This is a genomic window from Acetobacter indonesiensis (assembly GCF_000963945.1).
Lineage (GTDB): Bacteria > Pseudomonadota > Alphaproteobacteria > Acetobacterales > Acetobacteraceae > Acetobacter > Acetobacter indonesiensis.
In genome coordinates this window covers 57672-173014 of record NZ_BAMW01000015.1, presented here as the reverse complement: position 1 = coordinate 173014, position 115343 = coordinate 57672, and the positions used below count along the sequence as shown (strand labels likewise).

Below are 115343 nucleotides of genomic sequence, written 5' to 3'. Positions count from 1 at the left end.
AAGCTGACAAAGGACTGAGCACATGATCTGGCTCTCCATTGCCCTGTTAAGCCTGCTGGCTCTTGCTCCAGCTGCCATTCCGCTCTGGCGGCGCACCCGGCAGATCCGGGATGAACGCAGTGCGGCTCTAGCACTTCATGAAGCCCAATTGTCTGAAATTGACCGTGATCTGGCTATTGGTCTGATTGCCCCGGCCGAGCACGATATTGCGCGTCTTGAAATACAACGGCGGATTCTGGTGGCAGATACCGCTCCGGCTGAAGCGGCTGATGCCATTTCCCCGCTGTTTGTCTGGGGCGCGCTAGGGCTTATTCCCGCTGCGGCCATTGGTCTGTATCTGACCAACGGGGTGCCCTCCATGCCAGCCATGCCTCTGGGCCCAAGGTTGGTCGCACAGCATGAGCAAAATACGAAAAATGATGCGGTGTTAAGCCGCCTCCGTCAGACATTGGCCCAATTACCAGCGACTGACCCCAATCTGCGGCAAGGATATTTGCTACTTGGTCAGGCAGAAGCATCCCGCGACCATTACGCAGAAGCTGCGGATGCCTGGAAACATGCTCTTGATCTTAGCTTTGACGCAGAAGTTGCGGCCCGCGCAGCAGAAGCCATTACCCGCGCTAACAGCCATGTGACGCCAGAAGCCCTGACCCTGTTCCGCAAAGCGCTGGATGCCGCCCCCAAAGACGCACCATGGCGCGGACCAGTGCAAGCCCGCATTGCCGAAGGTGAGCACGATCAGGATAATCCGTAATCTTCTGATGCCGACTTGATCAGGATACAGAAACCGGAAGCCCCTAGCGGTCTTCCGGTTTTTTATTGGTTACACAGAAAATAAGTTCGTCCCGACTTCCCGCAGATGGGGGGCGCGTGCCCAGATATCTTCACGCTGCCGGGCTTTGGGGGGGCGGCTTTGGCAGGAAATCAGATACAAGCCCACAACAAACACAATATTTGACAGTGCGTTAAACCACATGGCGGTCGAGAACGGGGCTGGTGTGGTGTAAGCCTGATACAGCACATAAAGTGTAAAGGGGATGGAAACCAGCCGAACCCCTTGCAACATATACCGAAACGGATTGGGCTGACCCGGCTTTACCAAAACCCGCATGCGGCTGAGGCCAATAAAAAAGGTCACGCAAAGACACCATACCAACACGTTAAACGCCATATTGGTAAAGTCTGTCATGCCACCAAGCACGAACACGGCAATGATTGAGGCCGCCGAAAAGACAAGCGACCCAAGCTGAAAGCTCATCCCGACCTCAAGGGCGGGCAGGCGTTCAGGCAGACGGTCGGCTACGGGCTGGCACACTTCATCCAGTAGCCAGCTATCAATCCGCATAATGCGATCACCAAGACTCATGTCTGCACCATAACGGATTATGTGGAAAAACGCACCTCGAATTGCTCTGCGACGCAACGCTGGGCTTCGGAACGTTAAAACCGACTCACCATGAACGAGGACTATGTCCGCCGCAGCCGTATGAAATCTGGCGCGGATATTGCCGCGCCAGATCAGAAAAATCAGGCTTCTTTTGTTGGTGTTGCGGCAGGCAGTTCACCAGCTGGCGTGGTTTTGTCCACTGCTTCTGGCAGGTAATGAGCCAGCGTGCTCAGAACCGTATCGGCTGGCAGACCTGTGCGGGCCACCAGATTATGCACAATGTCGCTGCCCAGAATGTCGCGAATTTCATCCGTCGTGGCAGGCACGTTGTCACCATGTCCGATCCATGACCGCACTTTGTCACCCAACCCGGCCTGATCAGCCTGCGCCAGAATGGCTTGCAGGTTTTCTGGCTGAAGCAACTTCTGAAGCTGCTGCTGCAACGCGCCCTGCAAATCCACACCCAGCGCGCTTTCTACTTTACCAACCAGGTTAGAAAGGAAGTCAGACATCTAAAAGCTTCTCCGCTCGTCTGTTATTGGCACCCGTTTTACTGTATTGCCCCGCGCAACCAGCAACTGATTTCATCATGGACCAAATAGCTGACATATGCGAGAGCTATAACAATCCTGATAAGACCCTATGGCAGACCGTAATGGGCCGAGTGGCTGATATGCATCTGACACTACAAGGAAAATTTCGGGAATCGCGCTACTTTGCCCCATAGACACGCGTCCCACAGCCGTAGCCAGTAAAGTACCCGCTTTGCCAAGCCTTCCGCTCTTCCTTCTCGACCGTATTGGCCCGTTGCGTCATTTTCGCCCCTTGCGGCGGCCTGGCGAACAGCAGAGCACGCGCCTGCAATGGCTATTTGCGCCGTCCCTCCCCGCTGTCGGGTTTGCTGTTCGCACCACCATTGCGGCTCTGATCGCACTGGTCATTGCGCTCTGGATGGAACTTGATGACCCGCAATGGGCGGCAATGACCGTCTGGATTGTGGCGCAGGGGTCTCGAGGGGAAAGTCTTTCAAAAGCCCGCTGGCGTCTGGTCGGGACCGTTGTGGGGGTGGTTATGTCCATCACCCTGATATCCGCCTTCATTCAACAGGCATGGCTGTTCTTCCCCGCGCTCGCCATCTGGGTTGGCCTCTGCTGCGGGCTGGCAACGGTGGTCCGTAATTTCCGGTCTTATGCGCTGGTGCTGGCGGGCTATACCTGCGCCATTATTGCCATTGGGGCCATTCCCAACCCGGAAAACGTGTTCATCACAGCCCTGTCACGTGCAACCTACATTGTACTCGGCATTGTCTGCGAAAGCGTTGTAGCCGGCATGTTCGCCCATAATCTGGCGGCAACAGCACGCAAGAACATGCGTGACAAACTGCGTACAGCACTGGGAAATGTTTCAAACTCGGTCGCCAGCCTGTTGTCAGGGGACGATGAAGCCCTTGTCCGGTCACGGGCAATGTTTGGCCCCATTCTGTCAATCAATGACCAGATTGAGTTTTCAGAAGTTGAAATGGGCCCCCACGGGCATGAAGGCGATCACGCCCGCGCTGCCTTGGCGGCGGTTTCTGTTTTGCTCTCACGCGGGCTGGGTATGGCCGTGCGGTTGCAATATGTTGATACCGACCAGCCCGCCTTCCGTGAAACGGCCATTCGGGTCAGCACCTTTCTGAATGGCCTCTCGCCCCAACTGGAAACAGACGAAACCGTACAGAACCTGCTGCGTGAGCTCCAGCTTCTGCGTGCTGAATGTCGCCAGCAGATTGTGGATGCGCTGACGTCAGAAATCAGTACTCCGTTTGCTGAAAGAGACTACGACAAGGTTCAGGCGCTGCTGGATGGCCGTATTCTGCACAATGCGCTTGATGAATTACTGGGCGAGCTTGAACAGGCCATTCGCGAATATGATGCCAGCCAGCATGTTATTCGTGGGGACCATTTTCACTTCCGCCTGCAATCTCACGTTGATAAACGCGAGGCCGCCTATAACGGCATCCGCGCCACTGTTGCCATTGCTGCCGCCGGTCTGGTGTGGGAAGTCACGGCGTGGTCTTCCGGTTTAGGGTTTATTACCTTTGTTGCCATTGTGTGCGGCCTGTTTGCGACCCGAGAAAATCCTGTTGTTGCTACAACGCAGTTCATGGTCGGTAGTCTTTGGGCTGCTCTGGTGTCTTTCTTTCTGGTATTTGTCGTGCTGCCAACGCAGGCCGACTATGAAATGCTGGTGGCATCCCTTGCACTCCCCATGATTGCAGGCGGCCTTGCTGCCCGTAATGCCGCGACCGCCCTTCATTCCGCCGCCTATACGCTGCTGCTACCCAATTTTGTGCATCCCCTGAACCAAGGGAGACAGAACGAAATTGGGTGGTTCAACTCCACCGCCGCCGTGCTGTTAGGCGTGGCATTTGCTGTCATTATGTTCCGCGCCATCCTGCCTTTCAGCAGTTCTGCCGAGCGCTGGCGCATGCGCCGTACGCTGCTGCGCGACCTGCGTACACTGGCATCGGCAGAACCAATGCCCCAGACACGCGACTGGATTGGCCGCAACATTGACCGGTTTGCACGGTTGATCCGCCATGCCGGGCCAACGCCTTCCCCCACTATCGAGGGCTGCTTGCAGGGCACATTGGCCGCCATGACTATTGGGCTGAACATTATTCGGCTGCGTGCGCTGCTTGAACGTGACCAGATACCGCCTTCTGCCCGCAGACCCATTGAAGTGGTAATGCAGCGAATGAGCCGCTTCACCGGTAAATATGGTCGCACAGCCCGTTCAGCCAGTCTGGCGACACAGACACTGCGCCGTATTGAAGCTGTTGAACCCAACATCACCATTCGCATCGAACTGACGCGAGCGATTGCCTATCTGATTGTTGTGTCTCACGAGCTTGAGGCCAACGCGGTGTTCCTGGATGCGACCAAGCCCTATCGCGCGGTATAACCCGTTATTAGCGTCGTGCGTGTTGCGGTGAGGCTGGCCGTGATTACCGCCTACCGCCACAGCTTATTTATACGGCAACACGGCATGGCAAGGGGTCAGACTAAAACTCTCTTTTCTGGCGAAATTGATATTCAGCCTGCGTCTTTTCAAACGATGCTGCTGAAGTCAAAACAATAACAGACTGCTTCAATCGGGTATTGTGTTCGTCTGAAGATCTATTTTCCTACTCAATTCTCGAAGTTTCAGACGGAACACTTCCTTATTTAGCATGCCAATTTTCAAATTCACAAAGTTAATACCCTGTATCGTTTCACCTAACTTTCTAAAATTTCCGGCCTGTACCAACTCGCATCCTTGCTTTCTTACAGCCCTGCTTTTTGCAACGTTCCGCCACTCTGCGAAAATAGATCGAAGCAGTTCTGCACAATCATTCTGAAAAACTATTTTAATATGCGTTCTACTCCCTCAATCGTGTTATAACATGATGAGGGAGAATGATCTGTCCGTGTTTGCTTTTTCACTTTCTGCTTATCTACCCGCCCGTGTGCGACAATGGGCCAGCCAAATAAGCGAACAACGAACAAGCCTGAACGAAACCACCCCATTTGCATGGCTATTTGCCCCCAGCCCAGCTAATCTGGGGTTTGCTCTACGAACCACATGCGCAGCCCTGCTGGCTTTGACCATTGCCTTGTGGATGGAAATGGATAGCCCTCAATGGGCCCCCATGACCGCCTGGATCGTCGCACAGAATTCGCGTGGGCAGAGTTTATCAAAAGCCAAATGGCGGTTAGCCGGTACCTTTATCGGGGCGGTTGCTGGCGTTGCCTATCTGGCTGCCTTTCCACAAAGCCCATGGCTATTATTCCCCGCTTTAGCCGTGGGGGCTGGTATCTGCTGCGGTTACGCCACTTTTTTAAGAAACTTCCGCTCATATGCATTAGTTTTAATTGCCTTTACCTGCACCATTATTGTGCTAAGCGCGGCCAATCAACCGGACAATGTGTTCATGATTGCCCTTTCACGAACCACCTATATTACGCTGGGTATTCTCTGTGAAAGCGGACTGGCCATGCTGTTTGCTCCACGGCTTGACCATGTTGCACAACAGGAAATACTGGGCCGCCTGCAAGATGCTCTGTGTGGTGCCTGCCGCGGTATGACGGACCTTCTACTGGGCCATCAGGATGGACTGTTCCGGTCACGGGCATTGTTAGGCAGCATTCCCTCACTCGCTGATCAAACTGAATTCAGTGATATCGAAATGGGCCCACACTCTCACGCAGGCGATCACGCACGTGCGTCTCTGGGGGCTATCTCAACATTTCTGGCACGCGGGTTAAGCCTGCATATTCATATGCGCGCCGCCGCTCCACTCCCTGAGGTTTTTCAAAATACGCTGCAAAAAATCTCCCTGCTGCTCAGTCAGGTTCCCAATCAACTGATGGGCGATCATCCGGTTGAAGCGGCAACATCCATCCGCCTGATGTTACAGCACCATCGTTCGGATTGCCTTCAACGTGCAGTTGATCATCTGGTGCGTTTTCAGAATCTCCGGCTAACCAATACGTCCCCAACACCAGAAATGCGGGATCTTCTGGAAAGCCGTATTCTGGAAGGTGCTCTGGCCAAACTCCTGCTGGAACTGGATGTCGCTCTGGCCCATTTCATTGCCACGCAGCATCCGCTTCCACATGATCACTTTCGGTTTGATCAACACCCCGAAAAAGATTTCACACTTGCGTTGAATAATGGTTTGCGGTCTGCCGTTGCAATCTGCATTGGCGGTTTATTGTGGGAAGTCACAGCATGGCCCGAGGGGGCGATTGTCGCCATGTTTGTTGCTGTTACCAGCACACGCTTTTCATCATTTGAAAATCCGGTGCAGGCATCAAACGGTTTTCTACGTGGGGCTGTCTGGGCAGCAATTGTATCCTTCTTTCTGGTTTTCTGGATTTTACCGCAACAGGCCAGTAACGAGACATTACTGGCGTCCCTGTTTTTTCCCATGCTGGTGGGCGGGTTGGCATTGCGTTCACCCGCGTTTGGAGGGACAGCAGCCCCCTACAACAATTTTCTCCCCTTCATGGTTGGCCCCGCAAACCATACGCGCATGGATGAAATTATGTGGTTGAACTCCACCCCGGCCGTGGTTCTGGGCATTGGTCTTGGTGTGTGGGTATTCAGATTAGTGTTGCCTTTTGATGCTGCTGCAGAGCGCTGGAGACTGCGCCGCAAACTGGTGCGTGACCTCCGCAATCTTGCATCCTCTCAAAAAGACTTTTCAACGTCAGACTGGATTGCGCTTTCCGGTGGCAGACTGGCACAGATTATCAGGCATGCAGGCACTTCGCCTGATCCGGTAACAGAAGCCTATCTGGCCGGCGCTATGGGGCTTATGACAATTGGTCTGGTGGTTTTGCGCCTTCAGCACGTTCTCACCTATGAAAACCTGCCGACAGAACAGGCCCAGAGTATTCAGCATGTTTTGAAAACTATTTCCCACATACATGGCTACTCTCTACAGCCAGCCCAGGCAGCGTCCCATGCGTTGGAAAAGGCGCTTCAAGCAGCTTTGAAAAAACATAACCTGTCCACACATCTTGAACTTGCACGTGCCGTTGGCAGTCTGGAAGTGCTGCGGCACGAGTTAGCCGAGAATGCGACGTTTCTTGATATGACACGCCGCTTTCATGTTCGGGCTCCGCAGAACAACCGTCCGTAGTCCCCCGTTAAACGGTAGGGTGGCCGTATCAAACAAGCACATGCTTTTTTTCTGCACCAACTTAACAAAAAAATATGACCCGGCGCAAAAAACTTAACTGAATGGCGCATAGAATTGGAAACCGTGCGCCGTAGGTCAATGTTCTTCAATATCGTGAAACCGCGTGTAATCGACCGCTATCCGTCCATCTGGGCGGGACGCAACAATATCCACAAAGCGATGATTATGCCGCACCTTGTCAAACCGATAGGCGGTCCGGGCAAAAACAGTCTGGCCCAATGCTTCATCCGTACCGGTTACGGTGACGACAATTTCGGCCTCTTCATGCTCCAGTTCAGCGACAGTCTTGCCATGCAATGGGCTATCCGGCCCAATCACATGCGCCATAACAAATGCAAATTTCAGAACCGGAACGTGGGACTGCACAACCAGAAGCTGGTCAAACTGACGCACAAGATGCCCGTTTTCAACCATAACCAGCCGCGACAGCGCGACCTCCACATCCACGGATAAAATCACGCTCATCCGTAAATTGGCTATGCGGATGCACAGTGCAGGCACACCGTTTTCGTTGCTGATTACGGCTGTATTACTGAACATGATCCGCGCACGTGGGCGCGCAAAACGGGCAAACACAACACCCGTGGCCAGCGCATTGATCATCATGCCAATCAGCACTTCAAACGTGACCACTATGTTTGAGTACAGCCCGACCGGCACCATGCCGCCATAGCCAACAGTGGACAGGGTCTGCACACTGAAGAAGAAAAGCGAGAGCAACGTGTGCTTGCTGTCACCCGTCACCTGATCCGGTGCCAGCCAGTACAGCAGGGCAAAAAACAGATTAACCAGAAAATAAGACAGCACAGCGGTGTAAGCGAAGGCAGGCCAGCTTGCTGTCAGCGCGTGGTGGTATAAATCTGTCCACACACTATCGCGCAGCCCCACACGCACGACGTCGCGGTGGCTTTTTTCTTCAACCAGCGCGTGCGCCCTAAAGCGCTTGACGGCATCCTTTGTGCTCAGCCGGGGTTTGCGCGGCTTACCGGGTTCCCCCTCTTGCGGGGGCAGTTCATCCAGCTTGGTGTATCGCGCTGCCTTCTGATCTTCACGCTTTTCCCTGACCCGCCGCCATAAGCTTTTCATGTCTGCCTCTTTTCTGCCGAAGCCGCCATGAAACCCACCATGGCTGTGCCGGGATGCGGTGATACACCCGCAGCTTTTGTTCCGCGCTGCTCAATTGCGCATGGAACCGTTGCGCAAACCCGCGTAACAAGGCCGAGAGTACCCCTTGCATCATCAGGAGCCACCATGTCTGCCACAGCCCGTCACGCCGCCCTGCGCGGATGCGTTGTCACGTTTCGTGCCAATCCATTTGTGACCGCCCCGCACGAGGCACTGTCTATTGAGGAAGACGGGCTGATCCTGATAACCGATGGGAAAATTACCCATTGTGGCCCTTACGACCAAACACGCGTATTTCTGCAAGATGGTGTTAACGTAAAGCACTATCCAAACAGACTGATCAGCGCTGGTTTTATTGACAGCCACGTTCATTACCCGCAGCTCCCCGTTATTGCGTCCTGGGGTGAGGAACTGCTGGCATGGCTGCAACAATACGTTTTCCCCGCCGAAGCGCGATTTGCTGATAAACAGGTAGCGCAAGCCATTGCTAAAACCTTCATGGCGGAATTGCTGCGCAACGGCACCACAACCGCCGCAGTCTATTGCACCGTGCACCCACACTCTGTTGATGCGTTTTTTGAAGAATCAGAGCGTATCGGCACCCGTATGATTGCCGGGAAAGTTTTGATGGACCGGCTCGCACCCGATAACCTGCGCGATACCGCACGTACCGGATATGAACAATCTAAGGCCCTGATTGAACGCTGGCATGGCAAGGGGCGGCAGCTTTACGCCGTCACCCCACGTTTTGCCATTACCAGCACCCCCGAACAGCTTGAACTGGCCGGAGACCTGTATCGCAGCCGGGATGGGCTGTTCATGCAGACGCATCTTTCTGAAAACCAGAAGGAAATTGAAGAAGTCGCGCGTCTGTTCCCCAACAGCACGTCTTATCTGGATGTGTATGAGCAAGCCGGGCTGGTTGGTCCGCGTGCCATTTTTGGTCATGGTATTCATCTGCATGAGCATGATTTCCAGCAATGCCATGATACCGGGTGCGCCCTTGCCCACTGCCCGACTTCCAACTTCTTTCTGGGCAGCGGGCTATTCCGTTTGTTTGATGCCAAAGCAGCCCATCGGCCTGTGCATGTTGGGCTAGGGACAGACGTAGGGGCTGGCACCAGCTTTTCGCTGCTGGCGACTATGGGTGAGGCCTATAAGGTTTCTCTTATGGCGGGCGCACAACGGTTGCACGCCATTCAGGCGTTCTGGCTTGCAACACGCGGCGGGGCAGAAGCTCTGCATCTGGAAGATAAAATTGGCACCATTGCGCCAGGGATGGAGGCCGATCTGTGCGTATTAAATCCGGAAGCAACACCCCTTCTGGCGGTCCGAGCACGCGAAAGCAAAGACGTGGCTGACCTACTGTTTGTTTTGATGACACTAGGTGACGACCGATGTGTCGAGGCCACATGGGTGAATGGCCAGTGCGTACACGAACGAACCGATGCCTCTCCGCGTTAATCTGCTGTCACACTATTTTAGCCAGTCGCTATAAGGAGTTTCCATGTCGGCTTTTTCGTCTCGTTATTGGGTATCTGCCAGACCTCTGGCGGCTGCGGCCTGTGTATTCGGTGTCATGACCGCGACACCGCCTGAAGCACACGCTGACGATATTCGGGCGCTAAGGCAATCGCCACCATGTGATACCAAATTTCTTACGGCCTTGCAGATCAGCGATCTGAAACAGCAACTCCGTCTGGCCTATAACCTGCCCGCTCCGTCTGAAGCGACTGGCAAGGATGATCTTGATCAGGCAACCATCGTGCTCTCCGTAGGAACACTTCGCCCCCAGCATCGGGATGTGGTTGCCTATATCCTTTCCAACTCTTTTTGCGGAACGGCAGGATGCGCAACCACCATTCTGGCCGATCGGGATGATAGAACGCTCGCTTACCCTGTGTTTCGTGTCATGACAGCGCGCACCGTTGTGCATCTGCCCATCACAAAGCTTCCTACGCAGCACAATGGCTGGCCAGATTTAACTGTGCAGATTGCAGGGGGCGGCATCCTGCAGGGCTATGCTGCGCCAGCATATTTCAATGGCACGACTTACACGGTTGACCAGTCAGTTCATCTCGGCGCAATCACAAACGGGCATTCCCCTAAACACGGCGTGCCTCTTCTGCGCGATGCGCCGCCGGCGGTTGGCCAGTGTTTGCTTCAGTAACAGACCGACAAGGCTGACTTTTACGCTGTCAGCTTTGCACGCTTCGCTGATGTTTGCTTACTTTTTGGCTGGGTCAGCAAAGGGGTGCAGTGACACGCCCCCAGCCAGTCTGGCCCACTGTGCTGCATCACTTTCAGCCGTGCGCGTGCCCCCTTTGAAGAACGCCCCATGCGCAACGGTGGTTGTGTCTGTGCTGGCGGCCTTATTGGCCTGCATGGCAGCACTCTGGGCAGCACGCGCCCACAATGCGGCAGCCTTCTGATGGTCGCCTGCCCTTTCGGTTGCCGTCGCAGCAAGCGCTAATGCCCGAGACATATCACGATAGGCTGCATCATCACGCCGCAGGTTTGCGGCTTTTTCAGCAAGCTCTGCAGCTTCAGCCGGGTTGTTCGCCATCAGGGTTCGTGCCGAAATTTCTGCTTTATCGGCCTCAACCGAACGGGAAAGTGGCGGCTTGATACCTTGCAAATAAGCATTCGCCTGCTGAAGGGCGGAGGCTTCTCCCGCCTCATCTGCCGCCAGCCCCAGAATCAGTGCAGCCCGCGCCGCCACCGCCGAATCATCGGCCGTCATAGCCTGCGACGCCAAGTGAACGGACTGGGGCAACTGCTTTAGTCGGTAATCGGCCGCGGCTTCCACCAGATCAAACGCCGCCTGCCCATTCTGCCCACGTAGCATTGCGGCCTGCCGGGCCGTTTGTATGGTGGCCACGGCATCAGCTGGTTGGTCAGCGGCCAGTTGCGCCACCGCCAGATTGTATCCAGCCTCGGCAGTGGCGGCACCATCGTCGCGCATTAACGCCAGTTCCGATGCTTTACGGAATTGGGTTATGGCAACGCTGTAACGGCCAAGATCAAAGGAATCCTGACCCGCTGTCATGGCCTGTTCCCACTGGGCATCATCCCGTGCAGACGGTGCTTCTGCCTTACCCCCACAGCCCGCAAGAAAAAGCGGGCCTAGCAGGAGGAGCGCATGAACGCGCCTCATGGCCGCACCTGCTTTGGTGCAAGTCGCGTTTTCTTATCGACCTTGGTGCCACCTAGCAGCCACATGCCGCGCAGCTGGTCCGTCAGTTTTTCAAGCCCATACAATGTGGTCTGCGCCTGCGCCAACAGGGCCGGAAGGTCCGCTGTGCTGGCTTCTACACTACCTGCAATAGCGGGTAGATGCGGGGTTGCACCTTTCAGATCATGAGATGCAGATTTCAGATTTCCCATTGTGGCATCAGTCTTGTTCATGATGCCGGAAACCTGCTGTTCAATCGGCTTCAGTCGTTCGATTACTGTATTGAGCGACACTGCGGCAGCCTGTGCCTGACGGATCAGATCATCATTGGTCATCAGTTGCCCGATAGACCCTTTGCCCGCATGCATATCGGTAATGGTGGCATCAAGCTGTGCCATCATATGCCGTGCGCTGGCCAAGGCGGGCATGATCTGGGCCTGAATGTCATTCAATGTGGCCGTTATCATATCCGCAGGGTTAGGCGCAGGCGTTGCATTGATGACGGCATACGCCCAATCCATAGCATCCCCATGACCCCGGTTCAGATCAAGATAGGCAGAGCCCGCCACAATAAACTGCTTGCGGATAACGGCCGTGCTGTCACGCCGAATGAACGGCTTGATCTGCGGGTCAAGGTCAACAACCGCATACATATCGCCTGACGGATTGAGTTTGATTGACCGAATAGTGCCCGCATGTGCGCCCAGAAGCTGCACATCCCCGCCCACGGTCAGGCCACCCACGCCCCCGGCGGGCAATGTGACGCGCAGCTTGGCTGGCGGCGTCAGCCAGTCGCGCAGAACACCGGCTTCTATTACCGCGCCGGCAAACAGCACCACGCTAAGAAGCACAAGGAAGCCGACCCATTCATCCGCATAGCGGAGAGAGACAAGCGGTTTAACTTTCTGTCGTAAGCGGATCTGGAACATTACCCCGTCCGTACTGCTACTAGCCCATCATCGGCAAGACGCCACATACTGGTTACACCCTGCCGGTACGCCTGCCATATGGCATTATTCCGTACCAGCCAGATAACCCCAGCCCCTTTATCCCGTGCATCGGTCATGGCCCCCAGAAACGGGTTTTCCAAATCGACGGGACTTGCCTCCAGCGGGTCTTCCAGAAGCAACAGGCGTGGGCGGCCCAGAAAAGCCCGTACACAGGCCGCCCGTAAAAGATCAGAATCCGAAAGCATGCTTGGCCGCAAGACGGGCAACCCCGGCAGACCAAACCATTCGCTTAACCGTGATGCCTCGGCAACCACCTCATCAAGCGGGCGGTTGGTGTGGTGCAACTGCTGAAGCGCAATGCCCAGATGCGTGCTTAAAAACTCAGGCCAGCTCGGCCTGCGGGTAATCCGGCCAATGCGCCCCCGCAGGGCGTTAATTTCCCGGTCTTTCAGGGTGGCCCAATCCAGCCCCATGAATTTTACCGACCCATCATCAAGCGGCACAAGCCCCGCACACATATCGGCAAACATAGTGGCGCGTGAGGCATCACGCGCTTCAACCACCACACACTCGCCGGGCATAATCCGCATGCTGAACGGCACAGGTGGCAGGCCGCTTTCTTCAAAAGACGGTACGGCCTTATTCAGTTCAAGCAGCGGGCCAACTGTTCGTGTGTCCATCTTACAGGTCCAGACTGAACAGAACGCTGACTGCCATGACAATCAGCAGCCCGCGCGAAAAACCACGAGGCAACAGCGTACGCAGATTATCTTCACTGGTGGCGGTCAACCCGGTCAGGCAGCCCCCCAACCCGACCACAAACCCCACGGTAATAAATTTTAGAGGAATGATCAGATAATCCATGTGCGACATGGCAACCACCACATCATAAAAAAACGTCCAGACCGGATTGGTAATAACACCCGATATCCGACTGATAACGTACCCTGTCAGCAGGGCCGCGAAAGAAAACAGAATACCCAGCGTAAACCCGCCAACCGTAAACGCCAGCGTGCGGGGCACAACCAGAAGCAGAAACGGATCAAGCCCCTGCGCCTGCATGGAGCGTATCTGCCCGCCCGTTGTCAGCAACCCAAGTTCCGTAACGGACAGCATCCCATTGCGGCCCAGCAGCATGATGCCAACCAGAATAGGCGCAATTTCACGCACCACAACATTGATCAGGATAGAGCCTGTCATTTTGGCCAAACCAGCAAAACCCAGCCAGTAAATGGTCTGCGACACCGCAGCCACACCAGTCAGGGTGCCAGTAAACAGCGTGGCAATCAGCCCCCCACCAATAACACTGTTCAGCGTAACGCCGAATTCATACCGGACCGTTCTGCGCCATGAGTGGGAGCGGAAACTTTCAAACACCACCCCCCAGCTTGCGCCAAGCATGATGAGCAGAAACCATGCCTGATGCCGTGTCAGCCTGCCCAACCATGCCAGCTTGACGCGTATCCATTCATGCAGAACAAAACGCTGGTGCACGTTTCGGCTGGCGGTATCGGCCTCCAGCACCGGGTCACGGTCTGCACCGGGTTCGCGCGGGGCGGCGCTCATCGTCGCGCTGCCAGAACGTAGGCACGCCCCAGCCCCAGATGTGGTGCAAAGAATGCCCCACGGCTGCGGAACAGATAACGGTCACGTAGCGCACTATAGACCCGCTCCGTCACCTGAATGGTGCCTGCGTCTGCTGCCCCCTGCGCCATCAGCTCGGCCAAAGAAACAGTCTGCCCCCACAGGTTGAACACTTTCGGGTCTTCCCCAACAGCGCCACCAAACGCAGCCCCGTAATCCAGCCCCATGGTAAACACGGGTTCAAGGTCGGCTGCGGCCAGCGCCGCCATGAAGGTTTCTCGCATCGTCAACGCGGCATCTGCCATGCGGATCACGGCTGTCGGGTCTTCATCTGGCGTGCAGCCTGCCATGCAGATCATCCTGTGACCGGCGACCTCAACCGCAAACAGTTTCCGCTCCTGCGCAACACGTTGCACTTCGGTGGCCAACTGATTGATCAAGGCCAGCAGACCCTCGGTCTCTTTCTCTCCATCCACAACGGGGTCAGAAAACGTAATGACCAGCACGGCAACAGCCGGGTAAATCCCCGATGAACTGACACCGCCCACTTCTGGCGCATGCATCAGCATATTATCAAAACGGGTTGCGGGCAGAGACGCTGCGTTTTGCAATGCAGCGTGGAATCCGCCGTCATCGCCTGATGCTTTTTCATCTTCCGGGGAAGAAACGCCCTGCAACGCCATTAGCCGCATACCGGCAATAGACGCCACAAGGTCAACAAAATAAACCAGATGCGGGGCCATGGTCGCATCCTCAAGCACCACAGCACCCAATACGCCGCCTGCACCATGAATGGGGTAAACCGCCAGAACATGCGTGCCAATTTCACGCATGACCAGCCGTTCAAACTGGGTTGTGCGGGCGTCTATCGCCGCATTGGGGAGCGTAAAGGCTTCACCATCCTCAACCGCTTTGAAAAACTCATCCAGTTCGGAACGCGACATTTCAAAACCGCCGGAATGGGCATCCTGCTTCTGATCATACGAATCTTCGCAGATCATGGCTGACCCATCGTGCAGAAACCGCCAGATGCTGGCGCGATGCGCATTGGTTATGTAGGCAAGTTGTTCAGTCAGCACCAAAGCGTCATTCGCCGGGTCAAACAATGCAGGCGTGGCCGCCACCTGCTGCACGGCAGAAGTTTCGTGGGCAATCTGTGTATCCTGCCGCTTGAGAAGCCGGGCACTCCGCTCTGACCGGCGAACCTGCCGGATAAGCAATGCGGCCAAGACCAGCGAAAAGGTAATGATAACGCCTGCAAACTGAAGGCTCTGCTGGCTGCTCTGTTTGGCAAAGCTGGCAAAATCACTTTCAGGGGCGGAAAGCAGCAATATCCACCCTTCAGTCGAATTGGGAAGCGGCGCAGCAATGGTAACATATTGCTTGCCATTAATGGTGAAGCTGCGCGGCCCCAGACCATGCACGCGGTAATGATCATACCCGCGCGCAAAAACCGGATGGGTTTTAGGGTCGAGCACCATCTTGTTCGGGTCCCACCCGGCAGATTCTGCAATCTGCATCAGATTACGGCCCGCCATCACCCGCCCCTGTTTATCAAGAACAATGGCGTTACCCGACTTCCCGACCTTGATATTGTCCAGAAAAGTACTGAGCGCGTTCAGAGAAATATTGGTTGCAAAAACCAGTGTATGACCATCCTGCCCTTTGAAGCGCAGCGAACTGGTCATGACAAACTGCTTATCCGTCGGAAACAGGAACGGCTGGGTCCATTTAATAGCGTCCGTGCCCTCGGTATTCTGATACCAGGCCCGTTTGCGCGGGTCATAGTCTTCGGGCGCAGGGTCATCTGCTTCGCCCACCTTTACGCCGTCGTCTGTGTAATAGTCGTGGTGAAAAACCTTACGACTATCATGCACTTGCAGCGTCGTGCGCTCCTGCTGTTTTCCGTCTTTTCCATGCCGGGTGATCAGAATGAAGTGACCCTGATCATCCGCCAGATAGAATGACTGCAACTGCGGGATGCTGCGTAGCATGGCTGCGCCATATGAATAGAACACACGTTCCTGCACACCGGCGGGCACATGCTCTATCATGCTGCTGGCAATAATGTTCCCGCCCAGAGCCGGCCTGATGTAGTCCGAGACTTCCTGCGCAATATAGTGCTGAACAGCCCCCAGCAGTTCATGCGTCAGTGTTTCCACACCGGCGCGGGTCGTGCGGTAGGAATGCACACCAATGAGGATAACCGCCACAATCCCCAACACCAGCGACAGCAGCGGCAAAACCAGATGCAACAGCACACGGCGCACGGAGACATCGTGCTGCAAGGTCGGGTCGATTATCTCATCAGAAGGCACGTGCTATTTTCCACTGACTACGGTCACGGATGCCCTTGTCCCGCAGGTCAAACACAACGTCATGCCTGAAACCAGACATCTGCCGGATTAGGTGTAGATTTTGTAATGGTGCCCAGAACAGACAGGCTTGTCCACCCCTAAGGGATGAACAAACCTTTGGTTTCCCTGCAAACCTGTTTCGCTAAAAAGAGGGGGCAACCAGCACTGAGTTAGGGCGTAACCAACTGTTCTGCTTCAACACGTGTCTGGACCTCAAGCGCCTGCCCCAAGCGGGTCAGCCCTCGGCCCACGCTTTCACCGCGCACGGCCACGCGAGAGGACCCGAGGCGCAGCACAAGTTCCCTGCCTTCCCATGTCAGGGCCGTGCCTTCAAGCAACACGTCCGTACCGCCTGAGACAGAATAAGCCAACCGAAGAGCCAGCCCCAGAACAACTGCCTGCTTCCACTGCTTTTCATCCAGCAGGGTTCTGGATGTTGACAGGAACTCGGCGTTCAGGTCAGCCGCGTAGCGAACCGCCAGTGCCAGAGACAGCCACGCACGGGCTTCATGGTCAAAGCCAACGCCCTGTAGGCGCAAAATACGCCAGTATGTCTGTTCAGCACGATATTCCGGGTGATCATGGCTACCCACATCTGACAGCCAGCAGGCAATGCGGCGCAAATGCGATTGATGCAGCGTTTCGTCCGCAAACAGCCCGTTTGTCCAGTTCATCAGAACATCGGGCAGCGTATTGCTGCGGCCCAGACGGCTGCACATATCGTGCGCGACAACCTGCATCGGGTCCTGCGGCAGAAAATCCGGTGCAACATTCAGCATGTACCAGCCTTCACGCAGGCCATCGACGCAGAAAATCACCCGTTCAGGCTGAACCTTGCGCAGTAAGCGGCGCAGCACCGTGGCGGCAAACGGAATATCATCCAGCCGTTTTTTAGGAGCCCCCGGCAGGCGTTCAAGGCTACGGCGCGGCGCATGGAGCAACCAGCCCGTCATTTCTCGTGCCTCTTCAAGGCCAAGAGTGTAATAATGGACAATGTTTAGCGGGTATTGCATGCGGGCAATATGCAAACGCGCAAGCGCACGGAAGGCCCCGCCCACCAGATATAATGTACCGCCTTTTACCTGCGGCAACCAGTCCACCCCGCCAATATCCGCATCTGCCAGATTTTTGGCGACATTCAGATCGCCCTTCGCGCGGTCGCTCAGTCTGATAACACCCAGCGGCAGGGTATTGGCGTCGTGTCGGCCATTACTTGTCAGTCTGATCAGTTCAAGCGACCCACCGCCAACGTCCGCTACCAGCCCAGATGCTTCCGGGATGCCGCACATCACGCCAATGGCAGAATGATCAGCTTCTTCCTCACCCGAGAGAATACGGATAGGCACCCCCGGCATATTCTCGCGCAATGCTTTGACAAAATCCGGGCCATTGGTGGCGTCACGCACGGCAGCAGTAGCCAGAATCTCAAAGGGCTCGGCGTTCATGGCGCGGGCAATGGCGTGGAAGCGACTGAGCACTTCCATAGCCATGCTGACACCTTCTTCGTTCAGGCGGCCAGTGGCCGTCAGGCCCCGCCCAAGACGCAGAACGGCCTTTTCATTGAAAATAGGAACAGGGTTCCGCGATACACCTTCAAAAACCACAAGGCGAACCGAATTGGAGCCCAGATCAACAACGGCCGAACGGCGTGGTGTATCAGTTTGCATGCAGGCGTTTTACTCTGGAAAACACAGCGGGAAAACCCTGCACGGCTTCTGTTTGCAAACTCTTTTATTCATCAAACAGCATGTCCTTTGATGACGGCAGAGAAGCCGGAGCGCGGATAGGCCCTTCATGCGCGGCAGACCCACGGCCAGAAAGCGACGGATGCGTCATGAACCAGTCATGTGCCGAGAACGGGCGCGCACCCGGGCTAAGCCTGTGCCACGCGCCATTCTGTTCCAGCATCCAGGATTGCAGATTATCCTTCAGGTTTGACACCATAATCTGCCCTAGCATCTGGGCATGCACGGTCTGGTTTGTCACCGGCACCATGCTTTCGACGCGCCAGTCCATGTTTCTGGTCATCCAGTCAGCGGAAGACAGATAGACCTTTGCATAGCGTGACGGCAGGCGATGCCCATTACCAAACGCAAAAATACGCGAATGTTCCAGAAAACGCCCGACAATGGATTTGATACGGATGTTTTCAGACAAACCCGGCACACCGGGCCGCAAGCAGCAGATACCCCGGATAACCCCGACAATTTTTACCCCGGCGCAAGATGCCCGATAGAGCTGGTCAATCAGCGCCGGGTCAACCAGCGAGTTCATTTTCAGCCAGATTGTGCCCGGACGGCCCGCTTTGACATGGGCCATTTCTTCTTCAATCAGCTCAATCAACGTGCGCCGGATGGTGATGGGAGAGAACGAAATCGCTTCCATTTCCGCAGGCATGGCGTAGCCGGTCACGTAATTGAACAACCGCGCAGAATCCCGCGCCAGTTCTGGCTTGCAGGTAAAGAACGATAAATCCGTGTAAATCTTGGCGGTGATGGGGTGATAGTTTCCCGTGCCAAAATGCGCGTAAGACCGCACCTGTGCGCCCTCGCGCCGCACAACAAGACTGAGCTTGGCGTGGGTTTTCAGGTCCGCAAAGCCAAACACCACCTGCACGCCAGCCGCTTCAAGCGCACGCGCCAGACGGATGTTGGCTTCTTCATCAAACCGGGCCCGAAGCTCTACCATAGCCGTGACGGATTTCCCGGCCTCGGCCGCTTCAATCAGGGCTTTGACAATAGGTGAGTCGCGCGATGTGCGATACAGGGTCTGCTTGATAGCAATGACATTCGGATCAAGGGCCGCCTGCCGCAGAAACTGCACCACGACGTCAAAGCTTTCAAACGGATGATGGACCAACAGGTCCTTGGCCCGAATGGCGGCAAAGCAGTCACCATTGAAGTCCAGTATCCGTTCAGGAAAACGCGGCGTGTATGGGCTGAACAGCAGATCAGGGCGGTCATCCACAATCATCTGCTTCAGATCAACTACGCCAATCATGCCTGAATGCACGGCGATTTCTTCAGACGGCAGATCAAGGCCAGAGGCTATAGCCTCGGCCAGTTCGTCAGGTATCCGTTCTTCCATATCAAGATGAATGACGACCCCACGGCGGCGGCGCTTCAGGGCTGTTTCGTAGGAGCGAACCAGATCTTCGGCTTCGTCCTCAAACTCCACGTCCGTATCACGGACCACGCGCAGCATGCCGCTTTCGCCCACCGTCAGGCCGGGGAACAGCTTATCCATGCAGAGCGTAATCAAATCTTCCAACCGAATGAAACGGATGGTGCGGCTACCGGCTGCATCACCCTGCTCCGTCGGCAGACGGATAAAGCGCTCAACCTGTGATGGCAGCAGAATAAGGGCGTTCATGGCAAACGCACCGTTTTCAGCCGATAGTAGCCTCAGGCCTAGCGCCAGCCCCATATTCGGGATGAACGGCAACGGATGCGCCGGGTCAACCGCCAATGGCGTGAGCACGGGGAATACCCGATCCATGAAGCAAGTTTCCAGCCATGCGCGGTCTGTATCAGACAGATCAGACGGATCGCACAGAACCACCCCTGACTGCGCAAGCGCACCCCGCAGCTCTGTCCATATCCGCTGCTGTTCCCGCAGCAGGGTCGCACAGCGTTCGCGCACGGCTTCAAGCTGTTCAACAGGTGTCAGTCCATCTGGGGAAAGGGCAACCAGCCCTTCACGCACCTGCCCCACCAGACCGGCCACACGCACGGAATAAAATTCATCCAGATTGCTGGCGCTGATGGACAGGAAGCGCAGCCGCTCAAGCAGCGGATTACGCGTATTATCGGCCTCTTCAACCACCCGCTGGTTAAAATCCAGCCAAGAGAGTTCACGGTTGATGAACCGTTGTGGAGAGTCAAAGGTGATTTTGGGGGCAGCAGGTTTTTTACGCGGCGTCCGGGGCGTGCTGCGCGTGGCTGTCCGCCTGCGGGCGGGCGTCCTCGTGGCACTGGCGGATCTTGTTCCCTTTTTCCCCTGTGCCGTCACTGCTGCCGTCTCCCCTGTTCATCTTCGTTTTGTCCACACCAAGCCATGCGTGGTGCATCGTTTATTTTGCCCAAGCAAAGCATACTGCAAAGCGATTGCACAGGAGAAGCGGAGGATATGTTACGGTTTTGTGTCACCACACCCGTCACAAAACAGAAAGGCTCGCAGAGTTTCCCCTGCGAGCCTACTTACTTATAGACAGCGATAGACTGTAAAGGCGCGCTTAGGCAGCCAGATTACAGATGACCTTTCACTAGTTCGTCTGCCAGAGCCTGATTTTTGTAAACGGACTTCAGGGATTCCAGAATGGCGGCACTATCCACCGCTACGGCGCGGTTGGTGCTTTCATCATAATAGAAATCCCCACCCAGCGAGTGGATGTTACCGTCAAAAATCAGCCCGACAGCATGACCTTTTGCGTCAATAACCGGGGAGCCTGAATTACCGCCGATAATGTCATTAGTAGAGGCAAAATCGAACGGGGTTTTCATGTTCAGGTGGGGCTTGGCGTCCAGCCACGGCTTGGTCAGTTTGAACGGATCAGACCCGGTTGCCCGGTCATACAGACCAGAGAAATAGGTGAAGGGTTCAATCTGTTTTCCGTTTTCGTCCCAGCCTTTAACCTGACCGAAAGACAGACGCTGGGTGAATGTTGCATCCGGATAAGAGGACACGCCATCACGCGCAAAGCGAGCTTTTGCCATCGCTTCCGTTGCCTGACGGGACGGCGCAGCAACTTCATCATCCATCCGCTTACGCAGCGCACGGGCCAGAGGCTCAACCTTGCGGGCCAGAACAATCATGGGGTCCTGAGACGCTTCAATCGCCTTGGCCCCACCTTTCCACAGTGCCAGACGCACTTTGGGGTCTGCCAGCTTGCTGCCAGTGACCAGCGATACAGCCAGATCATCCGGGGCAGCCTTGCCCAGAACCATTTTCACAATCTCATCATCCGCGCCCAGAACCTGACGCAGTTTGGTGAGAGAGAAAGCAAGTTCGGTCTTTTCGAGGTCAGGATAAACCGGCGCTGTAGAACCAAGTTCCGCTTCAAGCGCAGGCAGACGGGCATCATGATACGCTGTCAGACGCTCGGCATCGGGTTTCTGACGTTCGTTGGCAGCACGCACCAGCAACTTGGCGTAGGAGAACAGTTCTCCCTGCAAACCCATTGAGCCTTCAAGCATGGCATAGGGTTTGAAAATCTGCTGTTTAACAGCCAGCGCCTTGGCATTTTTTGCCCACGGGTCGCCATAGATTTTCTTGCGAGAGTCGTCTGCGTTAATCCAGTCACGCAGGCTGGCTTCGCTTTTTGCCTTGGCATCCAGCAGCTTGGGGTCAGCCAGAACCGGCACCCGACCGCGATAGACTTTCAGGCTGTTTTCAATACCGAAAATCCGTTCCTGCGCTTCCTGATGGTGCGCAACGCTTTCACGGCTGTACTGCCACAAAGCCCCATCCAGCGCTGAATAGAGATCTATGACAAATGGCACTGTCATGTTTCTGGAAAACTCAAGGTCTGCCAGCGGCACTTCACGCTCGGTCGAACCGGGGTTACCAGACGTAAAGACCAGTTCACCCGCTTTGGGGCCTTCCGCGTCGAATGGCAGATACGCTGATACCTTGGCGGGTTTGCCGTCTTCATAAACCCGCAGGAACGCCATATCGAGGTCATAGCGCGGGAAATTGAAGTTATCCGGGTCGCCCCCAAAGAAAGCGGCGTTCTGGTCTGGTGCCATGACCATACGCACATCCTGATAACGCCGGTAGCGGTACAGGGCCGTACGACCACCATGATACAGGCTGATCACATCGCAGCGCCATGTCTTGGCGTCTGTGCCAGCACATTCTTTTTCAATAGCGCTTTCTTCAGCCTGACGCGCCTTGGTATAGGCCTCGCCTTCCTTGCCTTTCAGGGCAGCCTGCATCCGGTCTGTTACATCGGTAATGGAATCAAGCTGGTTGAGTTCCATTGCCGGGCAACGCTGTTCTTCAGTCTGGTTTTTAACGCTGTAACCATCCTGAAAATAGTTATGCCCTTTGCCTGAAAGCTGCTGAAGGCATTCATTCGCACAGTGATGATTGGTCATCACCAATCCATCGGCTGATACAAAAGACGCAGAACACCCCAAAGCCAGACGGGCTGAAGCCTTGGTAACGCGTTCAATCCACTCCTTTGACGGTGTGAACTGATAGCGTTCCTGCATCTGTTTTACGGGCAGGTTGTCCATTGTCCACATGCCTTCATCAGCATGGGCATAGGGTACAATAGCTGGCGCACAGGCCAGAATTGCCAGCGGCACAAGGGCACGCCCCAGAATTTTCGCCATTTTTAATACGCTCTCTGCAATAATGTTACACCGTAACATTCGGTAGGCAGACTGTGTATCAGTTCTGACATAAGAGCAAGTCAGCCATGAGAATCATACCACGGCGGTCAAAAGCATTCAGTGAGCTGGTGCCTGTGTCGTCAGGGTGCTCGGTAATACCATATCATCTTCATAGCGTGTTACAGGCTCACTCCTGCTCGGCCTCCTGCGCCAACAAGGTTTCCAGCACGGTACCGGCCAGAGCGCGCGTCACTTTCCCCCCTGCAGCCAAGGCAGCCTGATCTAGCAACGCCGCCATATCCCGGATGGCGCGTGCATTGCGGGGCAAGCGCCGTAACAGCCAGTCGGTTACGGGTTGCGCTACTACAATCTGCCGCTCTGCCAGCAGGCGAAGAAACAGGCGTCGCAATAATTCTTCTTCTGCCTGACCAATGGGCACGGAAGCCGTTGCCCGAACCCGGCTTGCAAGGTCTGGCAGACCGATGGGCCAGCGCGACGGTGCAGAGCGCGCTGCCATGAGCAACGTCATACGCTGTTCCCGGACCAGATTGATCAGATGCAGCAGATCATGCTCATCCCGCACATGGTCCGCATTATCAAGCGCGAGGGCACGGAACCCACCTTCGCTGAATAAATCTGCCACATCGTGGGCATTCAGACGGCTGCCTTCAATAACAGGGGCTCCATGCCGTGCCGCCCAGACCGAGAGCAGATGCGTCTTGCCCGTTCCGCTGTCCCCCCACAACACCATACGACCTTCGGGCCAGCGCCACAGGGCTTCAGCGTCCAACACCCACGCGCGGGCAGCGGCGTTTGACGGTGCAACAACAAAATCAGACCGTCCGAATCGGGGTCGATAGGCAAAGGGCAGTGCAATCTGTTCCGCACGCCCCTGTTCCGCCACACCCTGTGCGCCCGTATCAGAAACCTCTGCTTCTGGCGCATCTCCGTCCTGTCGGGTGCCCAAATCCGCCCCGAGAGCTTCATCTGGCGGGGGGAGGCTGCCAGATTTGGCCTGTTTCCGGGCGTGTGACGCCGTTTTTGTTCCTACAATCCGTTTCATGCCGCTTTGCGTGTCGCGTCTCCTGCCGTAAAGACTACCCGCAGGGAAGCTACCCTACCCTGCCCGATGCATCGACCCCTTATCAGACCAAGAGCACCCGTATGACGTCTCATTCTTCCAGCACTCCATCTTCCGGCCTCACATATCGTGACTCTGGCGTGGATATTGAAGCCGGAGAAGCTTTGATTGACGCCATTCGTCCCGCCGCCAAAGCAACAGACCGTCCCGGCACTATGGGTGGACTTGGCGGCTTTGGTGCCCTGTTTGATCTGAAAGCCGCCGGCTTCAAGGACCCCGTTCTGGTTTCCTGCACCGATGGCGTAGGCACTAAACTGACGCTGGCCATTGATACCAACCTGCATGAAACGGTTGGGATTGATCTGGTCGCCATGTGCGTGAACGACCTGATTGTGCAGGGCGCTGAACCGCTGTTCTTCCTAGATTACTTCGCTACAGGCCGTCTGTCAGTTGACAGTGCGGCAAAGGTTGTTCGGGGCATTGCCCAAGGCTGTGAACAGTCAGGCTGTGCGCTGGTCGGTGGGGAAACCGCTGAAATGCCGGGCATGTATGCCGATGGTCATTATGATCTGGCAGGCTTTTCCGTCGGTGCTGCTGAACGTGGGGCTCTGCTGCCAGCCAATATCTCGGAAGGGGATGCCCTGATTGCCCTGCCGTCTTCCGGCATTCATTCCAACGGGTTTTCTCTGGTGCGGCGTATTGTCGCCGATGCACATTTGGCATGGACTGACCCGGCTGCGTTCGCTCCCGGCAAAACATTGGGGGAAGCATTGCTTGCCCCCACCCGCCTATATGTTCACCCGGTTCTGAACCTGCACCGCGCAGGCCTTCTGCATGCAGCCGCCCACATTACCGGCGGCGGCCTGCCGGGCAATCTGCCGCGTATTCTGCCTAACGGGCTGGATGCCGTGATTGATGCCGAATGGCCCGTTCTGCCAGTGTTCAACTGGCTGGCCCGCACAGGGAACGTCGCTAATGAAGAAATGCTGCGTGTGTTCAACTGTAGCGTTGGCATGGTGCTGGTAACACACAAGCCGGAAGAAACGCTCGCTGCGCTGAAAGACATGGGCGAAGAAGCCACCCTGATCGGCCATATTGCCAAAGCCGCAGACAGCAGTGCAAAACCCGGTTTACGGATGACGGCCTGCCCGGATTTTCACGCAGCATGATGGGCAAAAAAACACCGGTCGCCCTGCTTCTTAGCGGCCGGGGCAGCAATGCCACAGCGTTGATTGAAGCCTGCAACGCGCCTGATTTTCCAGCCCGCATCTGTCTGGTGTTAAGCAACAACCCGGATGCGCCGGGGCTGGACATGGCGCGCAAGGCAGGCCTGCCGACCAAGGCGATTGATCATCGTCCATTCAAAAAAGATCGGACAGCACACGAACAGGCTATTCATGCCAGTCTGCTTGAAGCAGGTGCCGAAGCCGTCTGCCTTGCCGGATATATGCGGTTGCTCACGCCTTTTCTGACCACGGAATGGGCAGGCAAAATGCTGAATATCCACCCCAGCCTGCTGCCGTCTTTCCCCGGCCTGCATACGCATGAGCGGGCTTTGGACGCTGGTGTACGTATTCATGGTTGCACCGTGCATCTTGTCACAGAAGGTATGGATGAAGGCCCCATTCTGGGTCAGGCCGCAGTGCCTGTTCTACCCGGTGACACGGCAGACCTTCTGGCAGCCCGCGTTCTGCGGGAAGAACACCGGCTTTACCCCCGCGCCCTGCGCCATTTTCTGGACAAAGCCGCGCCTTCCTGCCAAGCCGAGACCGCGTTGCTGGTGGCCTGACCATCTGCGCGCCTTTTTTGACGTTACGCCAGACCCGATAGTGAGTTGATGACAGCAGAACCCCGCCCCCGCAAACCCAGACAGCGCGGCGCGTCCCGCCCGGGAAACGCCCCCCAGCCTGCTGACCCGACGCGGGATGTGGCCTTTGATATTCTGTGCGGTGTGGTTGAACACCGCCGCATGCTTGAAAACAGCCTGTCTCGCTCCGCCACGGAACATGACGCCCCGGCACGAGACCGCGCCGCCGCACACCGGCTGGCCGCAGCAACCCTTCGGCATATGGGAACGCTCCGCACGGTGCTGGAACCCTTTTTGCGGAAGGAGCCACCAGAACCCGTACGCGTGGCACTGATGATGGGCTGCGCACAACTTCTGTTTCTGGAAACACCGCCCCACGCCGCTGTCGGCACCACCGTTTCGCTTCTACGCCGCCGCAAGCTGGCCCCTTTTGCCGGACTGGCCAATGCAGTGCTGCGGAAAGTTGCTGACAAAGGCCCCGCATTGCTGGAAGGGCTGGATGAAGCCCGACTGGATATCCCGGCATGGCTCTGGAGTTCATGGAGTACTCTGGGCAAAGGAGTGCCACGCGCCATTGCACGCGGAATCAGTCAGGAAGCACCGCTTGACCTTACGCTCCGCCCCGGTGCAACCGCACCTGAAGGCGGTGAGGCGCTTCCTAATGGCTCTATCCGTCTGCCTGCTGGCACCCGCGTTACAGAACTTCCGGGATATGAAGACGGTGCGTTCTGGGTGCAGGATGCTGCGGCCACTCTGCCTGCGCGTCTGTTAAATGCCCAGCCGGGTGAGTTTGTCGCTGATCTCTGTGCGGCCCCCGGCGGCAAAACCGCGCAGCTTGCCGCAACTGGCGCAAACGTGACAGCCGTTGAACAGAACGCAAATCGTCTGACCCGCCTGCGCGAAAACATGGACCGCCTGTCCTACCCAGTTGAGATTGTACAGGCCGATGCGGCCACATGGACTCCCAAAGCCCCGCTTGATGCCATTCTGCTTGACGCCCCGTGTTCGGCCACAGGCACGGCACGTCGTCACCCAGATGTGTTGTGGGTCAAACGACCACGCGATCTGACAGCCCTTACTGCCGGGCAAGACCGCCTACTGGCAGCCGCTAAAGCGATGCTGAAACCGGGCGGACGCCTGATTTACGCCGTGTGTTCCTTGCAAGAGGAAGAAGGCCCGGCACGCGCCCGTGCGGCCTTGGCCCTTGGGCTGGAGCCATCGCCTTTCACTGCGGAAGAGCTCCCTTTCCTGCCAGAAGCCATCACGCCTGAAGGCTGGTTGCGCACACACCCCGGTATGTGGGCAGACGTTGGAGGAATGGATGGCTTCTTTGTTGCGCGCTTCACGGTGCCAAAGGCATAACAGGCGCACAACGCAGAAAAGCTGTTAAATACCGGAAAACACACCTGAACAGAGTTGCGCGTTGTCGCGGGATTGCGGATAACCAAAAGCATGACCACCGCAACGCGCCCTCTTATCGCCCCAAGTATTCTTGCCGCTGATTTCGCCCGTTTGGGAGAAGAAGTGGATGCCATTGTGCAGGCCGGGGCCGACTGGATTCATCTTGACGTCATGGATGGGCATTTTGTGCCCAACATTTCGTTCGGGCCACAGATTGTCAAAGCGTTGCGCCCCCGCACAAAACTACCGTTCGATGTGCATCTGATGATCGAACCGGCAGACCCGTATCTTGAGGCTTTTGCCAAAGCCGGGGCTGACCATATTCTGATCCATATCGAAGCCAGGCCACATGCGCACCGATCCCTGCAACAGATTCGCGCATTAGGGGCAAAGCCGGGCATTGTGCTGTGTCCTGCCACCCCACCAGAAGCCATTAGTGAAATTATGGATATGGTGGATGTCATTCTGGTCATGACGGTTAACCCCGGCTTTGGTGGCCAAAAGTTCCTTGCCAGTCAGTTGCCGAAAATTAGTCGCCTGCGCGACATGATTACCAAAAGCGGCCGTGATATCCGCCTGGCGGTTGATGGAGGCATTGATCCAGCCACCGCCCCGCAAGCCATTGCGGCAGGGGCGGATGTGTTGATAGCGGGCAGCGCCATTTACGCGCAGCCTGACTACAAAGCTGCCATAGAAGCCCTTCGGCCCACAGGCTGAAACACATGATTTTACCGAAACCATTTTCCAGTCTGCCACGTTACCTGTGATCGGCTTATCTGGTTGTTTCTTGTTTTCCTCTAGCCCCGGAGCACCCACCATCTGATGCCCCTGCGCCGCTGGACCCGTAATACCCGCCTTGCGCTTGCCATGCGCAACCCATTGGGTGGTTTTGGCCGTGTGCCTGCTGCACCGGCGCTGACATTACGTGACCCCTGGCCCGGAGACCCCATTGTGGGGGAACGGCTGGTGCGCAATCAGACGCTTTTCGAAGGCGAATTACGAAACCTTCAGCACAGGCAATGGGATAACCCGGCATGGCCTGACTCTTACCGTCGCTGGCTACAAAGTTTTGGCTGGCTGCGCGACCTGCGGGAACTGGGGGCGGACTCTGCGCGTATCAAGGCACGCAGTCTGGTCGCAACATGGATTACCATGCCGGCCGCTGAACGCCCTGTATCTGACCCGTCCATAACGGGCGCACGGCTTGCAGCGTGGCTGTCTTACTACGAATTTTTTGCCGCTGCGGCTGACGATAGTTTTCGCCAGTCCCTTATGGCCGCCCTTATCATGGAAGCGCGCTCCATCATGGCCCTGATGCCGGATGAAGCCGAGGGCTGGCATGCCCTGACAGCGCTGAAAGGTCTGCTGGCTGTTGCCGTTGCGGTTCCTGACCATCCTGAATTTCTATCCCGCTACCTCAAACTGATTGACGATGAGATTGAGGAACAGATCTTGCCTGATGGGGGGCATAAAACTCGCTGCCCCGAAGACCAGTTTCAGACAGTGCGCGAACTGGCAGAAATGTTGAGCATTCTGCAGACTGGTCGTCTGCCGCTGCCTACCACATTGATGGAAGCAGCAGATCGTGCTGCCCCCGTACTGCGCGCCATGCGGCATGGCGATGGTGGGTTAATGCTGTTCAATGGCAGCATGGAACGCAATGCGCAGTTGATTGAGCATGTGCTAAATCGTGCATCCCGCAGCCGTATTCTGTCAGCCAGCCTGCCAGAAACCGGATACAGCCGTCTGGCCAGTGGTCGCGCCCTGCTGATAGCAGATACCGGCACCTCTGCCCCCACTGGTTACGATAAAACTGCCCATGCAGGTATGCTGTCGTTTGAATTCTCATCTGGCCGTCAGCGGTTGATTGTAAATTGCGGGGCCAGCACGCAGCGGGGCTGGGCGCAGGCCCTGCGACAGGCAGCAGCCCATTCCGTGCTGGAATTTGCCGAGATTTCGCCCATCAGCATTGACCCCACAGGGGCCGTTACAAAACGGCCGAAGGTGACGCAGGCGCATGCCACGCAGGATGGGGCCCACTGGCTGTATATGACGCATGACGGCTACAAAGCCCAAGGTGGCGGCCTGTATGCGCGGCAGCTTTATCTGGGAAAAGATGGCCAGACACTGCGCGGCGAGGAAACGCTACAGGGCGGCAACCGCGCCGACTATCAGGTGCGCTTTCATCTGCACCCTGACGTCACAGTCGAGCAGGCGGAAAACGGATTTCTCCTCCACACGCAGGAGGAAAGTTGGCTCTTTCAGTCAGACGCACGAGCAAGCGTGGAAGAAAGCATTTATCTGGGGGGGCCGCAGCGCGTTCCCTCCTTGCAAATTGTTCTGACACCGACTGCTCCCCCAGAACCAGTGCCCGTTGCCGCAGAGGACATCCCAGAGACTGGCGAGCATATGGAACAGAACGGTCACCCCATAGCGGAACCCGAAGCGCCCATCGTGCAATCCGGTTATGAAGACCATCCTGACAACTTTTATCAGGATGCCACAGCTATCCATACTGTCGACACTCATGGTCAGCAGGACGATTACACACATTCTGGTGACGCCACTCTGCCTGCCACGAGCGAAGATCACCCAGTAGAGGCTTCTGTTTCAGCGCCAATCGTAGAACAACAGCCCCACGCCCCGACAGCGGAGGAAGATGATTACGCCCCCATTATGCGTGACCCTCCCCCAGCAGACAGCATTCCGTCGCTGCTAGGCGGGGTAACGCATCTGCACCGGGCTCCCGCCAAACAGCAGCCCAGCATGGCGGAGGCTCTTTTTGCCGAACAGCGGCGGGCACAGGCGGCGGCTGCGCGAGAAGCGCGGAAAGCCGAAGCCGCGCATGCTGCCGCAGAAACAGGCGTGCTGCCGCCACCTTTTGCAAAACAGAATGACCAACAGCCGTCATTCTGCCCGCCTATTCGCTGGGCGCTTTCTCTGGTGAGTGAATAAGTTTCTGGTCCGTGAAAATTCTTGAAATCACCAACGTCGATTTTTCATTAACTCATTTTCTTCTGCCTTTAATGCGCACATTGCGGGACGAAGGGCATGACGTTGTTGGCGTCTGCGCGGACGGCCCCCTTCTTAAAGTGCCGCAAGAGGAAGGCTTTCGGATAGAAACGCTGCCTTTTGCGCGGTCTTTTTCTCCCATCGCACAGGCTCGCGCCTTTTGGGCATTGCTCAAGCTGATACGGCGGGAAAAGCCGGATATTGTGCATGCCCATATGCCCATCAGTGGTATTCTTGCCCGCGTGGCTGCAAAATTATGTGGTGTGCCGCGCATTGCCTATACGTGCCACGGGTTTCTGTTCAATCAACCTGGGTCCCATGCGCGCCGTGCCTTGGCGCTTGTGCTTGAAAAACTGTGTGGCCATTTGACCGACGTTTTCCTAACCGTTTCGCAGGAAGAAGCAGAAGACGCGCGACGGTTACACATCCATGCCAACCCGATCGCCATTGGCAACGGAAGAGACAGTCGCATCTTCAAACCTGATTCCGAAGCCCGCGGGCGGATCAGGACGGAACTCGACACGCCTGAAAGCACACCCGTTATTATCGTAGTCTCCCGGTTGGTGCGGCACAAAGGCTACCCCGAACTCCTGGAAGCCATGCAAGCTGTACCGCATGCCGAACTCTGGGTAGTGGGGGAACGCCTGCCCTCCGACCATGGCAATATGCTGGATGACTGCTTTGACCGCGCACACGCAGCCCTCGGCCCACGCCTTAAATGCCTTGGGTATCGCACTGATATTCCTGCCTTGCTGGCCGCAGCCGATATCTTCACATTGCCTAGCCATTTTGAAGGGCTGCCAATGTCGATTATTGAAGCCATGCTGACAGCCCTCCCGATCGTAAGCACGGATATCAGCGGCCCGCGGGAACAGATTGTGCAGAATGAAACCGGGTTACTTGTGCCCGCAGGCACAGTCGCCCCATTAGCGGCGGCCCTTCGCACCCTAAGCCAGAACCCTGCCTTACGCACCCAAATGGGGTCAGCAGGGCGGCAACGGGCCCTTATGTTTTATGAAGAGCATAAAATTACCGAGCACACAGCCCGATTACTGACGGGCACCATGCCAAAATCGGCTTAGGGCCAAACGTCTGTCGGCTTGCAGAAAGTTGTCCTGCAAAGCGGCCGCGCTTTATAAAGTTCCACAATAGATACAGCTTCTCTCTCGGGAAGCTTCAGCTCTTTTGGAAAAGACTATAAGAAGTTCTGATTACTCTGCCCTAGTGTGGCCCGGTTTGATGAGAGAAAGCTTAACGGTTATTGCCTCCCGAAGCGGGTCACCGAAGACCTTCATCGCCAGCTTTCTTTAGACTATAATACTGGGAGTAACTCCCAACGTAACAGTAGAACGCTGCTTTAGAGTTATCGTTCTCTTAGCTTCAAAAGGTCAGACTCAACGCTTACGAACGTCTCTGCTTTCTGCGTGAAGCAACTACCCTGATAGAATTTCCTCTGGCCGCGAAAGTTTTTGTCATAAAAAAATACGCGCCGAACTTATTCGGACGCGCATTAAAATACTTTTTACTAACTATTTCAAAGCAACAGTCGGCTTATCGAGTGTCTACTCACGCAAGCAGGCAGAAATTTTAGCGTAATCAGGACGCCTTGTTTGCTGCCGGAACGCCCGTTGTGTCAGCCGCTTTTGGCTTTAGCAGGCGCACGGTCAGGCGGGAGGGAGACGCTGCGAACCGCGCACCACTGCGTGTGTAGTCCAGCCGGATCCGCACGCCGTTGTCATTTTCCATCAACTGACCGCTTACACCACGGCCCACGGTTGCTTCACCCGACAGCGCCCAGAATGTGCCTTCAAAATCTTCAATACGCTGAAGGTTATAAACCTTGCCTATACTGTCACCCGAAGAATAGCCGACAGCAGCCGCAGACGCGCCTTTGACAGAAAACGGATAAGTGCGACCGCCATAGGTCAGCACACCGCTGCCCCACGTATAACCAACCCCAAGATCAGCAGAGCGTGTGTGAAAAGAGACCTCACCCGTCACAGGCCCAAGCGGTGACTGGGCACATGCGGTAAGGGACCACGAGCCACACAGGGCCAAGGCGGCAACAACGCGAACAGATGCAGAACGCATCAAGAGGCTCCTTACGTCAAACTGGTGAGCCGCTAAAATTCCCCACGGGGTCCAGAGGCAGCTTTTGTCCGTTGTGCCATGTTTTGACGAAAGAAGAAACATGGCAGATTTAACAAATGACCACAGGGATAAAAACTTTTCCTGGAACCGTTACGAATTCCAAACAGGTTCACCCATTTTTGAAACAAAAGCCGTATGCACCGCCAACTCATCAGCCGTTGGCACAACGCGAACTACGCGCCGCTGTGCTGGGCCTTCATAGAATACGGATGGTGCCTGCTGGCCGTCTGCCACCAACCCCAGACCATGCTGACGGCCCCCCATAAGCTCCAAGTAAACGTCTGCCAGCAATTTGCAGTCAAGCAGCGCATTATGGGTAGTTCGGGCCGACAGATCGATGCCAAAGCGACGGCATAAGGCGTCAAGGCTGTTCGGCATACCGGGAAAACGCTCCCGCGCCATATCCAGCGTATCAACCATGCGGGCCATATCCAGCGGTTTGTAACCGGCCCGTTTCAGTTCAGCATTCAGAAAGCCAAAGTCGAAGCGCGCATTATGCGCAATCAGCGGGTCATCGCCAATAAAAGCCAGAAAGTCGTCCACGACTTCGGCAAATTTGGGTTTACCTTCAAGGTCAGCCGCCGTGAAACCGTGCACCCGTGATGCTTCTTCTGGCACGTCGCGTTCCGGGTCAATCAGCACACGGAAGTTTTTGCCGGTCGGCAGGTCCCCTACCAGTTCAACGGCTGCAATTTCAATCACCCTGTCACCTGTTGCGGGGTCAAGGCCCGTGGTTTCAGTATCAAACAGGATGGAACGTTTCATTGTTTCAATGCCTTGAGTAAGCAGCGCACCTGCCGCCGGGTTTCCGGCAACGCCACGCCAGTCTCTATCACGGTGTCTGCCAGACGTCTCTTTTTCGCATCCGGCATCTGTCTGGCAATCAGCTTGCGGGCTTCAGCCATGGGAAGTCCCCGTCTCCGGGCGACACGCTGGGCCTGTATACGCGCCGGGGCCGATACCACCAGAACATGATCACACATTTTCTGGCCATCCGTTTCAAACAGAAGGGGTACATCCAACACAACCCAGCGCGTTCCCCTCAAGCGGTGTGCTGCCAGAAAACGGTTTCGGGCCTCCCAGACCATGGGGTGCATGACCCGTTCAAGCTGCTTTAACATCTCCGGCCGTTCACTTACGCCTCTTCGCAGAACGGCACGGTCAAGATGCCCATTCTGCACCGCATCAGGCATGATCTGTGCTATAGCGGGCAGCGCCGGGCCATTATCGGCCTGTAACTGCCTGACCGTTGCATCCGAATCAAAAACTGGCAGACCAGCCTTTTGCAGCATGGCGGCGACCGTGCTCTTGCCCATCCCCATGCCGCCCGTCAGCCCAAGAACATGCATGCCTGTATGACGGCGCATTTCCGCCTCCGCTTTTACCTGCCTACTCATTTTTTATACTCAGGCCATGTTACACTGGCTTGGCACAGTTCCTCCGGCATCAAAGCGGCGCCTAAAACGTGGCGCGCACATAGGCTTCCAAATCAGCATCTACTTCAGGGTCTTGCCCAAACCATTCGCGGAAGCCAAGGCGGGCCTGATGCAGCAGCATTCCTAGGCCACCAAGCGTTTTCAGTCCCTGTTGCTCAGCTTCAGCCAGAAGCGGCGTCAGACGTGGCACATAGACAATATCCGCCACAACCAGATGATGGGCTGCGCGCTTTAGATTAGGGCGGAACATTGGGTCCGGGCCACCTTCCATACCCAGAGACGTTGTGTTGACCAGCACATCATACATGCCAAGCTGGGCCTCCCACTCGGCCCATGACACCACGTCCAGCCCCGGCAACGCATCAGCCAGCTTTTCTGCCCGTTCAACCGTGCGGTTGGTCACCGCAACATCCAGCCCCTGATCCTGCAAGGCGGCTGCAACAGACCGCGCAGCCCCACCTGCCCCCAGCAACAGAGCGCGTTTGCGCTCTGTTGCATGAGTATGCGGAAACAGGCCCTCCGCCTTCATGCTATCAACAAACCCGTCCCCATCGGTTGAGATACCACGGATCCGGCCATCTGGCTGAAACACCAGCGTATTAACCGCCCCCGCCCGCTGGGCTGAATGGTCCAGATCGTCCGTTAGGGCGTAGGCGGCTTCCTTATGTGGAATGGTCACATTCGCACCGCGAAACCCGGCAGCCTGTAATCCCCTGACGGCCTGTTCAAAATTATCAGGGTGCACAGGCAACGGCACATAAGCGCCATCAATACCGTACCGCGACAGCCAGTAATTATGCAGAACTGGCGAGCGGGAATGTGAAACCGGCCACCCAAGCACCCCTGCCAGACGTGCTTTGCCGGTTAAAATTTGACGAGGTAGCATCGGGGCTTGCGCAGACTCAGTCATGCTGCCGCTCCTTCCTTGCCTCGGTCGGGAACCACTGTATCTGATCCATACAGATTACAAAATTCGTTCCAGGCAACGGGCAGTAAGCGGGCCAGACGGTCTGCCCATTCTTCCTGACCGGAAGGCTGCTCAATCAGGTCTTGTCTTATTTCAATTTCAACGTGCGGAAGCTGCCGTTTCTCACCATGTGTGGGGATGGTGTAATCAGATGTGTCGGTCAGCGCGTAGGGCTGGTTATCGCCGACACACAGCCCCTCCTGCCGCAGGAGTTCCATCAGGATCACAGCCAGCCGCGAATCATGATTATGCAGCAGGCCTACCTGCCACGGCCGTTTTACGCCGCCCATTTCAGGGGTGAAGCTATGCAACGCAACAACCATGGTTGGGCGACCGGCCTGCAAGCGGGCATCAAGCTCCTGCGTAATGCGGGCGTGATACGGATGTAGGATGGTGTTTTCCCGGTGCGCAATCTGCTCCGGCTGCAAATCCTGATTGGCGGGTACGGGCGTGCCATCGCTGATTTTTACAACAGATGTTCGGTGGCCCGGAGCACGGTTGCAGTCGATAACAAGGCGGGAATAAATCTGTTCAACCAACACGGCTTTAAGCTTTCTTGCCAACGCCCTGCCAACGCCATCTATCCCGATATCCCAGCCAATATGGCGTGCACGATCAGCTTCGCTTACCCCCAGATCACCCAGTTCAGGGGGAATGGCGCGACCGGCATGGTCACTGACCAACACAAAGGGGCCGCCGCCATCCGTTCCATAGACTGCAAAACAGGGGGCTTCCTTCACATCCGTGCCAGTCATTCTGCCCATTTACTCCGTCTGGGTTGAGTTGAAATTCAAAATAGCTGCCCGAACTGAAAGTGTCAGAACGAGCAGCTTGGTCGCATAAAAAATCAGGGCAACAGCGTTACCCTGATGCTTGCGTCAGATCAGCTTACGGCCTTGGGTGATGACACGAACACACCCACTTCATCCGCGCTTTCACGCACCAGCCCAGCGTCATCACGCGCAAGACCTTCAGCATCCAGACCGGAGTCGTCCAGCGCATAGACCAGATAAACCGGGTCTGTGCCATTCAGCGATTCTTCACCGCCCTGCGCATAATCACGCACGGCCACGTAGTCAGCGCCGCGCATGCTGGTTTCCAGCCGACGCACGGCATCAATGGCGGTGGGTGCGCGCACTACTTCGAGCAGAATATTGGTGCCTGGATCAATAACGCCAAAGGTTTCCAGCTTTTTTGTATCAGTCATTATCAAGATGCTCCTGAAATTACGGTGTCTGTGCCGCATAAGGATAAAGGCAGCATTGGCGCACAAAAACCGTTGCGCACAACAGGGCAGCCCCGCCCCCATGACAGGCGTGAATTGCATCATGCCCTGCGTCTAGCGTTTGCGCCACAGGGCACGCATCAGTAGGGTGCGTGCTTTCGTATCAGGTTGAAGGACACGGGTTGGGGCATGACATGTCTCTGAGCAGCGAAAGCAAGACAGAAAACGCATCGCAGAAAGATGCCAACATGCAATGGGGCGGACGCTTTGCCGGTGGCCCTTCAGAGATCATGCAGGCCATCAACGCCTCCATCAGCTTTGATAAAGCCCTGTGGAAGCAGGATATTGCAGGGTCTTTGGCGCATGCCGCCATGCTGGCCCATGTCGGCATTATCTCGCAGGAAGATGAAGCGGCCATTCGCAAGGGTCTGACCAGCATCGGGCAGGAAATCGAAGCCGGACGCTTTGAGTTCTCTGAAGCGCTGGAAGATATTCATATGAATATCGAAGCGCGCCTGTCCGACCGTATTGGTGAACCCGGCAAGCGGCTGCACACAGCCCGTTCACGCAATGATCAGGTGGCAACAGATTTCCGCCTGTGGGTGCGCGATGCGCTTGATGGGCTCGACCAGCAGGTTGCGTCCCTGATGCGGGCGCTTGCCACACGGGCAGAAGAACATGCGGCAGACCCCATGCCCGGCTTCACCCATCTTCAGACAGCCCAGCCCGTCACCTTTGGCCACCATCTGATGGCCTATGTTGAAATGCTGGCGCGTGACCGGGGCCGTCTGGCTGATACCCGTAAACGACTGAATGAATGCCCGCTGGGTTCTGCCGCGCTGGCAGGTACGTCGTTCCCCATCGACCGGAAGATGACGGCTGGCCTGCTGGGGTTTGACCGGCCGACCGCCAATTCGCTGGATTCCGTGTCTGACCGTGATTTCGCGCTGGAATATCTTTCTGCGCTGTCCATCATGGCGATGCATCTGTCCCGTCTAGCGGAAGAAATTGTCATCTGGTGTTCGTCACCTTTTTCTTTCATTCGCCTGTCTGACGCGTTCACGACCGGCTCATCCATCATGCCGCAGAAGCGCAACCCGGATGCGGCTGAACTGGTGCGCGCCAAAACCGGCCGCATTACCGGTAGCCTTGTCAGCCTGCTGACTGTTATGAAGGGCCTTCCTCTGGCCTATGCAAAAGACATGCAGGAAGACAAGGAACCTGTTTTTGCGGCAACGGACGCCGCAGCGCTGTCCCTTGCCGCCTGTGACGGCATGATCCGTGATATGACGGCCAATACCAAACAGATGCGGGCACTGGCAGGATCGGGCTTCTCCACCGCCACAGATATTGCTGACTGGCTGGTACGGGTGTTGAAGGTGCCATTCCGCACTGCGCACCATGTGACAGGTCGCCTTGTGGCAAAAGCCGAGGAAAAGGGCGTTGATCTGGCAGCGCTTTCGCTTGCAGACATGCAGGCTGAAGAACCCGGCATTACGGAGGATATTTACTCCGTTCTGACGGTTGAAGCGTCAATTGCCTCCCGCACCAGCGAAGGTGGTACAGCGTCAGCCAATGTTTTGAAAGAAGCGCAGAAATGGCTGAAAGCGCTTTCACCGGAAGGCAAATCCGCATGACCCGCTATCTGTTGGGTTTTCTGGCCCTTGTGCTGCTGGCTCTGCCCCTGAGTGCCTGTGGCAAAAAAGGCTCCCCTCACCCACCGGGGCCGTCCGAGAGAGTTATCTACCCGCGGACCTATCCGCCAAACGACTGACAGACCACAAACATCTGCACCTGTGTCCGCTTTCACCGTGGGCAAGGGCGGGTGTTTCTGGCATGATCAGGGCTAGATTTTTCTACGCTTTTGCCCCCAGCGGCAAAGGCTGGCGGCATTCCAGTGCCGTTTTGCTGTTTCGCTCTGTGCCTTCTGATAACGAAGGTACGCTGTCTTTTATGTTTCCAAGGCTTCAGAGACCCAATGGCCGACGCACTTCCTTATACTGATGCAGACCCCACTGTTGCCGAACTTCTGGCCACGCATCCTCACCTGAAAATGGATGTGCAAAGCGGGCTTATGCTGGAAGATGTTCCGCTGAATGCCATTGCCGATGCCGTTGGCACCCCCTGTTGGGTTATTGGCGCGGGCACCCTTCGTGCCCGCATGCACCGCCTGCGCACGGCCATGCAGCAGGCAGGGCTGAACGTCGCCATTCATTACGCCGTCAAGGCGAACGATCATCTGGCTGTCCTCTCGCTGCTGCGGGCCGAGGGCTACGGGGCCGATATTGTCAGCGGTGGCGAACTGGCCCGTGCCATAAAAGCAGGCATGCCAGCCGACCGCATCGTCTTTTCAGGTGTTGGCAAGGCCGATGCCGAATTGGAGCAGGCTATCGGGTTAGGCGTTGGCCAGATCAATGTTGAAAGCGCTGAGGAACTGGATGTTATTTCCACCATTGCGCAGAAACTCGGGAAAACAGCCACTGTAACGCTGCGCGTAAACCCGGATGTTGACGCCAAAACCCACGCTAAGATCACCACCGGGCTGGCTGCCAATAAATTCGGTATTCCCTTTGATGATGCAGCATCTCTCTACGCGCACGCTAAAAGCCTGCCCGGCATTAACGCGGTTGGTTTTTCAACGCATATTGGCAGCCAGATCCTGTCTATGGCCCCATACCGTGCGGCCTATGCCCGCATGGCGGAACTTGTGCAGACTGTGCGCGCTGCCGGCCTGACTGTTGACGTCATTGACTGCGGTGGCGGCCTTGGCATTTCGTACCGTAATGAACCAGAAGGTCAGCCTGAAGCCTTGGCCGGAGCAATAAAGGCTGAACTGGGCCACCTGAATGTACGACTGGCCATTGAACCCGGCCGCTGGCCCATTGGCCCCGCTGGTGTGCTTCTGGGCAGCGTCATTCTGCACAAGGCCCGTGGCAATGAAGCCCCTTTTCTGGTGCTTGATGCTGCCATGAATGATCTACTGCGCCCCAGCATGTATGATGCGTGGCATGGTATTCTGCCCCTCAGTGCGCACGAAGCCGCTCTCCCGGCCACACATGCCCATGTTGTTGGCCCCGTATGCGAAAGCGGAGATACCTTTGCCCGCGACCGGCTGCTGCCCCCTATGAAACGCGGTTCACGCGTAGCCATTCTGGACACGGGCGCTTATGGTGCGGTTATGAGCTCCACTTACAATAGCCGCCCCTTTGCCACCGAAGTGTTGGTTGAAAACGGCACATGGCAGGTTATTCGCAAGCGGCAGACCATTGACGAACTATGGCAGGATGAAACTGTGCCCACCCACCTCGCCGAGACCGTATGAAGACAGGTGATCTGAAAAACGATCTCGCGTCTTCCACGGCGCAGGGCGGCTCTTTAGCCGCACGGCTGGCAACAGCCCGAAAAAACGCAGCCTTTGTGCTGCGCACAGAACGCCTGTGGCCTGCCCTGCAACCCACCACAGGTCTGTTGGGGCTTTATGTTCTGGCTGGGCTGGCCCGCCTGCCCCAACATCTGCCAGACGGGCTGCGTCTTGTAACCGTCGCAGGCTGGCTCAGCCTGTGCGGGTGGCGGCTACACCGTGACCTGTCAAACCTGCGGCCACCGTCCCGCCATGCCATAGACCGCCGCATTGAACAGGCTTCTGGGCTTTCCAACCATCCGCTCGCCACGCTGACTGACAAACCCGCCGGACAACCTGACGCGATCACAGCCTCTCTTTGGCAGGCCCATCAGCATCGGGTTCTGGCATCCCTTGGTCACTTACGGGCTGGTTGGCCCACTCTTTGGCCTGCAACACCCTTCCGGCGCGTAGCGGCTGGGGGGCTTGTAGTGGCTTTGATTGCGGGATGCATTGCTGCAGGGTCATCAGCCCCCGGCCGTGTGCTGGCAGCGTTCATTCCCGGGCGGGACGACCCGGATGTTCCTCTGCCGCATGTTGAGGCCTGGATAACGCCCCCGGCCTATGCCCCGGATGCTCCTGTCTTTTTAAGCACCGGCACACCATCCCCATCCGTGCCCGAAGGGGCGCGCCTGACAGCCATTGTGACTGGGCTTGCCACACACCCGATTGTGCGCAGCGGCAACGGTATGGTGCTGACGGATGAAGCCCATCGGGCTCTTGATACAAAAAGCTGGAAGCTGGATGTCACACTTGGCCATACCGGCACAGTCCGCCTTGCCGCTCGCGGTCGCACATTGGCCCAATGGCCGGTCACCATACTGCCTGATGCAAAACCTACCGCCGCATGGGGGCCAAACCCGGGAGCAGGCAAAGGGGACTGGCGCACACGCCTGCCGTATGAAGCTGCCCACGCCTATGGTCTGGCATCCCTGACGGTTGAACTGCATCTGGTGCATCCCGGCAGAGGCCCTTCCCGCACGCTGACTGTTCCCCTGCCCCTGACCGGCCACCCAAAAACGGCAAAAGGGATCATCACGCCAGATCTGTCAGAAGACACATGGGCGGGTGAAGACGTTAAAGGCACGATTGTTGCCCGCTCTATTAGCGGCCACGAAGGCCGAAGCCAGACTGTCGCTTTCAGGCTCGGTGCACGGGTTTTTCACTCACCCGTAGCGCGGGCCGTGCTTGATCTCCGCAAACGCTACGCACTTGGGCGCGAAACGCGCAGTAGTGCGGCAACCGATCTGGCTGCCTTGGGCGAGACACCCGGTCCGATTAACGACCATACAGGCATGTTCCTGAACCTCACCAGTATTGTCGCCATGCTGGAAAACGAAGACTTGAGCGATGATGCCGCGCAGACGGGGGCCGTGGGCCTTCTCTGGGATCTGGCGCTGGACATTGAAGACCGACGCAATGGGGATGACGCCTCGGCTCAGGCGTCGATTGATGCACGGGCGGCGCAGGCGGCGGTTGCCCAACAACTGCGCCATATGCGTGAAGATGGTAAACAGGACCAGCAGTCCCGCGCCGAACTGGAAAACCGATTAAGCGCCCTGAAAGACGCCATTGCCCGTAAAATGCAGGCGCTTGCAGCACAGGCCATGCGCGAGCATACCGCCATTCCTGATCTTCCGGGCCTGTCCCGCGCTGGCGATAAGGCTTTTTCCAATCTGATGAAAAAATTGCAGAGTGACGCTGCCAACGGTCGCTCGGGCGATGCGCTTGAGCGTCTTCAGCAGATGGAAGACGCAACCGAACGGATGCGCAATGCCACACCACAAGATATGGCCGCCCTCGCCCGTCAGATGGTTGCGCAGCAGAAAGCGCAGGAACAGGCTGCCGCCCTGCGTGATCTGACTGGCAAACAGACATCGCTGCTTGATCATGCCCAATCACGTCTGGACGAGGTCTTGCGCGCACGCTCCCGCCAGCAGAACGCACTGGAAGACGATGGCGGCGATGGAGATCAGGACTACGGCGGTATGTCCACGTCTGAACTGCTACGCAGGCTTGGCCTGCCCCAGCAACCCTCGTCGGGTTCAGATCAGCAATTTGGGCCACCAGCCCCCGGAATGGACGCGTCGCCCCCAGCCGGTCAGGATGAACCATCCGCACAAACCATGATTGACCCGGCCAAAGCGGAACAACAGGCTGCCGCACGGCGGACAGACCGCGCTACCCAGCGTGCACTCGAACACGCGCTGGATGAACTGAAAGAGGAATTCAAGGAACTGACAGGCAAGACTCCTGCTGCGTTTACTGATGCGCAGAAAAGCATGAAAGACGCCCGCAAGGCCCTGAACGATGGAGAAGATGCCGCAGCCGCCACAGCGCAGGAAAAAGTGCTTGAAGCCCTGCGGAAAGGCCGCCAGCAAATGCAGGACGCCATGAAGGGCGACGGTAAAAGTTCGGCCCCCAGCTTTATCCCTGCTTTTGGCTCCAGTCAGGGCGATGGCAACGGACAGCAGGGTCAAGGCAATGCTGAAAACGGAGATGGCGGATCAAACCCGTCAGACGATTCTGACGAAAGTGACGAGCAGGATAAACAGCAGGGCAAGCGCGACCCGCTGGGACGTCGGCTGGGTGAAGGCGGTGATCAGGCACCCGATGATGGAACACATGTGCCCGATACGGTTGCCCGGCAGCGGGCCCGCGAAATTGAACAGGAACTGCGCCGTCGCGATTCAGATCGCACTCGTCCACAGCAGGAACTCGATTATCTTGATCGGCTGCTAAAGCCATTCTGAACCAGTGGTGCCTTGTCTCTGCGCCATAAAATACCTAAGGTTGAGCAGTTTTTATTCTAGCTGTGAGTACCATTATTTATGGCCCGTTTTCTTGTTACCGGTGGCGCCGGGTATGTTGGCAGCCACGTTGTTCTTGCCCTGCTGGATGATGGGCATGACGTTGTGGTGTTTGACAGCCTGCGCACCGGCCACCGGGCCGCAGTGCCTGAACAGGCAACATTTGTGCATGGGGACCTGGCCGATCTGGATTGCCTGAACAAGGTTCTGTCAGAAGGCCCGTGGGATGGTGTTCTGCATTTTGCTGCACTGTCTCTGGTGGGTGAAAGCATGCAGGACCCCATGCTTTATATGTCCGCCAATGCGGGCATCGGGTTTGGGTTGATTGATGCCTGCGTGCGTCATGGCATCAAACGTTTTGTGTTTTCCTCCACAGCGGCCCTGTTCGGCTCTGCCGGAGACGCACCGATTGATGAAGATACTCCCGTCGATCCGGGTTCTCCTTACGGGGAAAGCAAATATATGGTTGAGCGGGCCCTGTATTGGGCAGACCGCATTCACGGCCTGAAAAGCGCCTGCCTGCGCTACTTCAATGCCGCAGGGGCAGACCCCGCAGGCCGTGCGGGTGAAGACCACAGACCGGAAACCCATCTTATTCCGTTGGTTATTGACGCTGCCCTTGAACGCCGCCCGGCCTTGACCCTGTTCGGTCAGGATTACCCGACGGCAGATGGCACATGCGTTCGCGATTATGTGCATGTGACTGACCTTGCCCGTGCTCATCTGGCCGTTCTGCCGCTTCTTAACGAAAAGAGCGTAACTTTTAACGTTGGCACAGGGCGCGGCAATTCAAACCGGGAAATTATTGACAGCGTAGCGCGCGTGACCGGATTAGAAGTTCCTTGGAAAGCGGGTGACCGTCGCCCCGGTGACCCCCCGTGCCTTGTCGCCAGCCCCAAACGTCTGATGGAAGCAACCGGCTGGGCTCCTGAATTTACGGACATCGACCGGATTGTGGAGACCGCTTACGCTTGGCGTAAGGCGCACCCACAAGGTTATGGCGCGTAATTTTTTCTCCTTTTGGCCATCCTGCCATTTTCTTGGCAGGATGGTTTCTGGCGCTGCCGCCCTGCTTTTTACGTGCAGCGCCGTCCATGCGGAAGGGCCTGCCTATCGCACCCATCTGGCAGGCGTTGGGCAAAACGACCCCCGAACGCGTGTGGATGTTACCCAGATGCCGTGGTCAGCTATTGGCCGGGTGCAGACCGAGCTTGGCAGCCGCTGCACGGGATTTCTGATCAGCCCTGTTTTGGTTGAAACCGCTGGCCACTGCCTGTGGCTTTCCCAGACAAAACGCTTCATACGCCCATCAAGTGTTCACTTTTTGCTGGGCTACAGCGGGAACCATTTCGTGGCGCATGCCCGCGTCATTCGCACCATTCTACCGCCCGATTATGCGACGGATAAGGAAGCCGCAACAGCCGGGTTAGACCACGCAACATTGGTGCTTGATCACCCGATTGCGAAGCCCGAAAATGTTTTCCATGTTACAGCCTCAACTGCGGATATTGCACCCGGCACATCTGTGCTGCTTGGCGGGTACGAACAGAACCAGCCTGACATTATAACGGCTGATCTGAACTGCCATATTACTGGCCTGTCAGACGACCAGAACGGGCACCCATTATTCACGCACGATTGCGCTGGAACACATGGCAGCAGCGGTGCCCCTGTCCTCACCAAAACAGCGCAAGGCTGGCAGGTTCTTGGGGTGCAGGTTCAGGCCAATACTGCGGGGAATGGTGGTCGCGCCGTACCCTTGTTGAATACCGCGGTGCCATAATGCGCAAGATCAAGGACAGCACCCTCTGTTTGACAGAAACTGACCCAACTCTTTTTGTCTAGGGAAGGTCCGCATCCATGTTTGCAATGCGCCTGCACAAACCCGGCACTCCTCTACAATGGGAAGAACTCCCGGACCCCATACCTGGCCCCGGCGAAATTCGGGTAAAAGTGCTTGCCTGCGGTGTCTGCCGCACAGATCTGCATGTTGTGGATGGAGACCTGACGCACCCCCAGTTACCTGTTACACCCGGCCATGAAATTGTCGGGCGGATTGATGCGCTGGGCGTTGGCGTTTCCACTCTTGCCCTTGGGCAACGGGTCGGTATTCCCTGGTTGGGGCACACTTGCGGTCACTGCCCCTACTGCACCAGCCATCATGAAAATTTGTGTGACCATCCCGTTTTTACCGGATACACGCGTGACGGCGGGTATGCCACCATGGCCGTTGCTGACGCCCGGTTTGCCTTCCCTTTGGGTGAGGACGGATCAGATATCGATCTTGCCCCACTGCTATGTGCCGGGTTGATTGGCTGGCGGTCACTGGCCAAAACCGGGGATGCGCAAAAAGTCGGCCTCTATGGGTTTGGTGCGGCAGCGCATATCATAGCGCAGGTGCTGGTCTGGCAGAAAAAGGAAGTCTTCGCCTTCACCCGGCCCGGCGACACAAAAACACAAAATTTTGCCAAGACGTTGGGGGCAAAATGGACGGGTGGGTCTGACGAACAGCCGCCAGAGCCTCTGGATGCCGCCATTATTTTTGCGCCAACAGGCAGTCTGGTGCCTGCGGCTTTGAAAGTTCTGCGAAAAGGCGGAAAAGTTGTATGCGCGGGTATCCATATGAGCGAAATCCCGGCTTTTTCCTATGATACTCTGTGGGAAGAACGGGAAATCGTCTCGGTGGCGAACCTGACACGACAGGATGGGCTCGATTTTCTGTCTTTGGCACCAAAAATCGGTATTCGCACAACAACCACCCGTTATGCACTGAAAGATGCGAACCAGGCGCTGGATGATTTACGGCATGGGCGCTTTGATGGGGCCGCTGTTCTGGTGCCGTAATGCTCGTTTATCGTGGGACGTTTTCACACCCTTCAAGGGGCTCTTTTTCCACTGCCTTTAGAACAGCCTCCAGCAGCCCCGGAAAGCGGCTATTCAGTTCAGCATCACGCAGGCGGTTCATGTGCGTTGTTCCGATAATTTCCGTGTATACAACACCCGCTTTTCGTAACACCATAAAATGATGCGACGTTGAGGATTTGGGCCTTCCCCCTTGTAGCGGCGCGCACGGCTGGGGCTGGGCGATAGCCAGTTTGCGCACCACGGACAACCGATACGGATCAGCCAGTGCGTGCAGAACGGCTATCAGGTCAAAATCCTCAATCGGTGGGTGGTCATACTGCTTCATGATTTCTCTTTACCGCGAGGGGCTTGCAGAACTCAATAGTTCGACTATATTCGAACTATTGAGTTTTCAGAGTATCGCACAAAAAGAGAGTTATCATGTCAGGTCTTTTTCAGCCTTATACGCTTAAGGATATTACCCTGCGAAACCGCATCATGGTTGCGCCCATGTGCCAATACATGGCGCACGATGGTGTTCCCAATGACTGGCATGCCGTGCATTACGCATCCTTGGCCCGTGGTGGTTCGGGGCTTGTGGTGGCCGAAGCCACCGCCGTTTCCCCCGAAGGACGCATTACCCCAAACTGCCTTGGCCTGTGGAACGATGAACAAGCCGCAGCCTTCTCCCCTATTGTCGAAAGTATCCGCAAGGCCGGTGCGGTACCGGGTATTCAGATTGCCCATGCAGGCCGCAAGGCAAGCGCAAATATCCCGTGGGAGGGAGACGACCACATTCCCGCAACTGATGCGCGAAGCTGGCAGCCTATCGGCCCCTCCCCCATTGCATTTGGCGCCAACCTGCCCCGCACCCCGCAGGAAATGACCTTAGAGGACATTGCGCGCGTCCAAGCAGATTTTGTCAAAGCAGCGGAACGCGCCAGAGACGTTGGGTTTCAATGGCTGATGCTCCATTTTGCCCACGGCTATCTGGCACAGAGCTTCTTTTCCGAACATTCCAACCAGCGCACCGATCAATATGGCGGGTCAGCCGAAAATCGCGCCCGTTTTCTGATTGAAACGCTAGAAGCTGTTAAGAAAGTCTGGCCCGAAAACCTGCCCCTGACGGCGCGCTTCGGCGTGATAGAGTTTGATGGACGGGACGAAGAAACATTCAAGGATTCAATCAGCTTTTTGAAAAAACTTCGTGCATCCGGCCTCGATTTTCTGGATGTCAGCATCGGTTTTTCCACCCCGGAAGCCCAAATACCGTGGGGACCTGCATTCATGGGACCGTGGGCCAGCCAGGTCGGTAAGGAAACAGGGCTGCCCGTTTCAACGTCATGGTACATCAGCGAAGGCAGACAGGCAGACGCCTTAATCCGCACTGGCGGCCTTGATATGGTTTCAATCGGACGCCCCTTACTGGCCGATCCACATTGGCCCTACGTTGCGGCCCGTGCAGTCCATAATAAGGAAGCCGCCACTCTGCTGCCTAAACCCTACGGGTGGTGGCTGGCAAAATATCAGTAAAATACGCCTGATAATCGAAAAGCTGTTTAGCTGGCTTTCTTAACCAACACCCGGCAGCAACACGATCTTGCTGCCGGGTGTGCCTGCTTTCTTATGATTTTTTCGCTAAGCCGACACATTGGTCCGGCCCCGGAAACTCCCGGCTCCGCACGGCTGTTGCATAATCGGCAACGGCTTTATCTACCTCTGCTCCCAGATTGCCAAAACGCTTCACAAAACGCGGGGTAAAATCGGAGAAAAGACCCAGCATGTCTTCTCCCACCAACACCTGCCCCCCACAGGCCGGGGAAGCACCGATACCAATGGTAATCGCAGGCACGGCTTCAGTAATGGCCCGTGCCAAAGGCTCCATGGTACTTTCTATCACCATGGCAAACGCGCCAGCATCCGACACTGCTTTGGCGTCCTGCATAATCTGATCCGCTTCATCGCCACGCCCTACTGTTCTGAAGCCACCATGGGTATGCACGGCCTGTGGTTTCAACCCGATATGCCCAATGACCGGAATACCGCGCTGGGTCAGAAACCGGATGGTTTCAGCCATTTCGACCCCACCTTCCAGCTTGACGCATCCGGCCCCTGTGCGCGCCATAATATCGGCTGATGTTCTGAACGCCTGCTCCGGGCTTTCCTGATAACTGCCAAACGGCAGGTCGATAGCAACACAGGCCCGCTGACTGCCCCGTATAACAGCCTGACCATGGGCAATCATCATGTCAGTTGTCACGGCCAGCGTTGAGTCCATGCCATACACCACCATACCCAACGAATCCCCCACCAGCAGAAGATCACAATGGGGGTCCATCAGCTTTGCCATGGGGGCTGTGTACGCCGTCAAAGCAACAACCGGGGTCTCCAACGCGGCGAGAGAGCGCGGAGTATGCCGTTTGGTCGCACCATGTTTGCTCAAAAAAATATCTCCCGCTCAAGAATTCAGCACTGCCGCACCATCACCGAGAAGCCGACACTCTGTCCACCCGCTCAAGAGAATGTTTTTTCAAGAAACCGGAAAGAGAATGGAAACTGGGCATTGACAACAGCCACCCCGCCCGTTAGTTCACTGCTCAACAAGACGGAAGGGTGCCCGAGTGGCTAAAGGGGGCGGACTGTAAATCCGCTGGCGTACGCCTACGTTGGTTCGAATCCAACCCCTTCCACCATTTGTTACAATCCATAAAATTTATTATTGTCGTCGCGTTTATAGGCTTTTTCTGCCTGTATTTCGTGTGATCTGACACGTCTTTATTCTGCCTGATCAAATTACTTTACCGGCAGGTCTTTCCCTGATCCAATCAAGGTGCGTCAGATTTTCCTTATCGCAGGCTTATGTCTGGCCCAGATCCCCGCTGATAGGATACACGCCTTAGAAGGCCCCTTTTGGTCGTGACCTGATACAGTCTTTGCGGTGTGCGTGTGATTTCCAGCTTTCGTTTTCCGTCGCGTTCTTTTTTGCCGCTAGCAGTCGTTGCCCTGCTATCGGGCTGCGCTGCGCCAATTTCCATCAGCCAGCAATCGCTTAAGCACACATACATTGAGCGAAACCGTAGCGCGTTAAGTGGGTCTGCGCTTAGCAATACCACCCACACCATTCTTCAACGCCAAAATCTGCTCTCGCTCTGGCGGTCTCACCCTACGCAGGCGATTGCAGCCCTGCGCACAATGACCCAGAACCATTTTTATGCGCAAACACTCCCCGATCAGCTTTTTGCCCTTTCGGAACTGAGCTACCAGCGTGCGCGCAAACAGAATGACCGTGCATTGTTCATGGCCGCAGCCCTGTATGCGTATGCCTACCTGAACCCCACCGGCACGGAAGCTGACCGCCCCAGCCCTTATGATCGCCATTTCCGGCAAGCGTGCGATATTTACATGCTGGGTCTGACCGAAGCATTGGGGGCTCCCATTGTACTGACACCGCAGCAGTGGACGCTTCCTTTTGGTTCCCTGACGCTCTCTGAACCGTTCCCCCACTATCGCTGGTTTGGGCATGATCTGACTGATTTGCGTCCGCTGGCCCGGCTCAAGGTCTCGGGAATTCAGAATGTGTATAGCCATATGGGACTGGGCGAACCCGTGGCTGCCCTGCCTCATCTCACCGAACAGGAAGCAAAATCCTTTCAGGTTTCAGACAGGCTGCGTGTTCCGCTTAATCTCCTCCTGACATTTGACACACCCCGCCAGCAGGTTCTGAAAAACAGACTTCAGGCACAGTTAAAGCTTACTGCCATTGAAGAGACGAGTGCTGCACAAAACCAGACACCCCTCCAATATGACCAGACAGCCGCCCGTGCCCTTAGCCTGACGGAAGGCATGGATTGGTCCGCTGAGTATAAAGGCTTTTTAGATGGTCGGTTGTTTGACCAAAGCAGCAGACCGCAGCTCATTACCATTGAACCACACCGCAGCGGCCATCGCCCCGTTGTGCTGGTGCACGGAACAGCATCAAGCGCTGCGCGATGGGCGGATATGGTGAATGATCTGCTGGAAGACCCGAATATTCGCAACCATTACGAATTCTGGTTTTTTTCGTACGCAACGGGAAACCCTATTCCTTATTCTGCGCTCCAACTTCGTAAATCATTAGACGATGCCGTCAAACATTTTGGGGGTATGCAATCTGACCCTGCATTGGGCAAAATCACGTTGATTGGCCACAGTCAGGGTGGCTTACTGATAAAACTCCTCGCCGTTCATGCGCAGGACAAGCTGTGGAACGGCATGGTGTCTCGCCCGCTTGAAAGTTTGAATCTGTCCGCCCAAAACAAAACCCTATTGCAGGACGCGTTGTTTCCTGAACCCATGCCGTCCGTCAAAAGTGTCGTGTTCATTTCCACACCGCAACACGGCAGCTATATTGCCGGGTTTTCAATTGCGCATATGGTCGGACGAATGGTTACGTTTCCGCTGACCGTAACGGAAGTGACAAAAGCCGTTCTCACCAGTGACCCCACTATTCGCCGCCTGAACATGCGTCCATGGCGTGTCGGGAGTGTCTATGGCATGTCGCCTCGCAGTTCATTCATCAAATCGCTCGCCACAATCCCCGTAGCGCAAGATATTGACGCCCATTCCATTATCCCTGTGTTGGGCAACAATGCGTTGGCAAAAAGCGATGATGGCGTTGTGTCCTACAAAAGCGCACATATTGAGGACGTTAATTCGGAGCTTGTGGTACGGCACTCTTCCCACTCCACACAGTCCAACCCGATTACGATTTCTGAAGTCCGTCGTATTCTGCTGCAACAATTACACGATGACGACCACGCAACCCCTGATGATTTTGTTACTAAAAGGGACATTATGACTTTGGGGGGTGAATATATTCCTACCCAGCGCCCTTTCCATGACAAGCCAGAACCGCCAGCCTTGACCCCACTCAGTCCTGCCGGGGTCTCTGCTCCGGCACATGCCGGTGCCCAGACACCATGAAAACGGCGCATCGTAGCAGCCGCCTCCCTCACCGCTGGATGCGATGGGTTGCAGCGTTTGTTGTATTATGCGGCACAGCGTTTGCCACTGCGGCGTTTTATTACTCCACCCTTTTGCCAGACAGTTTGCGCTTAACGCTGACAGGGACTTTTCCGGTTCTGGTTCTCTGCGCAGTTTTTCTCATCAAAACACGCTTGAGAAAAAACCTGTCCCTTGCATTTTTATTTGGAGGTTTTCTGGTCTGGTATTGCACGGATGCCCCACGCAATGACCGAGACTGGGCTGGTGAATACGCCATCCCAGCAGATGCCATCCTTCAGGGCCGCATTGCCCACATTAAGCATGTAAGAAACTTTATTTACACAACGCCCGATACCTACACCCCGCAGTACTATGATGCTGATTATAATCTGGATGATCTGACATCACTTGATCTGATTACATCCTATTGGGCAGGTGACTCGATTGCGCATGTGTTCCTCAGCTTTGGCTTCCGGGACGGCAAACATCTGGCCATCTCCATTGAAACACGACGGCAGAAAAGATTTCCCTACTCCGCCATTGCCGGGTTTTTTCATCATTACGAACTCTTTTACGTTACGGCTGATGAAAGAGACCTGATTGGCGTCCGCACAGATATCCGTAAGGAACGCGTCTATCTGTACCAAGTCGCCCTTTCCGATGCGGCCAGAGAACGTCTTTTCCTTAGCTATCTGGCAGAAATTCACACTCTGGCCCGTCAGCCTGCATGGTACAATACCCTGACCGATAACTGCACCACGGGTATTCTGGCACGGGCACAGGCACGGTTTCGCTATCGGTTAGACTGGCGTGTGCTGTTAAGTGGCTACACGGCTTCTCTGGCATATGATCTGGGACTTTTGAAATCTGATGATATGGATTTCAAAACATTGAAACAGCATAGCCGTATTCAGCGACCACCTACCGCACTACCTGAAGAAAACTATTCGCAGGATATTCGGAAAGCGCTTTTGCCCTGAAAACCCTTGGTAGCCTGAAGCGTAGCAAAAATGCCGCGGTCAGCCAATACTCACATCCTTCTGAGAAAATGTGGACAGAAATTAATAATTAAGTCATGCATGTCAGCATATGGTGGGAATTCGCCCTGTGAGGCGGGCTCAATAATAAAACATCAAGAAATGAGTCATGACACAAAGCACCAGCAGCACCTGTTCCGGCCTTGCCTGTTCTGAAACCGTTACCACGGATGATACGCGGCATCTTTCTACCCCGCCCATGACCAAGCGTGAACGCATGAAAGCCGCAGCACAGGTTGCCAGTGGCAACATGCTGGAGATGTATGACTTCATGGTGTTTGGCTATTATGCCGCCGCCATTGGTCGCGCCTTCTTTCCGTCCACAGACCCCTATGCAGAACTCATGATGTCCTTCGCCACGTTCGGCGCAGGCTTTTTGATGCGCCCATTGGGTGCGCTTCTGCTTGGTGCCTATGTAGACCGTATTGGCCGCCGCAAAGGGCTGATCCTTACCCTCACCCTTATGTCTATCGGCACGCTGACATTGACGCTAACACCCGGTTATGCGGCCATTGGTATTCTAGCCCCCCTTATGGTGCTATCGGGGCGCTTGCTACAGGGGTTTTCGGCCGGGGTCGAACTGGGGTCAACGTCGGTCTATCTGGCTGAAATTGCCCAGCCGCATAACCGCGGTTTTATCGTCTCCTTTCAATCTGCATCGCAGCAGTTGGCGGTTATGGCAGCGGCAGCCATTGGCGTTGTGCTGGCATCTCTCATTTCCCCGCCAGATATGGTGGCATGGGGATGGCGTATTCCCCTGCTGATTGGCTGTCTGATTGTGCCTGTTCTATTTTTCCTGCGGCGTAACCTGCAGGAAACGGAATCCTTCGCCAACACGCACAAGCCCCCTCATTTTTCTGAAATCGTGCAGACCATTGTGCGCGAATGGCGCATTATTTCGACCGGCCTGCTTATGGTCCTGATGACCACAACCTCTTTCTACATCATTACGGCATACACGCCGTCCTTCGGCAGTTCTGTTCTGCATCTTTCAACAATAGACAGTCTGGTCGTGACATTATGTGTGGGCTTGGCAAACTTTTTGCTACTGCCTGTTTTTGGCGCACTCTCTGACCGTGTTGGCCGCAAAAAGCTGCTGATTACGTCAACTGTTCTGGCTATTCTTACGGCTTACCCGGCAATGAGCTGGCTGGTATCGGCCCCATCTTTCGGGCGGCTGCTGACCGTCGAACTGTGGCTGGCGATAATCTATAGCGCCTATAACGGAGCCGCTGTTGTGTATCTGACAGAAATTGTGCCCCCGCGTATCCGCACGACTGGCTTTTCCATGGCCTATAGTCTGGCAACCTGCGTGGGTGGTTTTACTCCTACCGTGTGCACCTGGCTTATTCACAGCACGGGCAATCGCGCCATTCCTGGCGCATGGCTTGCTCTGGCTGCCCTGTGCGGACTGGCTGCGACGTTAATGGCGCGCCCGTACGACAAAACCACCCCATGATCCCCACCCGCCGTGCGTTTTCACGCCTTGTAGCAGATACCTCCATGCGAAATCGCTTTACTCTTGGCATTGGTGTGCTTGGTCTTATGACACACACCACACACGCTTATGCTGCATCCTCTGACTCCGATGTGCAGCAACTGACACGCCTTGTAAAAATGCAGGCCCAGCAGATCCATGAACTGCAATCCCGTCTTTCAAATGTTGAAAAACGGACAGTGCATATTGCGGCAGCTACCAACGCCAATGCCGCCGCACAACAATCCACGCGCAAACCTTTTGTACGCAGTCCTGCGCTTTACCCCCGTGAGTCTGTCGCACGTGTCACGCCATCTTTGAAGTCTGGTCCGGTAGAAGACATCAAGTTTGCGGGCGACACGACACCAACACAAAACCCGCTGTTCATAGATACCGGGCACGCCAGCTACCCTCTGACTGCCGCTGCACCAGGGTCTTTCGGGGCTATTTCAAATATGCCATCTGGCTCCGCACCTGTTATGGGCGTGGCGTCACAAATCCCGACCTCTAACCGCACAACCACGGTCGGTGGGCTTGTGCTGAAATGGGGTAAGGGCCTGCCTGAAATCACAACCCCAGACAATGCTTACTCCTTCCGTATGCGCGGGCGTATTCTGGCTGATTATGGCTCAGGTTTTGGCTCCCGCTTTCCTGCACAGAATGTCTCTCGCACCACATTACGCGCCGCACGTCTGGGCGTTGAAGGCAACGCTCACCAACTTTCATGGGTGTTTGAAGGCGACTACTCTAACAATCAGCTCTCTGTTGTCAGCGCTTTCATGACATGGAGTGACAAGATGGCAGGTCATCTTGTTGAATATACGCTTGGGAACAAATTTAACGAAAGAAGCTTTGACGGCTCTACAGGGTCGGATCAGACAGTGTTTCTTGATCGTGACATTGTTGCCAACGCTCTTCTGCCAGTCAAAGGATGGTACGGTCTGGGCGGCGCATTCAAGATCTTTGGTGACAATTGGCATGTCGCCACACAAATTAGTGGAAATGACGTAAATAGCGCCAATGTCACCAACAATGTTCGCGATGACATGACTTACATGCTACGCGCGCATTATATCCCATGGCGCAACAAAAAAGCTCTTATCCATTTGGGTGCTTGGGGATTTTATGAGGACGTCAAACCTGCAACGACGTTCTCACAAAGTATTCGTCTGCTCGCCCGTACTGATGATGCCTTTAGTCTTCAGTTCGGCCCTATGGTACCTTTGGCTAACTCCATGGCTGGTGGCCTTGAACTGTTTGGTATTTACGGGTCAGCGTGGGCGCTGGCTGAATATGGCGCACGTCATATGCAACTGCGCGACACCGTTCCCGGCCTAACAGTCAGCAGACGCTATCTTGGTGCACAAGGCACGGAACAGGCTTTCAGTTTCCAGACCGGTGCATTCCTGACAGGGGAAACCCCCAACTACTTCGCCCATACCGGTCAGTGGGCCACACCGCGTATTTTGCACCCGTTGACAGAAGGTGGTTACGGTGGCTGGGAAGTTGCCGCACGATGGGACTGGATCGATGCGACATCCATCCCCACAGGTGGCCGTGCCTGGACAGCAACCATTGGTGTGAACTGGTATCTGCTAAGCTTCGCCCGCCTGATGTTTAACTACACCCACGCAGACGTCACCAACAAAACCGGCAATTACATTGGCCCCAACAGCGGCAATATTGTTGGTATGCGCTCCGCCGTTACATTCTGAAATACAAAAAAGGGAGGCCAGTTACCCCGGCCTCCCTTTTTCTCTTTTTGCCGCAAATTTTCACGCAGAACCGATACGGTTCACACAGACCTCATTTGTCAGATGGCTGTTGCGCGGCCAGATATTTCTTCTGTCCCTTCCGACCCTTTTTCAAAAGCACCGGCAAAACCAGCCGCCACACGCGAGGCATCATCAGCATAAGTTGCGCCAGAACCCCATCCGAACTTGGGCAGAACACTTCCGCCCGGGGGACGCGCAAAAGCTTTTGTACAATGGCAGCAATTTCATCAGCCGTGGCAGGCGCTGTTACAAAATTCAGAGGAGACCCACCCGCATCAATTTCCCGCCGCAGCATGGGCGTATCAACAGCACCCGGAAAAACGGACGATACATGGATGCCACGTTTCTGAACATCCTGCGCCAGAGACAGGGCAAAGCCACGTAAACCGAATTTGCTGGCGGTATAAATGCTGCTGCCTTCAAGCGGCACCAGAGCCGCCATGGAATTGATGAATACAATATGCGCACCCGCAGGGAGCAAGGGGAGTGCCAGCATGGTCAGTAAGATGGGTGCTTCAAGATTAACCATCAACTGTGCTGACACACAGGCTGTATTGGTCGTGCCCATGCGCTGCGGGGTTATCACCCCGGCGCAATGGACAATGGCCTGCAAGTTTATTTTCTTGGCGGCAAGATCTGCCACAGCAGCTTCAATCTGTGCAGGCTGTGTCAGATCACACGCTATGGAGGTGACAAAGGGTTGCTGGGCCGTATCTGCTTTCCGGCTGAACGCCAGCACATGGTAGCCCTGTGCAACCAGCCGGGTAACAAGCCTGCCCCCGATGCCACCAGCAGCCCCGGTCACAAGAGCTATCGGGCGCGAATTAGTCTCTGGAAAGCGTGAAGAAGACATAACAGTTACAGGCCACTCATTTCATTAGCCCCAACATTCACTGCTTTGCCTTCTCACGCAAGAGACGCTTTCTCATCAGCCGCCAAGAACGCGCCCAGCAACCACTTTCAGCTTGCTGATCAAGGCCGGGTCACGTGCTTCTGGTGCGGTAATGATGGCGTGTTCAAGCGCACGGTCACACCCTGCGAAGCACAAACCACGCGGTTTACCCAGCGCGGGAATAACCGCTTTGACAAGAGCCTTGGCCTTGGCTGAATTGCCCTGCATGATTTTCACAACACTATCGACCGTCACGTTGTCATGCTCGGTGTGCCAGCAATCGTAGTCCGTCACCATGGCGACTGTGGCGTAGCAGATTTCCGCTTCACGGGCCAAAGTGGCTTCCGGCATGTTGGTCATACCAATAACCGAGCATCCCCATGTGCGATACAATTCACTTTCCGCACGGGTTGAAAACTGGGGGCCTTCCATCACCAGATAAGTGCCGCCACGTGTGGCTTCAATTCCCAGCGCCTTGGTCTGGGCTTCAAGCACATCCCCTATACGGGCGCATAGTGGGTCAGCCATAGAAATATGGGCAACGCAGCCGGTATCGAAAAAGCTTTTTTCACGCCAGATCGTGCGGTCGATAAACTGATCGACAATGACAAAATGTCCGGGGGGCAGTTCTTCTTTCAAAGACCCGACAGCGGAGAGAGACACAATATCCGTAACGCCAGACATTTTCAGCGCCGCAATATTGGCCCGATAGTTCAGACGAGAGGGCGGTATAGGATGACCACGCCCATGACGGGGCAGAAACACGCAGCGCACACCGTCCAGACGCCCGAACAGAAGCTGGTCCGACGGACTGCCCCATGGCGTTTCAACCGTGCGCCATTCCTTGTCTTCCAGACCATCAATATCATACAGGCCAGAGCCACCAATAAGGCCGATTACAGGTTCCACAACATTATCTTCGGACATCAGACCAGATTCTCCGCTTCAGGATGACAAGTAGAATTGCGAGAAAACACAGATAAAGCGTCACGCCAACACCCAGCCTGCGCTTGCTGTCTGCATGCGGGTTTGAAACCCACGCCAGGAAGGTCGTAACATCACGGGCTTCCTGCTCAACTGTAGGGGGTGTGCCGTCGCTATAAGCCACAGCGGCAGGTCGCAAGGGTGGCGGCATCGCTGTCCGGTGCCCAATGGCATAGCGATTGGCAAAACCACCAGCGTCATGGTCTGCGGTCTTTTCTGCTTTTGCTTCAATCAGGTTTCCGCTGTTACCGGCCGCTCCTGGCACGGAAGTGTGCGCGGATACCGTATAGCCTGTCAGTAAAGCGAATACCCGATCAGCCCCACCTGGGTACACCTGCGTAATACGGGAAAGGTCTGGCGGTACGGCACCCCGATTAGCAGCCCGTGCAGCCTGCGCGTTAGGATACGGTGCAGGAAGCGCATCATCAGGGGAAGCCTTGCGATGTTTTAAGCGCCCGTCTGTATCTAGCCCATCCGCCACCTGCCATGCCGCAGCCAGAGCACTGACTTGTTCGGATGTTAAGCCTGTCTCCGTCAGATCTGAAAAATGCAATTCGGACAGACCGTGGCAAGAGGCACAAACGCCAGCAAAAACAGCGTAGCCACGTTGCACTGCGGCAAGGTCAAAATGGCCCAGTGGCCCTTTGAAAGACCAGTTCTGTTCCGGCGCATGCGCCGGGGCAAGCGACTGCGCGGCTGCGGAGCCAATGCCTGCCAGACTGACAGCGCCAAGACCGACACCAAGAACAAGAAAGGACGACAGCCTAGAAAGCATTTTCATGCGTCCTCTCCTCGCCTGCCGAGGCGCGCATAAAACGGTAGAAAGGCAAGGAAGTAAGCATAATATCCCAGCGTGGCGATGCGCCCGGCCAACAACCAAGGTCCTTGCACATGATGCCGTCCAGCCAACCCAGCTACGATAAAAGACACAACCAAAACACCCAAGGCCACACGGGCCAGCCAGCGGCGTCCTGCCCACGGCAACTGGCTGGCTGCCCCTTTATCAAGCCACGGCACACAAAACAGAATGACGACAGCCCCGGCGGAAACCACCAGCCCTCCGAATTTTGACGGCACAGCCTGCAACATGCCGTAGAAAGGCAGAAAGTACCATTCTGGCTCGATATCTGCGGGTGTGTGCAGGGGGTTAGCGGGCCGATAATTCGCGCTTTCCGTTATCAGTCCGGGCCAGAAACACATTACCAACGTAAACAGCAGGGCCATGAGAACAACGCCCAGCGTGTCCTTGATAGTAAAATAAGGATAAAAAGGCAGCTTACGGTCAGGCCGCTCGCCAATTCGACCCGATGGGCTACTGCTCCCCTTCGCATGCAGAACGGCCACATGCAGAATTACGGCCCCGACAATGCTGAACGCCAACGTAAAATGCAGCACGAACATACGATGCAACGTTGCCGTGCCGGGGGCATCCCCACCCAGAAAAACACGCTCAAGGAAGGGGCCTACAACCGGCACAGCCCCGACAGCTTTCCCGGCGACGTCAGCCCCCCAGTAAGACATCTGGCCCCATGGCAACACATATCCGGCAAAAGCCGTGACCATGACCATAACCAGCAAAGCCGTGCCAATCAGCCACAGCCCACGGCGGGGTGCACGGTAAGACCCATAACACAGCCCGCGGAAAACATGCAGATACAGGGCTGCCATAAAAAAGCTGGCACCCGTCATGTGCAGGCTGCGTAACAACCAGCCTGCTGGCAGACGACGCTCCAGCGCCTCAACCGAATGGAAGGCCAGTGTGGCGTCCGGCGTATATGACAGCGCAAGGCTCAGGCCGCTCATGACCATCAGGGCCAGAACGGCCAGCAACATGGCACCCACTGTCCACAGGATGTTCAGATCACGCGGCAACAGAAAGCCCATATACTCTTTTACAAAAGCAGACACACCCACGGATGATCCGGTGGGTGGGTGCTGCTTTTGATAAGACGGGGTGCCTGCCATCTGCTGTATCCTGCCCTGCTTTACCGAAGGGACAATAGCCCTTCAGCCATCATTCTGCCTGCTGTACCTGCCGCAACAGTCGCTTCACGCGCAGATGGCACAGGGACTGCATGTGCTTCTTCTGCCAGAGTTTCTGGCGCAGCTGTCTTTACAGCGCCCCTGTGTTTAGCGATGAAAAGGCTGATCTTGCAATGATCGCCAAGAAAGCGCACCCCTTACGAAACGAATGGCAGGGGGTGCTCCCTGCGCGTAAAGGACACACGACCCGGCATGATACCCACAAAAGCTGATTCCGTTCCGGCCCATACCGCACTGAAGGCTGACGCACGTGCCTGGTTTGAATCCCTGCGTGATAAAATCTGCGCTGCTTTTGAACAGATTGAAGATGAAGGTGCGCAGAACAATAGCCCCATTCTGGCAGGGCACGAGCAGGCAGGCCGGTTTGAGCGCAAAAGCTGGGACCGTCCGAATGATGATGGCTCACCCGGTGGCGGCGGTATCATGAGCGTGATGCGAGGCCGCGTTTTTGAAAAAGTCGGGGTCAACGTCTCTACCGTAGAAGGCACATTCAGCCCTGAATTTGCCGCCACCATCCCCGGTGCATCAGAAGATCCACGCTTTTTCGCCACAGGCATTAGCCTTGTCGCCCATATGTGCAGCCCGCTGGTGCCAGCCGCACATTTTAACACACGCATGATTATTACCACCAAAGGCTGGTTTGGCGGTGGCGGCGATATTACCCCCATGTTCCCCGCATCTGAAGAAGCGATTGACGATGCCGCCCGCTTCCACGCCGGGTTTGAACAGGCCTGCGCCAAACACAACCCGGAGTATTATCCGCGTTTCAAGGCGTGGTGTGACAAATACTTCTTTCTGCCACATCGCAATGAACCGCGTGGTCTGGGCGGTATTTTCTATGACCGTCTGGATAGCGGAGACATTGCAGAAGATTTTGCCTTTACCAAAGATGTCGGGCTGGCCTTTCTGGAAACTTACCCGGAAATTATTCGCGGCCGCATGATGGAGCCATGGACACCAGAACAACGCGAAGCCCAACTGGTGCGCCGTGGCCGCTATGTGGAGTTTAATCTGCTCCATGACCGTGGTACGTTGTTTGGCCTGAAAACGGGCGGGCACACGGAAGCTATTTTGATGAGTATGCCGCCGGAAGTTAAATGGCCGTAATGCAAACGCCGTGATTTTGCCGCGATGAATTTTTAATTGTGTGTTGGTGTGCTGAAGGTTTTCTCCCTGATCCGCGCACCCCGGCCCACTGAGGACAACAAAAGCAAAGTAAGACCAAGGGGGATTCTACAGAGTGCCGCGCCGAAAGCAGATAGATCAAACACCCAGACCACCAGCACTTCTCTCACGCCGTATGGCGCTGGGGTGCGCGCTTTCTGGTCTGTATTCCCTTTCTGCCGCGCGGGCCGCACCCGGCCTGCGCTACGATATTGCGGCCAATCTACCCGGTGACGGCCAATCCCCTGCCCCACTTATTGTTGCTGGCATTGCGGATAGCCAATGTGGGCACTGGGCCTCCGTCCTTGCCCCTCTGCTTGCCGATGCGCTTCAGTATGTCGCGCCTTTTACACTGACCACGACAACCGGATGGGATGGTGTAACGGGTGCCAATCTATTTGACATTCAGCAGGAACAGGCTGTTCCGCCATCAGGCATCATTGCGCCCGGCACAGTGGTTCTTGCGGCGCTGACAGGGGATTCCCGCGTCCATTATGATTATCTGCGCTGGGTACCAACCTTCATAAGCCAGCAGCCAACGGTCGCAGTCGGCAAAGCCGCGTTACACCGCTCTTTCGCAGGGTTTTTGAAGGGCCAGCCGTTGCGTGTCGGGGTCTCACGTTATGGCGGTGCAGAACTGCCGACTGTTCTGGCGCTTGATCTGCTTTCTCTCCGACCGTTACCCATCACCGGGTTTGCCACGCCTGACGCCGCAATCGATGCATTGCGTGCCGGTACAGTTGATGTCATCCAGCTTCCGTTTGATGCTGATTACAGTAACCGGATCGCTGCGTTGCAGGACGATGACTTCCTGCCGCTTTTTGCCAATGCACCGACCCACAGTGCGTTCCAAAATCACGGCCTGCCACTTGATTTCGCCACCGTGTATCGGCAGGAGCGGCATCGCGTTCCCGCCGGGTTGCTCTATAATGCATGGGCGGCGACGGCAGCCGCAATCAGCATGAAGGCCGGATTGATGCTTCCCATTCTGTCACCGCCAGCCACGGTCGCCCGTTGGCGGCATGCGTGTCAGGCGGCTGCCGCAGCACAGGAAGCCCGCGATCATGCGCGTGATGAAAACCAAACCATGCTGACGGGCGCAGCCTGCATTAGTGCTTATGCGGAAATGTCACCCGACATTAGTGTCATTATGGCATTGCGGCGCTGGATAGCGCTCAACGTGCCGCGCTGGCGTGATGCCGCAGCACGCCGATCAAGCCCTGCGGCGGCGCAACAGAACCCGAACTGACCCCTTGTTCCCCCCATGCGGGTAAGACAGCCCCAGAACACGGTGCCGGATTTCGGGTCGTGCCAGCCAGTGCGGTAATTCACGCCGCAGAATGCCCCCTTCCTGCCCTGTGCCAAGGCCCGTGATGATTTCGACGCAGCGCAAGCCGCGCACATGGGCCACATCCATAAACTCCATCAGACGACGAAAGGCTTCCTGCGCAACCAGCCCGTGCAGGTCCAATCGTCGCTCAATGCGCATTTCCCCTTCTGAAAAAGTGCGCCAGCTATAGTTATCCACGCCGGGATAGCGCTTACCGATTGAATCGGTGGGATGGGGCGCATGCTGCACCTGCACCGTGGGCTTAACGGGGGGTACAAACCACGCGGCATCAACCGTGCGCAACCGTGCCCTGCGCCGGGGCATCCGGGCACCAGACGGACGCGGAGCCTCGGCAGGCACCTCGCCCGCCGAAGGGTCAGATGTTGTTTCTGTAACCGGAAGCGAGGGCTTTGCGTGGAACGGCACAACATCCCTCATGACGTGTTGCCACAGCGTCTTTTCCTCATCCCGTAAATGACGCCGCTTCACCAACGCTCAAGCCCCCTGCCGATCAGGCAATGTCCATAAAAAAACCCGTCTGCAAGCTTATCGCCTGCGGACGGGTCTGCTTTCAAGCGATGATACTAGCCTTACTGGGCCATATCAGCCAGTGAACGCCCCTGATACTTGCCCGTAAGGGTTTTCAGGAAGGCCACGATATCTGCCACATCCTGATCGGAAATGTTGGCATCAGGCGTCTGATAACGGGCCATTTTGCGCACGGCTTCATCCAGCGTTTTCACGCTGCCATCGTGGAAGTAAGGTGCTGTCTGGTCAATGTTGCGCAGGGTTGGCACCACAAAACGGAAGCGGTCAGCCTCGTTATGGGTCACGGTGTAACGTCCTTCATCCGCATCCGTTACCTTGCCACCACGGTCTTTGAAGTAATCCGCTTCCAGCCCCATGGCTTCATAGGCACCGCCGCCCAGCGCAATACCACTATGACAGCCCGAGCACCCGATGCTCTTGAATTTTTCATACCCACGCTTTGCCTGATCGCTGATGGCTGAAGCATTGCCCTTCAGATAATCATCAAACGGGCTGTCCGGGGTCAGCAGCGTTTTTTCAAATTCGCCAATCGCCGTGGTAATGGTGTTCTGATCAATGCTGGCATTCGGGCCAAATGCTGTCTGGAACAGATTGGTATATTCAGGGTTAGCCTGCAATTTTGCGGCAACCCCTGCCCAATCATGCGACCCCATTTCAACAGGGTTCATCACCGGACCGGCGGCCTGTTCAGCCAGATCAGCAGCGCGACCATTCCAGAACTGGGCAATTTTGAAATAGGCGTCATACACGGTCGGCACATTGATGGGGCCTTTCTGCCCGCCAATACCCGTTGCCGTGGTCAGATGGTCAACACCGCCGTGGTTCAGGTCATGGCAGCTTGCACAGTTCAACGTGCCATCGCCTGACAATGACTTATCAAAGAACAGTTGACGGCCCAGAACAACCTTGGCTGCATCAACCGGAACACTGGCTGGCACCGGACGGACAGGCTCACCCGCCATTTTGGCTGTAGCGCCCGTGTCGGCGTAATATTTGCGACGGGTTTCTTCTACCCAGTGCAGAACGGACTGACGTTCAGCATCAGACAGATGAGCATGCCAGTGCATCAGCAGATACATTGTTGGCGGCATACGGTTCTGGGTAATCACTTCCTCAATACGGGAAAGCTGTTCTTCTGAGGGTGGTGTGCCCTGCTTGAAGGCTTCAAGAACAGGTTCAATACGGAAGTGGCGCAGACCTTCATGCAGGTCTTTTTCCATCAACTGCTTGGCCAGTGGCAGCTTGAAGTAAAATGGCAGATCACGCCCCAGAGCATGACAGTAATCACACCGGGCTTCACCCAGCGTATTGAACGCCGCCAGCGCAACCGGGTCTTTCAGGGTAGGAGAAGACGCAGGAAGCCCCGGTGCCGTCGTGTGGTCAAAATGCGTCAGGAACGCAACTGTCCCGCCATAAGCAAGAACACCCACCCCAACCAGAGAAGCAATTAATCTACGCAACACCAAACTCCTGACGATCTTTTGATAACGTTCATTTACTTTTATTCATTCTCGTCAGGGTTGTGTTTGATACATATCAAACTGTCAAATAGATTATTTTCATAAAAATGATGAAGAAAATCGATTATCAACTATCGATTTCTTGCTGATCTTCCACCAAACGCCTGCGGGCAATGGCAACGTAATCAGCATCTATTTCTATTCCCACCCCACGACACCCCATGCGTTGGGCCGCCAGAAGCGTGGTGCCTGTCCCCATGAAGGGGTCAAGGATATCGGCATCCTTACGGCCATGCAGCAGAATACATTGCTCGGGCAAGGCAACTGGAAACGTGCCCGGATGATCAAACTTTTCTGACCGGCCCCGCACCGTTTCATAAGGAATAAACCAGGCATCGCCCCGGCATCGCCGGTCCTGTGCATGGCCACGGCGCGCGATGTTTGATTTATCCTTATACGGCACCCCAGCCGTCAGCCGATCAAGAATGACATCGCCTTCAAGCGTGAAATGGAACAGATGCTCATGCCCACGGTGCAGGTAGCGCTTGCTATTCATGGGCTTGAAATGGCCGAAGCTGTCATCCCCCACCGAAATGGATTTGACCCAAGTGATGTGATTTTGCAGCACAAATAGCGACCGCAAACGCACTGCAAGTTCAAACGGCAGCCAAGGCTGTGCTGATGAGCCGGAGATATTGAGAAAAAACGACCCATCAGGCCGCAACACACGGCGCAGACCAGCCGCGACCTCCATCATCCAGTCAAGATAATGGGCTTCTTCCTTCCGATCAGGATAGCTGCGGTAGGACAGGCCGATATTATACGGGGGAGAGGTGACAACCACGTCAACGGAGTCAGCCTGCATGCGTCTGAGCACACGCAAGCAATCACCCCTGACAATTTCCTGCCGCCCAACCTTGTAGCGCCGAGACCGAATCGGCGTTTCAGACGCAGGCCCTTTTGCTGCCTTCACGCACTACGTGCCGACGCCAGACGCCAGCTGCTGCCACCTGCACCTAGCAGGCGTTCAAACGTCCATAGATCAGAAAACTCGGTCACGGCGTCCATACCGCTGATCGGCTGACCATCACTGCCTAGCACAAGGCTGATCTGGTCAGAGACAATACGCACATCAACGGACGCACCTGTGCCAACCGCAAGCGGAGTCAGACGCACGTCTTCAATGCCTAAAGACCGAATCGCACGGATTTCTGTCCGCTGCTTTTCACCAGCAGCATCACGCGCCGTAATAGCCGCATCAAAAGACTGATAGACCGCCGGGGTCAGACGCGCCTGCAACGTGATGCGGTCCCCTTCAGCAAAGGCTTTCACAACCTGCCGGAAGGCCGTCTGCACACCTGACAGAAACTGCTGCGGGCTGAATGTCGGGTCCTGAGTGTGGATGTCAGCCAGCAATTGCCCAACACGGGTGCCGGGTGTTGGGATATCATAATCCGCAGCCTGTTCAGGCTGGGCGGCTTTACCGTCTATGACCTTGCCTGCGGCATCTGGCCGCGGCGGCACAGGCATGGGCGCAGGCTGAATGCCCACGCGCCGACCAAGCACGCTTCGCAGGCGCAGCGCCAGAAAGGCCGCAACCAGAGCAAAAAGAATCAGATCGACCGGGAAGTGGCCGAAAGAGAAATCCATCTTTCACATGTCCATTTTCTACGTGGCCGCCCCCTTGGGCACGACACACTCAGGAACTGGGCTTTCCTTACACATAGACAAGCCCCCTGCCTGTTACAATGCGGCAGACTGCATCAGATGCGACAAGATGCGGCATCCTCTTGCGAAAACTCCCGTCTTCTCCCTATTTCTAGGTATGATTATTCTGCGGCATTGCGAAAGCGAATTCAACCGGCTCTACACCCTGACAGGCCGAGACCCCGGCGTGGCAGACCCAAGTCTGTCACGGCAGGGACGCGACCATGCCCAACGGCTGGTGCAGGAACTCGCCGCTGAACCCATTACCCGCATTCTGGTCTCCCCTTTCACACGGGCACTGGAGACAGCCGCCCCCATAGCCAAGGCGCTGGATATTACACCAGAAATCACGCCATTAGTGCGCGAACGCGGCATGTATTCCTGCGATGAAGGCTCACCCGCCTCCGCCCTGTGCGCCGCGTGGCCGCGCCTTGATTTTGCAGGACTGGAGGAAGTCTGGTGGTCTGACCTGCCCGAAAGCGATCGCGCCCTGCAAAACCGTGTGCAACGTTTCCGATCCTTCATGACAGCCCAGCCAGAAGCAGGGCAAACCCTTGTGGTGTCACATTGGTGGTTTCTGCTTGGCCTGTGCGGTGACAGCTTGGAAAACGGAGACTGGCGGCACGAACATCCCTGATACCGGGTCACGGCTGCCTTTTGTCTTCGGGTTGCGCGCTTTTCCCCTTGCGCAGACCGGCAGGAAATGCCCTCTTTATCAGGCCAAAGGCCCTTCGGGTGGTTGGCGATGGGCAACCATCATGCTACCGCCGAACATATAGTATGACCTGACACGAAAGCTGTTTTTTTCCATGTCTGAAACTGACCAGTCTACGCCGCCCGCCCTCCCGCTGGCCATTAACCTGCAATACACACGCGACCTGTCATTTGAAGTGCCGGTTGGTGCAGAAATTTTCGCCACCCTGCGTTCTCAGCCAAACATTGCTGTGAACATCGACGTTCAGGCAAACCGCCTGCAGGATGACCAGTCCGTTTACGAAGTAACGCTGGCTATCAAGGCAGAAGCAAAAGAAGCGCCAGAAACCGAAGGCGGCACCCCCGGCCGTACCGTGTTCATTGCTGAACTGGCTTATGCAGCCGTTGTCACACTGACCAACCCGCCGCAGGATCTGATCGAGCCGATGCTGCTGGTTGAAGTGCCGCGTCTGATTTTCCCCTATGCTCGCAACATCATCAGCGATGTCACACGTGACGGCGGCTTCCCGCCCATCGTGCTTCAGCCGATCGATTTTGTTGCGCTGTGGCAGGCCAAACGCGCAGAATTTCCGCAGACAGCAGGCAATGCCTGATACGGTTTCTTTGCGCGCCTGATTTCAGGCCAAGAAGAATGAGCGAGGGATTTTTCCTACGCAAAAAAAGGGCTTTCAGGCTTCGGCTTGAAGGTCCTTTTTTATGAGGCTGTCGTACGTTGCCAATGTTTTGGACCTTAGCCAGCGAACGCCCTTAGTATTCTCTCAGCAACAAGGCCTCGGGCTTTTGCTGATTCCGTACTAATGGCTCGGATTTTGGCCTACGCACACCCAAGAAACGCAAAGGGGTGACAGACCTATTTGGGCTCACCCTGCACGCGCGTTCCCAACAAACCCAGTAAGTCCGCAGCGTTAGGGTGAGGCGCAACGCGAGTAGTTTGCCAGCCTGCTTTTTTCGCAACCTCGGCGGCGGCATCAGACATCACCAACGCCGTTGTCTGTGTCGCTTGTGCTCTCAGCGCAGCCGGTAGAGCACTGATCCAGCTTTTGGCGCTTTCAGCAGAAAAAAAGAGCGTATAATGCACGAGGCCCTCGGCCAGTGCCTGCTGCACATCTGGTGCAATATACCTGACGGGATGCGCCCGATATGCGACCCGCCGAACCACCGCAAACCCTACCTGTCGAAGCTGCGAGGCCAAGCTCATCCCCTGACCTGCGCCAGATAAAAGCAGCAAGGTGCCCTTAGTCGGCCCGAGATGGGAGATCACTAGCGCAGCAAGGGCCCTCGCATCTCCGCCCGCACTAAAGACTGTTTTGAACCCAGCATTTTTGGCGCGTGCAGCCGTGCGGTCGCCAACTGCGTAAACAGGCAGGTCAGCCGAAAATGCATCACGGGCTGCGGCAATAGCCTGTCCACTGGTCAGCAGAATAGCGGCCGGTGGCCTCCGCAACGGTGCCACTGCATGGGGGATAATTTCCAGCGCGGGTGAAGCGTAAGGGCTCCACCCGGCAGCCTTCAGGGCTTCCATTGTTTCAGAAAGCCCGGGCTCCGGGCGGGTTACCAGAACACCAAGCGGCGAACCGATTAGCCCGCCCGATGAAAAACCCGGAAAAGAAGCAGTTTTATTCTTCAAAAATATCGGCAGGGCTATCCAGCAGCAGGCTTTGCCCCAGTTCATGGCCCAGACGGGAGGCATCTTCCGGTGCACCGCTGATCGAGCGTTTCAGCAGGAACGAGCCATCTTCACGCGCGACAAGCCCTGTCAGATGCAGTTTGGGTTCCTCGCCCGCCACAACAGGAATAAGTTGGGCATAGCCCCCAATCGGCGTGCGGCATGACCCGTCAAGTTCGGCCAGCAAAGCGCGCTCAGCCGTGGCAACAGCGCGGGCTTCATAATCCTCAATGGCGGCAAGAAGTTCGCGCAGTTCAACATCGTCTTCACGCACGGTCACACCAACAATGCCTTGACCGGCAGCAGGCACCATAACCGTTGGGTCAAGCACGATATCTGCCCGCTCGGCCATACCCAGACGGCGAAGCCCCGCCAAGGCCAGCAGGGTGGCATCGCAATGATGCGCCGCCAGTTTATCGATTCGGGTTTGAACGTTGCCGCGCAGCAGGCCGAATTTCAGGTCAGGCCGTACATGCAGCATCTGCGCCTGACGACGCACAGACGCACACCCAACCAGCGCCCCATGCGGCAGCGCTGAATACGGATCATCCGGGTCTGTCTGGGCAAGGTCTGGCCCCAGAATAAGCGCATCACGCGCATCTTCACGCTTTAAGGTACAGGCCAGCACAAGACCGGGGGGTAGATCGGTCTCAAGGTCTTTCAGGCTATGAACAGCAAAGTCGATCCGCCCATCAGACAAGGCTTCATGTATTTCTTTGGCAAACAGGCCCTTACCGCCAATTTCCGCCAGGCGTCGGTTCTGCACCTGATCACCCGTGGTGTTGATCTGATGCTCCTGAAATGCGCCCATATCGCGCAGCACGGGGCAGAAGCGGGTCAACATGGTCAGGAACGCACGCGTCTGCACCAGCGCGAGCGGAGACCCACGGGTACCAACACGGAGTGGCAGATGACGGCGGGTTGAATGCCCTGCTGTCTTTTTCTGGCGAGCTGCCGCTTCAGCCGCAACTTTTTGCAGCGCGGGGGAAGGAGCAAGCGAGGAAGGGTAGGCTGAGTCCATAAGTTGTGTCTATTACCGGGAATGATGAAAGGACAAGCAGCCATGATGCCCGGCAGGTCTGAAAACTTTGCGCCCCCGGTGCCCACGCCGCCACGCCACGCACAATTCCGGGCGCGCAACGCTTTGTTCGTTCATTATACGCTACATCTGCACAATACGGGAGAGACCACCTTATGAACCCGGCCAGCAGCCCGCCATTTGGTGCAGCCCCATTGACCACGCCAAACCTGTCACCTTCCACAAAAATGGGAGAAAAATCAGGTTCTTACGGACTAATGGACACTCAGAACCCTGCCGCGACAGAACCCGCAGGCAGCAGCGTGTCCTTTGTCTCCGGGCCTGTGCTGGCCATAGAATCGTCTTGCGATGAAACAGCCTGCGCGATTCTGTCACCGACAGGAGAGTGCCTCGCCCAACGCGTTGTATCGCAGGACGGACATGCAGATTTCGGGGGGGTGGTGCCAGAAATTGCCGCACGCGCCCATCTGGCCCTTCTACCGGGACTCGTGCAGGCCACCTTGCAGGATGCTGGGTTAAAGCCGGAACAGCTTGGCCTGATTGCAGCCAGCACCGGGCCGGGGTTGATCGGCGGGCTGATTGTCGGCACTGGCTTTGCCAAAGGCATGGCGCTGGCGCTGGGGAAACCGTTTGTAGCCGTCAACCACGTTGAAGCGCATGCACTCACCGCCCGCCTGCCCGGTCTGGTGCCTGATGGCGCGGATTTTCCTTTCCTGCTGCTTCTGGTTTCAGGCGGCCATTGCCAGTGCATCGCTGTTGAAGGAGTCGGCCGTTACCGCAAGCTGGGTGGCACGATTGATGATGCCGCGGGCGAAGCCTTTGATAAGGTCGCCAAGATGCTGGGCTTGGGCTGGCCCGGCGGACCGGCACTGGAAAAACTGGCGCAGGAGGGTGATGCCTCCGCAATCCCCCTCCCTCGTCCGCTTATGGGCCGAGAGGGATGTGATTTCTCGTTCTCGGGGCTGAAAACAGCTATCTCCCAAAAACTGGCACCTTTCGGGCAAAATCCCCTCCCGCGTCAGTTTGCGGCTGATCTTGCTGCATCCTTCCAGCAGGCCGTGGCGGATGTTGTTGCCAACCGTATAGAACATGCCCTTGCCATGATGCCCGAAGCAAAACTGCTGGTTGCTGCCGGCGGCGTCGCCGCCAACAGTGTGCTTCGCGCCCGATTGCAAAAGGTTGCAGCACACCATCACCTCCGCTTTACAGCCCCGCCGCTGCGGCTCTGCACGGATAATGCTGTGATGGTGGCCTGGGCAGCACTGGAAACCTGCCGTGAAGCCGCAGAACGTGGTCTTCCCCACCCGGATGACAGCGCCATTCGTCCCCGTCCCCGCTGGCCATTGGAAGACATGGCCGCCCGCTTTACCCCGTTGGATACCTCCGTATGAACTACCGCCACGCCTACCACGCTGGAAACTTTGCAGACTGTATGAAGCATGCGCTTCTGGTGTCGCTGCTTGGCAGTTTTCTGCGCAAATCGACTCCTTTTATGGTGTTGGATACGCATGCTGGCATTGGCCGGTACGATCTGCATTGTGAAGAAGCGGAAAAAACGCAGGAATGGCGGAACGGGATTGGCCTTCTGATGGACGAAGGGCCTGACAGCCCCCTCGCTCCATGGCTTGATCTGGTCAGAAAAGCGGGTGGCCCGGATATTTATCCCGGTTCCCCCATGCTGGTTGCTATGATGCTGCGCGCGGAAGATCATCTGGTATGTTGCGAAAAACACCCGGACGATAAACGCAAGCTGTACGGCGTATTTTCCCGCAACCCCAACGTGGCCGTGCACGAACGCGATGGGTATGAAGCCCTGCGCGCTTTACTTCCGCCCGCAACGGCCAAACGTGGTCTGGTCTTGATTGACCCGCCTTTTGAAGAACCTGATGAATTTGGGCGGCTTATCACGGCTGTTCAGACCATTCAGGCGCGATTTCCGACTGGGATTATCGCTATCTGGTACCCCATCAAGCACCGCACACCAGTCCGGGCGTTTCATACAGCCCTGAAGGACGCAGGCGTGCGTGATGTGCTGGCGGCTGAATTTTTGATGCGCCCACCTGTTGACCCGGACCGCCTGAATGGGTCCGGCTTGCTGGCGATCAAACCACCTTACGGATTTGCCGCGCAGGCAGACGCGCAGCTAAAGCGCCTGAAAACGCTGCTGCATGCCCATGATTACTCCATCACCCAGATTGTGCCAGAATAGGAGTAACGTCCGGCAGCAGCTCAGGCTGCCTTCATGTGCTTCCAGATATCAATGGCAAACCCCTGCACCCCGGCTGCCAGAATCTGCACGCCAATGCACAGCAGCACCAACGCTGCCATACGGCTGACAATCCGCGTGCCGGTAACCCCCAAAAGGGACACCAGCTTTTCCGAACCCGAGTACGCGGCCCACACAATCAACACGACGCAAACAGCCGCAACGGTAATGCCCATTTCATAAGCCAGAAAAGACTCACCGGGCGGGCAACCAGACCCTAAGGCAATCGCCACCGCAATCGTGCCGGGGCCAACGGTAAACGGCATGGCCAGCGGAAAAAACGCAGCGTCAGACCAGTTAGGGGCCATAACGGTCTTGCCCCCTTGTGACGCCTGCTTCTGCTTCTGGGCTTCCATGGTTTCAGGGCTTTGCAGCAGGTTCCATGCCCGTATGGCCACGACCAGACCACCCGCGACCCGCAAGGCGCTGACAGTCACACCAAAAAACACCAGAACCTTACCGCCCAGCCAGATAGACACCAGCATGAGCATGAAGGAGTAAAAAGCGACCAGCTTGGCCAGTGCCAGAATCTCACGCCGGGAGCGCCCGCCCGTTACCTGCGCAAAAATCAGGGATGCGCCCAACGGGTTCACGATGGAGAACAGGGCCGGAAACGCCAGCAGAAAAGACGTTGTCGCAACAGGCAATGCGCCTTGGGTCAGGAACGAGACAGAAAAATGAGACACCATTCCTGAACCCAAAAATCACAGCCCAATAGAGCCGACGGTCAAAACCAGCTTACGATGACGAAACCTCGGGCTTCACATCGTCGCCCTTATAGGTCGCAACAAAACGGGATGCGAGCGCAATATCTTCTGCCGGATAGCAGAAATTCAGTTGCTCTGCCTCATCAAGCGGCCAGACGTTCAGGCCAATATCATCATAAATACGCAGAAAGGGCGTTCCAACATGCCAGAAGGCAGGTTTCAGACCTTCCTGCAAGGCAACGTCGCGCAGACGCCAGATAGCAGACACGCTATCATCCTCAGCCCCGGCAGGGTCACCTAACCCCACCAGAAAGCGATCCCGACGGCATAGCGGAATAACAGCTTCTCCGCCCTCACCCGTCACATAGCCTTCCGGCTTCATGGCCGCGATGTCAGGTAAAGCGTGCGGCAGAGTCAGATAACGGGTCAGCGCGTCGTTATCCCATGCTCGTACCGCAATACGCCCCGGCAGCATCAGACGGCCAATAACCAGCAGTGCCAGAACAACAGCCAACGCCACAGTCCACCGCGCAGAACCGGATGCCGGAAACACGAAGACCATCTGCCACCAACTGCCAACCCCGTGACGTGTGGCCAGCGCAATCACGCAGCCAAACAGCAACAGAAGGCTCAGCATGGTGGACATGGAGAGCGGTTCGCTCAGCAAGCGTGCGCGGCGGTAGTAACATGATCTGAACGGAGCGATCAGGAACGCTGACAGCCCCAGCATAACAGGCACGAAGATAGTGTTTCCCCGCAGAAACGTCATGGCGGCGGCGACAACCAGAAAAATCAGTGTTGCCCGCCATGCCAGCGTCACCCGTTGGGACAATCCGATACCCAGACCAATCAGAGCCACCCCCATAAGCGACAGCAGGTAATTGCTGATTGCCCCGACCCAGCCCAGAAACGGCCCCTGCACCACGGAGAATTTGGCAATCGGGTCAAGCAGCACCAGGCAGATGAGCATCACGCCGCATAGTGAGACCGTACCGGTCGAAACTGCCACAGAAAACCCGGCTTCACTTTCACGCACCAGTTGGCTTGGCCGTACCCGGCGGGGCTGACCGGCTTGGGCCTGTTTTTTACGTTTTTTGGCTGCCAGCGCGTCATCCCCACGCAAAAACAGTTCATGCGCGGCAAACATAAGACCCGCCATAAACAGCGGTACAATGTAGTAAAACAGCCGAAAAATCAGAACGACGCCCAGTATTTGCGGTGCGGGCATATACGGCCCCAACGCAAGCAACATGGCCCCGTCAAACACGCCCAGACCACCCGGTACACTGGCTACCAGCCCTGCGGTATAGGAGGCTATGTAAATTGCCAGAAAAGACCCGTAATCAATCCCGGCTTCGGGAGGCAGCAGCACGAAAGCAATAGCGGCAGTTGCAGCAACATCTGCGGCAGAAACCACAGTCTGCAACACACCCATGGTGGGGGATGGCAGAGAGATGGTCCATTTACGGAACGTGAATTCCCGCACCCGGAAGGCAAGCCCGATATAGGCCAGCACAATCAGCCACAGCACGATGCCGGTAGCCGTCAGTACCCACCCCGGCACATGCTTGCCTGCCATCGGGATAACCGATGGTTCCCACATCAACACGCCGCCAATCAGAACAGCGGCCCCCAACAGATAAGTGGCTGAACAGAAGGCTATAATCTGCGCAATGGCAAATGAACCTACACCCCAGTTCCGATACAGCCGGTACCGCACGGCAGCGCCTGAAACGGCAGAAAACCCTAAATTATGTGACAGAACGTAGGAACAAAAGGCCGCAAAAGCCGTGCGACGATAGGACAGATGGCCATAACCCACCTGCACCACGGCCAGACGGTCATAAAAAGAAAGAATGAAGTAGGACAGAAACGTGCAGCCTACCCCCAGCCACATCCGCCGGACCGGAATAGCTTCCATCGCCTGCCGGATATCAGCAAGACGCAGATGCCTTAATTCGTGCTGCACCACGGCTATGGCCGCGATCATCAACAGCAAACCAACAAGATGCGGCAGATGCTTCAACCAGCGTCGACACCCCTGCGGTTTCGGGGTGACATCCGCCTGCTGTTCATGTGGTGAGGGAGGAAGTGTCTTCACCATGGAAAAAAACCGCGGCTCAGCCCTGCTGCTCTCGCAGCAAAGCGGCTTCTATCAGGGCAACGGTTTCACGCACCCCATACAGCGCCACGAAGCCACCAAAACGTGGGCCTTCTTTCTGGCCCAAAAGCACTTCATACAGGCAGCCAAACCAGCTTCTTAGCGGTTCAAACTCATGCCGCTTGCCAATTTCAAACACCAGATTTTGCAAGGTCGAGGCATCGGCTGCCTCCCCTTCGTAACCGCGCAGCGCATCGGCCAGATCTACCAATGCAGCCCGTTCCTTGTCAGACGGTGCCCGGAAGGTTTTGGCGGGGCGTACAAAGTCAGCGTAGTAGGCAATCGCATGTTCCACCAGACACGCCAGCATGGGGTGCGTTTCAGGCGACACGGACGCATCATAGCGGCGGATAAAGCCCCACAGCACTTCCGGTGTTTCAGCGTTCGCCACACTGGCCAGATTCAGCAGCATCCCGAAAGACACGGGTGAGCCTGCGTTGTTCGCAATATCACCCTTGTTGATGAACCACGCCGGGTTGGCACGCAGGTCGTTCCCTTTCGGATCTGCCGCCTGCAACGTCTTGGCTTTTTCAACGTGCGTCAGATAGTCGTCCGCAGTTTTGGGAATCACGTCAAAATAGAGCCGCTTCGCGCGCTGCGGCTGATTGAACATGAACTGGCCCAGACTTTCCTGCGGAGCGTAACGCAGCCATTCTTCAACAGACAGACCGTTGCCTTTTGACTTGGAAATTTTCTGTCCGTTTTCGTCCAGAAAAAGTTCGTAGGTCAGACCGGCCGGGGGCTCACCACCCAGAATACGGCAGATACGGCCAGACAGGCGCACGCTATCAATCAGATCCTTGCCGGACATTTCGTAATCAACGCCCAGCGCATACCAGCGCATGGCCCAGTCGGCCTTCCACTGCATTTTGGCATGGCCACCCGTCACAGGCGTTTCAAATTTTTCGCCAGTCGCAGGGTCTGTCCACTGCACGGTGCCAGCCTGCGCGTTCACGGCATCCATTTTTACCTGCATCACCTCACCCGTGCGCGGGTGCAGCGGCAAAACAGGAGAATAGGTCGCCCGACGATCCGGCCCAAGCGTGGGAGCAATAACGCCCACAACCTCTTCATGCACTTCAAGCACGCGCTTCAGGGCCGCATCAAACCGGCCCCCCGTGTAATATTGGGTTGAAGACGCAAATTCATAATCAAAGCCGAAGCTATCCAGAAAGCTGCAGAGCCGCGCATTGTTATGGGCCGCAAACGACTCGTGCGTGCCAAACGGGTCGGGCACACGGGACAGCGGCTGCCCGATAAATTTTTCCAGCATATCCCGGTTGGGCACGTTGTCTGGCACTTTCCGCAACGCATCCATGTCATCAGAAAATGCCAGCAGACGGGACGGACGCCCGGTCAGGGCCGTATAGGCCTGACGCACCCAGGATGTACGCGCAACCTCGCCAAAAGTGCCGATATGCGGCAGGCCTGACGGGCCATAGCCCGTTTCAAGCAGTGCAGGCCGTGCGTCATCAGCCCCGGCTTTGGCCGTGCGGGCATCAACATGCGTGGCAAGTTTCTGCGCCTCTTCAAAAGGCCAGGCGCGAGGAAGGACGGGTGCGGAGGTTGTACGGCTGTCTGACATGGCGCGAAAGCTATGAACTGGACTGCCTTCGGTCAATCCATAAACGCGTTGTGCCGCATTCTGGTGTGTTTTTCTGGAGCATTGACCCCACCAACAGGGCGGGACATCCTGCCACCCTGACGTCTGGGCCCGACACCGGGCCAGCATTGAAAGGACTGGTTTTTCATGCGCCGCACCGCCGCCCTCATTCTGATAGGAAATGAAATCCTGTCTGGCCGCACGAGAGACGACAACATCCAGTTTCTGGCCACAAATCTGGGTGAACTCGGCATTCCGTTGCGGGAAATTCGCGTTATCCCCGACGTGCGTGAAACAATCGTGAAGACGGTTGTTGAACTGCGCGCCCGTTATGATGAGGTCTTTACTACGGGCGGCATTGGCCCCACGCATGATGATATTACCGGCCCCTGCGTGGCAGAAGCATTCGGCGTGCCGTGGGAATTTCATCGACCCACATTTGACATGCTGCAAGAACAGTTTGGTGCAGACTTCAATGCCGCCCGTCAGCGCATGGCAAAGCTGCCGCGCGGGGCTGTGCCCATTCCCAACCCTGTGTCCCGTGCGCCCGGATACAGCATAGGCAACGTGCATGTCATGGCTGGTGTGCCACGCATCATGCGGGCGATGTTTAATGAATTAGCCCCCAGCCTGAAACGCGGAGCCCCGGTCTTTTCCCGCACGTGGTACACAACTTCGCTGTTTGAAGGGACGATTGCGGACGGGCTTGAGGCCATTCAGACGCAGTTTCCTGACCTGGATATCGGGTCTTACCCTTTCCATCGTGATGATGGGCGGCGCGGTGTTGCCCTGGTGGCCAAAGGGCAGGACGTTCCTGATCTGGAAAAAGCGGCGCAGGCCATTCATGATCTGATCAAAGAAAAAGGCGGCGTTCCCGTTGAAGGAGAACCACCGCCCTGAGTCTGCTCCCCGGAAAATTCCGGGGAAAAGCATCTGTAAGAAAATCTGGCCGATCAGGTCAGATTTTCACGTCCCATAGCCAGAAACTTCTCGCGCCGCTGTTCTTTCAGGCGCGCTGATGTCAGTGGCGTCAATTCTTTCAGTTCTTCGCCAATAGCTTTCTTGACCGCTGCCAGAGCTTCTGACGGGTCACGCTGTGCGCCACCAATCGGTTCTGGAATAATCCGGTCAACCAGACCCAGCTTATACAAATCCTGCGCTGTCAGACGCAGGGTTTCAGCCGCTGTGCTGGCCTGCTTCGGGTCGCGCCACAAAATGGAAGCACAGGCCTCTGGGGAAATGACCGAGTAAATTGCGTGCTCGAGCATCATCACACGGTCGCCCGCGCCTAATGCGACGGCACCGCCTGATCCACCTTCGCCAATAACGGTTGCAATCACCGGCACCGGCGCGTCCAGACACACTTCAATCGACCGGGCGATGGCTTCAGCCTGCCCACGTTCCTCGGCATCAATACCGGGCCATGCGCCTGCGGTATCAATAAACGTCAGAATCGGCAGGTTGAATCGTCCGGCCAGCTTCATCAGACGCTGCGCTTTGCGATAGCCTTCCGGGCGGGCCATACCGAAATTATGTGCCAGACGAGTTTCAAGGTCTGACCCACGTTCGGTGCCAATTACAACCACGGGAGCACCATCAAAGCGGCCAATCCCGCCAACGATGGCTTTATCATCCGCATATAGACGGTCCCCGGCCAGCGGCGTGAACTCAGTCAGCAATGCGTTGATGTAATCCTGCGCATGGGGGCGCTGGGCATGACGGGCCACCTGCACTTTTTGCCAAGGCGTGAGCTTGGCATAGATCGTGCGCAGATGCTTTTCCGCCTTTTCCTGAAGGCGGGCCGTCTCTTCTGCAATATTGACCCCGTTCGGGTCGGTCATTTGCCGTAGTTCGTCGATCTTGTTCTCAAGTTCGGCGACGGGCTTTTCGAAATCCAGGAACTGACGCATGGGCAATGCGGATAGCACAGTCACACGTAAAACCAAGTCACTTCGTGCAACAGCCTGCACATGAAACGTCATTACCCCGCTTTTTCAGGCGTTTTGTCACCAGATGTTGCAAGGGGATGATACGTTTCGACCACCTGCCGCAGCCGTTCCGTCTGCACATGCGTGTAGATTTGTGTCGTAGCGATATCCGCATGCCCCAGCAGCATTTGCAGGGCACGAAGGTCCGCTCCATGCGCCAGCAGATGTGTTGCGAATGAATGCCGTAAGACGTGGGGCGAAAGGCGTGCTGGCTCTATGCCCGCCTGAAGGCCCACTTCATGCAATATTTTGTCAAAAGCCTGCCGCGTCAGCGCCCGCTTCGGGTCGCGCCCGGGGAAAAGCCACGGACTTTCGCGCCCGGCATCAACGGCCTGCAGCGCCAGCGCCGCGTCACGGGCACTTTCAGAAATTGGAACAAGCCGTTCACGGCCGCCTTTGCCACGAATAACCATCATGGGTTTATCGTTTTTCAGCGCATCGCGTGGCAGAGACAGAAGCTCTGAAATGCGCAACCCGGAAGCATAAAGCAGTTCTAGCGCTGCACGGGCCACCAACGCCCGTCTGATCTTGGCAGCAGAGGCATCAGGCGACGGAACACAGGCCTCAATCAGCGCCACCACTTCCGATTCGGATAGAAACCGCGGCAACGTCGCCTCGGGTTGTGGTGCGTCAAGGTTAGCGGCCGGATTGTCCTCACGGAGTCCTTCCCGCAGCAGAAAAAGATAGAACTGGCGTATGCAGGACAGACGACGCGCCACAGTGCGACGCGCCTGTCCCTCTGCCCCCAGATCGGACAACCAGTTGGCCAGATCGGCCGTTGAAGCTGCAACCAGCCCGCTTCCCTGTGCAGCAAGAAAACTGGCGCAGGTTTCGAGATCAGCCGCATAAGCCGCAAGCGTATTGGGGGCTGCGGCCCGTTCGGCCGCGAGCATTTCCAGAAAAAGCTCGGCCTCGCGGCTGGCAGGCATCAGTGATGCGGTGCCGTTGCCGGAACAGTAACCGTAGGTGCCACAGCAGGTGCCTGTGCTGGCGCTGCTGTGCCTGCTGGGGCGACAGCGGGCTGCTGAACAGGGGTAACAGGTGTTACAACCGGGGCTGGCGGCGGGGCCGGAATAGCCGCCATAGGGGCCGGGGCCGCAGCAGGAGGCGCAGACAAGGCAACATCACGATGCACAGCCTGGGGCGTGGGGGCATGTGCTGTCAGACCCAGCGCCGCAAAACCGCCCACCAAGGCAACGCAGACCACAGCCGCAACAATGAGAACCATGCGGTTCATAAGACTTTGCTCCATAACAACAGAGTAGGTGTGTTCTCCCTGCTCTATGTTAAGCTGCGTTTCATGTCATCACGTATCTCGTATCCACCCCACGATACGGCGGACCCTCCGCCGATTCCGCTTGATCTGGAAAGGGTCGGCAACCGGCAGAGCACCGGGCTGATCCCTTCCGGGCGCAGTATTGTTCTTGTTGGCCTGATGGGCGCTGGCAAAACAACCATTGGCCGCAGACTGGCCACACGGCTGGGCCTGCCGTTTGTTGACGCCGATGTGGAAATAGAACGCGCAGCCGGATGCTCCATTGCCGATGTGTTTCGCCTGTATGGCGAAGCCGCCTTCCGCGATGGGGAACGTCGCGTCATACGCCGTCTGCTTGAGGGGCCGCCCATGGTGCTGGCAACCGGCGGCGGGGCATACATGGATGCCAGCACACGAGCGCTGGTGCATGAGCGCGCCATTTCTATCTGGCTGCGGTGCCCCCTGCCCGTTCTGTTACGCCGGGTGCAGGGCCGCAATCATCGCCCGCTTCTGAATGAAGCCTCGCCCCGAGACGTGCTGGCCCGGCTTATGACCCTTCGCCACCCAGTCTATGCAGAAGCCGATATTATTGTTGATTGCGGAGACCACAACGTGGACCACAGCACTTCCCGCGTGATTGAGGCCATGGCGCTGTCGCGCCGCCCCGTGCGCCTGCCTATCCATCTGAGCCACACATCATACGACGTCGTGATCGGCACAGACCTGATAGCCCGCGCAGGGGCGTTACTTGCGCCCGTGCTGCCCCAGAAGCGCGTCATCATTATTACGGATGAAACCGTGGCAGCCCTTCATCTGGCCCGACTGGAAGAATCGCTGCGTGAAACAGCCATTGCGTTCCGCACGCTGGTCGTCAAACCGGGGGAGCAGTCTAAAAGTCTGGGCACTTATGAACGTCTGGTTGATGACATTCTGAAAGAGGGCGTGGAACGCAAAACAACCGTCATTGCATTCGGTGGCGGCGTGGTGGGGGATCTGGCCGGATTCGTCGCGGCTTCAACTCTGCGCGGCCTGCCCTTCGTGCAGATTCCGACCACGCTTCTGTCACAGGTCGATTCCTCCGTTGGTGGCAAAACTGGCATCAACACACGCTGGGGTAAGAATCTGTTGGGGGCGTTTCATCAACCCCTCGCCGTGCTTGCAGATGCCTCGGCATTGGCAACACTTCCCCGACGTGAGCTGGTTGCTGGTTACGCTGAAATTGTGAAAGCAGGCCTGATTGGCGACACTCCGCTCTTCGAATGGTGCGAAAAGCACGGAGAAGCCGTTCTTGCGTGTGATCCCCAAACCCTGACCGAGGCTGTCAGACAGGCATGCGCATTCAAGGCCCGCGTCGTCGCAGCCGATGAACGGGAACAGCAAAGCAGCGGCGGCCGCGCTCTGCTTAATCTGGGTCATACCTTCGGCCACGCGCTGGAAGCCGAGCTTGGATACGATGGCCGCTTGCTGCATGGGGAAGGAGTCTCCATCGGCCAGCGGCTGGCTTTCGCTTTGTCCGTAAAGCTGGGCGTGTGCCCCGAAAGTGATCTGGAGCGTGTGACCGCGCATCTAGACGCCCTTGGCATGCCTGCGCGAATTCGTGACCTGCCATACGCTTTTCGAGCAGCAGATTTGATGGCCCACATGCAGCGCGACAAGAAAATGCAGGACGGACAATTATCGTTTGTACTTGCAAACGGAATCGGTCAGGCGTTCACCAGCCGCAATGTGCCTGCCGATAGTGTGCGTGACGTGCTTCTGGAGGATGGCTGCTCCCCTTAGAAAACAGCCACTTGTTCCGAATACTGTGGCAAAGAAGTATCCACGCCTCAATTCCGCCTTATTCAGACGGGAGACAGGCGCTGCATTCGCTAATACGCAATGTTCAGAGCAGGATGGATAAAGCTGAATATTACTCATGCAGCACTTACATCTTGGGAAACCGAAATGAAGTGTTGCAAAGAAAACACGGTTATGGCTTCTAATCGCCCAGAGCATCACGCTTCGGGTTTCTATTTTGGAACCGATCGTTTTATACGGCTTTAGGCATCTTGCTGGGTCTGACCGCTGAATGGTTGGCGGCAGAGTCGAACAGATGAAATATTGAGGACGAAAAAATGCGTCTCCGCACGGCGTTACTTGCAACGACATTGATGGCAGCGGCTCCGGCGGCCGCATCTGCCACCACGATTACAGGCCCGTATGTAAATGTGGGCGGTGGTTACAACCTGGTGCAGAATCAGCACGCTCACATGTCCGGTTTTTCCGGCGGTGACAGCTACACCAACGGTAGCTCTTCTCAGTACCGTCACAACACCGGCTTCACTGGCTTTGGTGCATTCGGCTGGGGCTTCGGCAACGGTCTGCGCGCTGAAGTAGAAGGCGTGTACAACTACTCCAACATCGACCACCGTGGTGGTACGTCTGTTCCGGGCCATACCCGTGGCAGCGACCAGTCTTACGGCGGTTTCGTGAACGTGCTGTATGACATCGACCTGAAGCAGTTCGGTATCGATGCTCCTGTCACCCCGTTCGTTGGTGTTGGTGCTGGTTACCTGTGGCAGCACTACAACCCGACACAGACCAACTTCGTTAACCACAACACCAGCCGTCTTGGCGGCACGAACGGTGGCTTTGCTTACCAGGGCATCGTCGGTGCAGCGTATGATGTTGGCGTTCCGGGTCTGCAGTTGACCACCGAATACCGCATGATCGGCCAGCCTGGTTCCTTCACGGATGGTGCTTTCACCTCCACAGCGAACTATGCAAACGGTCACCGTGGTCGCGGCAACGTGAACTTCGATCACCGCTTCAACCACCAGTTCATCCTGGGTCTGCGTTATGCGTTCGATACGGCTCCGCCGCCGCCGCCGCCGGCTCCGGTTGTAGCAGCTCCGGCTCCGCTGCCGGCTCGCTCTTACCTGGTGTTCTTCGACTGGGATAAGTCTGTCCTGACGTCTCGCGCTCGCCAGATCGTTGCAGAAGCTGCTCAGGCTTCCACACACGTTCAGACGACCCGCATCGAAGTTAACGGTTACACCGATAACTCTGCTGCTCACCCTGGTCCCCGCGGTGAAAAGTACAACCTGGGCCTGTCCCTGCGTCGTGCTAACAGCGTGAAGGCTGAACTGATCCGTGACGGCGTTCCTGCCACTGCAATCGACATCCACGGTTATGGTGAATCCAAGCCGCTGGTGCCGACTGGCCCGAACACCCGCGAACCTCAGAACCGTCGCGTGGAAATCATCCTCCACTAATTCGGTCTGATCTTCGTGATCAAAGAAAGGGGCACCTTCGGGTGCCTCTTTTTTTGTCTTGTTTTTCTCCCCTCTTTTCGCGTAGCCCCATGGCGTGAATACAACTCCTTCCCTGCCGTTTGGCCTGACACACGCAAAAATTCTGCGGCTGCTGAAATTCGGCGTTGTTGGCGGATTAGGTTTTCTTTGGGATTCCGGTACCGTTTATGCGCTGCGGCCTTTTATCGGGCTGACTGCCGCAACATTGGTTGCCTATTTTGTCGCAGCTACCCTCAACTGGGTTCTTAACCGTATCTGGACATTCAAGGGCGCGGGCCTGCATGACCATCCATTTTTACAATGGTTGCGCTTTCTGACAGCAAACAGTCTGGGGTTTCTGCTGAATCGTGGCGCGGTTTATACACTGTTTTACACGGTTTCTCTGTGCGTTACCTATCCGGTGATTGCTCTGGCCGTGGGGGCTCTGGCAGGCATGTTTGCTAATTTCAATCTGAGCCAGAAAATGGTTTTCAAAGAAAAACCACCGCACTCCGCACTTGAATTAGCTGAACTTAGCCTTGATTTGCCAGCGTCACACAAAAACCCCACACCCAAGCCATAATTGCTGCGCTGTACGGGCCTGAACGCTAACCCCTTCCGATAATGCGCCGGGTGCGCTACATCTGGCTCCGGGTTAAAGGGAGCCTTCCTGCTTCCACCTGGCCGTGAGGACTTGTCTCTGGCCTGTTTTTTCAGACGCGCTTGAAAAAACAGGGGATGGGAGATCACGCGCCCAACCAGTTTCAGGACCGTCTGCCTCACGCCATGCTGACCACAAACGAAATTCGCACCACCTTTCTGGAGTATTTTGCCGGGAAAGGGCACCAGATTGTGCCTTCTTCTTCCCTGGTTCCACGGAATGACCCCACGCTGCTGTTTACCAACGCAGGCATGGTGCAGTTCAAGAACGTGTTCACCGGGCAGGAAACCCGTCCCTACTCCCGCGCCACAACGGCGCAGAAAGTCGTGCGTGCCGGTGGCAAGCATAATGATCTGGACAATGTAGGTTACACAGCCCGTCACCACACATTTTTTGAAATGATGGGCAATTTCTCCTTCGGGGATTATTTCAAACCCGAAGCCATTGAACTTGCCTGGACGCTGGTTACCAAAAATTTCGGCCTCCCCAAAGACAAGTTGCTGGTTACCGTCTTTGCTGAAGATGAAGATGCAGCTGGTCTATGGCGCAAGATTGCTGGTCTGGATGACAGCCGGATTATCCGTATCCCTACATCAGACAATTTCTGGCGTATGGGTGATACAGGCCCATGCGGCCCGTGTTCAGAAATTTTCTATGACCACGGACCTGATGTGCCCGGTGGCCCCCCAGGCTCGCCCGATGAAGATGGGGACCGATTTGTCGAAATCTGGAATCTGGTCTTCATGCAGTATTTTGAAGACCCACCGGGTGTTCGCTCTCCGCTGCCGCGTCCGTCTATTGATACCGGCCTTGGGTTGGAACGCTTTGCTGCCATTCTTCAGGGCAAACGCGACAACTATGACACAGACACCTTTGTTGCCCTGATTCAGGCCTCGGCTGATCTGACCGGGCAGAGCATTGAAGGGCCGTTCAAGGCAAGCCATCGCGTTGTCGCTGATCATCTGCGTTCAACCGCGTTTCTGATTGCGGATGGCGTTTTGCCGTCCAAGGATGGTCGTGGGTATGTTCTGCGCCGCATTATGCGTCGCGCCATGCGCCACCTGCATATGATGGGTACGCGTGAACCCGTCTTCTACAAGCTTCTGCCCGTCCTTATTCAACAGATGGGGCAGGCTTACCCGGAACTGGTGCAAAGCGAAGCGCTGATCCGTGAAAGCATGCGTGGCGAAGAAGAACGCTTCAAAGCCATGCTTGATCGCGGTCTTGGCCTGCTGGCAGACGAAACCGAAAAACTCACCCCTGGCTCTGCCCTGCCGGGGGATGTGGCCTTCCGTCTCTACGACACGTTCGGCTTCCCACTTGATCTGACACAGGATGCCCTGCGTGGCAGCGGCCACACGGTTGATGTTGACGGCTTTGATGCCGCTATGACCGTGCAACGCGAACGGGCTCGTGCTTCGTGGGTTGGGTCGGGCGATACGGCGCTCGAGACTGTATGGTTTGAAGCACGTGACAAATTCGGGGCATCCGAGTTTCTGGGCTACACTACCGAGCAGGCCGATGCTGAAGTTCAGGCCGTTGTTGTCGGCAATGGTTTTGTAAAAGAAGCCACCGTCGGTGCTGAAGTCGCGGTTATGCTGAACCAGACCCCATTCTATGGGGAAAGCGGTGGACAGGCTGGTGACACCGGCACACTGACGGCCAAAGGCCTGCGCGTTACCATTACAGACACGCAGAAAAAAGCTGGGGACCTGATTGTTCACTACGGCACGGTAACTGAAGGCACACTGCGTCCCGGGCTGGCTGTCACCGCAACAGTTGACCATGACCGACGCTCTGCCATTCGCGCGCATCATTCCGCCACACATCTGCTGCACGAAGCCCTGCGTCGTAAACTGGGAACGCATGTTGCCCAGAAAGGCAGCCTGAACACCCCAGACCGCCTGCGGTTTGACGTCAGTCAGCCACGCCCCATTACGGCAGAAGAACTTGCTGACGTTGAAGCCGAAGTAAACCGGCTGATCCGTGCAAACTCACAGGTTGTCACGCGGTCCATGACACCAGAAGAAGCTGTGGCAGAAGGTGCCATGGCTCTGTTCGGTGAAAAGTATGGTGACGAAGTACGTGTTGTCTCTATGGGTGGCCCGGACGGGAACAAGAGCGCATGGTCAATCGAACTCTGTGGTGGCACGCATGTTGGCCGCACCGGGGATATTGGGCTGTTCCGCATTACGTCTGAAAATGGGGTTTCAGCCGGGGTAAGGCGTATTGAAGCGGTTGCAGGTAAAGCGGCTGAAAGCCTCTCGATTGCAACAGAACAGCGCCTGAACCAGATGGCCGCCATGATGAAGGTAGGCGTGGCGGAAGCGCCGGAACGTCTGGCCCTTCTGTTGGAAGAACGCCGTACCATGGAACGGCAGATCTCCCAGCTTCAACGCCAGTTGGCAGCGGGAAATGTGGCCTCCGCCGGGGTAGAAACGGTGGCCGGTATCCGTCTGGCCACACGCAACGTGGGGGATACTGCGCCACGTGAACTGAAAGGTCTGGCCGAGACCATTCTGAAACAGGGCAATGCGGATGTTGTTGTTCTGATCTCCACTGCCGGAGACAAAGGCAGCGTGGTGGCTGGCGTTGCCCCTGATGCCGTTGAAAAAGTTGACGCCGTTGCCCTGGTTCGCACCGCCAGTGAAGCAATGGGCGGCAAAGGTGGCGGCGGCCGTCGCGATATGGCGCAGGCCGGTGGCCCCAATGCCGGTGCAGCAGATGCCGCACTCGCAGCCGTGCGTGACGCTCTGGCCGCATTAGCCTGAAGCATTCTGTAAACAGGGGAACGGTTGGCACCCTCCCCTGTTGTCTGTTCATGCCTTAGGCTTCACTTACAAGGACCCGCTTCATGTCCCTTCTTGCATCCCTTAAAATGGTTATGGCCCCTCCGCACCCGGAAGCCCGACCGTTTTTGCTAGCGTCTGGTGCCGCAACACTGGTCACGCGTTTTCTGGGTAAAAAACTCAACTGCCCCAAACTGAAACTGGTCGGCACTGCCAGCGGTCTGTTTTTCGGGTTCTGCCTGTATTTTTTCCGCGACCCTGAACGCACCACACCCGCACGCAGTGATGTTGCCGTTGCCCCGGCTGACGGACGCATTGTCTCCATCGAAAAAGTTGCTCCACCGGCTGAACTGGGCATGAGCCCCACCCCCGTCTGGCGTATTGCCACCTTTCTGTCCGTGCTGGATGTGCATGTGAACAGAATGCCGACAGCAGGCACCGTCACCCGCATTGCCTACCATCCCGGTCAGTTCCTGAACGCCAGTCTGGACAAGGCATCCGAACTGAATGAACGCAACGCCCTGAGCGTCACTCTGCCTGATGGCCGCATGGTTGCCGTGGTGCAGATTGCTGGTCTGGTTGCCCGCCGTATTGTGTGCAGCGTGACAGAAGGCATGCAGGTAGAAGCCGGTGAGCGTTTTGGCTTGATCCGCTTTGGTTCCCGCACGGATCTGTATCTGCCACCGGGTGTTGAACCTCTGGTTGCTGTTGGTCAGACCATGATTGGTGGCGAAACCATTATGGCGCGTCTCTGATCCCCGTGATAGATCAGTCTCCCTCTTCCATCCCATCCCCTGAAAACAATGGCCCCGGTGTCCCGGCATCTGGGCAACCCGGTGTGGCGGGAACAACTGCGTCAGACCACCTGACGCCCCGCATGTTACGCCGGAAGCGCCTGCGTAAGCGGGTGCGGAACAAGATTAAGGGACCATCCTTCAACAGGTTGATCCCGAATATTTTGACCATGCTGGGACTGTGTGCTGGCCTGACCGGCATGCGCTTTGCCGTGGATGGCCGCTTTCAGGCTGCTGCCATTGCGTTGCTGATTTCAGCTTTTATTGACGGGTTGGATGGACGCATTGCACGCCTGTTGCGTGGTTCCACACGCTTTGGGGCGGAATTTGACAGCCTGTCGGACTTTCTGTGTTTTGGGGTTGCCCCATCTTTCCTGCTGTATTTCTGGGCACTGAAAGAGGGCGGGCGCTACGCATTTCTGCCGTGTCTGATGTTTACCGTCTGTATGGCGCTGCGGCTGGCCCGCTTCAACGCCACACTGGAAGAATCGGAAGACAAACCCAAATACGCCAGTAACTTCTTTACGGGCGTGCCAGCCCCTGCCGGGGCAGGTCTTGCGCTCTTCCCGCTCTTTCTTGGGTTAGAAGCTGAAAAACTGGGCATCGACTGGCTTTATAAACTGACACGCCTGCCTTATCTGCCAAGCTTCACGCTTATCAGCACGGCGTTTCTGTTAGTTTCGACCCTGCCCGTCTGGTCTTTCAAAAACTTTAAGGTGCCAGCCCACTTTGTGCTGCCTGTCATGCTTGGCACAGGGGCCTATGCCGCCATTCTGGTAGCTGACCCTTGGGGTGCACTGGCTGCGGCGGGCATTATCTATATGGCATTGCTGCCACTCAGCCGTCTTAGCTTCTTCAAGCTAAAAAAGGCCGCCGAAGACCTTCAGGAAGACGTCGAAGAACCGGCTCCGTGATCTGCCGAGGTCTCGCCTTCCGGGCGTTTGCCGAACAGTGAGCACAAACCTTCCAGCACCTGCAACGGTGTTGGGGGGCAGCCGGGAATACGCAGATCTATCCGAACCTTGCGGTCCAGTCCGCCCATGGTCGTATAGTTTTCCGGGAAAAAGCCTCCATCTATTGCGCAATTCCCCACGCAGATAACGCCTTTCGGGGTAGGCATTGCCTGCCATGCGGCTTCAAGCACAGGGGCCATTGTCCGGGTCAGGGATCCGGTTATCAGCAATACGTCGGCAGCACGGGGCGATTGCACAAAGCCGAAGCCTGCGCCCTGCACGTCATAGGCCCCTGCGCCCAGAGCCTCCAGTTCCATTCCGCAACCACCACAACCGCCAGTATCGACATGAAACAGCAGAAGAGGCCAGCGTGGGCCAACAGGTTTCAGGCGCGTTCCACCCTGCCGAAACGCGGCGTCAAATACGGCACGTATCAGGCCCATGACTGTCTGTCTTTCTTCATTACAAGCGGCATGATTTACCCATCCAGCGCGGCTGCGTTGACACCTAGCGATGCCCGGATCAACCCGATATCCGCCACAGCCTGACCGGGGAGCGCCGCCTCGTAGGCCAGCAATGCAGATGCTGACGGGTCGCGCATAAAGACCTGATCAACACGCCCATTCTGCAATCTGACCCAGTAAAGAATAGTGCCCCATGGGCCTTCCGCCATGCCGACACCCTCACCGTCGGGGTAGGTCAGGTCAATACGGCCACCGGCTGTCAGGCCAAGGCGGGGGCCCAGTTCGGTCAACATGCGCAGGCTTTCGCCTATCTCATCCAGCAACACGGCGGCTCGGTCTTCTACGCTGCCATCATGGCGGCCTGCCGTAAAACGCCACAACCCATCATACATCCGCAAATCGCGTCGGCAGTCACAATCTCCTCCGCCTGCGCGGGCAACCGGACCATCCAGCCCTACCTGCTCCAATACAGCGCTATTCACCACACCGACACCAGCCATCCGCCCTGCAAGACCGGCATACCCTTGCCAGAGCTCCACCAGTGTCGGGTAAATTTCCTCGCCCAGTTCAGCAATGCGGGTGCAGAGCGTACCAATTTCAGTTGCAGCGCGCAGGTTCACACCACCCGGTACGCAATGGTCCATCAACAGACGAGACCCAATCACGGGCGCGGTTTCTGTCAGGATTTGTTCCCGAAACCACATGCAGCGGGAAGAGACCAACAGAGCCCCGGCTTCCCGCGCCAGCCCTCCCAAGGTGTAGAGATGCTGTAAGCAGCGCTCCAACTCCAGCAAGACAACGCGGAGTTGGGCGACTTCATGCCCTATGGTTTCACCGCATGCAGCCTCGACCGCCTGACAGAAGGCAACCTGATGCGCAGCAGAGCACCCAGCTACGACACGTCCGCTTAACCGACAGGCATCATCAACGCGGCTATTTTTCCACCGCTGCGTGAGTCCCCTATGGGCATAGCCGCTGAGTGTTTCAGCCCTTGTAATCGTCTCCCCATCAAGCACCAGGGCCGTGTGCAGCGGTGTTTCTCTGGCCCCCGTAGCGGGGCCAATTCCGGTCATGACGCCTACCGTCTCTGCGGCCCATGCGTCAGATGGCTGGAACGCTATCATCCCCTTATGGCCACCTGCCGGGCCGGGGGACGCTGCTAATGGGGTCGTGTTCGACCAGACCTCATGGTCAACCAGAGGTCGAACATCCGTGGCCCACATAGCCTCGGCCCCATACAGGTCAAATATCATGCGTTCATACAGGCTGGAGACTGCCCGTGCGGGTGACAAAGCCGGGTAACGCCCGTCCTCCAGTGCCAGCGTGGCAGCCAGAGGCTGAACCCCGTGGGGTAAAAACAAGGCGTGAACATCCACGCCGTCACACCACACCCCAACAAACGGCAGATGAGACTGCTTTAGCCCATCGACAAGATCGCGCCATGCCAGTTCATCCAGCCGGTAGCGCCACGGTGTTTCCGTTTCCGCGCCTGCGCGGATATGGGCTTCGGCATCCATCAGAATGCTCCCAACATCATGGCCAGCGGCACCAGAAATCCGGTCAAAACCAAAACGGAGCACGCCATACGGCCAGCAACATCATCCGGCCAGATATCCCGGCCAAAGCCACCAGCAGGGACTGCACGCACCACGGCACACAGAATCCCGGCAACCGTCAGCACGGTGAAAATCCATGACCAGTCGCTCATCATGGATAAAAGCAAAAGGCACCCCACAAAAGGCGCACCCGGCGGAAAGCAGGCCAACGCCCGCGCCGCCCAAGACCTACCAGAACGGCTGCCCCCTGCCAGACACCAGCCGCACAGGAACAGCAACGCCGCTACATCCGCCTGTGCCCCAACAGCAATCAGCGCCAGCGCCGAAGGGAACGTACGGAACAAGCGCATGCCATCATCTGAACGGCCAGCACAGGCAGTCAACCATACCGATGCCAAACCAGCGGCAACCAGCGCGTTATCGAACGCCTCACCACCATGTACGCGTAGCCGCATTGCGAGTAACAGTGCCGCACCGGCAAACGGGAGAAACAGGAAAGTATCGTTTTCTGCCCGCCAAGGCTGCCCAAACGGCGTCAAACCCGCCAGCATGACAATGCCACAGGCCATCATCAGCCCTGCGGAGGGTGAGCCAACGGGCAAAAGAAGCCCTGCCAGAACCAGAAAAATACCAACAGACCCCGTACGTACCAGCGCCCACCCTGCCCGCGCCTGCCCGGCGGGGCGGCTGAACACAAACACGCCGTAGGCGAGTGAGGCTTCAAGAATACCCAGACCGATAACAGGGTCTGGCGCAACACATGCCAGACCGGCCAGCGCCGTTGAAACATGTGGCAGCCCCCGAAGAAACCGGTCAGCCATATCCCGGCTTTCCAACACGGTCAGCAACAGGCCACAGGCCAGCATGACACGGCCCGCCCGTTGCACCGGGTCATCATCCCAACCCGTGGCGACCGCCCCGGTTGCGGGGAAAAGAAAAACCGCCAAAGCCAGAAGACAACCTATGCCTGCCATCCAGACAGCAACGTCGCGACTACGGGGTGTCGAGACGCTCATGACCACAGCGGCCCCAAGTAACGGCCACGCAAATGCTAAAGCAGCCAGAAAAACGGGAATGGTCATCAGGCCTCACTCTCGGCATCGGCTAGAGGCGGCTTTGGCACATAATCCGGACGAGGCGCACCCGTAGAACCCGTCTCAGATTGGGATGATTTGTGTTTTTTGCCTTTTTTCTTATCGCCATCGCGGCCAGGTGCCCGCACTACAGCAATACGGGGCATGACGCGATGCACACACATGCCACCCAACAGGGCAATGACGCACCCGGCCAGAGCCGTGACCCCAACCACCATAATCTGTTTTTCAACAACACCCGCCAGCATAATTCCGTTGATGCAGGTCAGCAGGCCCGCCCACTGCCACACCATGGCATGGCGGCACGTAACAGCCACCAGTCCGGCCAACACCACACAAAGGCCAGCCGGAAAGGCAGCCGAGCCCGAACGGGCACTGGCCAGCAGCAGTACAACCATCAGGCCAAGCGCCAGAAAGGGTACAGCGGGGCCACCCCGTTCCTGCACGCCGTCATGTTGATAATAGCTAAGAAACCACGCTGGCCCGATGGAAAACACCAACACCAAACCCGCGCCAACCTGTTGCAACGGCTCCAGACCATCAACCAAAATGGCAATGGCCGTCACCACGCCTAACGCAGGCAGAAACCCCATCCCACGGGCCACAACACACAAAGCCAGCAAAGGGGCCAGAATGGCAGCAAGTGTCACTGGGGTGTCCCTTCTTCTCCCAACGCAGGATCCTGAACCTGAATGGAGGCTGTTTTATCCTGTACTGCGGCAGGAGCAAGGCTTGGATAAGCCGCTTGCCACGCCAGCAACCCTAACAGAAACACAGACGCCAGACGGACACGGGCGCGGCGGGGCAACGGAAGCACCATTAACTGCGTAACCGCCAGAAGACTTGCCGCTACCACCAATTTCAGAAGCCATGCGCTGCCGCCTTGCAGGCATTCCATCAGCCACGTTTCAACCGTACCGTCAGACGGGAGCGCCAGACACCCAGCCCATGCCACATCGCCCGCCAGCGTGACCCAGCACAGCAACACGATATCTGTTGCCAGTAACCACAGGCCACGATCTGCCCCCGATAGAGGGCAGACCGAAGTTTCTCCCGCCTGCCGTCCGCGCCATGCGGCAGCGGCAAACAGGGCCACACCCATCAGCACAAATGGGGCCCCGCTGCCCAACGGCGACAGACTGCGCACATGCGCCAGAAAGGCTGAAAGGTCTTGCCCACCCACCATAACCAACACGGGCACCAGCGCTGGCAGCAACAGGCTTTCTGCCATAAGGGCCATATACGCGTTCTGCACCATATGCCGTCGCTGAACCAGCAAAGGCAGGCAAAGAAGCAGTGAGGCACCCACCAGCACAGCACAGACAAGCAACAACCCCGGTGCCGGGAACCCTGCAGGCAGCAACGCAAAAACAGGCACCATGCCCGCAGCCAGAACAGACAGAACAAACCCGCTGCGGCAGCCAAGGCTGCTGAGTCTGTCGCCTGCAACAAAATAGCCGGGCCGGACAAATTGATGCCGTATCTCCTGCCATCGGCCTGACGACCGATAGCGGTTCTGCCCTGTCAGGCGGCCACCCAATCGGTCAACCCACCCACTGAAGAACGGGGCTGTAGCCAGCATCAAAGCTGTTTGAAAAGCCAGCATCAGGATCGAAAGGCTAATCCATCCCCACGTCAGGGGCGTTGGTGTGGTTACGTGTGTCATTTGCCTGCAAACAGCCCCAGAAACAGTCCTGCCCCCAAAAAGAGCAGAATGAGAACCATTCCCTGTGCTTCACACCAGGCAACCCCTTTGAACAACAGACCTTGCAGGTAATGCCCTCCGGCCTGCGTTTTTTCGACCACCGGCCATTCGGCCAAGTTCTTACCATCAAGCCCAAGGAAAACCGTGAGCATCCTCCAAATCTGGGCTGATGACTCTTCTGTTTCAGCCACACTCTCACCCGCGCGTGTCAGAACCGGGGCGCCGTCACACCATTCCGCCCGCACAGCCGTGCCATGGCTGAACGGATACAGGCGGAGCACTCGCCCTACACCCACAACCGCCCCGACACACACACTCAGCGCCAAGACACAGAAAGCTGGGGTGAAGCTGACCGCGGTATCAACAAACCAGACGGTTGCGACTTTGGCCCACGTAAAATCACGCGAAGACGTGCCCACAAACAAATGGTCAACCAATGCCAGCCAGCCGCCGGGCAAAAGGGCAACGCCGGCGGCTACGGCCAGACACACGACGGAGGGCAACACCAGCATGGCATTTGCCGCCTGCGGCATAACACCATCGTCTTTCCGTGACGGAGCCAGAGCCTCCAGCCCAATCCGCATCAGGCCAAACAGGCCGAGCACCATAAGCAGGGCAGAGCAGACCAGAACCAGAATAGTGCACAAGGCCTGCACTGGCTGAGCCCCCACAGCCGCGAGTTCACCCGCAGTCAGCAGACACCATAAAACAGAAAAACCACCCAGCGGCGGCAAACCAGACAGCATCAGAAGCGCTGCCGACAACGCCATTCTTCCGGCAACAGAGGAAACAACCAGACTGCCGGATGAAAAAAACGGCTGGCCAGCCGTGTCCGTGTCAGTTGCTTCACTTTTGCACAACCAGAGCAATGCCAGCAGAGCCAGAAATGGTGCTCCCATACCCAGTAAGGTAGCCGTACGAAACTGTTCCGCGCCTTCCAAAGACGTAGAAAGAGCCAGTGTTAGCAGCAGCACCTGTGCGCCAAAGCCCGCACTTGTCAGGCCGCTGGCTACCCCACTGGCCGAGGATACTCGAAGCGCCTGCACACCGCCGCTTAATGCAACAACCCCACCACTGAGCAGCAGCAATCCCTGATCAATGGGAGAAAGAACGCCTACTTCTGCCAGCAACCGCCCCAGCAGAAACAGACCGATGCCAGCAGGCAGCAGCGCCTGCGGCCCCTTCTGGCTGGAAACCGCCCAGCCAAGCAGCAGCACCATAAAGCACAATGCAGGTGGAGAAAGCGGGCTGTCGGCAGGAATACAGGCGGGAATAATTGCGGCCGGAAGGCACACTCCCTGCCGTCCGTGATCTGCCAGCATGACCAGAGCCGTCCCGGACAACAGACCAAAAACCAATGGCGAAAGCGCTAGAAAAGCAAGACCAGTGAGAACACAAGCCAGCCCGCGATACCCTTTACCTATGACGCCGCCCGTAAAGGCCAGCAGAACAAGCATGGGAAGTGTCGGCCCATCCATGCCGAAGACTGGAAACCAACTCACACCGCCTTCGACACGCAAGCTGGCCCCGACAACAGCCAACAGGCCAATACCCCCCCATAGCACAGCCAGTATTTCTGGCCGCCAGGGAGCAACCTGTCGCAAAAGCCGATCGGGAAGCACAGACAGAACACCTGCACACACCAGTAACACCAGCAGGCTGCAAAGAAGAAAGGATGTAAGAATTGGCCCTGTCCTGCCTTACACAACATCCGCCCCCTGACTTTAAGCCCGGAGAAAGCGGTCTTTATTAAAAAACTGGCGGATAACACCATGCACGCCGCCGTGTGGCAACGCCCAACTTGCGCCTTTGCACGGACTTTGTGGCAGGAATACCGGCAGGCGGCAGAAAACGTCTAAAATTCCTGCGTGGCGACCACGGATTTACGAAACCATGAGCGCTTGGCCGTAACCGGTAGGGGTAATGCGGCATGAACGTCCTTAACCGCTTCAACCAACATCAGACTGCCGAGACCGGGGCAAAAGACTTTTCCGGCAATATCAGACGCCCGGCCGCGCTCCAATGTGCTGTACCCCCGTAAAACTGGCAGAAAACAGGCTTCGTCCCGTCTTTCCATATGCAGCATGGCCCGGCCCAGAACGGCTTTCAATCCGTTACGGGTAAACCGGGCATCGCGTGCAAAAGGTGTGTTTTTCTGGCGTAATCGCCCACCGATTTTGTTTGGGACAATCAGTAGAATACGTCCATCATCGCGCAACACACGGCTGGCAGCGCGTAGCAGAGTCACGGCCTGTTCCGCATTTTCAAGCGCATGAACCACCAGCACACGATCAAACATTTCGTCACAGAAAGGAAGATGCTGGGCATCGACCACGCAGCAGCGATCTTCCCTTGAAAAGACCGAAAAACCGTCCGACGCGGCGGTATCTTGCATTGGCATGATCTGGCTTGGCAGGATGGCCGATACGCACAGAGCGCCACGCCCGCGCCACGCGCTAAGATAAGGCTGCGCGAACCCAACCCCCAGCACCGACTGCCGCCGCAGATCTGGCCAGAACCATTGCAGCCGCTCACGAATCAACGCAGCGCAGACAGCGCCTTCATGGGAGTTATAAAAATCTGTGATATCGGGCTGCATGACAGTCTGCATATCTCCTGTCTATCATGACCTTCCCCCAAGATGCCATGTATCGGCATTACCTTAAAAAACGGGAGACCCCGCCCATGCCGCTTCATACCCGTGCCATTCCGGTTTTGTCAGACAACTACGCGTGGCTGTTGCGCGACGAAGAAACAGGCACCATTGCGGTCGTGGACCCCGGAGACGCAGCCCCTATTGAAGCAGTGATTGAGAAAGAAGGCGGCAGGCTTGATCTTATTCTGCTCACCCATCATCACGCTGACCATATCGGTGGCAGCACGGCTTTGCGGGCGCGCTATGGCGCAAAAGTTGCTGGCCCTGCTGCCGAACAGCACCGGATGCCTGATCTTGATATTCCCCTAAAAGACAATGACACACTGATGGTCGGAGCGTCCGTTGGCAACGTCATTGCCGTGCCCGGCCACACAAGCGGGCATATTGCGTTCTATTTTTCTGACCCGCCCACCTTATTCTGCGGAGATACCCTGTTCAGTCTGGGTTGCGGTCGCCTTTTTGAAGGCACAGCAGAACAAATGTTCCACACCCTGCATCGGTTCGACACGCTGCCAGACACAACTTTGGTGTATTGCGGGCATGAATATACCCAGTCAAACGCGGCATTTGCCCTGCATGCAACGCCAGACAACGCAGCCCTACAGAAACGTGCTGAAGACGTGCGTCATTTAAGAGCCAAAGGGATGCCTACCGTTCCTTCCTCGTTGGGACTAGAGCGCGCAACAAACCCGTTCCTGCGTGCTGGCACAGTCAAAGCCCTTGCAGCATTAAGGCTGGCAAAAGACACTTTCTAACTGCCCCATAGGCTAAGGATGTAGGGGAGCGAATTGGTCTCTCCCTCCTTTTTTCCTTGCACTATCATGCTGTGCAGATGCTTGGTTTTTTGAGGATTGGGCATCTCACGCGTGCGGTTACGGTGCAACTAGCCGAACCTCCTGGTGCGAGAGATTTATGAAGGCGTTATTGTTCAGAAATCTATCATCGCGTTGACGGGGTAGATGCAGGACAAGCGCGGTCAATAAAACAGGGCTGGAGCGTTCTGAGTAAGGCCATCTCACGGCGCGGGTGACGCACCCGACAGAGCCCTATCGCCCCGTTGAAAGACGGGAAATAGAGCCGAAGACGGCTGGCCTGATCGCAGAACCCCCAGCAATGCCGTTCCAGAGACACCACCCAGCATGATGCTACCCTTTCGGACCGGAAGCGGAAACGCAAATGGGCCATCAAATTGCGAAAATCTCTGAGACAGTTCGTCTGACAACCTGTTTAGAAACACCGTTTGTTGTGGAGTAAGTGTTTTATCATCTGCCAGCGTTTTCAGCAGCGTGCGCCAGTTGGTCAGGGTCAACCAGCTTTCGCCCGTCAGGCCTGTTTGTGCAGCCAGCAGGCGTGCCGACCACGAAAAATCAACCCCACGCCATCGGGCTGCTAATTTCTGCACCAGAATGGACGGAGGATTTACCTGTTTTTGTGTAACGGCGTCTGACTGGTCATCGACCTCCCCTTTATTATGCGCAAGATCAGGCAAGAGCACGGCACCCAACAATGCCATGACATTTGCTTGTGGAAATGGGCCGGGCACAGAAACTACCACTGAAACTTGGCTGAGGCTATCGGCCATAGGAGCCACTCTTGCCTGATCCGCAGATGCGCTGATCGCCAGAGCACTTGCCTGATCTGTAGCCCGCCTGTTCCAGACTATACGGCCAGACAGATTTTTGACCGTAACGGGGTAACGCGAGGCTATGCCCAGTTGCGCTTGAAAATGGGCAAAAGCCGACTGGAATTTTACGACACCCTGACCATTTTGCGATCCGAGCGGCAGAAAAAGACCAAAGGGGGCACCGTCGCGCTTGGCAAGCAGACGGAACGTATTATCTGACGCTGTCTGTCCTATCGACTGGCTCCCTTCCAGCCAGAGCCGCACTGATGCGGGAGCCCACGGAACACCCTCCACTCGCATCCTATCGGAGGCAAAGACCACGCGGGAGTTGGAACCAGCAGGGCATATCATCACGGGTAAAGAAAGCGTTAGACGAGCCGCGATTGGCCATCCGCCCTTGTGGTGGTGCTGGCTTGAAATCTGACAGCCGGTTTCGGCCTCAACCTTTGCCAGTCGCACGTCAAGATACCGGACGCCGCCCCACCAGCACGCAGTATCAAGAATCATTCCTCCAATTAAGCAGGCTATGGCGGGTTTCAGAACAGATCTGTCTAACTTAAAAACGACCCAGCCCCTTATAGCCCAGTTGCAATGCCAACCGTTGCGCAATACGGCGGGACCGGCTGGCAGGCAGTTTGCGAATAACAATATCGCAATACATATATTCTTGCAGGGCGAAGACCACCATTTCCCACCCGTATTTCAGCATGAATTCGTGGGCTGCCTGAATAACACCATAAGGGCCCCCGCCATCTGTCATGATGTAGTCATTCAGCACAATCAGCCCCGTATGCGGCTTAAGCTTGCGGCTGCATATTTCCAGCTCTCTTTCAACCGCTTCATATCGATGATCGGCATCCAGATACACGACATCCAGACTGTTATCTGGCAGTTGCTCCAGCATCGCCGCACTGTCACCGGGCAGAACATTCACGCGACCAGCCGCAATTTCCGCCGCAAAACGATGTTTATAGAAATCCAGATGAGTCTTGTTGGTGAAAAGATCGGCTGTCGGCTGCCCCCAGACCATGGGAAGATTATGGATGTCGAACAGATCCAGCGCGTAAAATGTCTTTGGCTGGCAAACTGTCAGGATTTTTTGGGAGAAATCCCCTGTCATGACACCAACTTCAGCAATAACAGCATGGCGGGGCAGAAGTGGCAGGATATCATCTCTGTTCGGCACAATACGCGCGTTGCGAAGCAGAAATTGCGGTAAAGGCACGGCTGGTGTCATCTGCGGCATCAAACAAAGCTCTGTTGAAGTTATCCCGAATATATTACCTGCTTTTCACGTTGTCTCAACGTCTGGAAGCCTGCTCTTTCAACGCATGGCCTGTGCAGTAGTTTTGAGCACACCTGTTTTTGTCCACAATAGTCTGATTGCCTACACTGGTTAGCAGACTCGTGGAAAATCCATGAAGTTTATAATATTCGTCACAAAAAATACATATTTTGATTTATAGAAACCCATTGTTATGCAATCAGTTTTTGAAATTCATCATGCGAAAAGCAAAAACAGATCGAACCATATGTGACAGTTCTGTTTAAATAACGCCTTAAATACGCGAGGCTTCAGGGCAAAGTATTTCACGCAAACTCTAAAAATCCACACACTTATCCACAGGAGAAACAGGGTATAAGCGCACTTTTACCCTGCTGATTTCTTGACCAACAGGATTAGAATTCAGTGAAACGTTTTTTCCAGATCCCGCCAGGCGCCCTCAATCCGCGGAAGCAGAACCTTGCGGTTGGGGGCGTCAATGGGGGTGCCAATTGCAATATGCAGCACGCCTGATCGCTTGAAAAACGCATTTCGCCCCCAGAACAGGCCAGAATTTGTCGCGACTGGTACCACAGGCAAGCCACTATGGGCTGCCATCGCAGCAATTCCGGGTTTCAGCGCAACGTGTTCTCCGGGTGCCGTGCGGGTGCCTTCCGGGAAGATGATAATCTGTTTGCCAGCCTGAACAGCAGTATCGGTTTCACGCAGCAAAAGACGCAATGCCTTTGCCCCGTCCGCACGGTCTATGGGCATCATGCCAGTTAAAATCAGCATTGGCCCCAGAAGAGGAATACGGCGCAATTCCCCCTTCATGACATAGGAAGGCTGCGGCACCAGCAGCATCCAGATCAGGGTATCAAAAGCCGACTGATGCTGGGAGGCTATCAGTTTCGGGCCAGCGCCCGCGACATGCTCCTGCCCCGTAATCCGTATTTCCACCCCACAGATGGCGCGAAACAGGTCAAGCACCAAGCGTGACCAAAGTTTTGCGTAAGGCAGGGCCAGACCATGCGCGAACCACCGCACCGGAAACGCCCCTACCCCCATAATCAGTGTGAGCAGAAACGCCAGAACATTGAACAGGACAGAACGAAACACAGCCATAACCGCGCCAGACCACCATATTTTCAGGTTCAGACTGCCCTGTGGAGACCAGAAAACCGCGCATCTTGCAACCCGCAGGCCAGCTTTAAGCACAAGACATGCGGGTTATATCTGGTCTGCACGGCCCCCTGTCTGTATATAAACGCTCGATTTCGACAGGAAGAACAGGACCGACATGAGCGACTACAAGGTTAAAGACCTCTCTCTGGCAGACTGGGGCCGCAAGGAAATTTCAATCGCAGAAGGCGAAATGCCGGGCCTGATGGCACTGCGTGAGGAATATGGTGCCAGCCAGCCGCTGAAGGGTGCGCGCATTGCAGGCTGCCTGCACATGACCATTCAGACCGCTGTTCTGATTGAAACGCTGGTTGCACTGGGCGCAACCGTGCGCTGGTCTTCCTGCAACATTTTCTCCACGCAGGATCACGCAGCGGCTGCCATTGCTGCTGCCGGTATTCCCGTGTTCGCCTGGAAGGGCCTGACGGAAGACGAATTCAACTGGTGCATTGAGCAGACCATTCAGGGCCCCGATGGCTGGACCCCGAACATGATTCTGGACGACGGTGGTGACCTGACGGTCATGATGCATGACCAGTATCCGGAACTGCTGAAGAACGTTAAGGGCCTGTCTGAAGAAACCACAACGGGCGTGCACCGCCTGTGGGAAATGCAGAAAAAAGGCACGCTGAAGGTTCCGGCCATCAACGTGAATGACAGCGTTACCAAATCCAAGTTCGACAACCTGTATGGCTGCCGCGAAAGTCTGGTTGACGCCATTCGCCGTGGCACAGACGTAATGATGGCCGGTAAAGTTGCCGTGGTTGCAGGTTATGGTGACGTGGGTAAAGGTTCTGCTGCTTCCCTGCGTAACGCTGGCTGCCGCGTTCTGGTTACGGAAGTTGACCCGATCTGCGCTCTTCAGGCCGCTATGGAAGGCTATGAAGTTGTCACCATGGAAGAAGCAGCCCCCCGCGGCGATATCTTCGTGACAGCAACCGGCAACGTGGACGTGATTACCGTTGACCACATGCGCGCCATGAAAAACCGCGCAATCGTGTGCAACATCGGCCACTTCGATTCTGAAATTCAGATTGGCGGCCTGCGCAACTTCACGTGGGACAACATCAAACCGCAGGTTGATGAAGTTGTCTTCCCTGATGGCAAGCGTCTGATCGTCCTGTCCGAAGGCCGTCTGGTGAACCTTGGTAACGCCACAGGCCACCCGTCTTTCGTGATGTCTGCTTCCTTCACCAACCAGACACTGGCCCAGATCGAACTGTGGACAGCGCCTGAAGGCAAGTATGACGTTAAAGTCTACACCCTGCCGAAGAAGCTGGACGAAAAGGTTGCCGCCCTGCATCTGGCCAAAGTTGGTGCTCAGTTGAGCAAGATGAGCCAGAAACAGGCTGACTACATTGACGTGCCGGTTAACGGCCCGTTCAAGCATGAAGAATACCGTTACTAAAATCTGACGCAGAGTTCTGGCAAACAGGGCTCTGCTAAAGTTTTTCAAAAAGGCGTTGGTTATGGTGCAGATGCATCGATAATCAGCGCCTTTTTTGTGCGTTGAAACGCGCCCTCTAGCCTTTACGGCTCTGTTTTAGGGTGCCCAGCTATGCGGCCTACTCCTGCATTTCAGAGTGCGCTCTCCGATTGATGGCGCAAATATGGTATTGGTTTGAAATCATCATGAAATAATGCTGGTTATTGATGTGTTCATGACATATTTCACAATGAAATTGATTAAAAAAAGTTAATTTTTTCATTTCAGCAAGCACTCTAGGCAACCTTCTCCCCTGTTGTATGCTTGCAGCGGTATAGGGACGGGCTTTTACAGCATTGTTTTCTTACAGTGCAGCCTGCCCACTATTGTAGAAGGAAACTTTAGCATGAGCATTTTCGGCTCCATTCTTTCCTCAATCTTTCACCATGCAAAAGCAGCCACGCCTGACACCACCGCTGGCGCTGCGTCTGCCACACCAGATGCCGCTGCTCCGGCCGCAGCCGCTGCTGCCCCGGCTACCCCGGTTGATGTTGACGCCGTCCTGACAGACATGGCTGCCAAGAACGGTCAGAACCTGAACTGGAAAGAATCCATTGTTGACCTGCTGAAGCTCCTCGGCCTCGACAGCTCACTGGATGCCCGCAAGAAGCTGGCTAGCGAACTGGGTTACACAGGTGACACCAATGACTCTGCCACCATGAACATCTGGCTGATCAAAGAAGTCCGTCAGAAGCTGGCTGAAAACGGCGGTAAGGTTCCTGCTGGTCTGTAATCAGCCCAAAGCGGAATAGCCTTTCCACCAAGGCAAGCTATTCCGTCTGGAACAAAAAAAGCGTGCCGGGTTCGCCCCGACACGCTTTTTCTTTAATAGCTATAATGTTCACCCGTCAGTTAGATGAACAGCCCCATCATTATCAAACGCTTTCAGCCACCCAGTTCTTCTTCTTTGTTGCCTGACCGATACCGGGGTTAAAGCAGTTGCACGGGTCAAGGCTGCGATAGTGGGCCAGCATATCATCAGGAGCCTGATACAGGTGGCCGACGTTATGTTCTGCCGGGTAACGTGCCCCACGCTGGTCAAGGCCAGGTAACATGCTGTGTTCAACTGCAATGGCGTTATAACCCTTCTTCACCACGTAATCCTGATGCATCACATGGCACAGGAAATGGCCGTAATAGAGTTTGACAATAATTTTGTCTTCAATGTCCTTGGGTAGTTTTTCAAACCACTCCCGGTCATTACGACGCAGCGCAACATCCAGCGCCACGATATCATCCGCTTCCTTATGATGAACGGCACGATAGCGGATTGCTGCACCAGCCGCAGCAAAACGATGCAGGAAGGCACGCGTGCCTTCGTCGGGTGTGCATTCGAAGAAGTCGCCTGATACTCTGCCAAAATATTCCGTCAGATAAGCCCGCATCGGGGCCGTAAGAGACGCGGAAACCTTGAGCATCAGATGATGTTCGAATTTATCACGGTAATCCAGCATCCGTTTGGGAAGCTGGGTTGGGATAAATACGCTCAGCGCCTGCATAATCCGGTCACTCAGATTTTCAGGCAGAAAGCCGAACTTCTTGGTGAAGATATCAAACCGGGATTTCATGGCAAACATCTTGGGCAGGAACGCCGTGCCAAATTTCCGGATAATTGCGAAAGTATCTTTGCCGTATTTCTCGGCAATATTGAAGGCGTCGCGATGGATATATTCACCAGCAATCGGCAGTTCATCAAACGCTGTCAGCACATGACGGCGCAGATCTTCCAGCTCATCCGTGCTGTTGGTGCCAATGTAGAAAACTGACGGGTTTTTATTTGCCGGAAACGTATCCAGACGCACAGCAAACACCACCAGTTTGCCCGCACACCCTGCGGCTTCATACCAGCGACCGGGGTCTGCATTATACCGTGCGGGAGTATCTGCATCCACTTCCCGGATATGGCTGATATAGTTGCCGTCATGGCCACGGCCGGCATCCCAGTTAATATCAGCGTCACTGAATGTACCAGCTTCCAGCTTACCCAGGATAGCTTCGGGGTCATCACCCAACTGAATACCCAGATGGTTGACCAAACGCAGAACGCCGTCTTCACCCACCTGCCCGAAGACCGCCATTTCGGTATAAGCAGGCCCACGCTGCACCAACGCCCCGCCGGAGTTATTGCTAATACCCCCCAGCACGGACGCCCCGATGCAGGAAGACCCAATAACGGAATGAGGTTCACGCCCTATGGCGGCAAGTTTGCTTTCCAGTTCATACAGCGTGGCACCCGGCAAACACACAACCTGCTTGCCTTCACCAATCAGATGAATACCGGTCAGACGCAAAGTGCTGATCAGCACAATCTCACGGTCATAATCATTGCCGTCGGGGGTGGAGCCCCCGGTCAGGCCCGTATTAGCCGCTTGCATGATGATAATCTTGCCAGCCTGCGCACAGGCCTGAGACACCCGCCAGAGTTCAACCAGACTGCCCGGCTGCACAACCGCCAGCACATTCCCTGCCCCAAAGCGGAAGCCGTGCCGAAACCGGTACGTTTCAGCCTCACTGGTCAGAACGTGGTGTGTGCCAACAATCGTCTTCAGGCTGGCCAGCAAAGACTGGTCACCTTGGGGCAGTGTTTGTGTCATGAAAAAAGAGTCTCCGCTTCAGGCATCGGCTGTTTCATTGTTGATTAATGTTATAACGCCTTGGCAGTACCGCGCCACCAACAGGACGGGATGCCTGATGCCAGCTTAGCGGAACTATGCCCCGCATACTGCACTCATCCCGCATTATTCACTTACACTAAAAGAAAATTTACCCGTTTCTGGCCGTCTTGTGCGTCACTGCTTTGGCATCTGCCGTATTGACGTTCATGACCTCGGGCATATCTGACGTATCAACCACCACCACAGCACTGCCAGCCAGAGAAGACGGGGTACGGTCTTTACGCAGCAGCGCACGGTAGCGAATATCAACAGCGGCAGCCTGTTCATATGCCGCATCAATCAAGCCGTGTTTGTCTATGAACACATTGAGCGAAGCTGGAATACGGATACATCCTTCAGACGCTGTGTGGCCCAGCCGGCTTTCAAGATAAACCGGGTCTGTCGCATGCATTTCAAGCCGGATCTGCCCTTTTTCGCGCGATGGTAGCCAGCCTTTTTCAGCCCACTGCCACCCGAAATCCCAAACCCGCATGCCTTTGACACCATTGCCCATGATGCCATTTTCATTCTTGGTGCCCAGCGCCCGGTATCCCAGAATATCAGCCGTGTTTTCAAAAACCCCCGTCGGCGTGATGTAATAGAATTTGCGGCCTGTTGTGCCGGTGGAAACTTTTGTGCTGCCAATAACCTGCCAGTCTGAACTGTTGGGGATGGCCAGCATCAGACACAGACGCTGCACGGCAGGGTTCCGATCAACCACAATAATGACCTGTGGGCGATCAAGCAGAAAAGACGCCTGCTCAAGCTGTTTTTGCGCCAGCGCAATCCACGCTTCTTTACGCACCGTCGGCACTTTCAGCGCAACAGGCACTTCATGCCGAAATGCACTGTTCAGACGGGTCGCTTCTTCACGGGCATCTGCTTCAGACAGCACGGGTAAAGGGGGATAATCAACGGGAACCGGCACAGAAACAGGCGGCAATGTTGGGGAAGGAGCACCTTCCTGATCAGCATTCGTAGCCGGTGGTTTAGGCTGTGCATCGGGGGGTGCGGTTGCCGTCACAGGCTGTGGGGCAGTCTCCTGCGCCGCAGCCCATGTGCTACCTGGCGTAAGGAGCAAACTGCCCGCCAGCAAAAACAGTGTCGGACGGTTTACTCCCTGCACGCCATAAGTCTCCTGTCGTTCATGCCAGAAGATTATGGCATTCCTTCAGGGAAGAAGGAAATCTTCAAATATTCAACGAACGACCATCCGCACCCAGCGCCGCTTCTTTAACAGCTTCGCTCAGTGTCGGGTGGGCGTGGCAAACGCGGCCAATATCTTCAGCAGATGCGCCAAATTCAATGGCCATTGTGGCTTCTGCAATCAGCTCACCCGCGCATGGGCCAATAATATGCACACCCAGAACACGATCTGTTTTCTTGCAGGCCAAGACCTTCACGAATCCATCTGTCATGCCCAGTGCACGAGCGCGACCATTTGCCATGAAAGGAAATTTACCGATTTTGTATTCGGTGCCTTTTTCTTTCAGTTGTTCTTCAGTGAAGCCAACAGACGCGACTTCTGGCCATGTATAAATCACGCCCGGAATGGCGTCATAGTTCACATGACCTGCCTGCCCTGCCAGAATTTCTGCCAGTGCCACGCCTTCTTCTTCCGCTTTGTGGGCCAGCATTGGGCCTGCGATAACATCCCCAATTGCGTAAACGCCGGGAACAGAGGTTGCAAAGTGGGCGTCCGTAACCACACGGCCACGTTTGTCCAGCTCAACCCCGGCTTCTTCCAGCCCCATGTTCTTGCTGGCGGCTGTACGCCCCACGGCAACCAGAACAACATCTGCTTCCAGCGTTTCAGCCTGCCCACCAGCAGAAGGCTCAACCGTCAGCACCACACCGCTCTTGGTTTTTTCAGCCTTGGTCACTTTATGACCCAGCTTCATCTTGAAGCCCTGCTTGGTCAGCAGTTTCTGGAACTGGGTTGCAACTTCGTTATCGGTACCCGGCACCAGACGGTCCAGGAATTCAACCACGGTCACATCCGCGCCCAGACGGCCCCAGACACTGCCCAGTTCCAGACCAATCACGCCGCCGCCAATAACAACAAGGCGCTTTGGCACAGCGGAAAGTTCAAGCGCACCTGTTGAGGTGACAATCACTTTCTCATCAATTTCAATGCCCGGCAGGTTTGCACTGTCACTCCCTGCGGCAATGATGATGTGCTTTGCCGTAACTGGCTTGCCATCAACCGTAAGGCGGCCTGTGCCTTCAACCTTTCCGTGGCCTTTCAGCCAGGTGATACCGTTTTTCTTAAAGAGGTATTCGACCCCTTTCACGTTGGCACCAACGATATCGGCCTTGCGCGCCTGCATTTTAGCAAGGTCAAGCTTCACGCTATCAATAATCACACCATGCGATGCAAAATCGTGGCCAGCAGCATGATAGTTTTCAGAAGACTGCAACAGCGCTTTTGATGGGATACACCCAACATTCAAACAGGTGCCGCCCAGTGTCGCACGTTTTTCAACGCAGGCAACCTTGAAACCAAGCTGTGCGGCCCGAATTGCGCACACATACCCGCCAGGGCCAGCACCGATGACAACAATATCATAATCCGTGTTGGCAGGAACATCAGCAGCCGGAGCAGCAGCTTTCGGAGCAGCCTTAGGCGCATCTTCTGGCTTTGCATCCGTTTTTGCAGCCGGCTTGGCCGGGGCTGCTTTGGCTGCGCCTGATTTGCCAGCCGCGCCTTTTTCAAGGGTTGCCAGCACTGCGCCAACATCCACTTCATCGCCTTCCGCAACGGCATGGTTTTCAAGACGCCCATCAGCCGGAGAAGGCACTTCTACACTGACCTTGTCAGTCTCAAGTTCAACAATCGGTTCATCCGCCTTGACCGCATCACCCGGCTGCTTCAGCCATTTCCCTACTGTGGCGGTGGTAACACTTTCTCCCAGAGAAGGAACTTTGATCTCAATCGGCATGAATTTCGTCTCGCTAGCGTTCAGGGTCAGATGAAAAAGAAGAGGCCGGACAACGCGCCCGGCCCGTTCCGTGCTCTCAGACGTCAATCAGAAGACGACGGGGGTCTTCGACATTCTGTTTGATCCGCACCAGGAAGCTGACCGCTTCCTTACCATCCACAATCCGATGGTCATAAGACAAGGCAATATACATCATGGGGCGAATAACGACCTGACCATTGACAGCCACCGGACGTTCCTGAATGGAGTGCATGCCCAGAATACCAGACTGCGGCGCATTCAGAATTGGTGTGGACAGCAGGGACCCATAGATCCCGCCGTTGGTGATAGAGAAGGTACCACCAGCCAGATCATCAATCTTCAGGGTGCCTTCACGGGCTGCCTTACCAAAACCTGCAATGGTTTTTTCAATTTCGGCATACCCCATTGTGTCGGCATTTTTGATAACCGGCACAACCAGACCGTTTGGCCCACCCACAGCAATACCAAGGTTTACGAAGTCACGATAAATGACATCATCACCATCAATTTCGGCATTGATCGCAGGGAATTCCTTCAGCGCGGCAATAACTGCGCGTGAGAAAATGGACATAAAGCCCAGCTTCACACCATGTTTCTTAACGAAGGATTCCTGATACTCCGCACGCATGGCCATAGCGCCAGACAGATCAACTTCATTGAACGTTGTCAGAATAGCAGCGGTGTTCTGCGCATCTTTCAGACGGCGTGCAATGGTGCGGCGCAGACGCGTCATCTTCACACGTTCTTCACGCGGGTCATCATTGCGTGCAGCTTTGGGGGCTGCAGCAGGCTGGGTCGCCTGTGGCTGTGACAGGAAGCCCAGAACGTCGCCCTTGGTGATACGACCATTCAGACCTGTGCCTGTACCAACCTGCTCGGCGCTCAGGTTGTTTTCAGTCATCAGCTTACGGGCGGCTGGCAGTGCAGCAGCAGCGTCAACTTCAGGGGCTGCCTGTTTTGCCGCTGGGGCCGGAGCCGTTGCCGGAGCAGCCTTCTTTTCGGCAGGCTTTTCAGCCGGGGCTGATTTGGCTGCAGATTTCGGAGCCCCCGCGCCGGGTTCAAGCGTGGTCAACAGTGCACCGACTTCCACTTCATCGCCTTCTTTCGCCACTTCGGCACCCAGCACACCGGCCTGTGGTGCAGACACTTCAACGCTGACCTTGTCTGTTTCAAGCTCAACAATCGGTTCATCCGCAGCAACAGTGTCACCGGCTTTTTTAAGCCATTTCGCGATGGTGGCTGTTGTTACGCTTTCGCCCAGTGTCGGCACCTTGATCTCGACTGACATCCTCTATCCCCATTTCCTTCAAACATGGCCCGGCAGAAACTCCCTTTATTGTTCTGCCGGTGTGTTCATGCCCACCCTCTCCGGGGCGGGCGGTCTGCTCAGACGGTGTGTTTCAGCCTGTTTTCTTCAAACCCAAGGCCCTTTCGACGAGATCAGCCTGCTCGGCCGCATGAATGCGGGCCAAGCCGGTTGCCGGGCTGGCGGCCGCGGCACGACCAACATACTGCGGACGACCCGCTTTATGATCTGCGGCCACCAGTGATTTTTCAATCCGGCGGTCTGCAAAATGCCAGGCCCCACCATTTTCCGTTTCTTCCTGACACCAGATAATCTGGGCATTCGGATAACGCTTCAATTCGGTAGCCAATGCGCTTTCAGGGAACGGGTAAAGCTGTTCAATGCGCAGAATGGCGACGTTAGTCAGCCCCTTGTCACGCCGTTCTGCCAGCAGGTCATAATAAACCTTGCCAGAACAGATCACCACACGGTCGATTTCTGCATCGGGTGCCAGAGCATCGACTTCACCCAGAACAGGCTGGAAGCGTGTGCCTGCTTCAAAATCAGCCAGATCAGAAACCGCAAGTTTATGACGCAGCAGAGATTTCGGCTCCATCAGGATAAGCGGCTTGCGGTAATCAAGCTTCAACTGGCGGCGTAGCGCGTGGAAGTAGTTTGCAGGCGTGGTAATGTTGCAGACAAACATATTGTCTTCTGCGCACAGTTGCAGATACCGCTCCAGACGGGCGGAAGAATGTTCCGGCCCCTGCCCTTCGTAACCATGCGGCAACAGCATGACCAGACCGGACATACGCAGCCACTTGGTTTCACCCGATGCAATAAACTGGTCGATAATAACCTGCGCACAGTTTGCGAAGTCACCAAACTGGGCTTCCCACAGAACCAGCGTTTTTGGATTACGCAGCGAATAACCGTACTCAAAACCCAGAACACCATATTCTGAAAGGAACGAGTTCCAGATTTCAATTTTCGCCTGTTCGTCCTGAATATGATTCAGCGGCGTGTATTGAGACTGGTTTGTCTGGTCAATCAGCGTGGCATGACGCTGGCTGAACGTGCCGCGCTGGCAGTCTTCGCCAGACAGACGCACACGATGATTTTCCAGCAGCAATGACCCGAAACCGAGCGCTTCACCAGTTGCCCAGTCAATGCCCTCGCCTGTTTCAAACATTTTGGCTTTGGCTTTAAGCTGACGGGCAATTTTGGAGTTTAGATCAAAATCATCCGGCACCTGTGAAATGGCAGCGCCAATTTTCTTCAGGGCCTCTGCCTGAATACCCGTTTCCGGATAAGCCGTCTCAACTTTACCTGTCGGGGCGGTCAGACCAGACCAGCCACCTTCAAGCCAATCGGCCTTGTTAACCTTGTAAGACTGTGCAGCCTTGAAGTCTTCATCCAGCTTATTGAAAAACTCATCCCATTGGGCTTTGACGTCATCTTCCGTCACAACGCCAGCAGCAATCAGGCGCTGGGAATAAAGCGTGTGCGGGGTTTCATGTTCCGCAATGGCTTTATACATGACCGGCTGTGTGAAAGCAGGTTCGTCTGTTTCGTTATGCCCGTGACGACGGTAGCAGACGATATCAAGGATAATATCGCTGGCAAAAGCCTGACGATAATCCTGTGCCAGACGGGACGCATAGATAACAGCTTCTGCGTCGTCACCATTGACGTGCAGCACCGGGGCTTCAATGGATTTGGCAATATCCGTGCCGTAAACGCCAGAATGGCCGTTTTCCGGGTTAGTGGTAAAACCAACCTGATTGTTCACCACCATATGAATGGTGCCACCGGTACGATAGCCCTTCAACTGCGACATGGAGAGCGTTTCATACACGATGCCCTGCCCGGCAAAGGCCGCGTCACCGTGAATGACAATCCCCATATGAGAAGACCGGCTTTCGGTATCGCCTGCGTCGTCCTGAATGGCGCGCACCTTGCCACAGACCACAGGATCAACTGCTTCAAGATGGGACGGGTTGGGCTGGAGCGAGATATGAACGGAGTGTCCGCCCACTTCTACGTCCGTTGAAGACCCGAGGTGGTATTTTACGTCACCCGAACCAGCAACATCATCCGGTTTGAAAGACCCGCCACCAAATTCGTTAAAAATGGCCACATAGGGCTTACGCACGACGTTGACCAACGTGTTCAGACGGCCACGATGCGCCATACCAATGGTAACGGACGAAACACCCTGTGAAGCCGCCTGATCAATAATGGCGTGCAGGGACGGAATGGAGATTTCGCCGCCTTCAAGCCCGAAGCGCTTTGCACCTACATAGCGTTTCTGGCAGAAGCTTTCAAAACCTTCTGCTTCCGTCAGGTTTTTCAGAATAGCTTTCTGTTCATCAACCGTTACATTGGCCTGCCAGTTATCGCCTTCAAGGCGCTGACGCAGCCAGTCACGCTGTTCATGGTTGCGGGCATACATGTATTCAGCACCAATGCTGTGACAATAAACGCCCCGCAGCGCGTCTACAATGTCACTGACTTTGGCTGATGGCCCATCAAGCAGCGGTGCCAGTAGCGAACCGATATAGACCGTGCGGCCCAGATCTTTTTCCGCAAACCCGTATGTTGCAGGATCAAGCTCTTCACGCGGTTTGGGTTCTTTCAAACCCAACGGGTCGAGTTTGGCTTCCAGATGCCCGTATTCACGGAAGGCACGCACCAGCCGGGCAATGGCCAGACTATCTTCTGCGGCCAGACCGCCCGCCGCACTGGCTTTGTCGCCTTTGGCAGGGGCAGGTTTTTCCTCACCCGTGATGATAGACGCCCGGGGTGCCCATGACGCTCCCACTGCATCTTTCAGAACAGCGGCTTCTTCATCTTCCAGCGAGCCAAAAAGTGTATCAAAGGATGGATCAACACTTTTGTGATCTTTGGCCCACTGGGCATACAGATCTGCCAGATAAGCGATGTTTGCGCCATTCAGCGCTGTGACAAGCACATCCGAAGCCGCCATGTCAGACTCCTCCCTGCTGCCGGGCAAACCCGCGTTGGCAGCCAGCTGTTGTGTCATTCCCGAACAAAACCCGGAACATTGTTTTTTTCATCCCACACCTGTGTGCAGGATGCCCTGCCTTCTTCCCGTGCCCAGACAGACCGAGGAGCACAACGGCGGTGTGCCCTATCCGTTCAGTCCTCATCCCTGTCCTCACATTCGTTTTCTGACCAATGGCTGCTAACCATCAGTCACACTGTGATTTTGCTAGACCGGGGCTGCGACCGGAACAAGAGAGCCGCCTGTCACGCTCTAGAGAGCCCATGCGCTGCCTGTGCCGCTTTTGCCCCTTGCTCCAGCCAGCTTTCACTACCCATTTCAGCAAGACGTGATGCTGTACGGGCAAATGCATCAGCCCCTTCACCCGTTGTAAACAACTGGTCAGGGGTTGCTGCTGCCGAGGCAAAAAGCAGATTTCCGTTGTCGTACAAGGCATCAATCAGGGTTATGAAGCGCCGTGCCAGGTTGGCTTCGTCCTGTCCCATCTGGGGAATGTCATCTATGATCAGCACGGTGAACTGCTTTGCAAGGGCCAGATAATCGTTCGGGCCACGGGGCTTTCCACACAAAGAGTTGAAATCAAAGCGGGCCACTGGGCCTGATGCCTGATCAACCTCAAAAGTCCGGCCGCTGAACTCCAGCGTGACGGGCGCTGGTTTTTCCGCCCCTGCATAGCGGGCAAAAATCTCATCAAGCCGTGCTTTGGCTTTCGCGTCGGCTGGCACCAGCCACGTTTCCCGGTCCTGCTGCCGCCCACGCCGATAATCCCGTGGCGAATCAAGCTCAACGGTATCCAGTTCACGCTTGATGATGGCAATGAACGGTTTGAAGGCGTCCGCCCCCGGTCTGTTCTGAAACAGTTCTCCCGGCTCGGTGTTCGATGTTGCGACAATCACGACACCAGCGGCAAACAGGGCTTCAAACAGACGGCCAAGAATCATGGCGTCTGCAATGTCATTCACCTGAAATTCGTCAAAGCATAGAAGATGGGCGCGGGCGGCCAGAGCCTTGGCAAGCGGCGGGATAGGGTCTGACATCCCCGGATTGGCTGCTTTCAGGGCGTGCAGCTTCTGGTGCACATCCTGCATGAAGCGCAGAAAATGAATCCGCTCTTTCAGTTTGACGGGCGCACAACCGAAAAACAGATCCATCACCATGGTTTTGCCGCGCCCCACGCGCCCGACAATATAAAGCCCCCGTGGGCAGTCGGGCGCAGGTGGGGGCTTGATACGGCGTGCAAGCCCAGCCAGCAGACCTTTTGCAGGCGGCGCAGGCGGCGTCATAGTCCGCAGTTCGCGCCAGAGCTGATCCAGTCGCTCAATCACCCGAGCCTGATCGGGGTCGCTTTTCAGGTCACCGGTCGCAATACGCTCCCGATAGACAGCCAGGGGCCCCTGCCCTGACGAAGCTGAGGCCCTGTTCATGCTCATATCATTCATACCTTACGCCGATAGCTGGGCCATGGTCTGGTCTGCAAGAGCCTACGGCTCTCCTAACCGTGTCGTGACAGACTCTGCCTGTCTGGGTGCATCCTCACCAGTGTTTTCACAACAGGCAGGAGCGCCTTGATCATGACCGACTGGAACGCCTATCGCGACAACCTGAAACAGAACGTCAAAGTGCTGGCAAAGCTTTCACCCAACACGCTCGATGGTTTGCAGACGCTGGAAAAAGTGGCCCCGGAACACAAACATCTGGACGCGAAAACGCGAGAACTGATTTCTCTGGCTGTGGCAGTCACCACACGCTGTGACGGCTGCATTGCCGTGCACACAGTTGCCGCAAAAAAAGCCGGTGCTTCGAAGGAAGAAATTGCTGAAGCCCTTGGCGTGGCTGTTGCGCTGAACGCAGGTGCTGCGCTGGTTTATTCCAGCCGTGCGCTTGAGGCTTTTGACAGCGTCAAGGAATAAGCGGACACGCAGGCGGGAAAGATGTTTCCCAGCCTGCGTCTGTTTAGCAAACGCAGAACTGTTCGGCTTGCGTTACCGTGAACTCTGTAGCTGACGAACAAGCCGCTGGGGCAGCAATCCTATTCTGACGGGGCTAAAGGCAGGTTGGGCAGACCATGGCCCCCGGGTTTCATGACCCATGGTCTCTCCCCCCGAAGGGCACGGTCTGTTATCACTGTCACAGTATCTTGAATGTTCTTCGGCCTGTTAGGCTCCTTAGAGCCAGACGTCAGAAACACGGCCTGTGCGCCATTCCGCCACGCGGAAAAGCGATCAAGCCTTACAGCCTTGGGGCACGATTCCCGCAAGGGTGCGGTACTGATCACCACATCCATTCCGTCACACAAATCGTCCGGCAAAGGCACAGTGCCGTCAGACGTATCGCGCACACGCAGCAACGCACTGTGCGCCCCCTTGGTGAAAATACAGATATCCGGGTCCGTTTCTTCCCCGCAACTCAAGCTGCCGTCCGGTGTGCTCGTGCCAGAGGGAAAGGGTTCCGCCTGCCGCGCAAATGCCTGCTCCCATGCTGGCTGTATGGAAAACGCATCGCGAGAATGCCCATTAACAAAGAGATGCCCGTTTGTATGGACAGCTATCATCCCGCCGTCAGGGCTAATCAGAATATCCGGTTGCGTCAGGAAAAACGGGGACGCCATACCCGCCCCAATCGCCATAAGCCCCCACAGCCGCCAACGTTGCCGCCAGAGGCAAAGCCAGCACAGGCCCAGCAGAACAGACAGTAATCCCCAGCCCGGCATAAAAGACACGGCCAGACGGGCAGCCGGCCAATGCGCCACGCAGCTGGCAAGATGCACCACCAGACTGATGCCCCACCCCATGGGCCGTAGCGCAAAAACCTCCAGATGCAGCGGCATGAGGGCCAGCGCCGCCATGCCCAGAGGCATGATCCACACCGCCATCAGCGGTACTGCCACCAGATTGGCCAGCACGAAAAACGGCTGCACGACGCCAAAATAAGCCATTGCAATAGGCAGCGTCGCAAGCCCTGCCAGCAGACTGGTCAGCGCCAAAACTGTGGCGTGATAAAGGAATGTGTGAACAGGTCCGTCAGCAGCAGCACGGAAACGCGCCACCCTTGCCCCCAGAACCTCATACCCCGCAACCAAAGCCATAACGGCGGCAAAAGACATCTGAAAAGCCACGCCCATTATGTCCTGCGGCTGCATCAGCACCAGCAGAGTGGCCGCAAGGGCCAGCCCCCGCATGGAAAATACCCGCCGCCCCACCGCAATACCCAGAACAGCCACCGCGGCCATGACCAAGCTACGTAGAACAGGCAAATGCAAGCCGGTCAGAACGGCGTAAGCAACGCCCCCAGCCAGCGCCGCCCCGGCAGAAAGTGCCTTGCAGGGCCACCGCAACGCTGCCCATTCCCACAGTGCAAATCCCAGACGCGCCGTGCCCATCAGCACGGCCATGACCAAACCCAGATGCAAGCCAGCAACAGCCAGAAGATGAGACAAACCTGACGCGGCAAAATCCTGCCTGACTATGCGCGGGATTGCTGTTGCCTCGCCCGTCAGCAATGTGGAGGCCACAGCTCCGGTCGCATCCGGCAATGCTGTTCGTATGCGGATATCCAGCCTTTCCCGCAGCCTTTCGATTTCACTGCCGATGCGGCCTTCACTGGTAGCACCTGTATTCAGCACCTCAATTCTGTCCAAGGCGCGACCAGACCCGGCAGAGCCCGCAAACCACGCTTCGCGCTGCACGTCTCTACCGCCCGGAAAAGCCGGAAATGATGGCGGCGCAAAAAGCGCTCGACTCCAGATTTCATCACCGAGAGCCAACTTTGTTGTGTCATCTGCTCTGATTTTAAGCCGCAGTGTACGACGAAGCGGTAACATTCCGGCATCCAGCGGTGTTTCAAAGCGTGCCCCAGTCAGTACGACAACCCGTGCCGGGGCAGCATCATCACGCCCAGCAAATGTGAGAATCGCCTGCACTGTGCCGGTCACATCCACGCCCCGGCGCGGCAGTTCAGGCATAGGGGGCTGACGGTGGGTTGCCCCCCAAGCCACCAGAAACCCGATGGACACCGCCATACAGGCCGCCCCGATGACCCGAGGCCACACAAACTGCCACCCCCACCACAGCAGAATGGCCGCGGCTCCCACCATCAGCACAGGGACGCCGCAAGCGTAAAAAACGGACGGTTCCTGCCTAAGATGAAAATAGAATAGCGCACCCAGCGCCAAGGCCACAGGCAGCCACAGCACCAGCCGACGCTGTTCAGCCAGCATCTGATTGGTCAGAACTACAGGCAATCCTGTCAGCAGTTTCAGCCGGACAAAGTGTGATTGGAGGTGAGGCACCCTTACGTGCGCACCAAGGGGGCGGATATGGCGGCATAGCATATGGCTCGACACGCGGACGCGTGATAAGGATGCGCCTCATGACGACAATCCGCACACGTTTTGCCCCGAGTCCGACAGGCCTGCTGCATATCGGCAACGCCCGCGCGGCCCTGTTCAATTTCCTCTTTGCCCGTCATCACGGCGGCGAGTTCCTCCTGCGTATTGAGGATACCGACCGTGAGCGTTCTACCCAACAGGCGGTAGACGTTATTTTTGATGGTCTGGCCTGGATGGGCATTACAGCGGATGAAGAACCGGTGTTTCAGTCCACCCGTCAGCCCCGCCACACGGAAGTAGCGCTTGAGCTGCTGGCAAAAGGACTGGCGTATAAATGCTACTGCACGCCAGAAGAACTGAAGCAGATGCGCGAAGACGCCATGGCAAATGGCAAACCGCCCCGTTACAACGGTATGTGGCGCGACCGTGACCCGTCAGAAGCGCCAGCTGGTGCTCCGTATGCCGTGCGCATCAAGGCCCCGCGTGAAGGCGAAACGGTTATCAATGATCTGGTGCAGGGCGAAGTCCGCGTCGCCAATGCGGAAATGGATGACATGATCATCCTGCGATCGGACGGCACACCTACCTATCAGCATGCCGTTGTGGTTGATGACCATGATATGGCCATTACCCATGTCATTCGTGGTGATGACCACCTGACCAATACATTCCGTCAGGCCATGATCTACCGCGCCATGGGGTGGGATCTGCCCCGCTTCGCGCATCTACCGCTGATCCATGGGCCGGATGGGGCTAAACTGTCCAAACGCCACGGGGCACAATCTGTGGTTGAATTCCGGGACGAAGGCTATCTGCCAGAAGCCCTGTGTAACTATCTGCTCAGACTCGGCTGGGGTCATGGCGATGCCGAAATCCTGTCGCGTGACGAGCAGATCAAGCTGTTTGACCTTGACGGTGTTGGCCGCTCTCCCTCCCGTATGGATTACGCCAAACTGCTGCATATCAACGCCGTATGGTTGCGGCAGGCGGATGATGACCGTCTGACCAATGACGTGCTGGACCGCCTGAAAAATGTTGAGGGCGTCAACACGGATGATACCACCCGTGCGCGTGTTCTGGCCCTGATGCCCGGCCTGAAAGAACGGGCCCGTACGTTGGTTGAACTTGCAGAAAGCGCAGCCTTCCTGGGCCGTCATGTTCCGCTGACATTCAACGCCAAGGCCGAAAAGCTGCTTACGCCTGAAGCCCGCACCATTCTGGACGGTCTGGCCCGCGAACTGGCGGCTGTGTCTGACTTCACACCCGAGGAAATTGACGCTGCCCTGCGCCGTTTTGCAGAACGCGAAGGCCATAAACTGGGTCAGGTTGCACAGCCCCTCCGCGCTGCGGTGACCGGATCAAACACATCACCGGGCATTGACGCGACGCTCTTTGCGCTTGGCAAAGATGAAACGCTGGCCCGTATCGGAGCCGTGCTCAATGGCTAGCTTTCCCGGCCGTCATACGCAGCATCTGCTTGGTCTTGAAGGCATGACGCCCAATCAGATTGAGCCGTTGCTCGATCAGGCCGAAAGCTATGCCTTGCTGAACCGATCCCGCAAGGTACCGCGGGACGTTCTGCGGGGCCGCACGCTGATTAACCTGTTTTTTGAAGACAGCACCCGCACCCGTACTTCCTTTGAACTGGCAGGAAAACGGCTGGGGGCAGACGTTATCAATATGTCGGTCGCGCAGTCTTCAGTGAACAAGGGCGAAACGCTGCTTGATACTGCGGCAACCCTGAACGCCATGCAGGCTGACCTGCTGGTTGTGCGTCACGCGCAATCTGGCGCACCTGCTCTGCTGGCACAGAAGGTTGAAGCCTGCGTGGTCAATGCGGGCGATGGTACGCACGAACACCCGACACAGGCTCTGCTTGATGCCCTGACTATCCGCCGCCATTGCGGGCAATTGGCCGGGTTGACTGTTGCCATTTGCGGCGACGTTGCCCATTCCCGCGTCGCACGCTCCAACATTCATCTGCTGACCACCATGGGCAGCAAGG

Annotated in this window: 96 protein-coding genes and 1 tRNA gene (2 of these 97 cut by a window edge); 44 read left to right on the top strand and 53 right to left on the bottom strand. The window is 56.2% G+C overall.

The genetic code is table 11. From position 1 onward, the window contains the following. A protein-coding gene (locus tag Abin_RS05675; protein WP_048845505.1) for a cytochrome c-type biogenesis protein crosses the window boundary here: on the top strand, positions 1-18 show its end. Its footprint begins 480 nt before the window's first position; 18 of the gene's 498 nt are visible here — the last part of the coding sequence; the start codon falls outside the window, past its left edge; the stop codon is at positions 16-18. A gap of 4 nt (positions 19-22) precedes the next feature. Continuing rightward, complete coding sequence (gene ccmI / locus Abin_RS05670) at positions 23-754, top strand: c-type cytochrome biogenesis protein CcmI (protein ID WP_048845373.1); 732 nt, start codon at positions 23-25, stop codon at positions 752-754. 69 nt (positions 755-823) lie between these two features. On the opposite strand, the gene Abin_RS05665 is transcribed toward ccmI, so the two are convergent. Further along, on the bottom strand, positions 824-1366 hold the full coding sequence (locus Abin_RS05665) for a hypothetical protein (RefSeq protein WP_048845372.1): 543 nt from the start codon (positions 1364-1366) through the stop codon (positions 824-826). Positions 1367-1527: 161 nt separating this feature from the next. Further along, positions 1528-1899, bottom strand: a complete 372-nt coding sequence (locus Abin_RS05660; protein ID WP_048845371.1) for a YidB family protein — start codon at positions 1897-1899, stop codon at positions 1528-1530. A 253-nt stretch (positions 1900-2152) separates the two neighbouring features. On the opposite strand from Abin_RS05660, the gene Abin_RS05655 reads away from it, so the two are divergent. Both Abin_RS05655 and Abin_RS05650 read left to right on the top strand, forming a co-directional pair. Continuing rightward, positions 2153-4333, top strand: a complete 2181-nt coding sequence (locus Abin_RS05655; RefSeq protein ID WP_048845370.1) for an FUSC family protein — start codon at positions 2153-2155, stop codon at positions 4331-4333. A 505-nt stretch (positions 4334-4838) separates the two neighbouring features. Beyond that, positions 4839-7058: an FUSC family protein gene (locus Abin_RS05650; protein ID WP_255319259.1), complete on the top strand. Its 2220-nt coding sequence runs from the start codon at positions 4839-4841 to the stop codon at positions 7056-7058. A 135-nt stretch (positions 7059-7193) separates the two neighbouring features. Here the strand turns inward: Abin_RS05650 and Abin_RS05645 are convergent, their stop codons facing one another. After that, entirely contained in the window at positions 7194-8204 is a 1011-nt protein-coding gene (locus Abin_RS05645) for an ion channel (protein ID WP_048845368.1), read from the bottom strand. Between the two features lie 165 nt (positions 8205-8369). Here Abin_RS05645 and guaD point away from each other — a divergent pair, with 165 nt between their 5' ends. Next, positions 8370-9707, top strand: a complete 1338-nt coding sequence (gene guaD / locus Abin_RS05640; protein WP_048845367.1) for a guanine deaminase — start codon at positions 8370-8372, stop codon at positions 9705-9707. 43 nt (positions 9708-9750) lie between these two features. Then, positions 9751-10413: a hypothetical protein gene (locus Abin_RS05635; RefSeq protein WP_048845366.1), complete on the top strand. Its 663-nt coding sequence runs from the start codon at positions 9751-9753 to the stop codon at positions 10411-10413. A gap of 57 nt (positions 10414-10470) precedes the next feature. Here the strand turns inward: Abin_RS05635 and Abin_RS05630 are convergent, their stop codons facing one another. From Abin_RS05630 to Abin_RS05590, 9 genes are all read right to left on the bottom strand, one after another. Beyond that, entirely contained in the window at positions 10471-11400 is a 930-nt protein-coding gene (locus Abin_RS05630) for a hypothetical protein (protein ID WP_048845365.1), read from the bottom strand. Then, positions 11397-12347 carry an MlaD family protein gene (locus tag Abin_RS05625; protein WP_048845364.1) on the bottom strand — a complete coding sequence of 317 codons (951 nt, stop codon included), beginning with the start codon at positions 12345-12347 and terminating at the stop codon, positions 11397-11399. Before Abin_RS05625 ends, Abin_RS05630 begins: the two co-directional genes overlap by 4 nt. Beyond that, positions 12347-13048 carry an ABC transporter ATP-binding protein gene (locus Abin_RS05620; RefSeq protein ID WP_048845363.1) on the bottom strand — a complete coding sequence of 234 codons (702 nt, stop codon included), beginning with the start codon at positions 13046-13048 and terminating at the stop codon, positions 12347-12349. The genes Abin_RS05625 and Abin_RS05620 overlap by 1 nt, the downstream gene beginning before the upstream one ends. Position 13049: 1 nt before the next feature. After that, entirely contained in the window at positions 13050-13934 is an 885-nt protein-coding gene (locus Abin_RS05615) for an MlaE family ABC transporter permease (RefSeq protein WP_052948169.1), read from the bottom strand. Further along, positions 13931-16270 carry an adenylate/guanylate cyclase domain-containing protein gene (locus Abin_RS05610; RefSeq protein WP_048845362.1) on the bottom strand — a complete coding sequence of 780 codons (2340 nt, stop codon included), beginning with the start codon at positions 16268-16270 and terminating at the stop codon, positions 13931-13933. Before Abin_RS05610 ends, Abin_RS05615 begins: the two co-directional genes overlap by 4 nt. Positions 16271-16479: 209 nt before the next feature. Continuing rightward, positions 16480-17976, bottom strand: a complete 1497-nt coding sequence (locus Abin_RS05605) for a Ppx/GppA family phosphatase (RefSeq protein WP_048845361.1) — start codon at positions 17974-17976, stop codon at positions 16480-16482. 64 nt (positions 17977-18040) lie between these two features. Beyond that, on the bottom strand, positions 18041-20320 hold the full coding sequence (locus Abin_RS05600) for an RNA degradosome polyphosphate kinase (protein WP_048845360.1): 2280 nt from the start codon (positions 20318-20320) through the stop codon (positions 18041-18043). A gap of 236 nt (positions 20321-20556) precedes the next feature. Further along, the gene (locus tag Abin_RS05595; RefSeq protein WP_048845359.1) at positions 20557-22647 is read right to left on the bottom strand and encodes a S46 family peptidase; all 2091 of its coding nucleotides are present in this window, start codon (positions 22645-22647) and stop codon (positions 20557-20559) included. Positions 22648-22834: 187 nt separating this feature from the next. Further along, positions 22835-23710, bottom strand: a complete 876-nt coding sequence (locus tag Abin_RS05590; protein WP_174766814.1) for a P-loop NTPase family protein — start codon at positions 23708-23710, stop codon at positions 22835-22837. A gap of 101 nt (positions 23711-23811) precedes the next feature. Between Abin_RS05590 and purM the strand changes: the two genes are divergently transcribed. The 6 genes from purM to Abin_RS05560 all read left to right on the top strand — a co-directional run bounded on the left by purM (position 23812) and on the right by Abin_RS05560 (position 31030). Continuing rightward, on the top strand, positions 23812-24897 hold the full coding sequence (gene purM, locus Abin_RS05585) for a phosphoribosylformylglycinamidine cyclo-ligase (protein WP_048845358.1): 1086 nt from the start codon (positions 23812-23814) through the stop codon (positions 24895-24897). Continuing rightward, on the top strand, positions 24894-25517 hold the full coding sequence (gene purN / locus Abin_RS05580) for a phosphoribosylglycinamide formyltransferase (RefSeq protein ID WP_048845357.1): 624 nt from the start codon (positions 24894-24896) through the stop codon (positions 25515-25517). The genes purM and purN overlap by 4 nt, the downstream gene beginning before the upstream one ends. A gap of 48 nt (positions 25518-25565) precedes the next feature. Further along, positions 25566-26897: an RsmB/NOP family class I SAM-dependent RNA methyltransferase gene (locus Abin_RS05575; RefSeq protein WP_048845356.1), complete on the top strand. Its 1332-nt coding sequence runs from the start codon at positions 25566-25568 to the stop codon at positions 26895-26897. A 90-nt stretch (positions 26898-26987) separates the two neighbouring features. Next, a complete protein-coding gene (gene rpe, locus Abin_RS05570; protein ID WP_048845355.1) occupies positions 26988-27653 on the top strand; it encodes a ribulose-phosphate 3-epimerase in 666 nt (221 codons plus the stop codon). Positions 27654-27758: 105 nt separating this feature from the next. Further along, positions 27759-29891, top strand: a complete 2133-nt coding sequence (locus Abin_RS05565; protein ID WP_048845354.1) for a heparinase II/III family protein — start codon at positions 27759-27761, stop codon at positions 29889-29891. 11 nt (positions 29892-29902) lie between these two features. Next, a complete protein-coding gene (locus Abin_RS05560) occupies positions 29903-31030 on the top strand; it encodes a glycosyltransferase family 4 protein (protein WP_048845353.1) in 1128 nt (375 codons plus the stop codon). Positions 31031-31544: 514 nt separating this feature from the next. Here Abin_RS05560 and Abin_RS05555 read toward each other — a convergent pair. The 6 genes from Abin_RS05555 to Abin_RS05530 all read right to left on the bottom strand — a co-directional run bounded on the left by Abin_RS05555 (position 31545) and on the right by Abin_RS05530 (position 35709). After that, on the bottom strand, positions 31545-32039 hold the full coding sequence (locus Abin_RS05555) for a hypothetical protein (RefSeq protein WP_048845352.1): 495 nt from the start codon (positions 32037-32039) through the stop codon (positions 31545-31547). A 150-nt stretch (positions 32040-32189) separates the two neighbouring features. Further along, a complete protein-coding gene (gene dnaQ / locus Abin_RS05550) occupies positions 32190-32864 on the bottom strand; it encodes a DNA polymerase III subunit epsilon (protein WP_048845351.1) in 675 nt (224 codons plus the stop codon). Further along, on the bottom strand, positions 32861-33448 hold the full coding sequence (gene coaE, locus Abin_RS05545; protein WP_048845502.1) for a dephospho-CoA kinase: 588 nt from the start codon (positions 33446-33448) through the stop codon (positions 32861-32863). The genes dnaQ and coaE overlap by 4 nt, the downstream gene beginning before the upstream one ends. 109 nt (positions 33449-33557) lie before the next feature. Continuing rightward, positions 33558-34445 carry a shikimate dehydrogenase gene (locus tag Abin_RS05540; protein WP_255319258.1) on the bottom strand — a complete coding sequence of 296 codons (888 nt, stop codon included), beginning with the start codon at positions 34443-34445 and terminating at the stop codon, positions 33558-33560. After that, on the bottom strand, positions 34442-35257 hold the full coding sequence (locus Abin_RS05535) for an N-formylglutamate amidohydrolase (RefSeq protein WP_084593483.1): 816 nt from the start codon (positions 35255-35257) through the stop codon (positions 34442-34444). The genes Abin_RS05540 and Abin_RS05535 overlap by 4 nt, the downstream gene beginning before the upstream one ends. A gap of 128 nt (positions 35258-35385) precedes the next feature. Continuing rightward, on the bottom strand, positions 35386-35709 hold the full coding sequence (locus Abin_RS05530; RefSeq protein ID WP_170237845.1) for a hypothetical protein: 324 nt from the start codon (positions 35707-35709) through the stop codon (positions 35386-35388). A gap of 212 nt (positions 35710-35921) precedes the next feature. Between Abin_RS05530 and argH the strand changes: the two genes are divergently transcribed. The 7 genes from argH (at position 35922) to Abin_RS05495 (ending at position 44781) form a co-directional block, all read left to right on the top strand. Next, positions 35922-37364: an argininosuccinate lyase gene (gene argH, locus Abin_RS05525; protein WP_048845348.1), complete on the top strand. Its 1443-nt coding sequence runs from the start codon at positions 35922-35924 to the stop codon at positions 37362-37364. After that, a complete protein-coding gene (locus Abin_RS05520; protein WP_170237844.1) occupies positions 37361-37501 on the top strand; it encodes a hypothetical protein in 141 nt (46 codons plus the stop codon). The genes argH and Abin_RS05520 overlap by 4 nt, the downstream gene beginning before the upstream one ends. 204 nt (positions 37502-37705) lie before the next feature. Continuing rightward, complete coding sequence (gene lysA / locus Abin_RS05515) at positions 37706-39049, top strand: diaminopimelate decarboxylase (protein ID WP_048845347.1); 1344 nt, start codon at positions 37706-37708, stop codon at positions 39047-39049. Next, a complete protein-coding gene (locus Abin_RS05510) occupies positions 39046-41880 on the top strand; it encodes a DUF4175 domain-containing protein (protein ID WP_048845346.1) in 2835 nt (944 codons plus the stop codon). Before lysA ends, Abin_RS05510 begins: the two co-directional genes overlap by 4 nt. A 78-nt stretch (positions 41881-41958) precedes the next feature. After that, positions 41959-42945 carry a UDP-glucose 4-epimerase GalE gene (galE, locus tag Abin_RS05505; protein WP_048845345.1) on the top strand — a complete coding sequence of 329 codons (987 nt, stop codon included), beginning with the start codon at positions 41959-41961 and terminating at the stop codon, positions 42943-42945. Next, a complete protein-coding gene (locus tag Abin_RS05500) occupies positions 42935-43720 on the top strand; it encodes a trypsin-like serine peptidase (protein WP_048845344.1) in 786 nt (261 codons plus the stop codon). Before galE ends, Abin_RS05500 begins: the two co-directional genes overlap by 11 nt. Before the next feature lie 77 nt (positions 43721-43797). Continuing rightward, entirely contained in the window at positions 43798-44781 is a 984-nt protein-coding gene (locus Abin_RS05495) for a zinc-dependent alcohol dehydrogenase family protein (RefSeq protein WP_048845343.1), read from the top strand. Positions 44782-44788: 7 nt separating this feature from the next. Here Abin_RS05495 and Abin_RS05490 read toward each other — a convergent pair whose 3' ends face one another. Further along, a complete protein-coding gene (locus Abin_RS05490; protein WP_048845342.1) occupies positions 44789-45127 on the bottom strand; it encodes an ArsR/SmtB family transcription factor in 339 nt (112 codons plus the stop codon). Positions 45128-45222: 95 nt separating this feature from the next. On the opposite strand from Abin_RS05490, the gene Abin_RS05485 reads away from it, so the two are divergent. Continuing rightward, positions 45223-46314, top strand: a complete 1092-nt coding sequence (locus tag Abin_RS05485) for an NADH:flavin oxidoreductase/NADH oxidase (RefSeq protein ID WP_048845341.1) — start codon at positions 45223-45225, stop codon at positions 46312-46314. A 91-nt stretch (positions 46315-46405) separates the two neighbouring features. On the opposite strand, the gene panB is transcribed toward Abin_RS05485, so the two are convergent. Next, complete coding sequence (panB, locus tag Abin_RS05480) at positions 46406-47224, bottom strand: 3-methyl-2-oxobutanoate hydroxymethyltransferase (protein ID WP_048845340.1); 819 nt, start codon at positions 47222-47224, stop codon at positions 46406-46408. Between the two features lie 164 nt (positions 47225-47388). On the opposite strand from panB, the gene Abin_RS05475 reads away from it, so the two are divergent. The 5 genes from Abin_RS05475 to Abin_RS05455 all read left to right on the top strand — a co-directional run bounded on the left by Abin_RS05475 (position 47389) and on the right by Abin_RS05455 (position 53993). Next, a tRNA-Tyr gene (locus Abin_RS05475) sits at positions 47389-47474 on the top strand. A 253-nt stretch (positions 47475-47727) separates the two neighbouring features. Then, entirely contained in the window at positions 47728-49743 is a 2016-nt protein-coding gene (locus Abin_RS05470) for an esterase/lipase family protein (protein ID WP_255319257.1), read from the top strand. Beyond that, positions 49740-50744, top strand: coding sequence for an Lnb N-terminal periplasmic domain-containing protein (locus Abin_RS05465; RefSeq protein WP_048845339.1), 1005 nt, complete (start codon positions 49740-49742; stop codon positions 50742-50744). The genes Abin_RS05470 and Abin_RS05465 overlap by 4 nt, the downstream gene beginning before the upstream one ends. Positions 50745-50910: 166 nt before the next feature. Beyond that, the gene (gene tcuC, locus Abin_RS05460; RefSeq protein ID WP_084593482.1) at positions 50911-52260 is read left to right on the top strand and encodes an MFS transporter; all 1350 of its coding nucleotides are present in this window, start codon (positions 50911-50913) and stop codon (positions 52258-52260) included. Beyond that, positions 52257-53993, top strand: coding sequence for an OprO/OprP family phosphate-selective porin (locus tag Abin_RS05455; protein WP_048845338.1), 1737 nt, complete (start codon positions 52257-52259; stop codon positions 53991-53993). The genes tcuC and Abin_RS05455 overlap by 4 nt, the downstream gene beginning before the upstream one ends. A gap of 91 nt (positions 53994-54084) precedes the next feature. Here Abin_RS05455 and Abin_RS05450 read toward each other — a convergent pair whose 3' ends face one another. The 4 genes from Abin_RS05450 to Abin_RS05435 all read right to left on the bottom strand — a co-directional run bounded on the left by Abin_RS05450 (position 54085) and on the right by Abin_RS05435 (position 57894). Further along, positions 54085-54906 carry an SDR family NAD(P)-dependent oxidoreductase gene (locus tag Abin_RS05450; RefSeq protein ID WP_048845337.1) on the bottom strand — a complete coding sequence of 274 codons (822 nt, stop codon included), beginning with the start codon at positions 54904-54906 and terminating at the stop codon, positions 54085-54087. A 75-nt stretch (positions 54907-54981) separates the two neighbouring features. Next, positions 54982-55872, bottom strand: a complete 891-nt coding sequence (locus tag Abin_RS05445) for an S-methyl-5'-thioadenosine phosphorylase (protein ID WP_048845336.1) — start codon at positions 55870-55872, stop codon at positions 54982-54984. Next, positions 55859-56710 (bottom strand): cytochrome c1, encoded by an 852-nt coding sequence (locus Abin_RS05440; RefSeq protein WP_048845335.1) that lies wholly within the window; start codon positions 56708-56710, stop codon positions 55859-55861. Before Abin_RS05440 ends, Abin_RS05445 begins: the two co-directional genes overlap by 14 nt. Further along, a complete protein-coding gene (locus Abin_RS05435; RefSeq protein ID WP_084593480.1) occupies positions 56707-57894 on the bottom strand; it encodes a cytochrome b in 1188 nt (395 codons plus the stop codon). Before Abin_RS05435 ends, Abin_RS05440 begins: the two co-directional genes overlap by 4 nt. Positions 57895-58164: 270 nt before the next feature. Between Abin_RS05435 and hemF the strand changes: the two genes are divergently transcribed. Both hemF and Abin_RS05425 read left to right on the top strand, forming a co-directional pair. Continuing rightward, positions 58165-59079: an oxygen-dependent coproporphyrinogen oxidase gene (hemF, locus tag Abin_RS05430; RefSeq protein ID WP_048845332.1), complete on the top strand. Its 915-nt coding sequence runs from the start codon at positions 58165-58167 to the stop codon at positions 59077-59079. A gap of 133 nt (positions 59080-59212) precedes the next feature. Next, positions 59213-60385 (top strand): hypothetical protein, encoded by a 1173-nt coding sequence (locus Abin_RS05425; RefSeq protein ID WP_146867617.1) that lies wholly within the window; start codon positions 59213-59215, stop codon positions 60383-60385. Here Abin_RS05425 and Abin_RS05420 read toward each other — a convergent pair. The 4 genes from Abin_RS05420 to Abin_RS05405 form a co-directional block, all read right to left on the bottom strand. After that, positions 60350-60955 (bottom strand): Smr/MutS family protein, encoded by a 606-nt coding sequence (locus tag Abin_RS05420; RefSeq protein WP_255319256.1) that lies wholly within the window; start codon positions 60953-60955, stop codon positions 60350-60352. The genes Abin_RS05425 and Abin_RS05420 overlap by 36 nt on opposite strands. A 101-nt stretch (positions 60956-61056) precedes the next feature. Then, complete coding sequence (locus tag Abin_RS05415) at positions 61057-62475, bottom strand: cytochrome-c peroxidase (protein ID WP_048845497.1); 1419 nt, start codon at positions 62473-62475, stop codon at positions 61057-61059. A gap of 127 nt (positions 62476-62602) precedes the next feature. Next, on the bottom strand, positions 62603-63448 hold the full coding sequence (locus Abin_RS05410; RefSeq protein WP_048845330.1) for a DNA-methyltransferase: 846 nt from the start codon (positions 63446-63448) through the stop codon (positions 62603-62605). After that, on the bottom strand, positions 63445-64125 hold the full coding sequence (locus Abin_RS05405; RefSeq protein ID WP_048845329.1) for a Tim44/TimA family putative adaptor protein: 681 nt from the start codon (positions 64123-64125) through the stop codon (positions 63445-63447). Before Abin_RS05405 ends, Abin_RS05410 begins: the two co-directional genes overlap by 4 nt. Before the next feature lie 7 nt (positions 64126-64132). On the opposite strand from Abin_RS05405, the gene Abin_RS05400 reads away from it, so the two are divergent. Together Abin_RS05400 and secB are read left to right on the top strand one after the other, a co-directional pair. Next, the gene (locus tag Abin_RS05400; protein WP_258027416.1) at positions 64133-64819 is read left to right on the top strand and encodes a histidine phosphatase family protein; all 687 of its coding nucleotides are present in this window, start codon (positions 64133-64135) and stop codon (positions 64817-64819) included. Between the two features lie 172 nt (positions 64820-64991). Continuing rightward, a complete protein-coding gene (gene secB, locus Abin_RS05395) occupies positions 64992-65489 on the top strand; it encodes a protein-export chaperone SecB (RefSeq protein ID WP_048845327.1) in 498 nt (165 codons plus the stop codon). Between the two features lie 257 nt (positions 65490-65746). Here secB and Abin_RS05390 read toward each other — a convergent pair whose 3' ends face one another. Together Abin_RS05390 and hemC are read right to left on the bottom strand one after the other, a co-directional pair. Beyond that, the gene (locus Abin_RS05390) at positions 65747-66523 is read right to left on the bottom strand and encodes a uroporphyrinogen-III synthase (RefSeq protein WP_255319254.1); all 777 of its coding nucleotides are present in this window, start codon (positions 66521-66523) and stop codon (positions 65747-65749) included. After that, positions 66513-67583, bottom strand: coding sequence for a hydroxymethylbilane synthase (gene hemC / locus Abin_RS05385; RefSeq protein WP_048845326.1), 1071 nt, complete (start codon positions 67581-67583; stop codon positions 66513-66515). The genes Abin_RS05390 and hemC overlap by 11 nt, the downstream gene beginning before the upstream one ends. A gap of 275 nt (positions 67584-67858) precedes the next feature. Between hemC and tsaD the strand changes: the two genes are divergently transcribed. Then, on the top strand, positions 67859-68992 hold the full coding sequence (gene tsaD / locus Abin_RS05380; RefSeq protein ID WP_048845495.1) for a tRNA (adenosine(37)-N6)-threonylcarbamoyltransferase complex transferase subunit TsaD: 1134 nt from the start codon (positions 67859-67861) through the stop codon (positions 68990-68992). Next, on the top strand, positions 68989-69810 hold the full coding sequence (locus Abin_RS05375; RefSeq protein ID WP_048845325.1) for a 23S rRNA (adenine(2030)-N(6))-methyltransferase RlmJ: 822 nt from the start codon (positions 68989-68991) through the stop codon (positions 69808-69810). The genes tsaD and Abin_RS05375 overlap by 4 nt, the downstream gene beginning before the upstream one ends. A gap of 20 nt (positions 69811-69830) precedes the next feature. On the opposite strand, the gene Abin_RS05370 is transcribed toward Abin_RS05375, so the two are convergent. The 3 genes from Abin_RS05370 to Abin_RS05360 are packed head-to-tail and all read right to left on the bottom strand — an operon-like array spanning position 69831 to position 74320. Beyond that, positions 69831-70556 (bottom strand): MarC family protein, encoded by a 726-nt coding sequence (locus tag Abin_RS05370; protein ID WP_048845324.1) that lies wholly within the window; start codon positions 70554-70556, stop codon positions 69831-69833. 49 nt (positions 70557-70605) lie between these two features. Continuing rightward, the gene (locus Abin_RS05365; RefSeq protein WP_048845323.1) at positions 70606-72678 is read right to left on the bottom strand and encodes a lysylphosphatidylglycerol synthase domain-containing protein; all 2073 of its coding nucleotides are present in this window, start codon (positions 72676-72678) and stop codon (positions 70606-70608) included. A gap of 16 nt (positions 72679-72694) precedes the next feature. After that, positions 72695-74320, bottom strand: coding sequence for a lysine--tRNA ligase (locus Abin_RS05360; RefSeq protein ID WP_048845494.1), 1626 nt, complete (start codon positions 74318-74320; stop codon positions 72695-72697). A gap of 165 nt (positions 74321-74485) precedes the next feature. Between Abin_RS05360 and Abin_RS05355 the strand changes: the two genes are divergently transcribed. Further along, positions 74486-75238: a competence/damage-inducible protein A gene (locus Abin_RS05355; RefSeq protein ID WP_048845322.1), complete on the top strand. Its 753-nt coding sequence runs from the start codon at positions 74486-74488 to the stop codon at positions 75236-75238. Positions 75239-75291: 53 nt separating this feature from the next. On the opposite strand, the gene Abin_RS05350 is transcribed toward Abin_RS05355, so the two are convergent. From Abin_RS05350 to Abin_RS05340, 3 genes are all read right to left on the bottom strand, one after another. Beyond that, complete coding sequence (locus Abin_RS05350; RefSeq protein ID WP_048845493.1) at positions 75292-76248, bottom strand: acetyl-CoA carboxylase carboxyltransferase subunit alpha; 957 nt, start codon at positions 76246-76248, stop codon at positions 75292-75294. A 71-nt stretch (positions 76249-76319) separates the two neighbouring features. Then, positions 76320-77255 carry a site-specific tyrosine recombinase XerD gene (locus tag Abin_RS05345; RefSeq protein ID WP_048845321.1) on the bottom strand — a complete coding sequence of 312 codons (936 nt, stop codon included), beginning with the start codon at positions 77253-77255 and terminating at the stop codon, positions 76320-76322. Next, positions 77255-77563, bottom strand: coding sequence for a hypothetical protein (locus Abin_RS05340; RefSeq protein WP_048845492.1), 309 nt, complete (start codon positions 77561-77563; stop codon positions 77255-77257). The genes Abin_RS05345 and Abin_RS05340 overlap by 1 nt, the downstream gene beginning before the upstream one ends. Before the next feature lie 63 nt (positions 77564-77626). On the opposite strand from Abin_RS05340, the gene aroB reads away from it, so the two are divergent. From aroB to Abin_RS05310, 6 genes are all read left to right on the top strand, one after another. Then, positions 77627-79360 carry a 3-dehydroquinate synthase gene (aroB, locus tag Abin_RS05335; protein WP_084593493.1) on the top strand — a complete coding sequence of 578 codons (1734 nt, stop codon included), beginning with the start codon at positions 77627-77629 and terminating at the stop codon, positions 79358-79360. A gap of 335 nt (positions 79361-79695) precedes the next feature. Further along, positions 79696-80835: an OmpA family protein gene (locus Abin_RS05330; RefSeq protein WP_048845320.1), complete on the top strand. Its 1140-nt coding sequence runs from the start codon at positions 79696-79698 to the stop codon at positions 80833-80835. Positions 80836-80929: 94 nt separating this feature from the next. Continuing rightward, complete coding sequence (locus Abin_RS05325; protein ID WP_048845319.1) at positions 80930-81436, top strand: GtrA family protein; 507 nt, start codon at positions 80930-80932, stop codon at positions 81434-81436. A gap of 203 nt (positions 81437-81639) precedes the next feature. Beyond that, a complete protein-coding gene (alaS, locus tag Abin_RS05320) occupies positions 81640-84285 on the top strand; it encodes an alanine--tRNA ligase (protein ID WP_048845490.1) in 2646 nt (881 codons plus the stop codon). An 83-nt stretch (positions 84286-84368) separates the two neighbouring features. Next, a complete protein-coding gene (locus Abin_RS05315; protein ID WP_048845318.1) occupies positions 84369-85058 on the top strand; it encodes a phosphatidylserine decarboxylase in 690 nt (229 codons plus the stop codon). Positions 85059-85180: 122 nt separating this feature from the next. Beyond that, a complete protein-coding gene (locus tag Abin_RS05310) occupies positions 85181-86011 on the top strand; it encodes a CDP-alcohol phosphatidyltransferase family protein (RefSeq protein ID WP_048845489.1) in 831 nt (276 codons plus the stop codon). Here Abin_RS05310 and Abin_RS05305 read toward each other — a convergent pair. From Abin_RS05305 to Abin_RS05275, 7 genes are all read right to left on the bottom strand, one after another. Further along, on the bottom strand, positions 85981-86493 hold the full coding sequence (locus Abin_RS05305; RefSeq protein ID WP_048845317.1) for an NADH-quinone oxidoreductase subunit B family protein: 513 nt from the start codon (positions 86491-86493) through the stop codon (positions 85981-85983). The genes Abin_RS05310 and Abin_RS05305 overlap by 31 nt on opposite strands. A 35-nt stretch (positions 86494-86528) precedes the next feature. Further along, positions 86529-88094 carry a hydrogenase large subunit gene (locus Abin_RS05300; protein WP_255319253.1) on the bottom strand — a complete coding sequence of 522 codons (1566 nt, stop codon included), beginning with the start codon at positions 88092-88094 and terminating at the stop codon, positions 86529-86531. Then, complete coding sequence (locus Abin_RS05295) at positions 88031-89152, bottom strand: hypothetical protein (protein ID WP_048845315.1); 1122 nt, start codon at positions 89150-89152, stop codon at positions 88031-88033. The genes Abin_RS05300 and Abin_RS05295 overlap by 64 nt, the downstream gene beginning before the upstream one ends. Then, complete coding sequence (locus Abin_RS05290) at positions 89152-89814, bottom strand: hypothetical protein (protein ID WP_255319252.1); 663 nt, start codon at positions 89812-89814, stop codon at positions 89152-89154. Before Abin_RS05290 ends, Abin_RS05295 begins: the two co-directional genes overlap by 1 nt. Beyond that, the gene (locus tag Abin_RS05285; RefSeq protein WP_052948167.1) at positions 89811-90830 is read right to left on the bottom strand and encodes a hypothetical protein; all 1020 of its coding nucleotides are present in this window, start codon (positions 90828-90830) and stop codon (positions 89811-89813) included. The genes Abin_RS05290 and Abin_RS05285 overlap by 4 nt, the downstream gene beginning before the upstream one ends. Then, entirely contained in the window at positions 90827-92491 is a 1665-nt protein-coding gene (locus tag Abin_RS05280) for a hypothetical protein (protein ID WP_146867615.1), read from the bottom strand. The genes Abin_RS05285 and Abin_RS05280 overlap by 4 nt, the downstream gene beginning before the upstream one ends. Before the next feature lie 233 nt (positions 92492-92724). Then, complete coding sequence (locus Abin_RS05275) at positions 92725-93468, bottom strand: class I SAM-dependent methyltransferase (protein ID WP_170237843.1); 744 nt, start codon at positions 93466-93468, stop codon at positions 92725-92727. A gap of 86 nt (positions 93469-93554) precedes the next feature. On the opposite strand from Abin_RS05275, the gene gloB reads away from it, so the two are divergent. Further along, a complete protein-coding gene (gene gloB / locus Abin_RS05270) occupies positions 93555-94280 on the top strand; it encodes a hydroxyacylglutathione hydrolase (RefSeq protein WP_048845312.1) in 726 nt (241 codons plus the stop codon). 260 nt (positions 94281-94540) lie between these two features. Here gloB and Abin_RS05265 read toward each other — a convergent pair whose 3' ends face one another. From Abin_RS05265 to Abin_RS05255, 3 genes are all read right to left on the bottom strand, one after another. Then, positions 94541-95656, bottom strand: coding sequence for a DUF2125 domain-containing protein (locus Abin_RS05265; protein WP_048845311.1), 1116 nt, complete (start codon positions 95654-95656; stop codon positions 94541-94543). A gap of 49 nt (positions 95657-95705) precedes the next feature. Continuing rightward, positions 95706-96395: a class I SAM-dependent methyltransferase gene (locus Abin_RS05260; protein WP_048845310.1), complete on the bottom strand. Its 690-nt coding sequence runs from the start codon at positions 96393-96395 to the stop codon at positions 95706-95708. Positions 96396-96836: 441 nt separating this feature from the next. Then, the gene (locus Abin_RS05255) at positions 96837-97538 is read right to left on the bottom strand and encodes a lysophospholipid acyltransferase family protein (protein ID WP_048845486.1); all 702 of its coding nucleotides are present in this window, start codon (positions 97536-97538) and stop codon (positions 96837-96839) included. Positions 97539-97713: 175 nt separating this feature from the next. Between Abin_RS05255 and ahcY the strand changes: the two genes are divergently transcribed. Continuing rightward, a complete protein-coding gene (ahcY, locus tag Abin_RS05250) occupies positions 97714-99003 on the top strand; it encodes an adenosylhomocysteinase (protein ID WP_048845309.1) in 1290 nt (429 codons plus the stop codon). Between the two features lie 424 nt (positions 99004-99427). Further along, a complete protein-coding gene (locus Abin_RS05245; protein ID WP_048845308.1) occupies positions 99428-99814 on the top strand; it encodes a DUF3597 domain-containing protein in 387 nt (128 codons plus the stop codon). Between the two features lie 142 nt (positions 99815-99956). Here the strand turns inward: Abin_RS05245 and dld are convergent, their stop codons facing one another. The 6 genes from dld to zapE form a co-directional block, all read right to left on the bottom strand. Next, entirely contained in the window at positions 99957-101675 is a 1719-nt protein-coding gene (gene dld, locus Abin_RS05240) for a D-lactate dehydrogenase (protein WP_048845307.1), read from the bottom strand. Between the two features lie 169 nt (positions 101676-101844). Next, positions 101845-102861 (bottom strand): L,D-transpeptidase, encoded by a 1017-nt coding sequence (locus Abin_RS05235; RefSeq protein ID WP_048845306.1) that lies wholly within the window; start codon positions 102859-102861, stop codon positions 101845-101847. A 64-nt stretch (positions 102862-102925) separates the two neighbouring features. After that, on the bottom strand, positions 102926-104677 hold the full coding sequence (gene lpdA / locus Abin_RS05230; RefSeq protein WP_048845485.1) for a dihydrolipoyl dehydrogenase: 1752 nt from the start codon (positions 104675-104677) through the stop codon (positions 102926-102928). 76 nt (positions 104678-104753) lie between these two features. Beyond that, positions 104754-105986, bottom strand: a complete 1233-nt coding sequence (odhB, locus tag Abin_RS05225; RefSeq protein ID WP_048845305.1) for a 2-oxoglutarate dehydrogenase complex dihydrolipoyllysine-residue succinyltransferase — start codon at positions 105984-105986, stop codon at positions 104754-104756. 112 nt (positions 105987-106098) lie between these two features. Continuing rightward, positions 106099-108972, bottom strand: coding sequence for a 2-oxoglutarate dehydrogenase E1 component (locus Abin_RS05220; protein ID WP_048845484.1), 2874 nt, complete (start codon positions 108970-108972; stop codon positions 106099-106101). Positions 108973-109256: 284 nt separating this feature from the next. Further along, entirely contained in the window at positions 109257-110450 is a 1194-nt protein-coding gene (gene zapE, locus Abin_RS05215) for a cell division protein ZapE (protein ID WP_048845304.1), read from the bottom strand. Between the two features lie 132 nt (positions 110451-110582). On the opposite strand from zapE, the gene Abin_RS05210 reads away from it, so the two are divergent. Further along, on the top strand, positions 110583-110921 hold the full coding sequence (locus Abin_RS05210; RefSeq protein WP_048845303.1) for a carboxymuconolactone decarboxylase family protein: 339 nt from the start codon (positions 110583-110585) through the stop codon (positions 110919-110921). 119 nt (positions 110922-111040) lie between these two features. On the opposite strand, the gene Abin_RS05205 is transcribed toward Abin_RS05210, so the two are convergent. Further along, complete coding sequence (locus tag Abin_RS05205) at positions 111041-113227, bottom strand: ComEC/Rec2 family competence protein (RefSeq protein WP_048845302.1); 2187 nt, start codon at positions 113225-113227, stop codon at positions 111041-111043. Between the two features lie 152 nt (positions 113228-113379). On the opposite strand from Abin_RS05205, the gene gltX reads away from it, so the two are divergent. Further along, complete coding sequence (gene gltX / locus Abin_RS05200) at positions 113380-114786, top strand: glutamate--tRNA ligase (protein ID WP_048845301.1); 1407 nt, start codon at positions 113380-113382, stop codon at positions 114784-114786. Then, positions 114779-115343: the 5' portion of an aspartate carbamoyltransferase catalytic subunit gene (locus tag Abin_RS05195; RefSeq protein WP_048845300.1), read on the top strand. Its footprint extends 377 nt past the window's final position; the window shows 565 of its 942 coding nt (coding positions 1-565); the start codon lies at positions 114779-114781; the stop codon falls past the right edge of the window. Before gltX ends, Abin_RS05195 begins: the two co-directional genes overlap by 8 nt.

What these genes read in the sequence shown, in the direction of transcription:
- purM (WP_048845358.1), top strand. Translation starts at nt 23,812, where the DNA reads ATGACGTCTCATTCTTCCAGCACTCCATCTTCCGGCCTCACATATCGT.
- Abin_RS05625 (WP_048845364.1), bottom strand. Translation starts at nt 12,347, where the DNA reads ATGTTCCAGATCCGCTTACGACAGAAAGTTAAACCGCTTGTCTCTCTC.
- Abin_RS05350 (WP_048845493.1), bottom strand. Translation starts at nt 76,248, where the DNA reads ATGCGTCAGTTCCTGGATTTCGAAAAGCCCGTCGCCGAACTTGAGAAC.
- argH (WP_048845348.1), top strand. Translation starts at nt 35,922, where the DNA reads ATGTCTCTGAGCAGCGAAAGCAAGACAGAAAACGCATCGCAGAAAGAT.
- Abin_RS05520 (WP_170237844.1), top strand. Translation starts at nt 37,361, where the DNA reads ATGACCCGCTATCTGTTGGGTTTTCTGGCCCTTGTGCTGCTGGCTCTG.
- Abin_RS05660 (WP_048845371.1), bottom strand. Translation starts at nt 1,899, where the DNA reads ATGTCTGACTTCCTTTCTAACCTGGTTGGTAAAGTAGAAAGCGCGCTG.
- Abin_RS05305 (WP_048845317.1), bottom strand. Translation starts at nt 86,493, where the DNA reads ATGGGCCTGATACGTGCCGTATTTGACGCCGCGTTTCGGCAGGGTGGA.
- Abin_RS05485 (WP_048845341.1), top strand. Translation starts at nt 45,223, where the DNA reads ATGTCAGGTCTTTTTCAGCCTTATACGCTTAAGGATATTACCCTGCGA.
- Abin_RS05330 (WP_048845320.1), top strand. Translation starts at nt 79,696, where the DNA reads ATGCGTCTCCGCACGGCGTTACTTGCAACGACATTGATGGCAGCGGCT.
- Abin_RS05635 (WP_048845366.1), top strand. Translation starts at nt 9,751, where the DNA reads ATGTCGGCTTTTTCGTCTCGTTATTGGGTATCTGCCAGACCTCTGGCG.
- Abin_RS05630 (WP_048845365.1), bottom strand. Translation starts at nt 11,400, where the DNA reads ATGAGGCGCGTTCATGCGCTCCTCCTGCTAGGCCCGCTTTTTCTTGCG.
- secB (WP_048845327.1), top strand. Translation starts at nt 64,992, where the DNA reads ATGTCTGAAACTGACCAGTCTACGCCGCCCGCCCTCCCGCTGGCCATT.
- Abin_RS05495 (WP_048845343.1), top strand. Translation starts at nt 43,798, where the DNA reads ATGTTTGCAATGCGCCTGCACAAACCCGGCACTCCTCTACAATGGGAA.
- hemC (WP_048845326.1), bottom strand. Translation starts at nt 67,583, where the DNA reads ATGGACTCAGCCTACCCTTCCTCGCTTGCTCCTTCCCCCGCGCTGCAA.
- Abin_RS05310 (WP_048845489.1), top strand. Translation starts at nt 85,181, where the DNA reads ATGTTACGCCGGAAGCGCCTGCGTAAGCGGGTGCGGAACAAGATTAAG.
- aroB (WP_084593493.1), top strand. Translation starts at nt 77,627, where the DNA reads ATGTCATCACGTATCTCGTATCCACCCCACGATACGGCGGACCCTCCG.
- Abin_RS05355 (WP_048845322.1), top strand. Translation starts at nt 74,486, where the DNA reads ATGCGCCGCACCGCCGCCCTCATTCTGATAGGAAATGAAATCCTGTCT.
- Abin_RS05275 (WP_170237843.1), bottom strand. Translation starts at nt 93,468, where the DNA reads ATGCAGCCCGATATCACAGATTTTTATAACTCCCATGAAGGCGCTGTC.
- Abin_RS05490 (WP_048845342.1), bottom strand. Translation starts at nt 45,127, where the DNA reads ATGAAGCAGTATGACCACCCACCGATTGAGGATTTTGACCTGATAGCC.
- lpdA (WP_048845485.1), bottom strand. Translation starts at nt 104,677, where the DNA reads ATGCCGATTGAGATCAAAGTTCCTTCTCTGGGAGAAAGTGTTACCACC.
- Abin_RS05345 (WP_048845321.1), bottom strand. Translation starts at nt 77,255, where the DNA reads ATGCCTGCCAGCCGCGAGGCCGAGCTTTTTCTGGAAATGCTCGCGGCC.
- ccmI (WP_048845373.1), top strand. Translation starts at nt 23, where the DNA reads ATGATCTGGCTCTCCATTGCCCTGTTAAGCCTGCTGGCTCTTGCTCCA.
- hemF (WP_048845332.1), top strand. Translation starts at nt 58,165, where the DNA reads ATGATACCCACAAAAGCTGATTCCGTTCCGGCCCATACCGCACTGAAG.
- gloB (WP_048845312.1), top strand. Translation starts at nt 93,555, where the DNA reads ATGCCGCTTCATACCCGTGCCATTCCGGTTTTGTCAGACAACTACGCG.
- Abin_RS05665 (WP_048845372.1), bottom strand. Translation starts at nt 1,366, where the DNA reads ATGAGTCTTGGTGATCGCATTATGCGGATTGATAGCTGGCTACTGGAT.
- Abin_RS05400 (WP_258027416.1), top strand. Translation starts at nt 64,133, where the DNA reads ATGTCCATTTTCTACGTGGCCGCCCCCTTGGGCACGACACACTCAGGA.
- Abin_RS05375 (WP_048845325.1), top strand. Translation starts at nt 68,989, where the DNA reads ATGAACTACCGCCACGCCTACCACGCTGGAAACTTTGCAGACTGTATG.
- dnaQ (WP_048845351.1), bottom strand. Translation starts at nt 32,864, where the DNA reads ATGAAACGTTCCATCCTGTTTGATACTGAAACCACGGGCCTTGACCCC.
- galE (WP_048845345.1), top strand. Translation starts at nt 41,959, where the DNA reads ATGGCCCGTTTTCTTGTTACCGGTGGCGCCGGGTATGTTGGCAGCCAC.
- Abin_RS05435 (WP_084593480.1), bottom strand. Translation starts at nt 57,894, where the DNA reads ATGGCAGGCACCCCGTCTTATCAAAAGCAGCACCCACCCACCGGATCA.
- Abin_RS05340 (WP_048845492.1), bottom strand. Translation starts at nt 77,563, where the DNA reads ATGAACCGCATGGTTCTCATTGTTGCGGCTGTGGTCTGCGTTGCCTTG.
- Abin_RS05205 (WP_048845302.1), bottom strand. Translation starts at nt 113,227, where the DNA reads ATGCTGGCTGAACAGCGTCGGCTGGTGCTGTGGCTGCCTGTGGCCTTG.
- ahcY (WP_048845309.1), top strand. Translation starts at nt 97,714, where the DNA reads ATGAGCGACTACAAGGTTAAAGACCTCTCTCTGGCAGACTGGGGCCGC.
- coaE (WP_048845502.1), bottom strand. Translation starts at nt 33,448, where the DNA reads ATGCATGTTCTTGGGCTGACGGGCGGCATGGGGATGGGCAAGAGCACG.
- Abin_RS05315 (WP_048845318.1), top strand. Translation starts at nt 84,369, where the DNA reads ATGTCCCTTCTTGCATCCCTTAAAATGGTTATGGCCCCTCCGCACCCG.
- Abin_RS05540 (WP_255319258.1), bottom strand. Translation starts at nt 34,445, where the DNA reads ATGACTGAGTCTGCGCAAGCCCCGATGCTACCTCGTCAAATTTTAACC.
- purN (WP_048845357.1), top strand. Translation starts at nt 24,894, where the DNA reads ATGATGGGCAAAAAAACACCGGTCGCCCTGCTTCTTAGCGGCCGGGGC.
- Abin_RS05295 (WP_048845315.1), bottom strand. Translation starts at nt 89,152, where the DNA reads ATGACCATTCCCGTTTTTCTGGCTGCTTTAGCATTTGCGTGGCCGTTA.
- Abin_RS05265 (WP_048845311.1), bottom strand. Translation starts at nt 95,656, where the DNA reads ATGATTCTTGATACTGCGTGCTGGTGGGGCGGCGTCCGGTATCTTGAC.
- Abin_RS05370 (WP_048845324.1), bottom strand. Translation starts at nt 70,556, where the DNA reads ATGGTGTCTCATTTTTCTGTCTCGTTCCTGACCCAAGGCGCATTGCCT.
- Abin_RS05365 (WP_048845323.1), bottom strand. Translation starts at nt 72,678, where the DNA reads ATGGTGAAGACACTTCCTCCCTCACCACATGAACAGCAGGCGGATGTC.
- Abin_RS05285 (WP_052948167.1), bottom strand. Translation starts at nt 90,830, where the DNA reads ATGACACACGTAACCACACCAACGCCCCTGACGTGGGGATGGATTAGC.
- Abin_RS05645 (WP_048845368.1), bottom strand. Translation starts at nt 8,204, where the DNA reads ATGAAAAGCTTATGGCGGCGGGTCAGGGAAAAGCGTGAAGATCAGAAG.
- lysA (WP_048845347.1), top strand. Translation starts at nt 37,706, where the DNA reads ATGGCCGACGCACTTCCTTATACTGATGCAGACCCCACTGTTGCCGAA.
- Abin_RS05615 (WP_052948169.1), bottom strand. Translation starts at nt 13,934, where the DNA reads ATGAGCGCCGCCCCGCGCGAACCCGGTGCAGACCGTGACCCGGTGCTG.
- Abin_RS05465 (WP_048845339.1), top strand. Translation starts at nt 49,740, where the DNA reads ATGAAAACGGCGCATCGTAGCAGCCGCCTCCCTCACCGCTGGATGCGA.
- Abin_RS05590 (WP_174766814.1), bottom strand. Translation starts at nt 23,710, where the DNA reads ATGAAACGGATTGTAGGAACAAAAACGGCGTCACACGCCCGGAAACAG.
- Abin_RS05450 (WP_048845337.1), bottom strand. Translation starts at nt 54,906, where the DNA reads ATGTCTTCTTCACGCTTTCCAGAGACTAATTCGCGCCCGATAGCTCTT.
- guaD (WP_048845367.1), top strand. Translation starts at nt 8,370, where the DNA reads ATGTCTGCCACAGCCCGTCACGCCGCCCTGCGCGGATGCGTTGTCACG.
- Abin_RS05260 (WP_048845310.1), bottom strand. Translation starts at nt 96,395, where the DNA reads ATGCCGCAGATGACACCAGCCGTGCCTTTACCGCAATTTCTGCTTCGC.
- Abin_RS05575 (WP_048845356.1), top strand. Translation starts at nt 25,566, where the DNA reads ATGACAGCAGAACCCCGCCCCCGCAAACCCAGACAGCGCGGCGCGTCC.
- Abin_RS05535 (WP_084593483.1), bottom strand. Translation starts at nt 35,257, where the DNA reads ATGACTGGCACGGATGTGAAGGAAGCCCCCTGTTTTGCAGTCTATGGA.
- Abin_RS05510 (WP_048845346.1), top strand. Translation starts at nt 39,046, where the DNA reads ATGAAGACAGGTGATCTGAAAAACGATCTCGCGTCTTCCACGGCGCAG.
- odhB (WP_048845305.1), bottom strand. Translation starts at nt 105,986, where the DNA reads ATGTCAGTCGAGATCAAGGTGCCGACACTGGGCGAAAGCGTAACAACA.
- Abin_RS05500 (WP_048845344.1), top strand. Translation starts at nt 42,935, where the DNA reads ATGGCGCGTAATTTTTTCTCCTTTTGGCCATCCTGCCATTTTCTTGGC.
- Abin_RS05440 (WP_048845335.1), bottom strand. Translation starts at nt 56,710, where the DNA reads ATGAAAATGCTTTCTAGGCTGTCGTCCTTTCTTGTTCTTGGTGTCGGT.
- Abin_RS05255 (WP_048845486.1), bottom strand. Translation starts at nt 97,538, where the DNA reads ATGGCTGTGTTTCGTTCTGTCCTGTTCAATGTTCTGGCGTTTCTGCTC.
- Abin_RS05595 (WP_048845359.1), bottom strand. Translation starts at nt 22,647, where the DNA reads ATGGCGAAAATTCTGGGGCGTGCCCTTGTGCCGCTGGCAATTCTGGCC.
- Abin_RS05405 (WP_048845329.1), bottom strand. Translation starts at nt 64,125, where the DNA reads ATGGATTTCTCTTTCGGCCACTTCCCGGTCGATCTGATTCTTTTTGCT.
- gltX (WP_048845301.1), top strand. Translation starts at nt 113,380, where the DNA reads ATGACGACAATCCGCACACGTTTTGCCCCGAGTCCGACAGGCCTGCTG.
- dld (WP_048845307.1), bottom strand. Translation starts at nt 101,675, where the DNA reads ATGACACAAACACTGCCCCAAGGTGACCAGTCTTTGCTGGCCAGCCTG.
- tsaD (WP_048845495.1), top strand. Translation starts at nt 67,859, where the DNA reads ATGGACACTCAGAACCCTGCCGCGACAGAACCCGCAGGCAGCAGCGTG.
- Abin_RS05530 (WP_170237845.1), bottom strand. Translation starts at nt 35,709, where the DNA reads ATGACTGATACAAAAAAGCTGGAAACCTTTGGCGTTATTGATCCAGGC.
- Abin_RS05210 (WP_048845303.1), top strand. Translation starts at nt 110,583, where the DNA reads ATGACCGACTGGAACGCCTATCGCGACAACCTGAAACAGAACGTCAAA.
- alaS (WP_048845490.1), top strand. Translation starts at nt 81,640, where the DNA reads ATGCTGACCACAAACGAAATTCGCACCACCTTTCTGGAGTATTTTGCC.
- Abin_RS05605 (WP_048845361.1), bottom strand. Translation starts at nt 17,976, where the DNA reads ATGCAAACTGATACACCACGCCGTTCGGCCGTTGTTGATCTGGGCTCC.
- Abin_RS05445 (WP_048845336.1), bottom strand. Translation starts at nt 55,872, where the DNA reads ATGTCCGAAGATAATGTTGTGGAACCTGTAATCGGCCTTATTGGTGGC.
- zapE (WP_048845304.1), bottom strand. Translation starts at nt 110,450, where the DNA reads ATGAATGATATGAGCATGAACAGGGCCTCAGCTTCGTCAGGGCAGGGG.
- Abin_RS05360 (WP_048845494.1), bottom strand. Translation starts at nt 74,320, where the DNA reads ATGTCAGACAGCCGTACAACCTCCGCACCCGTCCTTCCTCGCGCCTGG.
- Abin_RS05555 (WP_048845352.1), bottom strand. Translation starts at nt 32,039, where the DNA reads ATGCGTTCTGCATCTGTTCGCGTTGTTGCCGCCTTGGCCCTGTGTGGC.
- Abin_RS05565 (WP_048845354.1), top strand. Translation starts at nt 27,759, where the DNA reads ATGCCCCTGCGCCGCTGGACCCGTAATACCCGCCTTGCGCTTGCCATG.
- rpe (WP_048845355.1), top strand. Translation starts at nt 26,988, where the DNA reads ATGACCACCGCAACGCGCCCTCTTATCGCCCCAAGTATTCTTGCCGCT.
- Abin_RS05245 (WP_048845308.1), top strand. Translation starts at nt 99,428, where the DNA reads ATGAGCATTTTCGGCTCCATTCTTTCCTCAATCTTTCACCATGCAAAA.
- Abin_RS05620 (WP_048845363.1), bottom strand. Translation starts at nt 13,048, where the DNA reads ATGGACACACGAACAGTTGGCCCGCTGCTTGAACTGAATAAGGCCGTA.
- Abin_RS05455 (WP_048845338.1), top strand. Translation starts at nt 52,257, where the DNA reads ATGATCCCCACCCGCCGTGCGTTTTCACGCCTTGTAGCAGATACCTCC.
- tcuC (WP_084593482.1), top strand. Translation starts at nt 50,911, where the DNA reads ATGACACAAAGCACCAGCAGCACCTGTTCCGGCCTTGCCTGTTCTGAA.
- Abin_RS05220 (WP_048845484.1), bottom strand. Translation starts at nt 108,972, where the DNA reads ATGGCGGCTTCGGATGTGCTTGTCACAGCGCTGAATGGCGCAAACATC.